Annotated in this window: 108 protein-coding genes, 3 tRNA genes and 1 other RNA gene (2 of these 112 only partly in view); 57 read left to right on the top strand and 55 right to left on the bottom strand. The window is 61.2% G+C overall.

Translation table 11 applies throughout. From position 1 onward, the window contains the following. The 4 genes in view from AB8A27_RS10770 to AB8A27_RS10755 are tightly spaced (at most 14 nt apart) and all read left to right on the top strand, a layout consistent with a single transcriptional unit that may run on beyond the window. Positions 1-175, top strand: partial view of an amino acid ABC transporter substrate-binding protein gene (locus AB8A27_RS10770; RefSeq protein WP_092143179.1) — the final stretch only. It extends 842 nt beyond the left edge of the window; 175 of the gene's 1,017 nt are visible here — the last part of the coding sequence; its start codon lies off the left edge, out of view; its stop codon occupies positions 173-175. A 14-nt stretch (positions 176-189) separates the two neighbouring features. Continuing rightward, positions 190-1,401: an amino acid ABC transporter permease gene (locus AB8A27_RS10765; RefSeq protein ID WP_441241891.1), complete on the top strand. Its 1,212-nt coding sequence runs from the start codon at positions 190-192 to the stop codon at positions 1,399-1,401. Further along, the gene (locus AB8A27_RS10760) at positions 1,398-2,918 is read left to right on the top strand and encodes an amino acid ABC transporter permease (protein WP_441241890.1); all 1,521 of its coding nucleotides are present in this window, start codon (positions 1,398-1,400) and stop codon (positions 2,916-2,918) included. Before AB8A27_RS10765 ends, AB8A27_RS10760 begins: the two co-directional genes overlap by 4 nt. A 6-nt stretch (positions 2,919-2,924) precedes the next feature. Continuing rightward, positions 2,925-3,671, top strand: coding sequence for an amino acid ABC transporter ATP-binding protein (locus tag AB8A27_RS10755; protein ID WP_441241889.1), 747 nt, complete (start codon positions 2,925-2,927; stop codon positions 3,669-3,671). A gap of 10 nt (positions 3,672-3,681) precedes the next feature. Here the strand turns inward: AB8A27_RS10755 and AB8A27_RS10750 are convergent, their stop codons facing one another. Then, positions 3,682-4,722 (bottom strand): cysteine synthase A, encoded by a 1,041-nt coding sequence (locus AB8A27_RS10750; RefSeq protein ID WP_441241888.1) that lies wholly within the window; start codon positions 4,720-4,722, stop codon positions 3,682-3,684. 125 nt (positions 4,723-4,847) lie between these two features. Then, positions 4,848-6,077 carry a class I SAM-dependent methyltransferase gene (locus AB8A27_RS10745; RefSeq protein ID WP_441241887.1) on the bottom strand — a complete coding sequence of 410 codons (1,230 nt, stop codon included), beginning with the start codon at positions 6,075-6,077 and terminating at the stop codon, positions 4,848-4,850. A gap of 641 nt (positions 6,078-6,718) precedes the next feature. Between AB8A27_RS10745 and AB8A27_RS10740 the strand changes: the two genes are divergently transcribed. The 5 genes from AB8A27_RS10740 (at position 6,719) to AB8A27_RS10720 (ending at position 16,622) form a co-directional block, all read left to right on the top strand. Next, on the top strand, positions 6,719-8,155 hold the full coding sequence (locus AB8A27_RS10740) for an efflux transporter outer membrane subunit (RefSeq protein WP_441244880.1): 1,437 nt from the start codon (positions 6,719-6,721) through the stop codon (positions 8,153-8,155). Continuing rightward, positions 8,145-9,533 carry an efflux RND transporter periplasmic adaptor subunit gene (locus tag AB8A27_RS10735; RefSeq protein ID WP_441241886.1) on the top strand — a complete coding sequence of 463 codons (1,389 nt, stop codon included), beginning with the start codon at positions 8,145-8,147 and terminating at the stop codon, positions 9,531-9,533. Before AB8A27_RS10740 ends, AB8A27_RS10735 begins: the two co-directional genes overlap by 11 nt. 62 nt (positions 9,534-9,595) lie before the next feature. Continuing rightward, positions 9,596-12,718 (top strand): efflux RND transporter permease subunit, encoded by a 3,123-nt coding sequence (locus tag AB8A27_RS10730; protein ID WP_441241885.1) that lies wholly within the window; start codon positions 9,596-9,598, stop codon positions 12,716-12,718. 32 nt (positions 12,719-12,750) lie between these two features. Then, positions 12,751-15,828 (top strand): efflux RND transporter permease subunit, encoded by a 3,078-nt coding sequence (locus AB8A27_RS10725; RefSeq protein WP_441244879.1) that lies wholly within the window; start codon positions 12,751-12,753, stop codon positions 15,826-15,828. Between the two features lie 56 nt (positions 15,829-15,884). Further along, positions 15,885-16,622 carry a tRNA-uridine aminocarboxypropyltransferase gene (locus AB8A27_RS10720; RefSeq protein ID WP_441241884.1) on the top strand — a complete coding sequence of 246 codons (738 nt, stop codon included), beginning with the start codon at positions 15,885-15,887 and terminating at the stop codon, positions 16,620-16,622. Between the two features lie 27 nt (positions 16,623-16,649). On the opposite strand, the gene AB8A27_RS10715 is transcribed toward AB8A27_RS10720, so the two are convergent. The 4 genes from AB8A27_RS10715 to AB8A27_RS10700 form a co-directional block, all read right to left on the bottom strand. Further along, positions 16,650-17,051 (bottom strand): hypothetical protein, encoded by a 402-nt coding sequence (locus AB8A27_RS10715; RefSeq protein ID WP_441241883.1) that lies wholly within the window; start codon positions 17,049-17,051, stop codon positions 16,650-16,652. 53 nt (positions 17,052-17,104) lie between these two features. Then, positions 17,105-17,178, bottom strand: a tRNA-Cys gene (locus tag AB8A27_RS10710). A gap of 86 nt (positions 17,179-17,264) precedes the next feature. Then, entirely contained in the window at positions 17,265-17,444 is a 180-nt protein-coding gene (locus AB8A27_RS10705) for a hypothetical protein (protein ID WP_068736432.1), read from the bottom strand. Between the two features lie 166 nt (positions 17,445-17,610). Continuing rightward, the gene (locus tag AB8A27_RS10700) at positions 17,611-18,582 is read right to left on the bottom strand and encodes a LysR family transcriptional regulator (RefSeq protein WP_441241882.1); all 972 of its coding nucleotides are present in this window, start codon (positions 18,580-18,582) and stop codon (positions 17,611-17,613) included. Positions 18,583-18,929: 347 nt separating this feature from the next. On the opposite strand from AB8A27_RS10700, the gene AB8A27_RS10695 reads away from it, so the two are divergent. The 4 genes from AB8A27_RS10695 to AB8A27_RS10680 are packed head-to-tail and all read left to right on the top strand — an operon-like array spanning position 18,930 to position 23,697. After that, positions 18,930-20,246: an ABC transporter substrate-binding protein gene (locus AB8A27_RS10695; RefSeq protein ID WP_441241881.1), complete on the top strand. Its 1,317-nt coding sequence runs from the start codon at positions 18,930-18,932 to the stop codon at positions 20,244-20,246. Positions 20,247-20,253: 7 nt separating this feature from the next. Then, positions 20,254-21,129, top strand: a complete 876-nt coding sequence (locus AB8A27_RS10690; protein ID WP_089264293.1) for a branched-chain amino acid ABC transporter permease — start codon at positions 20,254-20,256, stop codon at positions 21,127-21,129. Continuing rightward, positions 21,126-23,006 carry a branched-chain amino acid ABC transporter ATP-binding protein/permease gene (locus AB8A27_RS10685; RefSeq protein WP_441241880.1) on the top strand — a complete coding sequence of 627 codons (1,881 nt, stop codon included), beginning with the start codon at positions 21,126-21,128 and terminating at the stop codon, positions 23,004-23,006. Before AB8A27_RS10690 ends, AB8A27_RS10685 begins: the two co-directional genes overlap by 4 nt. Then, positions 22,993-23,697: an ABC transporter ATP-binding protein gene (locus AB8A27_RS10680; RefSeq protein ID WP_441241879.1), complete on the top strand. Its 705-nt coding sequence runs from the start codon at positions 22,993-22,995 to the stop codon at positions 23,695-23,697. The genes AB8A27_RS10685 and AB8A27_RS10680 overlap by 14 nt, the downstream gene beginning before the upstream one ends. A 48-nt stretch (positions 23,698-23,745) precedes the next feature. On the opposite strand, the gene AB8A27_RS10675 is transcribed toward AB8A27_RS10680, so the two are convergent. Next, positions 23,746-23,919 (bottom strand): hypothetical protein, encoded by a 174-nt coding sequence (locus AB8A27_RS10675; protein WP_170849674.1) that lies wholly within the window; start codon positions 23,917-23,919, stop codon positions 23,746-23,748. A gap of 276 nt (positions 23,920-24,195) precedes the next feature. Here AB8A27_RS10675 and AB8A27_RS10670 point away from each other — a divergent pair. The 5 genes from AB8A27_RS10670 to AB8A27_RS10650 all read left to right on the top strand — a co-directional run bounded on the left by AB8A27_RS10670 (position 24,196) and on the right by AB8A27_RS10650 (position 30,722). After that, positions 24,196-24,270: transfer RNA gene (locus tag AB8A27_RS10670), tRNA-Asn, on the top strand. A gap of 151 nt (positions 24,271-24,421) precedes the next feature. Then, the gene (locus tag AB8A27_RS10665; RefSeq protein WP_441241878.1) at positions 24,422-25,000 is read left to right on the top strand and encodes a protein-L-isoaspartate O-methyltransferase family protein; all 579 of its coding nucleotides are present in this window, start codon (positions 24,422-24,424) and stop codon (positions 24,998-25,000) included. Positions 25,001-25,233: 233 nt separating this feature from the next. Beyond that, complete coding sequence (locus AB8A27_RS10660; RefSeq protein WP_441241877.1) at positions 25,234-26,625, top strand: TolC family outer membrane protein; 1,392 nt, start codon at positions 25,234-25,236, stop codon at positions 26,623-26,625. A 291-nt stretch (positions 26,626-26,916) separates the two neighbouring features. Next, the gene (locus AB8A27_RS10655) at positions 26,917-27,660 is read left to right on the top strand and encodes a PopZ family protein (RefSeq protein WP_441241876.1); all 744 of its coding nucleotides are present in this window, start codon (positions 26,917-26,919) and stop codon (positions 27,658-27,660) included. A 188-nt stretch (positions 27,661-27,848) separates the two neighbouring features. Then, entirely contained in the window at positions 27,849-30,722 is a 2,874-nt protein-coding gene (locus AB8A27_RS10650) for a valine--tRNA ligase (protein WP_441241875.1), read from the top strand. Between the two features lie 30 nt (positions 30,723-30,752). Here the strand turns inward: AB8A27_RS10650 and AB8A27_RS10645 are convergent, their stop codons facing one another. Then, entirely contained in the window at positions 30,753-31,355 is a 603-nt protein-coding gene (locus AB8A27_RS10645) for a DNA-3-methyladenine glycosylase (protein ID WP_441241874.1), read from the bottom strand. A 100-nt stretch (positions 31,356-31,455) separates the two neighbouring features. Between AB8A27_RS10645 and lipA the strand changes: the two genes are divergently transcribed. Continuing rightward, positions 31,456-32,415, top strand: a complete 960-nt coding sequence (gene lipA, locus AB8A27_RS10640; protein ID WP_441241873.1) for a lipoyl synthase — start codon at positions 31,456-31,458, stop codon at positions 32,413-32,415. A 21-nt stretch (positions 32,416-32,436) separates the two neighbouring features. Then, positions 32,437-32,922 carry a type II toxin-antitoxin system RatA family toxin gene (locus tag AB8A27_RS10635; RefSeq protein ID WP_092143123.1) on the top strand — a complete coding sequence of 162 codons (486 nt, stop codon included), beginning with the start codon at positions 32,437-32,439 and terminating at the stop codon, positions 32,920-32,922. Here AB8A27_RS10635 and AB8A27_RS10630 read toward each other — a convergent pair. Then, positions 32,912-33,535 carry a CinA family protein gene (locus AB8A27_RS10630; protein WP_441241872.1) on the bottom strand — a complete coding sequence of 208 codons (624 nt, stop codon included), beginning with the start codon at positions 33,533-33,535 and terminating at the stop codon, positions 32,912-32,914. The genes AB8A27_RS10635 and AB8A27_RS10630 overlap by 11 nt on opposite strands. 1 nt (position 33,536) lies before the next feature. Next, positions 33,537-34,733: a bifunctional 2-C-methyl-D-erythritol 4-phosphate cytidylyltransferase/2-C-methyl-D-erythritol 2,4-cyclodiphosphate synthase gene (locus AB8A27_RS10625; RefSeq protein WP_441241871.1), complete on the bottom strand. Its 1,197-nt coding sequence runs from the start codon at positions 34,731-34,733 to the stop codon at positions 33,537-33,539. A gap of 313 nt (positions 34,734-35,046) precedes the next feature. On the opposite strand from AB8A27_RS10625, the gene dusB reads away from it, so the two are divergent. From dusB to hflX, 8 genes are all read left to right on the top strand, one after another. Next, positions 35,047-36,000, top strand: coding sequence for a tRNA dihydrouridine synthase DusB (gene dusB, locus AB8A27_RS10620; RefSeq protein WP_441244878.1), 954 nt, complete (start codon positions 35,047-35,049; stop codon positions 35,998-36,000). After that, entirely contained in the window at positions 35,997-37,175 is a 1,179-nt protein-coding gene (locus AB8A27_RS10615; protein WP_441241870.1) for a two-component system sensor histidine kinase NtrB, read from the top strand. The genes dusB and AB8A27_RS10615 overlap by 4 nt, the downstream gene beginning before the upstream one ends. A 14-nt stretch (positions 37,176-37,189) precedes the next feature. Beyond that, positions 37,190-38,632 (top strand): nitrogen regulation protein NR(I), encoded by a 1,443-nt coding sequence (ntrC, locus tag AB8A27_RS10610; protein ID WP_441241869.1) that lies wholly within the window; start codon positions 37,190-37,192, stop codon positions 38,630-38,632. A gap of 192 nt (positions 38,633-38,824) precedes the next feature. After that, entirely contained in the window at positions 38,825-41,110 is a 2,286-nt protein-coding gene (locus tag AB8A27_RS10605; RefSeq protein WP_441241868.1) for an ATP-binding protein, read from the top strand. 32 nt (positions 41,111-41,142) lie between these two features. Next, positions 41,143-42,513 carry a nitrogen assimilation response regulator NtrX gene (gene ntrX, locus AB8A27_RS10600; protein WP_441241867.1) on the top strand — a complete coding sequence of 457 codons (1,371 nt, stop codon included), beginning with the start codon at positions 41,143-41,145 and terminating at the stop codon, positions 42,511-42,513. A 45-nt stretch (positions 42,514-42,558) separates the two neighbouring features. Further along, positions 42,559-43,416, top strand: a complete 858-nt coding sequence (locus AB8A27_RS10595; RefSeq protein WP_092143102.1) for a D-amino-acid transaminase — start codon at positions 42,559-42,561, stop codon at positions 43,414-43,416. Positions 43,417-43,603: 187 nt separating this feature from the next. Continuing rightward, complete coding sequence (hfq, locus tag AB8A27_RS10590) at positions 43,604-43,849, top strand: RNA chaperone Hfq (protein ID WP_068731834.1); 246 nt, start codon at positions 43,604-43,606, stop codon at positions 43,847-43,849. A gap of 23 nt (positions 43,850-43,872) precedes the next feature. Then, a complete protein-coding gene (gene hflX / locus AB8A27_RS10585) occupies positions 43,873-45,255 on the top strand; it encodes a GTPase HflX (RefSeq protein WP_441241866.1) in 1,383 nt (460 codons plus the stop codon). Here hflX and mazG read toward each other — a convergent pair. After that, complete coding sequence (gene mazG, locus AB8A27_RS10580; RefSeq protein ID WP_441241865.1) at positions 45,215-46,072, bottom strand: nucleoside triphosphate pyrophosphohydrolase; 858 nt, start codon at positions 46,070-46,072, stop codon at positions 45,215-45,217. The genes hflX and mazG overlap by 41 nt on opposite strands. A gap of 119 nt (positions 46,073-46,191) precedes the next feature. On the opposite strand from mazG, the gene queC reads away from it, so the two are divergent. After that, on the top strand, positions 46,192-46,908 hold the full coding sequence (gene queC / locus AB8A27_RS10575; RefSeq protein ID WP_441241864.1) for a 7-cyano-7-deazaguanine synthase QueC: 717 nt from the start codon (positions 46,192-46,194) through the stop codon (positions 46,906-46,908). On the opposite strand, the gene AB8A27_RS10570 is transcribed toward queC, so the two are convergent. Both AB8A27_RS10570 and AB8A27_RS10565 read right to left on the bottom strand, forming a co-directional pair. Further along, positions 46,905-47,804: a dihydrodipicolinate synthase family protein gene (locus AB8A27_RS10570; RefSeq protein WP_441241863.1), complete on the bottom strand. Its 900-nt coding sequence runs from the start codon at positions 47,802-47,804 to the stop codon at positions 46,905-46,907. The two genes, queC and AB8A27_RS10570, sit on opposite strands and share 4 nt — an antisense overlap. Before the next feature lie 64 nt (positions 47,805-47,868). Continuing rightward, complete coding sequence (locus AB8A27_RS10565) at positions 47,869-48,669, bottom strand: SDR family NAD(P)-dependent oxidoreductase (protein WP_441241862.1); 801 nt, start codon at positions 48,667-48,669, stop codon at positions 47,869-47,871. 268 nt (positions 48,670-48,937) lie between these two features. On the opposite strand from AB8A27_RS10565, the gene AB8A27_RS10560 reads away from it, so the two are divergent. The 4 genes from AB8A27_RS10560 (at position 48,938) to AB8A27_RS10545 (ending at position 53,248) form a co-directional block, all read left to right on the top strand. Then, a complete protein-coding gene (locus AB8A27_RS10560; RefSeq protein ID WP_441241861.1) occupies positions 48,938-49,687 on the top strand; it encodes a FadR/GntR family transcriptional regulator in 750 nt (249 codons plus the stop codon). A 12-nt stretch (positions 49,688-49,699) separates the two neighbouring features. Continuing rightward, positions 49,700-51,133, top strand: a complete 1,434-nt coding sequence (locus AB8A27_RS10555; protein WP_441241860.1) for an FAD-binding oxidoreductase — start codon at positions 49,700-49,702, stop codon at positions 51,131-51,133. Between the two features lie 52 nt (positions 51,134-51,185). Then, positions 51,186-52,163, top strand: a complete 978-nt coding sequence (locus tag AB8A27_RS10550; RefSeq protein ID WP_441241859.1) for a Bug family tripartite tricarboxylate transporter substrate binding protein — start codon at positions 51,186-51,188, stop codon at positions 52,161-52,163. A gap of 107 nt (positions 52,164-52,270) precedes the next feature. Continuing rightward, positions 52,271-53,248, top strand: coding sequence for a Bug family tripartite tricarboxylate transporter substrate binding protein (locus AB8A27_RS10545; RefSeq protein WP_441241858.1), 978 nt, complete (start codon positions 52,271-52,273; stop codon positions 53,246-53,248). Between the two features lie 79 nt (positions 53,249-53,327). Here the strand turns inward: AB8A27_RS10545 and AB8A27_RS10540 are convergent, their stop codons facing one another. The 5 genes from AB8A27_RS10540 to AB8A27_RS10520 are packed head-to-tail and all read right to left on the bottom strand — an operon-like array spanning position 53,328 to position 57,506. Beyond that, a complete protein-coding gene (locus AB8A27_RS10540; RefSeq protein ID WP_441241857.1) occupies positions 53,328-54,023 on the bottom strand; it encodes a NapC/NirT family cytochrome c in 696 nt (231 codons plus the stop codon). 5 nt (positions 54,024-54,028) lie between these two features. After that, a complete protein-coding gene (locus AB8A27_RS10535; RefSeq protein ID WP_441241856.1) occupies positions 54,029-54,523 on the bottom strand; it encodes a nitrate reductase cytochrome c-type subunit in 495 nt (164 codons plus the stop codon). Continuing rightward, a complete protein-coding gene (gene napA / locus AB8A27_RS10530; protein WP_441241855.1) occupies positions 54,496-56,991 on the bottom strand; it encodes a periplasmic nitrate reductase subunit alpha in 2,496 nt (831 codons plus the stop codon). The genes AB8A27_RS10535 and napA overlap by 28 nt, the downstream gene beginning before the upstream one ends. A gap of 11 nt (positions 56,992-57,002) precedes the next feature. After that, a complete protein-coding gene (locus AB8A27_RS10525; protein ID WP_441241854.1) occupies positions 57,003-57,299 on the bottom strand; it encodes a chaperone NapD in 297 nt (98 codons plus the stop codon). 9 nt (positions 57,300-57,308) lie between these two features. Beyond that, positions 57,309-57,506 (bottom strand): nitrate reductase, encoded by a 198-nt coding sequence (locus AB8A27_RS10520; protein ID WP_441241853.1) that lies wholly within the window; start codon positions 57,504-57,506, stop codon positions 57,309-57,311. A 254-nt stretch (positions 57,507-57,760) separates the two neighbouring features. Between AB8A27_RS10520 and AB8A27_RS10515 the strand changes: the two genes are divergently transcribed. After that, positions 57,761-58,480, top strand: coding sequence for a Crp/Fnr family transcriptional regulator (locus tag AB8A27_RS10515; RefSeq protein WP_441241852.1), 720 nt, complete (start codon positions 57,761-57,763; stop codon positions 58,478-58,480). A gap of 20 nt (positions 58,481-58,500) precedes the next feature. On the opposite strand, the gene nthB is transcribed toward AB8A27_RS10515, so the two are convergent. Next, the gene (nthB, locus tag AB8A27_RS10510) at positions 58,501-59,160 is read right to left on the bottom strand and encodes a nitrile hydratase subunit beta (RefSeq protein ID WP_441241851.1); all 660 of its coding nucleotides are present in this window, start codon (positions 59,158-59,160) and stop codon (positions 58,501-58,503) included. Next, complete coding sequence (gene nthA / locus AB8A27_RS10505; RefSeq protein ID WP_441241850.1) at positions 59,157-59,792, bottom strand: nitrile hydratase subunit alpha; 636 nt, start codon at positions 59,790-59,792, stop codon at positions 59,157-59,159. The genes nthB and nthA overlap by 4 nt, the downstream gene beginning before the upstream one ends. 66 nt (positions 59,793-59,858) lie before the next feature. Here nthA and AB8A27_RS10500 point away from each other — a divergent pair, with 66 nt between their 5' ends. The 4 genes from AB8A27_RS10500 (at position 59,859) to AB8A27_RS10485 (ending at position 63,367) form a co-directional block, all read left to right on the top strand. After that, a complete protein-coding gene (locus AB8A27_RS10500; protein ID WP_441241849.1) occupies positions 59,859-60,617 on the top strand; it encodes a hypothetical protein in 759 nt (252 codons plus the stop codon). A gap of 130 nt (positions 60,618-60,747) precedes the next feature. Continuing rightward, positions 60,748-62,028, top strand: a complete 1,281-nt coding sequence (locus tag AB8A27_RS10495) for a serine hydrolase domain-containing protein (RefSeq protein WP_441241848.1) — start codon at positions 60,748-60,750, stop codon at positions 62,026-62,028. Between the two features lie 205 nt (positions 62,029-62,233). After that, positions 62,234-62,674: an antitoxin Xre-like helix-turn-helix domain-containing protein gene (locus AB8A27_RS10490; RefSeq protein ID WP_441241847.1), complete on the top strand. Its 441-nt coding sequence runs from the start codon at positions 62,234-62,236 to the stop codon at positions 62,672-62,674. Positions 62,675-62,758: 84 nt separating this feature from the next. Continuing rightward, a complete protein-coding gene (locus AB8A27_RS10485; protein ID WP_441244877.1) occupies positions 62,759-63,367 on the top strand; it encodes an RES family NAD+ phosphorylase in 609 nt (202 codons plus the stop codon). A 176-nt stretch (positions 63,368-63,543) separates the two neighbouring features. Here the strand turns inward: AB8A27_RS10485 and AB8A27_RS10480 are convergent, their stop codons facing one another. Further along, positions 63,544-64,434, bottom strand: a complete 891-nt coding sequence (locus AB8A27_RS10480; RefSeq protein ID WP_441241846.1) for an SDR family oxidoreductase — start codon at positions 64,432-64,434, stop codon at positions 63,544-63,546. A gap of 96 nt (positions 64,435-64,530) precedes the next feature. On the opposite strand from AB8A27_RS10480, the gene AB8A27_RS10475 reads away from it, so the two are divergent. Then, complete coding sequence (locus AB8A27_RS10475) at positions 64,531-65,379, top strand: helix-turn-helix transcriptional regulator (RefSeq protein ID WP_441241845.1); 849 nt, start codon at positions 64,531-64,533, stop codon at positions 65,377-65,379. Between the two features lie 151 nt (positions 65,380-65,530). Here AB8A27_RS10475 and AB8A27_RS10470 read toward each other — a convergent pair whose 3' ends face one another. Further along, positions 65,531-66,304 (bottom strand): SDR family NAD(P)-dependent oxidoreductase, encoded by a 774-nt coding sequence (locus AB8A27_RS10470; RefSeq protein WP_441241844.1) that lies wholly within the window; start codon positions 66,302-66,304, stop codon positions 65,531-65,533. A gap of 254 nt (positions 66,305-66,558) precedes the next feature. Between AB8A27_RS10470 and AB8A27_RS10465 the strand changes: the two genes are divergently transcribed. From AB8A27_RS10465 to AB8A27_RS10455, 3 genes are all read left to right on the top strand, one after another. Continuing rightward, entirely contained in the window at positions 66,559-67,578 is a 1,020-nt protein-coding gene (locus tag AB8A27_RS10465) for a TRAP transporter substrate-binding protein (RefSeq protein WP_441241843.1), read from the top strand. Between the two features lie 8 nt (positions 67,579-67,586). Beyond that, complete coding sequence (locus tag AB8A27_RS10460; RefSeq protein ID WP_441241842.1) at positions 67,587-69,470, top strand: TRAP transporter large permease; 1,884 nt, start codon at positions 67,587-67,589, stop codon at positions 69,468-69,470. Between the two features lie 121 nt (positions 69,471-69,591). Next, entirely contained in the window at positions 69,592-71,241 is a 1,650-nt protein-coding gene (locus tag AB8A27_RS10455) for an acyl-CoA synthetase (protein WP_441241841.1), read from the top strand. Between the two features lie 77 nt (positions 71,242-71,318). Here AB8A27_RS10455 and AB8A27_RS10450 read toward each other — a convergent pair whose 3' ends face one another. From AB8A27_RS10450 to AB8A27_RS10410, 9 genes are all read right to left on the bottom strand, one after another. Continuing rightward, entirely contained in the window at positions 71,319-71,702 is a 384-nt protein-coding gene (locus tag AB8A27_RS10450; protein WP_441241840.1) for a nuclear transport factor 2 family protein, read from the bottom strand. Between the two features lie 133 nt (positions 71,703-71,835). Beyond that, on the bottom strand, positions 71,836-72,633 hold the full coding sequence (locus AB8A27_RS10445; RefSeq protein ID WP_441241839.1) for an MBL fold metallo-hydrolase: 798 nt from the start codon (positions 72,631-72,633) through the stop codon (positions 71,836-71,838). After that, positions 72,630-73,436 (bottom strand): TatD family hydrolase, encoded by an 807-nt coding sequence (locus AB8A27_RS10440; RefSeq protein ID WP_441241838.1) that lies wholly within the window; start codon positions 73,434-73,436, stop codon positions 72,630-72,632. Before AB8A27_RS10440 ends, AB8A27_RS10445 begins: the two co-directional genes overlap by 4 nt. A gap of 9 nt (positions 73,437-73,445) precedes the next feature. Further along, the gene (gene metG / locus AB8A27_RS10435; RefSeq protein ID WP_441241837.1) at positions 73,446-75,011 is read right to left on the bottom strand and encodes a methionine--tRNA ligase; all 1,566 of its coding nucleotides are present in this window, start codon (positions 75,009-75,011) and stop codon (positions 73,446-73,448) included. A 72-nt stretch (positions 75,012-75,083) separates the two neighbouring features. Further along, positions 75,084-76,130, bottom strand: a complete 1,047-nt coding sequence (locus AB8A27_RS10430; RefSeq protein ID WP_441241836.1) for a DNA polymerase III subunit delta' — start codon at positions 76,128-76,130, stop codon at positions 75,084-75,086. Then, entirely contained in the window at positions 76,127-76,813 is a 687-nt protein-coding gene (gene tmk, locus AB8A27_RS10425; RefSeq protein WP_441241835.1) for a dTMP kinase, read from the bottom strand. The genes AB8A27_RS10430 and tmk overlap by 4 nt, the downstream gene beginning before the upstream one ends. Position 76,814: 1 nt before the next feature. Continuing rightward, positions 76,815-78,074 (bottom strand): D-alanyl-D-alanine carboxypeptidase family protein, encoded by a 1,260-nt coding sequence (locus AB8A27_RS10420; protein ID WP_441241834.1) that lies wholly within the window; start codon positions 78,072-78,074, stop codon positions 76,815-76,817. A gap of 120 nt (positions 78,075-78,194) precedes the next feature. Continuing rightward, entirely contained in the window at positions 78,195-79,130 is a 936-nt protein-coding gene (locus AB8A27_RS10415) for a septal ring lytic transglycosylase RlpA family protein (RefSeq protein ID WP_441244876.1), read from the bottom strand. 342 nt (positions 79,131-79,472) lie between these two features. Then, positions 79,473-79,595, bottom strand: a complete 123-nt coding sequence (locus AB8A27_RS10410; protein ID WP_283804893.1) for a hypothetical protein — start codon at positions 79,593-79,595, stop codon at positions 79,473-79,475. A 231-nt stretch (positions 79,596-79,826) separates the two neighbouring features. On the opposite strand from AB8A27_RS10410, the gene AB8A27_RS10405 reads away from it, so the two are divergent. Together AB8A27_RS10405 and AB8A27_RS10400 are read left to right on the top strand one after the other, a co-directional pair. Next, a complete protein-coding gene (locus tag AB8A27_RS10405) occupies positions 79,827-80,087 on the top strand; it encodes a hypothetical protein (RefSeq protein ID WP_441241833.1) in 261 nt (86 codons plus the stop codon). 380 nt (positions 80,088-80,467) lie between these two features. Further along, positions 80,468-80,707, top strand: coding sequence for a hypothetical protein (locus AB8A27_RS10400; RefSeq protein WP_441241832.1), 240 nt, complete (start codon positions 80,468-80,470; stop codon positions 80,705-80,707). A gap of 82 nt (positions 80,708-80,789) precedes the next feature. Here the strand turns inward: AB8A27_RS10400 and ssrA are convergent. Together ssrA and AB8A27_RS10390 are read right to left on the bottom strand one after the other, a co-directional pair. Beyond that, positions 80,790-81,142: a transfer-messenger RNA gene (gene ssrA / locus AB8A27_RS10395) on the bottom strand. A 39-nt stretch (positions 81,143-81,181) separates the two neighbouring features. After that, positions 81,182-81,598, bottom strand: coding sequence for a hypothetical protein (locus tag AB8A27_RS10390; RefSeq protein WP_441241831.1), 417 nt, complete (start codon positions 81,596-81,598; stop codon positions 81,182-81,184). Positions 81,599-81,767: 169 nt separating this feature from the next. On the opposite strand from AB8A27_RS10390, the gene AB8A27_RS10385 reads away from it, so the two are divergent. Next, positions 81,768-81,857: transfer RNA gene (locus AB8A27_RS10385), tRNA-Ser, on the top strand. A 141-nt stretch (positions 81,858-81,998) separates the two neighbouring features. Here the strand turns inward: AB8A27_RS10385 and AB8A27_RS10380 are convergent. Continuing rightward, positions 81,999-83,315 (bottom strand): TAXI family TRAP transporter solute-binding subunit, encoded by a 1,317-nt coding sequence (locus tag AB8A27_RS10380; RefSeq protein ID WP_441241830.1) that lies wholly within the window; start codon positions 83,313-83,315, stop codon positions 81,999-82,001. Positions 83,316-83,432: 117 nt separating this feature from the next. Between AB8A27_RS10380 and AB8A27_RS10375 the strand changes: the two genes are divergently transcribed. Continuing rightward, entirely contained in the window at positions 83,433-83,837 is a 405-nt protein-coding gene (locus AB8A27_RS10375; RefSeq protein ID WP_441241829.1) for an HdeA/HdeB family chaperone, read from the top strand. A 147-nt stretch (positions 83,838-83,984) separates the two neighbouring features. Here the strand turns inward: AB8A27_RS10375 and AB8A27_RS10370 are convergent, their stop codons facing one another. The 3 genes from AB8A27_RS10370 to AB8A27_RS10360 all read right to left on the bottom strand — a co-directional run bounded on the left by AB8A27_RS10370 (position 83,985) and on the right by AB8A27_RS10360 (position 85,256). After that, on the bottom strand, positions 83,985-84,254 hold the full coding sequence (locus AB8A27_RS10370; protein WP_441241828.1) for a hypothetical protein: 270 nt from the start codon (positions 84,252-84,254) through the stop codon (positions 83,985-83,987). A 129-nt stretch (positions 84,255-84,383) separates the two neighbouring features. After that, positions 84,384-85,037, bottom strand: a complete 654-nt coding sequence (locus tag AB8A27_RS10365) for a hypothetical protein (protein WP_441241827.1) — start codon at positions 85,035-85,037, stop codon at positions 84,384-84,386. Between the two features lie 45 nt (positions 85,038-85,082). Beyond that, positions 85,083-85,256 (bottom strand): hypothetical protein, encoded by a 174-nt coding sequence (locus AB8A27_RS10360; RefSeq protein WP_199488644.1) that lies wholly within the window; start codon positions 85,254-85,256, stop codon positions 85,083-85,085. A gap of 345 nt (positions 85,257-85,601) precedes the next feature. Here AB8A27_RS10360 and AB8A27_RS10355 point away from each other — a divergent pair, with 345 nt between their 5' ends. The 6 genes from AB8A27_RS10355 to AB8A27_RS10330 all read left to right on the top strand — a co-directional run bounded on the left by AB8A27_RS10355 (position 85,602) and on the right by AB8A27_RS10330 (position 93,056). Then, positions 85,602-86,054, top strand: a complete 453-nt coding sequence (locus AB8A27_RS10355; RefSeq protein WP_441241826.1) for a hypothetical protein — start codon at positions 85,602-85,604, stop codon at positions 86,052-86,054. A 364-nt stretch (positions 86,055-86,418) separates the two neighbouring features. Continuing rightward, positions 86,419-88,689: a formate C-acetyltransferase gene (gene pflB, locus AB8A27_RS10350; protein WP_441241825.1), complete on the top strand. Its 2,271-nt coding sequence runs from the start codon at positions 86,419-86,421 to the stop codon at positions 88,687-88,689. 12 nt (positions 88,690-88,701) lie between these two features. After that, a complete protein-coding gene (gene pflA, locus AB8A27_RS10345; protein WP_441241824.1) occupies positions 88,702-89,529 on the top strand; it encodes a pyruvate formate-lyase-activating protein in 828 nt (275 codons plus the stop codon). Positions 89,530-89,566: 37 nt separating this feature from the next. Then, on the top strand, positions 89,567-91,168 hold the full coding sequence (locus AB8A27_RS10340) for an aspartate:alanine exchanger family transporter (RefSeq protein WP_441241823.1): 1,602 nt from the start codon (positions 89,567-89,569) through the stop codon (positions 91,166-91,168). 34 nt (positions 91,169-91,202) lie between these two features. After that, the gene (locus tag AB8A27_RS10335; RefSeq protein WP_441244875.1) at positions 91,203-92,072 is read left to right on the top strand and encodes a formate/nitrite transporter family protein; all 870 of its coding nucleotides are present in this window, start codon (positions 91,203-91,205) and stop codon (positions 92,070-92,072) included. 78 nt (positions 92,073-92,150) lie between these two features. Next, positions 92,151-93,056 carry a DUF4344 domain-containing metallopeptidase gene (locus tag AB8A27_RS10330; RefSeq protein WP_441241822.1) on the top strand — a complete coding sequence of 302 codons (906 nt, stop codon included), beginning with the start codon at positions 92,151-92,153 and terminating at the stop codon, positions 93,054-93,056. A 47-nt stretch (positions 93,057-93,103) separates the two neighbouring features. Here the strand turns inward: AB8A27_RS10330 and AB8A27_RS10325 are convergent, their stop codons facing one another. From AB8A27_RS10325 to AB8A27_RS10280, 10 genes are all read right to left on the bottom strand, one after another. Next, on the bottom strand, positions 93,104-93,406 hold the full coding sequence (locus AB8A27_RS10325) for a hypothetical protein (protein WP_441241821.1): 303 nt from the start codon (positions 93,404-93,406) through the stop codon (positions 93,104-93,106). 111 nt (positions 93,407-93,517) lie between these two features. Further along, entirely contained in the window at positions 93,518-93,988 is a 471-nt protein-coding gene (locus AB8A27_RS10320) for a hypothetical protein (protein ID WP_441241820.1), read from the bottom strand. Next, entirely contained in the window at positions 93,972-94,895 is a 924-nt protein-coding gene (locus AB8A27_RS10315) for a DUF2950 domain-containing protein (protein WP_441241819.1), read from the bottom strand. The genes AB8A27_RS10320 and AB8A27_RS10315 overlap by 17 nt, the downstream gene beginning before the upstream one ends. Next, complete coding sequence (locus AB8A27_RS10310) at positions 94,892-96,547, bottom strand: DUF3300 domain-containing protein (RefSeq protein WP_441241818.1); 1,656 nt, start codon at positions 96,545-96,547, stop codon at positions 94,892-94,894. Before AB8A27_RS10310 ends, AB8A27_RS10315 begins: the two co-directional genes overlap by 4 nt. A 66-nt stretch (positions 96,548-96,613) precedes the next feature. Next, positions 96,614-98,485 carry a sensor histidine kinase gene (locus AB8A27_RS10305; protein WP_441241817.1) on the bottom strand — a complete coding sequence of 624 codons (1,872 nt, stop codon included), beginning with the start codon at positions 98,483-98,485 and terminating at the stop codon, positions 96,614-96,616. A 173-nt stretch (positions 98,486-98,658) separates the two neighbouring features. Further along, on the bottom strand, positions 98,659-98,940 hold the full coding sequence (locus AB8A27_RS10300) for a hypothetical protein (RefSeq protein ID WP_441241816.1): 282 nt from the start codon (positions 98,938-98,940) through the stop codon (positions 98,659-98,661). Then, positions 98,937-99,740 (bottom strand): DUF2092 domain-containing protein, encoded by an 804-nt coding sequence (locus tag AB8A27_RS10295; RefSeq protein WP_441241815.1) that lies wholly within the window; start codon positions 99,738-99,740, stop codon positions 98,937-98,939. Before AB8A27_RS10295 ends, AB8A27_RS10300 begins: the two co-directional genes overlap by 4 nt. Before the next feature lie 98 nt (positions 99,741-99,838). Beyond that, complete coding sequence (locus tag AB8A27_RS10290; RefSeq protein WP_441241814.1) at positions 99,839-100,255, bottom strand: hypothetical protein; 417 nt, start codon at positions 100,253-100,255, stop codon at positions 99,839-99,841. An 11-nt stretch (positions 100,256-100,266) separates the two neighbouring features. Continuing rightward, the gene (locus tag AB8A27_RS10285) at positions 100,267-101,499 is read right to left on the bottom strand and encodes an HlyD family secretion protein (RefSeq protein ID WP_441241813.1); all 1,233 of its coding nucleotides are present in this window, start codon (positions 101,497-101,499) and stop codon (positions 100,267-100,269) included. Next, a complete protein-coding gene (locus AB8A27_RS10280; protein ID WP_441241812.1) occupies positions 101,492-101,935 on the bottom strand; it encodes a hypothetical protein in 444 nt (147 codons plus the stop codon). Before AB8A27_RS10280 ends, AB8A27_RS10285 begins: the two co-directional genes overlap by 8 nt. A 158-nt stretch (positions 101,936-102,093) precedes the next feature. Here AB8A27_RS10280 and AB8A27_RS10275 point away from each other — a divergent pair, with 158 nt between their 5' ends. Next, the gene (locus tag AB8A27_RS10275) at positions 102,094-102,549 is read left to right on the top strand and encodes a hypothetical protein (protein WP_092142948.1); all 456 of its coding nucleotides are present in this window, start codon (positions 102,094-102,096) and stop codon (positions 102,547-102,549) included. A gap of 37 nt (positions 102,550-102,586) precedes the next feature. After that, entirely contained in the window at positions 102,587-103,387 is an 801-nt protein-coding gene (gene ppk2 / locus AB8A27_RS10270) for a polyphosphate kinase 2 (RefSeq protein ID WP_441241811.1), read from the top strand. 41 nt (positions 103,388-103,428) lie between these two features. On the opposite strand, the gene AB8A27_RS10265 is transcribed toward ppk2, so the two are convergent. The 3 genes from AB8A27_RS10265 to AB8A27_RS10255 all read right to left on the bottom strand — a co-directional run bounded on the left by AB8A27_RS10265 (position 103,429) and on the right by AB8A27_RS10255 (position 106,474). After that, a complete protein-coding gene (locus tag AB8A27_RS10265) occupies positions 103,429-103,863 on the bottom strand; it encodes a hypothetical protein (RefSeq protein WP_441241810.1) in 435 nt (144 codons plus the stop codon). A 238-nt stretch (positions 103,864-104,101) separates the two neighbouring features. Further along, positions 104,102-105,760: a SulP family inorganic anion transporter gene (locus tag AB8A27_RS10260; protein ID WP_441241809.1), complete on the bottom strand. Its 1,659-nt coding sequence runs from the start codon at positions 105,758-105,760 to the stop codon at positions 104,102-104,104. A 15-nt stretch (positions 105,761-105,775) separates the two neighbouring features. Further along, positions 105,776-106,474, bottom strand: a complete 699-nt coding sequence (locus AB8A27_RS10255) for a YoaK family protein (protein ID WP_441241808.1) — start codon at positions 106,472-106,474, stop codon at positions 105,776-105,778. Positions 106,475-106,608: 134 nt separating this feature from the next. On the opposite strand from AB8A27_RS10255, the gene AB8A27_RS10250 reads away from it, so the two are divergent. Together AB8A27_RS10250 and AB8A27_RS10245 are read left to right on the top strand one after the other, a co-directional pair. After that, the gene (locus AB8A27_RS10250; RefSeq protein ID WP_441244874.1) at positions 106,609-107,466 is read left to right on the top strand and encodes an alpha/beta hydrolase family protein; all 858 of its coding nucleotides are present in this window, start codon (positions 106,609-106,611) and stop codon (positions 107,464-107,466) included. 78 nt (positions 107,467-107,544) lie between these two features. Continuing rightward, positions 107,545-108,108 (top strand): invasion associated locus B family protein, encoded by a 564-nt coding sequence (locus AB8A27_RS10245; protein ID WP_441241807.1) that lies wholly within the window; start codon positions 107,545-107,547, stop codon positions 108,106-108,108. A gap of 40 nt (positions 108,109-108,148) precedes the next feature. Here AB8A27_RS10245 and AB8A27_RS10240 read toward each other — a convergent pair whose 3' ends face one another. After that, the gene (locus AB8A27_RS10240) at positions 108,149-108,760 is read right to left on the bottom strand and encodes a response regulator transcription factor (RefSeq protein WP_441241806.1); all 612 of its coding nucleotides are present in this window, start codon (positions 108,758-108,760) and stop codon (positions 108,149-108,151) included. Positions 108,761-109,115: 355 nt separating this feature from the next. Here AB8A27_RS10240 and AB8A27_RS10235 point away from each other — a divergent pair, with 355 nt between their 5' ends. Continuing rightward, on the top strand, positions 109,116-109,799 hold the full coding sequence (locus AB8A27_RS10235) for a helix-turn-helix domain-containing protein (protein ID WP_441241805.1): 684 nt from the start codon (positions 109,116-109,118) through the stop codon (positions 109,797-109,799). On the opposite strand, the gene AB8A27_RS10230 is transcribed toward AB8A27_RS10235, so the two are convergent. The 4 genes in view from AB8A27_RS10230 to AB8A27_RS10215 are tightly spaced (at most 36 nt apart) and all read right to left on the bottom strand, a layout consistent with a single transcriptional unit that may run on beyond the window. Further along, a complete protein-coding gene (locus AB8A27_RS10230) occupies positions 109,777-110,235 on the bottom strand; it encodes a potassium channel family protein (protein ID WP_441241804.1) in 459 nt (152 codons plus the stop codon). The two genes, AB8A27_RS10235 and AB8A27_RS10230, sit on opposite strands and share 23 nt — an antisense overlap. A gap of 36 nt (positions 110,236-110,271) precedes the next feature. Then, positions 110,272-110,622, bottom strand: a complete 351-nt coding sequence (locus AB8A27_RS10225) for a phasin (protein WP_441241803.1) — start codon at positions 110,620-110,622, stop codon at positions 110,272-110,274. A 29-nt stretch (positions 110,623-110,651) separates the two neighbouring features. Beyond that, positions 110,652-111,512 (bottom strand): alpha/beta fold hydrolase, encoded by an 861-nt coding sequence (locus AB8A27_RS10220; protein ID WP_441241802.1) that lies wholly within the window; start codon positions 111,510-111,512, stop codon positions 110,652-110,654. 9 nt (positions 111,513-111,521) lie between these two features. Continuing rightward, positions 111,522-112,180: the final stretch of an alpha/beta hydrolase gene (locus AB8A27_RS10215; RefSeq protein ID WP_441241801.1), read on the bottom strand. 1,849 nt of this gene lie beyond the right edge of the window; 659 of the gene's 2,508 nt are visible here — the last part of the coding sequence; the start codon falls outside the window, past its right edge; the stop codon is at positions 111,522-111,524.

The following is a 112,180-nucleotide window of genomic DNA, read 5'->3' as shown; positions in this document are numbered from 1 at the left end:
CGGCGAAACGCTGGGCCTCACCAAGGACTGGTTTGCGCGCATCATCAAGGCGACCGGAAATTACGGCGAGGTATTCGATCGCAATGTCGGCGCTGGCTCCAAACTCGGAATCTCGCGCGGACTGAACCAGCTGTGGAATAAGGGCGGCATCCAATACGCGCCGCCGATCCGCTGAGCGCATCATCGCCCGTGGCGACATCGACCGAAGCCAGAAAACCGCCGCTGCAGCTCGCTGCGAAATTGCGACACGCGCTGGGCGGGCAGGCGAGCTGGAGCGGCTTTGTGCTCCAGGTCGTGTTCGTCGCGGCCCTTGTCTGGATTGGCTATGAGATCGTCGAGAATGCGCGCAGCAATCTGGCCGCGCAGAAGATCGCATCCGGCTTCGGCTTCCTGTCAAATACAGCAGGCTTCGCCGTCAGCCAGGCGCTGATCCCGTATTCGGAATCGGACACCTACCTGCAGGTGTTCTTCGTCGGCCTCGTGAACACGCTGGTCGTGTCGCTGATCGGCATCTTCTTTGCGACCATCATCGGCTTTATCATCGGACTCGGCAGGATGTCGCCGAACTGGCTACTGGCGCGTATTGCCGGTGTCTATGTCGAAGTGATCCGCAATCTGCCACTGCTGTTCCAGATCCTGTTCTGGTATCTCGCCGTGCTCGCCGCCTTGCCGCAGCCGCGCCAGAGCATATCGCTGCTGGACAGCTTCTTTCTCAGTAATCGGGGCTTCAGATTGCCGGAGCCTGTTGGGACAGAAGCGCTTGCGCCCGTTGCGCTCGCCATCGTGAGCGCGCTCGTGCTGTCATTTCTCCTGCGCGCCTACGCGCGTTGGCAGTTGTTTGCCAAGGGCCGCCTGTTGACGATCTGGCCCATCGTGGCAGGCCTGCTGATCGGATTGCCGCTGATGGCCGGATTGGTGTTCGGAAAGCCGGTGACCTTCGAATATCCGGTGCTGCGGGGGTTCAACTTCTCGGGTGGCCTGCGTGTGCTGCCGGAATTCGTCGCGCTGACACTGGCGCTCTCGATCTATACCGCCGCCTTCATCGCCGAGATCGTTCGCGCGGGTGTCCAGTCGGTGCACAAGGGGCAAACAGAAGCAGGTGCATCGCTCGGACTCAGCCGAGGCGCGACGCTCCGACTGATCGTAGTGCCGCAGGCGATGCGTGTGATCCTGCCGCCACTGACCAATCAGTATCTCAATCTCACCAAGAATTCGTCGCTGGCCGTCGCCATCGGCTATCCCGACCTTGTGTCGGTGTTTGCCGGCACCACCCTGAGCCAGACAGGGCAGGCGATCGAAATCATCGCCATGACAATGGCGGTCTATCTGGCCATCTCGCTGGTCACGAGTGCGCTCATGAGCGTTTATGGCTGGCGGATCTCGCGGAGCACGGGCGCATGAGCGACACCAGCTTCGTTGCGAAAGAGTTGATCCCGGATCGGTCCGCGCCGGTGCGCAGCTCGGGTTTCATCGGCTTCGTACAGACACGGCTGCTGAATTCACCGACCAATATTCTGCTGACTGTCGCCAGCCTGTTGCTGCTGTGGTTCACCATTGTCCCCACGGTCAAATTCCTGCTGATCGACGCCGTCTGGCAGGGGCAGGACCGCACGGCGTGCCTGCCGGAAAATACTGGCCATGCCGTGGGCGCCTGCTGGCCGTTCGTGCAGGCCAAGTTCAAGCAGTTCATCTACGGCTTTTATCCCGAGCCGGAACGCTGGCGTGTCAATCTGACATTCCTGCTTGGTGCACTGTTACTTCTGCCGCTCCTGATCCCGCGTCTGCCCGCGAAGAGCGTAAATGCCGGACTGTTCTTCCTTGCCTTCCCCGTCGTGGCGTTCTTCCTGCTGTATGGTGGTGGCATCAATGGCTTCGGAATCAGTTGGGCCGCGGATTTTCTGTCAACCGTCGCGGTCCACTTTATGGATATCGGCCGTTGGCTTCGGGGTGTGGGTCTTCTGTCCGATGTTACTGTCATCGGTTACCCGCTCACGCTGATTGGCAACGGCATCGTGGCATTCGGAGAGGGGCTGCAGCTTGTCGCGCTGCCGTTCGACTGGCTGCGGAACGAAGGCGTCAATCGCGGCAAGCCTGTCTGGTTCGAACTGGCGGCAACCGCGATCAGCGTCTCGCTGCTTGTCTTCTTATTGAATGGCCATGTCCGCAACGGCTGGCGCGCGCTCGCGAACACGATTTCCGTCTTTATTGGTATCGCCGCCGTCATCGCTTTGCTGCGGCTCGATCACGGCGGATTGCCGATTGTCGATACGCGGCTGTGGGGCGGACTGCTGGTGACGCTGGTGGTATCGGTCACCGGCATCGTGACGTCGATGCCCGTTGGCATCGCGCTGGCGCTCGGACGACGTTCGACCATTCCACTGATCCGTCTCTTCTCAATCGCCTTCATCGAGTTCTGGCGTGGCGTGCCGCTGATCACCGTATTGTTCTTTGCGACCTATATGCTGCCGCTGTTCCTGCCGGGCAGTTTCACTGTCGATGGCCTCGTGCGCGCGCTGATCGGCATCGCGTTGTTTGCCGGTGCCTACAATGCCGAGGTGATCCGCGGCGGATTGCAGGCAATCCCGCGCGGACAGGCGGAGGCGGCGAGTGCGCTGGGCCTATCTTGGTGGAAGACCACGCGTTTGGTGGTGATGCCGCAGGCGTTGCGCCATGTCATTCCCGGCCTCGTCAATAGCTTCATCGCGCTTCTGAAGGATACATCGCTGGTATCCATCGTCGCGCTATTCGATCTGCTCGGTCAGCTCCGCGCATCTTTTGCCGATCCCAACTGGTCGACGCCGACGACCTTGTTCACCGGTTTTGCCTTTACCGGCATCATGTATTTCGTGATGTGCTTCGGCATCTCGCGCTATTCGCTATTCGTCGAGCATCGGCTCAATGCGCATCGACGGAGTTGAGGTGACATGTCAGTATCCGTGAATCCCATCGTCTCGGTTGCCGGCCTGAACAAATGGTTCGGCGATTTCCATGTGCTGCGCGACATCGATCTCGCGGTCGGCCGCGGCGAGCGCATCGTGATCTGCGGGCCGTCGGGCTCAGGCAAATCGACGCTGATCCGCTGCATCAATGCACTGGAGGAGTTTCAGGAAGGCCGCATCACGGTCGACGGCATCGAACTCGGTCCAAACCTGCGCCATGTCGATGATATCAGGCGTGACGTCGGGATGGTGTTCCAGAGCTTCAACCTGTTTCCGCATCTGACGGTGCTTGAGAACTGCACGCTGGCGCCGATCTGGGTACGTCATATGCCGAAAAAGGACGCCGATGCTGCGGCAATGAAGTATCTGGAGCGAGTGCGCATTCCGGACAAGGCCAATGCCTATCCCGGTCAGCTCTCCGGCGGCCAGCAGCAGCGTGTGGCGATCGCGCGGGCGCTGACGATGACGCCGAAAGTCATGCTGTTCGACGAGCCGACATCAGCGCTGGACCCCGAAATGGTCAAGGAAGTGCTCGACACCATGGTCGATCTTGCCGGCGAGGGCATGACCATGCTTGTGGTCACGCACGAGATGGGCTTTGCCAGGGAAGTTGCCAGCCGGGTGGTGTTCATGGATGCCGGGCAGATCATCGAGGCGAATACACCGGACAAGTTCTTCGCCAATCCGCAGCATGCGCGGACGAAGCTGTTCCTGAGCCAGATTCTCCGCTGAGGCTCTGCGCTCAGACTTTCTCGAACGGCACCGAGATATCGCTCTTGTTCTCCAGCCATGCCGGCACCGGCAGGTTCTTGCTGCGCATAAAGTCAGGATTGAACAGCTTCGACTGATAGCGGCCGCCGGAGTCGCAGAGAATAGTGACGATGGTCTTGCCCGGGCCCAACTCCTTCGCGAGACGGATCGCGCCGGCGATGTTGATACCGGTCGAGCCGCCGAGGCAGAGGCCTTCGTGCTGGAGCAGGTCATAGATGACAGCGACGGCTTCCTCGTCAGGGATCAGGAAGGCGGTATCGACCTTCGCGGTCTCGATGACCGGCGTCACGCGGCCGATCCCGATGCCTTCCGTGATGGAATCGCCGGGCGTGGACTTGGCTTCGCCATGCTTGAACCAGTTATACATCGCAAAGCCCTCGGGATCGGCGCAGGCCGTAACGATGTTGTTGTTCTTTTCCTTCAGGTAGCGGGTCGTGCCGGCTAGCGTGCCGCCGGTGCCGACCGCCGAGATGAAGCCGTCCACCTTGCCTCCGGTCTGCTCCCAGATCTCGGGGCCCGTCGATTCGTAATGGGCTTTGGCATTGTCGAGATTGTTCCACTGGTCGGCAAACAGAACGCCGTTCGGCTCGGTCTTGCGCAACTGATCTGCGAGCCGTCGTCCGACATGCTGATAGTTGTTCGGGTTGGCGAATGGCAGCGCCGGCACTTCGATCAATTCGGCGCCGTTGAGGCGCAACATATCTTTCTTTTCCTGGCTCTGTGTCTCCGGAATCACGATCAGCGTGCGATAGCCGCGCGCGCTCGCCACCACGGCGAGGCCGATACCGGTATTGCCCGCGGTCGACTCGACAATAAGACCGCCAGGCTTCAGATCGCCGCGCTTCTCGGCTTCGAGGATCATCCATTTGCCAGCGCGGTCCTTGACCGACTGGCCGGGATTCATGAATTCGGCCTTGCCGAGAATGGTGCAGCCGGTCAGTTCGGATGCTCGCTTCAGCTTGATCAGAGGCGTGTTGCCGATCGCCTCGACGACGTCTTTGTTGAAGGTCATGGTGCTGAAATTCTTTGCTCGGGTTGTCGATCTTGTCGCGACCCTAGTGGAGGCCGCCGGACCAGACAAGGGAAGGGGCCGGTCTCAAGATCTGGTGCCGCAGTGCGGAAAGTCCAGAGCGCAGGCTATGGGACTTTAGCGAATACGACCTGGCGAACGTCGATATTCCCCGACAGGAAACCGGCCTCGCAATAGGCGAGGTAGTATTCCCACAACCGCCGGAACCGGTCGTCAAAACCGAGCGGCGTCAGGCTTGGCCAGGCCGCGCGGAAACTATCTCTCCAGGTCGCTAGCGTCTTGGCATAATCCAGTCCGAATATGCGCTCCTTGATGACAGGAACGCCGTATCTGGCCCCGAAGGATTTCAGGATTTCCGGCGTCGGCAGCATGCCACCGGGAAAGACGTAGCGCTGGATGAAGTCGACCTCGCGGCGATAGGTCTGGAAGAACTTATCCTGGATCGTGATGGCCTGAATGCCCACAAGTCCGCCAGGCAGCAGACGGTCGCGCAATTGTGAGAAATACTGCGGCCAGAACTGTTCGCCGACGGCCTCGATCATCTCGATGGAGGCGATGCGATCATACTGGCCGCGTTCGTCGCGATAGTCCTGAAACTTGATTTCGACCTGATCGCCGAGGCCCGCGTCCTGCATTCGCTTGCGTGCGAAATCGCGCTGTTCGGTCGAGATGGTGAGACCGGTGACATGTGCGCCGTAGTTCTTCGCGGCGTATTCGGCAAAGCCACCCCAACCGCAGCCGATCTCCAACACCTTCTGACCGGGCTTGAGATCGATCGCTTCTGCAAGCCGGCGATATTTGTTGTTCTGCGCGGCAGTGAGATCCTGCGTAGCGTCTTCGAAAATCGCCGACGAATAGGTCATGCTCGGATCGAGCCACGCGGAATAGAACGCGTTGCCGATATCGTAATGCGCGTAGATGTTCTTGCGAGCTTGCCGCTTGGTGTTGCGGTTGAACCAGTGGCGAACGATCTGCACGAAGCGCATCAGCGGATTGTTGCCGAGCATCGCCTGAATGAGATCGTGATTGACGCAGAACAGATACAGGAATTGCGTGAGATCCGGCGTGTCCCATTCGCCGTGGAGATAGGCTTCCGCGATTCCAATATCGCCGCCATTGAGTAAGCGCGACGCGAAAGCGTAACTGGTGATCGTCATCTCTGCGGCGGGACCAGGTTCGATGCCGCCGAGCCGGACACGCCGGCCATCGGGGAGTGTCACGTCGAGCGTGCCGCGCCGCAGACGCGAGCCGAAGCCCAATGCCAGCCGGACGATGCGCGGGAGATCCGGCAGCGCCTTGTCGACATTTTCCGGAGTGAGAACGATCAGCTCAGACATGCGCAGATCCAGGGGAGTTCGTGGTTCTGTGTCCGCATTCAAGTTGCTTGGATTGATATGGCCGCCGCTCTTCTGTCGGACAGGATCGTCCTTGTGCGTTGCGAAATCCGATTAACGCCCGGACGATTTCAGAGGAGTATAAGCGCGGCTTTCTTTGCTCGCCAAGCCGGTATTTCTCGCATGGCTTGCTTCACGCGCCACCGGACGTGTGCCGTTGATCCATGTGTCGCGGAACCGTGTGTGGTGCTGCCCTGTATCTCGTCTTGGCATCCCCGGCGGGCTTCAAAATGGCGCCAATAGCACAGGGCGCGCGCAATCCGGGCGACTGCAACAAATGAACACATGAAATCTTCGTAAGCCTGACCTGCCGGGCGCTTCTGTCAGGGGCCAAAAAGCCCGGTAAATCGAGGGAAACTGTGCAAATCCGCTCATTCGCGGGCCTGCCGCATCCATGCTGCTTGCAACGTTGCGACACGTAAGAACACTGTCCGCAGGATGATCGGGCGGCTACAATGCAGGCTCGTTTCATTGACCAAGCATCACCCGGTGAACGTGTCTCAGGCTGCATACCTCAACGCCCCGAATTCCGGCGCAAAGTGCGCGCGGCGGAGCTTTGTCCGGATGTCCGTGCGGTGAGTCTCCTGTTCGCGAAAAAGATCGGGCGTTCGCTCGCCGCCTTTGCCGTTGTTGCCAGTTCGGCAGGCTGTATTTTGACCAAGGATCTGCCTGATCCAGCCCTCGATATTCCCGAGGGCTACAAGGCGGCAAGGCTGGCCAATCCGAACGGCGCAACGCCGACGCTCGACTGGTGGCGCGGCTTTCGCTCCAGGGAACTGACGCAGCTGATGGAGGAGGCCCAGACGGTCAACCTCGACATCGCTGCTGCGACCTCGCGAATCATGCAGGCCGATGCGCAGGCCCGAATCACTGGCGCCGCGCTGCTGCCCAGCCTGAGCGGCGGCGGGCAGGAAACATATTCGCGGACGTCAGGCTCGAGCTCCAGCGGGTTGACCAATGGCGGCCGCGAGGTGGTGACCTATTCGGCCTCGCTCTCGGCCAGCTACGAGATCGATTTCTGGGGCAAGAACCGCGATGCGGCGCTGGCTGCGGAAGAAACCTCGACTGCCAATCGCTTTGACCGCGACGTGGTGGCGCTGACCACGATGGCGGCCGTCGCCAATGCCTATTTCCAGGTGCTGACCTCACAGGACCGCATCCGCACGGCGGAGCGTAACATCACCAGCGCACAGCGCATCCTCGATGCGATCAAGCAGCGCTTCAGTGCCGGCACCGGCACCGATCTCGATGTCGCGCAGCAGGAAAGCGTGCTGGCCAATCAGCGCGCGGCGGTGCCGCCGCTGCGGACCACGCTGGCGCAGAACGTCAATGCGTTGGCGACGCTGGTGTCTCGCCCCCCGGAAAGCATACGCGTGGCCGGGGGCTCGCTGAATAATATCGCAGCCCCGCGCGTCACGCCCGGTCTGCCGTCAGAGCTGTTGACCCAGCGGCCGGATATCCGCCGGCAGGAGGCGCAATTGGCCTCGGCCACGGCCAATGTCGGCAGCGCCCGGGCGCAGTTCTTCCCCTCGATCCAGCTCACCGGCTCGGGAGGCTATCAGAGCGCTGCGCTGGCCTCGCTGTTTCAACCCAATGCCGCCTTTTTCAGCCTCGTTGGCGGGCTGACCCAGCCGATCTTCGATGGCGGGCGCATTCAGGGTAATTTCGAGCTGACCCAGGCACGGCAGGACGAGCTCCTGCAAACCTATCGCAAGACGGTCGTGCAGTCCTTTGCCGACGTGGACAACGCGCTGGTCGCGATCCGCCAGACCACCGAGCGGTTGCGGCTGCAACGCGAGGTGGTCCGGGCGTCAAAGCGGGCCTTTGAGCTGTCCGAGCAGCAATTGCGCGCTGGAACCGCTGACATCGTAACTGTGCTAAACACCCAGTTGACGCTGTTCCAGGCGGAAGATGTCCTGTCGCAGGCCCAATTGGCGCGGCTGCAGGCGATCATCAGCCTCTATCAGGCGCTGGGGGGCGGCTGGGAGCCGAAAATGGAAAGACCGGTCAATGCTCTTTAAGCCGGAGTTGAAAGAGGCCGCGAAAGCGACGGGCGATGGTGTCGCCAAGGTCGCCGGCAAGGCGCGCCGACGCACGGTGTCGATCGCTGTGACGCTGCTGATCCTCGGCGGGCTCGGCTATATCGGCTGGAATGCGTTCCAGCAGCGGCAGACGGCCGGCCGCAGCGGCTTCCGTCCGGACATGATGACCGTGCCGGTGCTGGCAGCGACGCCGAAGATCCAGGACGTGCCGGTCTATCTCGATGGCGTCGGTTCGGTGAAGGCGTTGAACAACGTCACGGTACGCGCGCAGGTCGACGGCAAACTGATCAAGGTCAATTTCAAGGAAGGCCAGGACGTCAAGGCGGGCGATGTGCTCGGCGAGATTGACCCGGTCCTCTACAAGGCGCTGTACGACCAGGCCGTCGCCAAGAAGGCGCAGGACGAGGCGACGCTGGCCAATGCGCGGCTCGACCTGATCCGTTATCAGCAGCTCGCAACGTCAAACGCTGGCTCCAAGCAGCAGGCCGATACCCAGAAGTCGCTTGTCGCTCAGCAGGAAGCGCTGGTGAACGCCGATCAGGCTGCCATCGACAATGCCGCCGCAACGCTGAGCTACACCAGGATCATCGCGCCGCTGTCCGGCCGCGCCGGTCTGCGACAGGTCGATCAGGGCAACATCATCCATGCGTCGGACACCACAGGGCTCGTGGTGATTACGCAGCTGCAGCCCATCGCTGTGCTGTTCAGTCTGCCGCAGCAGCAGATCGTCCGCGCCAATGCCGCTGCGGCCAAGGGCGTGCTTGCGGTCGATGTATTCGGCAATGACGGCCTCACCGTTATCGACACCGGTACGCTGACGGGCATCGATAATCAGGTCGATACGACCACCGGCACCGTGAAGCTGAAGGCGGAGTTCCCGAACCCGAATTATCAGCTCTGGCCCGGGCAGTTCGTCAATGTGCGGCTGAAGGTCGAGACGCTGAAGGATGCGATGGTGGTGCCTACCTCGGCCGTGCAACGGGGGCCCGCCGGCACGTTCAGTTACGTGATCGAGGAGGGCGACATCGTCAAGGCGGTGCCGGTCACGGTTACGCAGCAGAACGAGACCACGGCCGTCATCGCCAAGGGCCTGTCGCCGACCCAGCGTGTTGTCACCACAGGCTTTGCCAATCTCGCAGAGGGATCGAAAGTCTCGGTCGGCACCAATGATCAGGAACCGACCGCCGATTTGGCGCCCCGCAAGCGCGGCGGCGGCAAGGGCAATGATGCCGGCGAACGTCGGGGCAAGCGTGGTCAGAATTCGGGTGGCGCGGGTGGCCAGGGCAATCCGCAGGCACCGATTGGCCAGACGCCGCCTGCCGCTGGATCGACCGCCGCGCCATCGGGAGCGAAGTAGCCATGATATTTGCACGATCGATCGCCTGAGTTGATGACTTCGATACCAAAGAGCGCACAGTCATGAGCGTCTCGGAACCCTTTATCCGCCGGCCCATCGCGACGTCGTTGCTCGGCATCGCGTTGCTGATCGGTGGTGCACTTGGTTATTTCGGGCTTCCGGTATCTGCGCTGCCGCAGGTCGATTTCCCGACCGTGCAGGTCTCGACTCAATTGCCGGGCGCGAGCCCCGAAGTGACCGCGTCGCTGATCACCGCGCCTCTGGAGCGACAGCTCGGACAGATTCCTTCGCTGTCATCGATGACCTCGACGAGCTCGTTCGGCGTCAGCCAGATCTCGCTGCAGTTCGATCTGAACCGCGATATCGATGGCGCGACCCAGGACGTGCAGGCGGCGATCAATGCGGCCGCCGGCGTCTTGCCGAAGAATCTGCCATATCCGCCGGTTTACGCGAAGGTCAATCCGGCTGACGCGCCTGTGATGACGCTGGCGCTGACTTCGGACACGATCTCGCTGCGATCCATGAGCGATCTGTCCGATACGTTGCTGGCGCAGCGGCTCAGCCAGATCTCGGGTGTCGGCCGCGTCGCCGTGCTGGGCGGCCTGAAGCCCGCGGTGCGGGTGCAGGCGGATCTGGCGCGGCTCGCTGCCTACGGCATTGCGATGGAGGACCTGCGCACGGCGATTGCCGGCGCCAATGTGTCGGGCCCCAAGGGCTCGCTGGATGGTGCGCAGCAGGCCTACACGATTGCCGCCAACGACCAGATCGTTGCCGCGGATGCGTACAGACCGATCATCATCGCTTACCGCAACGGATCGCCCGTCACCATTGGCGACATCGCGCAGATCGTCGACGGGCTGGAAAACGACCGCACTGGCGGTTGGTATCAAGGCACGCCTGCCGTCATTATCGAGATCCAGCGTCAGCCCGGTGCGAATGTCATCGAGGTCGTTCGCCAGATCCGCGAGGAAATTCCGAAGGTGCAGCGGTCGATGCCTGCCGGCGTCAAGCTCACCATCGTCAGCGACCGCACCGTGACCATTCGCGCCTCTGTCCATGACGTGCAATTCACGCTGGTGCTGTCCGTCATCCTCGTGACTTTGGTGGTGCTGCTGTTCCTCCGGTCGCTACGTGCAACGCTGATTGCCGGCGTGGCGCTGCCCCTGTCGCTGATTACGTCCTTCGGCGTGATGTATTTCGCCGGCTTCAGCCTCGACAATCTCAGCCTGATGGCGCTGACCATCGGCACCGGCTTCGTGGTCGACGACGCCATCGTGATGATCGAGAACATCGTCCGCCATATGGAAGAGGGCGAAAGCCCGATGCAGGCGGCGCTGGCGGGCGCGAAGGAAATCGGCTTCACGGTGATCTCGCTGACGGTGTCGCTGATCGCCGTGTTCATCCCGCTGCTGTTCATGTCAGGCCTTGTCGGCCGCATGTTCCGTGAATTCGCGATGACGCTGACCATCGCCGTCGTCATGTCCGCCGTGGTCTCGCTGACGCTGACGCCGATGATGTGCTCACGGCTTTTGAAGCACACCAGGGATGAATGGCAGGTGCCCGGTCTGGGCGCCGTGAGCCGCTTCATCGACCGGATGGTGGCATTCTATCACCGCACGCTGCTGTGGGTGTTGCAGCATCAACCGGCCACGCTGGTGGTGACGTTCCTGACCATCGTCGCGACGCTGGGCCTCTATGTCATCGCTCCCAAGGGCTTCCTGCCGCTGCAGGATACAGCCTCGATCACCGCCGTGACAGAGGCCGGCGCCGACGTGTCCTTTGCGGAAATGCAGAGCCGGCAGGGCGCAGCGGCGGCGGCCATCCAGGCCGATCCGGATGTCACCGGCATCATCTCGGTAATCGGCGGCGGCTCGGTCAATCCGACCACCAATGTCGGTCGGCTCGTGATGACCCTGAAGCCACGCGGCGAGCGCAAGGACGACATGAATGCCGTGATCGCACGGCTCAAGGATCGCGTCGCGGCGATTCCGGGCATGACCGTGTATTTCCAGCCCGTGCAGGATATCCAGATCAGCACGCAAGCAAGCCGTTCGCAGTATCAATATACGCTGACCGGCACCGATGCGGCACAGGTGACCGAGTGGTCGCAGAAGCTCGTCGCCGAACTGCGTCGCGATCCGATGTTCCGTGACGTGTCCTCGGAAGCCCAGACCGGCGGATTGCGTGCTTCGCTCGACATCAACCGGCAGCGCGCCGGTCAGCTCGGCGTCAATCTGCAGGGTGTCACCGACACGCTGAACGATGCCTTCGCGCAGCGCCAGATTTCGACCATCTACGGTCAGGCCAACCAATACCGCGTCGTGTTGGAAGCTTTGCCATCGCAGCAGCGCGATCCCGACGTGCTGTCGAAACTGTATCTGCCCGGTGTAGCCGGCGCGCAGGTGCCGCTGTCGGCCGTAGCCACATTGACGCGTACCACGGCGCCACTGGCGATCTCGCATCAGGCGCAATTCCCCGCAATCTCGCTCAGCTTCAATCTTGCCCCGAACGAGGCGCTTGGTGACGCGGTCGACGAGGTGAAGAAGATCGAAACCCGGATCGGCATGCCGAGCAGCATTGTCGGGATGTTCTCCGGCGACGCCGCGGAGTTCTCCAAGTCGCTGTCCGGCCAACCCTGGCTGATCCTCGCAGCACTGGTAACGATCTATATCGTGCTCGGCGTGCTCTATGAGAGTTACATCCATCCGATCACCATTCTCTCGACGCTACCCTCGGCAGGCGTCGGCGCCATATTGGCGCTGATGCTGACCGGGCAGGACCTGTCGGTGATCGGCCTGATCGGCATCATCCTCTTGATGGGCATCGTCAAGAAGAACGCGATCATGATGATCGACTTTGCGCTGGATGCCGAACGCAATCGCGGCATGGCACCGGAAGCGGCGATCGTCGAAGCCTGCCTGCTGCGGTTCCGGCCCATCATGATGACGACACTGGCGGCCTTGTTTGGTGCCTTGCCGCTGGCGATCGAAAGCGGTACCGGCGCGGAGCTGCGCTTCCCGCTCGGTGTGTCGATCATCGGCGGTCTGCTGCTCAGCCAGATCCTGACGCTCTACACCACGCCGGTGATCTATCTGGCGCTGGATCGCATCAATCGCCGGTTCGAGAAGAGTGCACCGCCCGTTGCGGGTGCAGCCGGGACGGCGGGAGCAGGGGGGGCGCCCTAGTGGCTTCCATCTCCATCTCAGCGCCATTCATCATGCGGCCGGTCGGCACCACGTTGCTGGCGATCGGACTGTTTCTTCTCGGCGTGGTCGCCTATCACTTCCTGCCGGTCGCTGCGACGCCCAATGTCGATTTCCCGATGATCTTCGTGCAGGCGAGCCGCCCGGGCGCCGATCCCGCGATCATGGCATCGACCGTCGCGGCGCCGCTGGAGCGGCGGCTCGGCATCATCGCGGGCCTCGATCAGATCACCTCGACGAGTTCGCTCGGCTCGGCGCGTATCCAGCTCCAATTCGCCATCGGCCGCGATGTCGATCGCGCCGCGCGCGACGTGCAAGCAGCCATCAATGCGTCCATGGCCGATCTGCCGACCGATCTGCCGGCCATGCCCACCTTCCGCAAGGCCAATCCGTCGGCTGCGCCGGTCTTCATCCTCGCACTGACATCAAAGACCATGTCCGCCTCCGCGATCTACGACGTCGCCGACACCGTGATCGTGCAGCGGCTGTCGCAGGTGCCAGGAGTCGGCGAGGTCACGGCCAGCGGTGCCGATCAACCCGCGGTGCGCATCCAGCTCAATCCGGTCGCGCTATCGAATGCCGGGATTGCCACCGACGATGTGCGCACCGCCATCGTCAATGCCAATCCGCTCGGTCCTGTCGGCATTTTCCAGGGATCTCGGCAGAGCGAGACGATCTCGATGAATCCGCAGATGCGCACGGCGGAAGAGTTTCGCGAGATCATCGTCAAGAGTTCGAACGGCAATTATCTGCGGCTGTCTGATGTCGCCGATGTTCAGGATGCGACGCGCAACAGTCGCTCGGTTGCCTGGTTCAACAAGCAGCCGGCGGTGCTGATCCAGATCACCAAACAGGGCGACGCCAACGTTATCGACACCGTGGATCGCGTGAAGGCGCTGATCCCGGATCTGAAGCAGTGGATTCCAGCCGGTATCGAGATTTCGGTTTTGACCGACCGCACCGGCACCATTCGCGCCTCGGTCGAGGACATGGAGTGGACGCTGTTTGCTACAGCCGTACTGGTAATGGCCGTGGTGTTCCTGTTCCTGCGTCGCGGCACCCCCACTATCGCGGCCGGTGTCTCGGTGCCGCTGGCGCTGGCCGGCACCTGCGTCGGCATGTGGCTAGCCGGCTTCTCGATCAACAACCTGTCGCTGATGGCGCTGGCGATCTCTGTCGGCTTCGTGGTCGATGATGCCATTGTCATGATCGAGAACATGTACCGCAATCTCGAAGAGGGGATGGCGCCGATGCAGGCGGCGCTCGCAGGCGCCAGGCAGATCGGCTTCACGGTCCTGTCGATTAGCCTGTCGTTGATTGCCGCCTTTATCCCGCTGATCTTCATGGACGGTCTGGTCGGGCGGTTGCTGCGAGAGTTTTCGCTGACCCTGACGTTCTCCATTATCGTGTCGACACTGGTGTCGCTGACGGTGACGCCGATGATCTGCGCGCAATACATCAAGAGCGGTCTGTCGAGTACGGAGACCCGTTTCGACCGTATTGTTGAAGGTACACTGTCCCGCATCGTGGCGTTTTATGAGCGCACCCTGCACGTGGTGCTGGGTTTTCCATTCCTGACGCTGCTGGTGTTCTTCGCCACCATTGCGCTCACGATCACGCTGTACATCAAGACGCCGAAAGGTTTCTTCCCGAACGACGACAGCGGCTTTGTGATCGGCGCAACGCGCGCATCGGCCGATGTCTCGTTTCAGGCGATGCTCGGATTGCAGCAGCATATGGCTGATCTCGTGCTGACCGATCCCGGCGTGGCCAGTATCGGTTCATCGCTCGGCGGGACGGGCGGACCGGGCGGCGGCGGTGCCAACCGGGGCACCATGTTTATCGCCTTGAAGCCACCAGAGGAGCGTAACGGAGCATCGACCGAAGACGTCATCAACCGGCTGCGTCCGAAGCTCAGCGCGATCCCGGGAATCCGCCTGTTCATGTTCGCTGCACAGGATCTGCGCGCGGGCGGACGCCAGAGCGATTCCAACTATCAGTACACTCTGACATCAACCAATCTCGACCTCCTGCAGAAATGGGCGCCGCTGGTCGGCAAGCGGCTGGAGAGCGTCGAGGGCATCACCGATGTGTCGAGCGACCGCGATCCCGGCGGATTGCAATTGACGCTGACCATCGACCGCAAGATGGCATCGAGCCTCGGCGTCAAGGTGCAGGACATCGATAACGCGCTCAATAACGCGTTCTCGCAGCGGCAGATCTCGACGATCTACACTCAGCGGAACCAGTACAAGGTGGTGTTGGAAATCGATCCTAAATTTCAGAACGATCCGACCGATCTCGATCGCATCTATGTCGCGGGCCTGAATGGGTCGCAGGTGCCGCTGTCGGCGGTTGTGCGCATGTCGCGCACGCTGTCGCCGCTGGCGGTGTTCCACTCGCAGGGCTTCCCGTCCACGACGGTGTCCTTCAACACGCTGCCCGGCGTGCAGCTCGATGCCGTGACCGGCAACATCCAGCGCGCCGTCGACGAGCTGCATATGCCGGAAGGCATTCGCGGCGGCTTCGATGGCAATGCCGGTGACTTCAGCAAGACCACGGGGCGGCAGCCGCTGCTGATCCTCGGCGCGCTCATCGCGATGTATATCGTGCTCGGCGTGCTCTATGAGAGCCTGGTGCATCCGCTGACCATCATCTCGACGCTGCCCTCGGCGGGACTCGGCGCGTTACTGGCTCTCCAGATCACCAATACGCCGCTGACTGTGATCGCCTTCGTCGGCATCATTCTTCTCATCGGCATCGTCAAGAAGAACGGAATCATGATGGTCGATTTCGCCATCGGGGCGGAGCGGCATCGCGGGTTGTCGCCGGCCGATGCCATCTTCGAAGCCTGCAGCGTGCGTTTCCGCCCGATCCTGATGACGTCGTTGGCGGCGGTGTTCGCCGCGATCCCGCTGGTGATCGCGACGGGGCCGGGCACCGAACTGCGGCGGCCGCTGGGCATCACCATCATTGGAGGCCTGTTTGTTTCGCAGGTGCTGACGCTCTACACGACGCCGGTGATTTACCTGCTGATCGACCGGCTGCGTAACCGCTTCCGGCCTGCGCCACTGCCTGCACCTGCCGAATAGCGAAATCCGGGCGTCACGGCGGTTGAAGCCTCAGGCCGCGCAGCGTATAGCGGGCAATGTCCAAGAAATCAGATCTGCAAGCCGCTGACGGGGTCGCCGAGGCGATTCCGGAATGTCCGCATTGCCACAAGCCGATGCCGCTGTGCATCTGCGACAGCATCACGCCCATCGACAACAAGATCGAGCTCCTGATCCTCCAGCATCCGCAGGAGCAGGACAGGGCGCTGGGCACCGCGCGGCTTGCCGCTCTCCATTTCAAGCATGCCACGGTCAAGATCGGCCTGTCCTGGCCGAGCCTTGCCAAGGCACTGGGCAAACCGGTCGCCGATCCCGCCCGCTGGGCGATCCTGTATCTCGGCTCCGCCAAGGTTTCCGACTTTGAGACCGATCGGGATATTTTGGCCATCGACCGTAAGGGCCAGGCCGAGGAGAACCAGCGCGCGTTGCTGAAGGACATCCAGGGCATCGTGCTGCTCGACGGCACCTGGAGCCAGGCCAAGGCGCTGTGGTGGCGCAATGCCTGGATGCTGAAATGCCGGCGCGTCATTCTCGGACCGGCAAAACCGTCGCTTTACGGCAAACTGCGCCGCGAGCCGCGCAAGGACGGCCTGTCGACCATCGAGGCCGCGGGTATGCTGCTCGCCAGCCTGGAACGGAAGCCGGAGATCGAGACCACTCTGAACGAGGCTTTCGAGCGGATGCTGGCGAAATATCGCGAGGCGCAGAGCGTCATGCCGGAACTGGCGCCCAAACCAAAGCCCAAGCGTGACTGGCGGCGCAAGAAGCGCGCCTGATCGCGTTCGGTTTTGGTTGATCCCGGCCTATCGGCTGCCGGGCGGAGGACCGACGCCGGCTTCACGCTCGTCGCCGCCTGACCTCATCAGGGACGGGAAGGGATTGCGGAACAGCCCGCCTTTTTCCTCTTCTGCCGCCGGTGCAGGAGTCGGCGCAGCGACCGCGGCCGCGGCCCGCGGCGGCGCGACGGGCGCCGGCAGATTCTCGCATTTCATCGAATAGACGAGTTGCCCATCGGCGGTCCGGCCGATCGGTGCGCAGGGATCGGTGCGAACCGGAACGGGCGGTTTGGCCTGGGCCCAGCTTGGCGAGGTCATCAGTAATGTGGCGATCAAGAGCCGGATGTTCATCGTGCCCCCTTGGGTTGGCAGGATGCTACGATCAATACTCCAATCCTGCCAAGCAAAGTGTTGCAGCGCACCACTCATAGAAGTCGCGCCCCGATCACAGGTCTGGCAGGCTAAGTTATTGATTGGATTGATGGAGGCCACGTCGGGAATCGAACCCGAATAAACGGTTTTGCAGACCGGCGCGTAACCATTCCGCCACATGGCCCCATAGCGGGTTAGTTACAGACGGTTCGCCGTTTAGGCAATGCCCGGCTGGAATCTTTCATGGGTTCCGACATACCGACAAGACGATCAGCAGGAGGCCTGCCAGCCATCAGGGAACGGAATTAGCGGCCAAGGGCCATCATTATCGTTCGCGGCGGTCGGAATCGGGGCGAAGAACATTTCCTGGCTGCGCAGATCGTCCCGCACATCGGCCTCGATCTCGGCCCGGACTGTCTCCAGCAGATAGTCAAATTCGGCTTCGCTCATCTTTTAGCTCCCTGTCTTGGGAGCAATCTGACGCAAAGCCTTTGTTGGGCTGTTGAACGGATCGTTCAAATTGTACCGATCCACATGTCGGGCCCGTGATGGTTACCGGGACGTTTACCTCATTGGATCAATGGCGTGGTAGCGCCACGCATCACCGGCGGTAACATCAAACTGTCTGGGCCGCGACGGATGTTTCGCTCTCCAGCAGCGTATCGAGCATCTTGCGGCCCTTCGGACTGGCATGCATCAGCGGATCCGCCTTGAAGGTCGACTTCAGGAAGCTCGAGACAGCGCGAATGCGCGGCACGAATTGCAGATCGTTGTGGACGTTGATCCACAGCTCGCGTGTGGTCGACAGCTTGTCGTGCAAGATCGGGATCAGGTCGGGGCGACGCGACGTCGCAAAACTCGGCAACAGCACGAGACCGATCCCGCCAGCCGCCGCATTCATCTGCGCGCACATGCTGTTGGAATGAAACGAGACCGTCGGGCTCTTGATGATGTCATCGAGCCAGCGCACCGAGTCGAGCTGGATTTGGTCGTCGATATAGGTGACGAAGCTGTGCTGCGTGAGATCGGATGCACTCTTCGGCGTGCCATGCGCGTCAAGATAGTCCTGTGAGGCATAGAGGCCGAGCTGAAAGCAGCCGATACGCTCGGAGACCATCCCTTGGCCGGACGGGCGGAAGAAGCTCAGAAACAGATCCGCCTCGCGCCGGTTCACCGAGACGCTTTGCGGCGACGTCAGTAATTCGACGGTTAGGTCGGGGTGCTGCTTACGCAATTCGACAAAGCGATAGGCGAGGTACAGCGAGGCGATACCTTCCATCGTGGCGAGACGGACACGGCCCGCCATACGGCTGCCGCCGCATTGCACGTCTTCGCGCATGGCAATCACGGCGCTTTCGATGCGCTCGGCATGGCAGAGCAGGCGGTCTCCGGTCTCGTTGACCTTCAATCCGGACGGTAATCGCTCGAACAGCGCCACGCCCAGCGTACTTTCGAGATGCGCGATGCGGCGACTGATCGTGGATTGATCGACCCGAAGGCGCCTGGCCGCATTGCCAAGGCTGCCGCCACGGGCGGCGTGAATGAAGACCTTCAGGTCGTCCCAATCGAGAGCTTTGAAATTTTCCATCCAAAGCAATCAGCAAGAGCTGTGCCAGCAAGCCGTCCCGGGACGCGATGTCGCGGTGGAAAAGCCAGTCTGCAAGGCCCTTTGCAGGATTGTCTATACCCCGCGCGATCCGAAGCAACCTAGCCTGACGGGAACAAAGAACGATCCGTTCTCTCTCGCCTTGTAGACGCGGCGCAGCCGGACTTCCGGTTTTAGCGTGTGACCACGAATGAGGCTCCTGCGATGATCTCGCAGGCACGGCGAGGGTTGCGACGGCATCCCGTTCCAGAAACTCAATTTCGCCGGGGCCAGTCCCCATCGCAGTTCACCGGCCAATGGCGGCGGTGATCGAACCAGAAGGGTGCGTCATGCAGTTTGACCGTCGACAGCTTTTGCTCGGGGGAGTCGGCACTGCCGCCGGCCTCATGCTTCCAGGCAGCGCATTCGCGCAATCGCCGGCGACGATCGGCACATTCCCGGAAGGCGTCACCGCGGATTCGGTCTTTGTCGGCCTGACGATCCCGCTCACCGGCGTGTTCTCCGGCGACGGCGGAGATCTCAAGCTCGGCTATGAACTGGCCATTGCACAGATCAATGCCGGCGGCGACATCGCGCAGAAGTGGGGCCTGAAGGGCAAGGGCGTGCTCGGCCGTCAGATCAAGTACAAGGTCTCTGACACCGAAGGTAAACCCAACCTCGACGTGCAGAGCGCGACGCAATTCATCCAGCGCGACAAGGCCATCATGGTGTCGGGCTCGGTGTCATCAGCCAGCGCCATTGCGCTCGAAGAACTCGGCTCGCGCGAGAAGGTGCTGTACATGGTCGGCATCGCCGGCTCCAACGACATCACCGGCAAGAACTGCCAGCGCTACGGCTTCCGCTCGCAGCAGAACGCCTACATGGCCGCGAAGGCCATGGCGCCTGTTGTCGCCAAGGCGCTCGGCAAGAATGTGAAGTCGGCCTTCCTCGTTCCCGACTACACCTATGGCCACACCGTTTATGACAGCTTTGCCAAATTCTCGGCGGAACAGGGCTGGAAGCAGGTCGCCAAGGAAGTCGTGCCGCTCGGCACCACAGACTATTCGTCGGCACTGCTGAACATCGCCAACAGCGGCGCTGATGTGTTCGTCAACATCGCCTTCGGCGGCGACGCGGTTGCGTCGACCAAGCAGGCCGAGCAGTTCGGCGTGCTGAAGCGCATGAAGCTCGTCGTGCCGAACCTGTCCTCCTTCCAGGACAAGGAGCTCGGCGCCGAGCTGATGCAAGGCGTCTATGGCAGCTGCGATTTCTGGTGGGGACTGCAGGACACCTATCCGCTCGCCAAGACCTTCGTCGAGAGCTTCGTTGCCCAGAACAGGTACTATCCGCGCTGGGGCGCGCATATCGGTTACATGCAGACCTATCTGTGGGCGATGTCGGTCGAACGCGCTGGTACGTTCAATCCGGTCGATGTGATCAAGGCGATGGAGAACTCCAAGGCGCAGCCTTACGAGACCACCATCGGCAAGGTCTATTTCCGCGCCGAAGACCATCAGATGGTGCGGCCGATCCCGATCCTGCGCGGCAAGAAGCCGGCCGACATGAAGAATAAGGAAGACTTCTATGAAATCGTCGATATCGCTGACGGCGAAAGCGTGATGAACGCGCCGGACTTCTTCGGCTGCAAGCTCGGCCCCTACACCTGAGGTCATGATGCCAAGCTGGCCCGTCCTCATCTCGCAGGCTTTCAACGGCCTCGCACTCGGCACACTGCTGGCGCTCGTCAGCAGTGGTCTGACGATCATCCTGGGCACGCTTGGCGTCCTCAATTTCGCTCACGGCGCGCTGTTTGCCGTGGGCGCCTATGCTGCCTTCGTCCTGCTGCAATATACCTCGTCCTTCGTGCTCGCGATCGTCGTCGGCTGCGCATTCATGCTAGCGCTCGGCCTGCTGCTCGAACGCGTCATCGTCCGTTACTTCTACGACCGGCCCCATGAAGATCAGATCCTCGTCACCTACGGCGTCGGCATCGTTCTGGTCGAATGCGTGCGCGCGGCCTTCGGCGGCAATGCGCAACGCGTCCCGGTGCCGTCCTGGGGGCAGGGCGCGACCCAGATGGGCTTCCTGATCTATCCAACCTATCGTCTGCAACTGATCGCGATCATCGCCGGCCTGTTGCTCAGCCTGTATCTCGTGCTGTACCGCACCTCGATGGGCCTCGTGGTCCGCGCCGGCATCGAGAACCCTGGCATGGTCGGTATTCTCGGCATCAATGTGCGCCGCGCATTCCTGCTGGTGTTCGCCATCGGTGTGGTCGCAGTCGGTCTGGCCGGCATGCTCTACGCGCCGGTCGTGGCTGTGACGCCGGATATGGGCGCGAATTTCATGGCACAGTCCTTCGTGGTCATCGTGCTGGGTGGTCTCGGCTCGTTCCCGGGCGCCGTCATCGGCGGCTTGATCGCGGGCGAAATCATCAGCCTGACCAGCGCTTTCAACTCGTCCTATTCGGAAGTGATGCTCTACGCGCTGATGGCGGTGCTGCTGATCATGCGTCCGCAGGGTCTGTTCGGTTCGGAAGGCCGCGCATGATGCGTCCTCGTTCCGGTGGCTTGCGGGCATGGCTTCCCGAACTCGCGGTGCTGTGCACGTTGATCGTGGCACCCATCGTGTTTCCGCATCTCGGTTTCTCGACCGATCTGCTGACACGCGTACTGAACTGGGGCCTGATCGGCCTCGGCTTTGACATCCTGTTCGGCCTCACCGGCCTGCTGTCGTTCGGGCAGGCCGCGTTCTTCGGTGTTGGCGGTTTTGTCAGCGCCTATCTGCTGGTGTCCCACACAATTGACAGCGTCTGGCTGGCGCTCGCGATAGGTACGGTCGCCGCCGGTCTGTTCGGGCTGTTCGTCGGCTGGTTCGCGGTGCGCCGGATCGGCATTTATTTCACGATGATCACGCTGGCTTTCGGCCAGATGGCCTATTTCATTGAGAACTCGCCGCTGTCCGATTTCACCGGCGGCGAGAACGGTATTCCCGGCGTGCCGGTGCCTGTGCTGGGCTTTGGCGCCAATGCGATCCGCATCAGCGCCGGCATGCCGATGTATATCTTGTTCGCCGTGATCTTCTTTCTCGGATATGTGCTGGCGCGTCGCATCGTCGGCTCGCCGGTCGGCGCGATCCTTCTGGCGATCAAGGAGAATACCGGCCGCGTCGCGATGCTCGGCCATAACGTACCAGCCTACAAGCTGACCGCCTTCGTCATCGCCGCACTCTATGCGGGCCTTGCCGGCGGTCTGCTCGGTTCGTTCCAGAGCTATATGCCGCCGGATGCGTTCTCGCTCGAGACCTCCGGTCAGTTGGTGGTGCAGACTATCGTTGGCGGCGCGGGCACGCTGATCGGCCCGCTGGTCGGCGCGGCCGTCTGGCTATGGCTGCGCGACAACCTGCAGCTTATCCCGGGCTTTGCGATCCTGTGGAAACTGGTGCTCGGCATCGCCTTCATCATTCTGGTGATCGGGCTGCGCCGCGGCATCTGTGGCGAGATCGCCCATTGGTGGAGCGAGCGTCGCAACCTGGCTGCAGCAAAGGCGGCGGAGGCGAAGACCGAGGCGATCGAGGCGCACAACATCGATGCCGCGACCAAACCCGTCGCGCCGCCCAAGGATATCAAGCTGACCCTCGCCGAACCGGCGACGGGTGACGGCGACGTGGCACTCGAGGCCAAATCTCTGGCGCGGCACTATGGGGGTCTCAAAGCTGTCGATGGCGTCTCCTTCAAGGTCCGCCGCGGCTCGATCCATGCGGTGATCGGACCGAATGGCGCCGGCAAGAGCACGTTGTTCAAGATGTTGCTCGACGAGGTCAGCCCGTCCTCCGGCGAGGTTCTGTTGTTCGGTGAGAAGGTGACGGGCGTCGGCGTCAGCCGCGCTGCGCAGCTCGGCATCGCCAAGAGCAATCAGCTCAACCAGTTGTTTCCCAACCTGTCGGTGCGCAAGAACCTGCGTATCGCGGCACTGGCACGCCATCGCGGCCCGATGCGCTTCGATCTGTTACGCGGAGCCGGCAGCATTCCCGACGTCGAAGAGCAGATCGCCTCGATCCTCAGCCTGCTCAATCTCGTCGAGCGCGCCGATACGCCGGCACATATCCTTGCCTACGGGGAAAAGCGCCGGCTTGAAATCGGGATGGCGCTGGCGACCAGTCCGAACGTGCTGCTGCTGGACGAGCCGCTGGCCGGCATGAGCCCGGCTGAGCGTGTCGCGACCTGCGCCTTCATTCGCGATATCGGGCGTTCGCGCACCGTCGTCATCGTCGAGCACGATCTCGACGCCATTTTCGAACTCGCCGAGCGCATCACGGTGCTTTACGAGGGGCGGCTGCTGGCGGATGGCACCGCCGACGAGATCCGGCGCAATTCGGCCGTGCAAGACGCCTATCTGGGAGGGCTGCACGCACATGAGCCTGCTTGAAGTCGACAAGATCAATACGCTGTACGGCGATTCCCACGTGCTGTTCGACCTGTCGATCCGGGTCGAGCAGGGCGAGGTCGTGGCACTGCTCGGCCGCAACGGCGCGGGCAAGACCACGACGCTGCGCTCCATCATGGGCGTGCTGTCACCTCGCAGCGGCCATATCCGCCTCGACGGCAAATCCATTGAGGGCCTGCCGCCATCAGCGATTGCCGACATGGGCGTCCAACTGGTGCCGGAAGAGCGGGCTATTTTCGGCGGCCTGACGGTCGAGGAAAATCTGCGCATTGCAGCGCTGACGGCGCCGAATGCGTGGTCCTATGATCGCATCTATGAGGTGTTTCCGCGCCTCAAGGAGCGCCGCAAATCGGCCGGACGCACGCTGTCTGGCGGCGAGCAGCAGATGCTGGCGATTGCACGCGCGCTGATCCGCGATGCGCGCATCATCCTGCTGGACGAACCGTTCGAGGGCCTGGCGCCGCTGATCGTCCGTGATCTCGTCGAGGTCTCACGCAATCTCGCCGCCGAGGGCCGCACCATGATTGTGGTCGAGCAGAATGTTGCGGCGGCATTGAGTTTCGCCAACCGCGTTTATGGGCTCAATAACGGCCACGTGGTGTTCGAGGGCGCGCCAGCGGACCTGAACGCCAGCCCAGACCTGATGCGGGACTTCCTTGGCGTCGGAATGTGATTCCCAGGATCTCATCTCCGGGGACAAGGTCCCCGGCTGCCTGATTCCCTAGATTTCGATCGGCACCGCAAGGCGCCCGATCAGGAGCGCCACCTCATCGAGGTGATCGCTGTCATGCGCCTCGACGGCCTCGGCGAGCCGGGTGACGCATTCGTCATCACTGATGAAGGGCAGGGAGTTGAGGTCGGTCGGAAGCGCGCGGTCGGTGTGCGTGGCTGGCATCGGTCACCTCGTTCGATTCGGAACTTATTCAACGTCACGAAGGGCAGTCTTGCGGTGCAATAAGACTAAATAGCGACACGGTTGGAAAGATTATTCTTCGCTCACACGCGACATGGTCCCGACTGGAGCGGGCCAAGCATCAAGAAGATCCCGTAACATCAGGCTTTTTCTGAGTTTTCCCCGACCAGGCACCACTGTGCGGGGAGCTGCATTTCCTGCTTTCCAAGCGCGGATCGCTTTGTTATACGCTGCGGCCTGCGAACAAGCTTCGCACGTTCCCTGGTAGCTCAGCGGTAGAGCATTCGACTGTTAATCGAATGGTCGCTGGTTCGAATCCAGCCCGGGGAGCCAAACATCCTTCCGCAAAAACAGCTGCCAGAAACCGCGCTCGGGACTGCGTCAATCGCGCGTTGGCTGCTGTGTTTTTACGAACCTTGCATCCCGCTTTGCGCTGCCGTAATTCCTGCAAAAGGAACTTCCAGCCGTTTGCAAGGGATCGCTCATGTCCGACTTTTTGACCGCACGCCAGAAGATGGTTGATGGTCAGGTGCGTCCCAGCGACGTCACTGATTTGCGCATTATCGATGCCATGCTCGCGGTGCCGCGCGAGGAGTTCGTTCCTGCCAGCCAACGTGCCATGGCCTATCTCGATCTCGACCTCGAAGTCGCCCCGAATCGCTTTCTGATCAAGCCGGTGGTGCTGGCGCGGATGCTGCAGGCCTCCGACGTAAAGGCGACCGACAAGGTTCTGGTGGTCGGTTGCCCCACGGGCTATGCGGCCGCCGTGATCGCCCAGTTTGCCGGGCACGTCACCAGCGCGGCCGGCATGCCGGCCGATGGCGATGCCGCGAACGGCCCCTATGATCTGATCGTTCTGGCTGGTGCGACGGAAGTCGCCCCGACGGGGCTCTACAAGCAGCTGGCCCCCGGTGGCCAACTGGTGGGCGTTTTCGCCCTGACCAAGCCCGCCCGAGCCGTGATCGTGACCCATTCCCACGACGATTTTGGCACCCGCTCCCTGTTCGATGCTACCGCGCCCGTTCTGCCGGGCCTGGAAAAGCTCCCGGCATTCGTCTTCTAGGGCTGACTGAGGGGCCTTATCGGGCATCGGGGCACCGCTAATATCGCCAGCGGTAATTACAAGTGTGGCTTGGATGTCCCATTCGCCAAGTTTTCACTGTCAAATTTCCACGAGAGGTTCCGTCTCGCCCATGCGCGGAATATGGTGAGTGGAGACTCGCTAACGGACATCACCTGATCCGCCGCCATAAGTGTGCGCCCGGATCAGTGAACGGCATGAATGGATTACCAAGAATGGGCGGCGTTAAAGCTCTCACCGGTGCTGCAGCTGCGGCCCTTTTGCTGGCATTTGCCGGAGCGTCACCCGTTCTGGCTGACACGATCGAAGCGGCGTTGGTTCGCGCCTATCAGAACAATCCTCAATTGAATGCCCAGCGCGCTTCGGTGCGTGTCACTGACGAGAACGTGCCGCAGGCTTTGTCGGGTTATCGGCCGAGGGTCGCGATCACCGCGAGCGGGGGCTATCAATACACGGACACGCTCACCAGCATTGCAGGCAATTCGACCGCGCTCCACGGCGTGCAGATTCCGCGTGCTGTCGGCGCGACCATCACCCAGAACGTTTACAATGGCCAGCAGACGGCGAACCGCACGCGTGCCGCCGAGGGCCAGGTTTCGGCTGCGCGCGAAGGTCTGCGCGTGCTCGAACAATCGGTGATCCTCTCTGCCGCGACCATCTACATGGACTATCTGCGCGACTCGGCCGTGGTCGAAGTGCAGAAGAGCAACGTGCGCGTGCTTGAGCAGACGCTGAAGCAGACCCGCGATCGCTTCAATGTCGGCGAAGTCACCCGCACCGACGTGGCGCAGTCCGAAGCGCAACTCGCTGCCGGTCGTACACAGTTGCTGACCGCCGAGTCGAATCTCACCACCACCCGCTCGAACTTTCGCCGCATCATCGGCAACGAGCCGAGCAACTTGCAGGCAGGTTCACCGGTCGATCGCTTCCTGCCGAGCACGCTGCCCGGCGCTGTCGATCTCGGCCTTGTCGAGAACCCGAACGTCACCGCTGCGATGTTCGGTATCGATGTCAGCTTCCTCAATGTGAAGGTCAATGAGGGGGCGCTGTTCCCGAGCGTGACTTTGCAGGCCAACATCCAGCAGGGCTGGGAACAGTCCATCACGCAGCCGCGTGGCCTTACCGCTGCAGCGGTCGCACAGGTTTCGGTTCCGGTTTACCAGGGCGGCGCGGAATATTCGCTGATCCGTCAGTCCAAGGAAACGCTTGCGCAGCAGCGTCTGGCGCTGGAGCAGGTGCGCGATCAGACCCGCGCGAGTGTCGTGCAGGCCTGGGGGCAGTTGCTGGCGGGCAGGGCGCAGGTCTCGTCCGCACAGGCGCAGGTGCAGGCTTCCGAAATCGCGCTGAACGGCGTTCGCGAAGAAGCCAAGGCCGGTCAGCGTACCACGCTCGACGTGTTGAATGCCCAGCAGGCGCTGGTGAATGCGCGTGTCGCACTCGTCACCGCGCAGCATGACCGTGTGGTGGCATCATACTCGGTGCTCAACGCAGTCGGTCGTCTGTCGCCGACGGTGATGAAGCTGAACACCAATGTGTATGATCCCAGCGTGCACTATCACCAGGTGCGCGACAGCTGGGTCGGCGTGCGTACGCCCGACGGGCGCTAACACGCTCGGATATCACCTGATATCGTATCGAAAGGGCCGCTTGTGCGGCCCTTTGCTTGCAATCAATTTGTCCGATGACGTACCGTTTGCATTGCTGGCTTAGCGATTCGGAATGCCTCTCCTAATTCCTTGGGCATTTCCTGCGCGACAGTTGGTGGTCAGGCCTCGCTTGATCTTGGGGACAAGTCAGGCTTGCGCGCTGAATCGAACGGTCGTCAAAACGACAACCCGCAAATTCAGCCTCGTCTGGTGTAAAATATTGACGAGAGCGTTGATGATGCGGAGTCGGACATGACGCAACCTGCAAAGGTCCAGGAGCCCTCGATGGAGGAGATTCTGGCGTCGATCCGACGTATCATCGCCGACGACGAAGCGAAGCCGGCTGTTGCCGAAGTTGCTCCTCCGCCGCCACCCAAGCCGGCTCCTGCACCCAAGCCTGCTGCGATGACAGACATTCCGCCGTCGGCGATTCCTGCCGCGCAGGCTGCCGCCGCCAAAGCACCGCCGCCGCCAGCCCCGAAGCCCGCGCCACCGCCGCCGGAGCCTGCTGCCTCCAACAGCCAGGACGACATCGACGCGATGTTGGCCAGCCTGGAAGCCGCCACCACCGAGGAAGAGGTGCGTCCGGCGCAGCCCGACGGTGATGTGTTCGAACTGACCGACGAGATGGTGGTCGCTGATCCCGAGCCGGAACCCGCATTCCAGCATGTCGAGCCGGATGACGACCTCGAATTCGCCGAAGCTGTCGCTGCCAGCAGCGAACGGCCGGCGCCGCGCTTCGACCCGCCGTCCTATGATCCGCCGCCGGTCGCACCGCAGCAGCAGATCCTGTCGCACAGCACCGTGTCGTCCGTGGAGTCGGCTTTCAATGCGCTGGCCAATACGGTCCTGAGCAATAATGCGCGAACCCTTGAGGATCTCGTCAAGGAAATGCTGCGTCCGATGCTGAAGTCCTGGCTGGACGACAACCTGCCGGGCCTCGTCGAGCGCATCGTCAAGGCCGAGATCGAGCGCGTCTCGCGCGGCGGCCGCTAGGCCTGCGCGATAGGCAACGATGGCCTTTCGGGGCCTTCGTTTGGCCCTCCGGGGCGGTTAAACAACCCTATATGTTGACTTGAGCCGCGCTGGCGGGTTTCTAGCGCCATCGGCTTCCTGCGTTCGCCCCAAGCCTGAAAATCGGGCCTCAAACCGTGGCCGAAAACCCCTGATTTGATTGAATTGTCATGATCGAAAAGACCTATCAGCCTGCCGATATCGAGACCCGCATCGCCGCTGCCTGGGAAGCCGAAGGCGCATTCAAGGCCGGCCGCGCGGACCGGGTGGATGCCGAGCCCTATACGATCGTGATCCCGCCGCCGAACGTCACCGGCTCGCTGCATATGGGCCACGCCCTCAACAACACGTTGCAGGACGTGCTCTGCCGTTTCGAGCGCATGCGCGGCCGCGACGTGCTGTGGCAGCCCGGCACCGACCATGCCGGCATTGCGACCCAGATGGTGGTCGAGCGCCAGTTGATGGAGCGCCAGGAGCCCGGCCGCCGCGACATGGGCCGCGAGGCATTTCTCGAGCGCGTCTGGAAGTGGAAGGCCGAGAGTGGCGGCGTCATCGTCAATCAGTTAAAGCGCCTTGGCGCATCCTGCGATTGGTCGCGCGAGCGCTTCACCATGGACGAGGGCCTGTCCGAGGCCGTGATCAAGGTGTTTGTGCAGCTGCATCGCGAAGGCCTGATCTACAAGGACAAGCGCCTTGTGAACTGGGATCCGAAACTGCTCACGGCGATTTCCGATCTCGAAGTTCAGCAGGTCGAGGTCAAGGGCAGCCTCTGGCATCTGCGCTATCCGCTCGAAGGCAAGACCTTCAATCCGGAAGATCCGACGAGTTTCATCGTGGTCGCCACCACGCGTCCAGAGACCATGCTCGGCGACAGCGGCGTCGCCGTGAATCCGGATGACGAGCGCTACACCCATCTGATCGGCAAGAACGTGGTTCTGCCACTGGTCGGCCGTCTGATCCCGATCGTCGCGGATGAATATTCCGATCCGGAGAAGGGCTCCGGCGCGGTGAAGATCACGCCGGCGCACGACTTCAACGACTTCGAAGTCGGTAACCGCCACGGTCTTGCACGCATCAGCATCCTCGATATCGAGGGCAAGCTCGCACTCGCCGACAACGAGGACTATCTGCGCGGCCTGCCGGTCGCGGCGTCGGAGCTTGTCGAAGAGTTGCACGGCATGGAGCGCTTCAAGGCGCGCAAGACCATCGTGCAGCGGCTGGAAGATTTCGGCTTCCTGGAGAAGATCGAACCCAACACCCATATGGTGCCGCATGGCGACCGCTCCGGCGTCGTTATCGAGCCCTATCTGACCGACCAGTGGTATGTCGACGCCAAGACCATGGCGCAGCCGGCGATCGCCGCCGTGCGCACCGGCGCGACCGAGTTCGTGCCGAAAAACTGGGAAAAGACCTATTACGAGTGGATGGAGAACATCCAGCCATGGTGCATCTCGCGCCAGCTGTGGTGGGGCCATCAGATCCCGGCCTGGTACGGTCCGGACGGCAAGGTATTCGTCGCCGAGACCGAGGAAGAAGCGGTCGGCAACGCGCTCGGCTATTACGTCGAGCAGGAGGTGATCACGGAAGAGCAGGGCCACGATATGGCGCTCGATCCGGCGAAGCGCGAGGGCTTCATCACGCGCGATGAAGACGTCCTCGATACGTGGTTCTCGTCGGCGCTATGGCCATTCTCGACGCTGGGCTGGCCGCAGAGTTCGGTCGATGTCGATCGCTACTATCCGACCAATGTGCTGGTCACCGGCTTCGATATCATCTTCTTCTGGGTCGCCCGGATGATGATGATGGGCATGCATTTCAAGAAAGAAGTGCCGTTCCCGACCGTCTACATCCACGCCCTCGTCCGCGACGAGAAGGGCGCCAAGATGTCCAAATCGAAGGGCAATGTCATCGACCCGCTGAACCTGATCGACCAGTTCGGCGCCGATGCGCTGCGTTTCACGCTGGCCGCGATGGCCGCCCAGGGCCGCGACATCAAGCTCGCGACCCAGCGCGTCGAGGGCTATCGCAATTTCGCGACCAAGCTCTGGAATGCCTGCCGCTTCGCCGAGATGAACGAGTGCGTACTGCCGGCGGGCTTCGATCCGACCAAAGCCAAGGAAGTGCTCAACCGCTGGATCGCGCATGAGACCGTGAAGGCGACGCGCGAAGTCACCGAAGCTATCGAAGCCTATCGCTTCAACGATGCGGCGGGCGCGGCCTATCGGTTCGTCTGGAACGTGTATTGCGACTGGTATCTCGAACTCGCCAAGCCATTCATGATGGGCGAGGAGGGTCCAGCCAAGACCGAGACCCAGGCAATGGTCGCCTGGGCCCGTGACGAGATCCTGAAGCTGCTGCATCCGTTCATGCCCTTCATCACGGAAGAACTCTGGGCCGTGACGGCGCCGCGCGACGGTCTGCTGGCGCTGGCGCCATGGTCCCGCAAGGCGAGCGGCCTGACGCGCGAGCAGGAGGCGCTGATCATCGCGACCGCCGCGAGTGATCCGATTGTCGCACCGATCCTGATGGGCGATCCCGAACCGGTCGCCGACTTCAAGGATGACGCCGCTGAGGCCGAGATCGGCTGGGTGATCGATCTGGTGACGGAGGTTCGTTCGGTGCGTGCCGAGATGAACATCGTGCCGGCGACACTGACGCCACTGGTACTGGCCGGTGCATCCGCGGAAACGCAGGCCCGCGCCCAGCGCTGGAGCGATGTCGTCAAGCGCCTTGCGCGTCTTGGTGATATCTCGTTTGCCGATGTCGCACCGCAGGGGGCCGTGCAGCTCCTGATCCGAGGTGAGGTCGCAGCGCTGCCGTTGAAGGGCGTGATCGATCTCGGCGCCGAGAAGACGCGTCTCGACAAGGAACTCGTGAAAGCCGAAGCCGACATCAAGCGTGCCGACGCCAAACTCTCCAACGAGAAATTCGTCGCCAACGCCGCGGAAGAGATCGTCGAGGAAGAGCGCGAGAAGCGCGAGGCGGCCGAGGCCCGCAAGGCCAAGACGCTGGAAGCACTGGAGCGGCTTAAGAACGCGGTGTGAGCGGCGCTTCTTTGAAGCGCGGCGTTATAACTACCTCGGAAACGGCTTGCTAAGATAACGCGAGCCGCGCACGCCATAGCGCCACGGCAGCTCCACTGCCTTGGTAATGCCGATGCGAATGCCGGCGACGATGTCCGACACCTCCGTCCGGGCATGAATGGCGATCGGCGGCTTGTCCAGCGCCAGCCCGTTATGCGCGATGCTGATGCCGAGCGCCTGGCAGACCTTGCCAGGCCCGGAGCACAGCATGCGCTCATCCTGCAGCCCGCGCCGCAGCTGCATCTCACCAATCCCGAAGGTCGGCTGCAGTGCCCGGATCAGCACCGCGCTGGCCGATCCCTCGGCCTCGCAGACGAAGTTCACGCACCAGTGGATGCCGTAGGAGCGGTAGACATAGGCAAAGCCGGGCGGCCCGAACATGATCTGGTTGCGCGGCGTCTGCCCGTTGAAGGAATGGGCCGCGGGTTCGGTGTGATGATAGGCCTCGACCTCGACGATCTCGCCGCCGACGCCGTCCACCAGCAGTGTCGCACCGATCAGTTCGGGGGCCACATCGTGCACGCTCCGCGCGAAAAAGCTGCGTTTGAGTGCCTTGCCGAGCTTTTGAGGGATTTGGAGAGGTTTTGGAGCCATTCTGCCCGCTATGTTATGATGCAGGGCCAGCCAAGGCGAGGGCGGGTTGCAGGACAGGGCCCGGCGGATTACCTAAGGCTTCACTCAGAACGGACAGTTCATGGTCGTCGTCCTCGATACCGTTTCCACCACACCGCTCCGCCCGCGTCACCCTGAAAAAGTGAATCGGCCGGATTCGTTCTCGCCGCCGAAGCCGGACTGGATCCGGGTTCGCGCGCCGACCAGCCGTGGCTATGGCGATACCCGCAAGATCGTCAAGGAAAACGGCCTCGTTACCGTGTGCGAGGAAGCCGGCTGCCCGAATATCGGCGAGTGTTGGCAGAAGAAGCACGCCACCTTCATGATCATGGGCGACACCTGCACCCGCGCCTGTGCATTCTGCAACGTGAAAACGGGGATGCCCAACGCGCTGGACGGCATGGAGCCGGAGCACGTCGCCGAAGCTGTGCGCAAGCTCGGTCTGCATCATGTGGTCATCACCTCGGTCGACCGTGACGATCTCGCCGACGGCGGCGCAGAACATTTTGCACAGACGATTCGTGCGATCCGCGCTGCATGCCCGACAACGACGATCGAAATCCTGACGCCGGACTTCCTGCGCAAGCCGGGCGCCCTCGAAATCGTCGTCGCGGCCAAGCCCGACGTGTTCAACCACAACCTCGAAACCGTGCCGTCGCGTTATCTGACGGTCCGTCCCGGCGCGCGCTACTTCCATTCGCTGCGCCTGCTTCAGAAGGTCAAAGAACTCGATCCGACCATCTTCACCAAGTCCGGCATCATGGTCGGCCTCGGCGAGGAGCGGCCTGAAGTGCTGCAGGTGATGGACGACATGCGGTCCGCCGATATCGACTTCCTCACCATCGGCCAGTATCTGCAGCCGACGCGGAAGCATCATGTCGTGTCGCGCTATGTCACGCCCGATGAATTTGCCGGCTATGAGAAGGTCGCCTACACTAAGGGCTTCCTGATGGTGTCGGCGAGCCCGCTGACGCGCTCGTCGCATCATGCCGGCGAGGATTTCGCCAAGCTGCAGGCCGCACGCGCCGCACTCGCGCGCTGACATTACGACCGAGTTTCGTGAATGCCGAGATTTGCCAACAAGCGCCGCGTGCGTCACAGCGCCTCCCAGATGTTCGATCTGGTCGCCGACGTCGAGCGCTATCCGGAATTCGTGCCGCTGTGCAAGTCGCTGAAGATCCGCCAGCGCACGCCGAAAGATGACGGCACCGAAGTGATCGTGGCCGACATGACCGTGTCGTTCAAGCTGGTCCAGGAATCCTTCACCAGCCGCGTCACGCTGGATCGGCCGAACCTGAAGATCATGGTCGAATATCTGCGCGGTCCGTTCAGCAACCTCGAAAATCGCTGGACCTTTGAACCGAAGGCCGATGATCAGGAATGCGACGTCGGCTTCTTCATTGCCTATGAATTCAAGAGCCGCATGTTGGCGATGCTGATGGGAACGATGTTCGACGCGGCATTCCAGCGCTTTGCCGCAGCCTTCGAGAAGCGCGCGGACGAAGTCTATCGTGCTCCGCGCGTCTCGAGCGTTCCGTCTACTTCTTAGTCGTAGGCTTCTTCAACGGCGCGGTTGGCCTGCGTCGCTTGACGGCCGTTCGTCGCGGTGAACGTGCCACGCGCGGCCGCGCCAGGCTCGCAGCTTCGCGCTTCTTGGCCGGCGGCTGCGGGCCACGCGCGAGATCCATCAGCATGCGCAGCGCTTCCAGCACCGAGCGCTGACGCACCGCGCTACGGCCGATGGCACCGAAACGGCACTCCTTGTTGACGATGCGGCCGTCACGCGCTGCTACGGCAAAATGCACGAGGCCGACCGGCTTGCCCGGTGTTGCACCGCCGGGACCTGCAATCCCCGTGATCGAGACCGCGAGATCGACATCGGCTTCTTCCAGCGCACCGACGGCCATCTGGATCGCCGTCTCCTTGCTGACCGCACCGAAATTCTCGAGCGTCGCGGTCTTGACGCCGAGCATCACGTGTTTGGCAGCATTGGAATAGGTGACGAATCCGCGATCGATCACATCGGACGAGCCCGGGATTTCCGTCAGCGCACCGGCGACGAGGCCGCCGGTGCAGGACTCGGCGGTCGCAATCGTCAGCTTGCGGCTGCGGCAGAGATCGAGCAGCGCGCGGGATAGAGCTCGTGCGTCGCTCGCTGCCATGTCAGTCCATCCAGGGAAGGCGGATGGTGGCAGCTGCCGTGGCGGCGATGCCTTCTTCGCGGCCGGTAAAGCCGAGGCGTTCGCTGGTGGTTGCCTTTACTGCCACGCGCGACAATGCAACGCCGGAGATCTCGCTGATCTTCTCGCGCATCGCATCGCGTAGCGGGCCAATCTTGGGCCGCTCGCAGATCAGCGTCACTTCGAGATTGGCGATACGGCCACCACGTGCGGTGACGCGGTCCACGGCGTATTTCAGGAATTTGTCGGAGGCCGCGCCCTTCCACTGGGGATCACTCGGCGGGAAGTGCGAACCGATATCGCCATCGGCCAGCGCACCGAGGATCGCATCGACCAGCGCATGCAGGCCGACGTCACCGTCAGAGTGAGCAAGGAAGCCGCGCGTATGCGGCACGCGCACGCCGCAGATCATCAGGTGATCGCCATCGCCGAAGGCGTGAACGTCGTAACCCGTACCCATGCGGATATCGCCGAGCGAGGCTGCGAGACGCGCTTCTTCGCGAATGAAATCTTCGGGAGTCGTGAGCTTCATATTTGCAAGATCGCCTTCAAAGGTTGCCACGGTCAATCCCGCCCATTCGGCGAGCGCGGCATCATCGGTGAAATCATCGCGGCCTTCCTTGGCGGCACGACGATGCGCCTCAAGGATGACATCGAAACGAAACGCCTGTGGCGTTTGCGCGATGCGCAGTTTCGCGCGATCGGGCGTTGCCTCGACATGACCGGCGGCGTTGACCTGCTTGATCGTGTCGGTGACGGGTGCAGCAGGAACGGCAGCGCCGGTGATCTGTGCCGCGACGATCGCACGTTCGATCAAAGCAGGGGTCACGAACGGGCGGGCAGCATCGTGAATCAGCACGATATCCGGTGCGTAATCGGCCAGTGCCTCAAGCCCGGCATGCACCGACGCCTGACGCGTCGCTCCGCCATTAGCCGGAGCATGATACCGTAAATCGCTCACTGCCTCGTTGAAGACAGCGATATCGTCGGGATTGGTGATCGGTTGGACTGCAAAGACCTGGGGATGGTTGCAGAACGGCTCCATGGCGCGCGAAATGACGCTGCGGCCTCCGATCATGCGATATTGCTTTGGTCCACCGGCGCCGGCGCGGAGACCGCGGCCGGCGGCAACGATAATGGCGGCTGTCTTCAAACCGGCAGGATTAGGTGATTTTGTCATCAGGGTCAGGTGATTAAGGGGTAAGCGTTGATCGCACAGCCCTTAGCACGGCCGCGGGCAAAAACAGTATGATTACATTCTCGTGGCCTCATAACAGTGCATTGCTGCACTGCACTTGCAAAATGGGCGCATCTGTCTAATGTGTAGGCATGAAGGTTGACTGCACAACAAATGTGCGCATTATGCGCTCTATGCCCGCAATGCGGCGGACGAGACAACGACGAGCAGGTCTGTGACCACCCCGGACTCAGTATACAGCAAGCCGTTACGAATCGGTGGCATCGAGATCGCCAACCGGGTCGTTCTGGCGCCGATGTCGGGTATCACCGATGCGCCGTTCCGCAGGCTGACCGCCGAACTCGGGGCAGGCCTCGTCGTGTCAGAAATGACCGCCAGCGACGATCTCGTCAATGGCCGCCCCATGTCGGTATTGCGCTGCGAAGCCACTGGCATCGGCCCGCATGTGGTCCAGCTGGCCGGCTGCGAGACCCGTTGGATGGCCGAGGGTGCCCGCGTGGCCGAAGCGGCGGGCGCCGACATTATCGATATCAATATGGGTTGCCCGGCGCGGCACGTAACCGGCGGTCAGTCCGGCTCCGCACTGATGCGCGATCTCGATCATGCGCTGAAGCTGATCGAAGCGACCATTGCCGCCGTGAAGGTGCCGGTCACCCTCAAGATGCGTCTGGGCTGGGATGACCGCACGCTCAACGCGCCAGAACTGGCGCAGCGCGCGGAGCAGGCGGGTGTCCAGCTCATCACTGTGCACGGCCGCACGCGCTGCCAGTTCTACAAGGGAGAAGCCGACTGGAGCGCGGTGCGCCCGGTGAAGGACGCGGTCAGCGTCCCTGTCATCGTCAATGGTGACATCACCTCCTACAACAAGGCCGTGACCGCGCTTGAAATGTCTGGCGCCGACGCCGTCATGATGGGCCGCGGCGCGCAGGGCATGCCGTGGCTGCCCGGCCAGATCGGCCGCCGTCTCGAAACCGGCATTGCGGAAGCGGTGCCGTCGCTGCAGCAGCAGCTCAAATATATCTGCGCGCTCTATGATGACGTGGTCAGTCACTACGGGCTGCGCATCGGCCTGCGCCACGCCCGCAAGCATCTCGGCTGGGCGCTCGATGCGGCTGCGGCTACGAGCTGCGCACCGGCAGAAACCCTGAAGACCTGGCGACAGAAGATCCTCACATCCGAAGATCCCTCCGGTGTGCAGCGGTCCCTGAACGACGCTTTTGACGATTTCGCATGGAGTGCCGCCGCATGAACGCCGCAGAGCACCGTCGCCCTGTCCCGACCGACAGTGAGGCCATTCTTAACGCGCTGCCTCATCCCGTGATCCTGATTGCGCCGGATGGCAAGATCGTCGACGCCAATATGGCCGCGGAATCCTTCTTCGACATTTCCGCGCAGTTCCTGCGCCGGCAGTCGCTGAAGGAGCTGGTGCCATTCGGCAGTCCGCTGCTGGCACTGATCGATCAGGTCCGCACCGCCGGTTCGCCGGTCAACGAATACAAGGTGGATCTCGGCACGCCGCGCATCGGCGGCGATCGTCAGGTCGATCTGCACGTTGCGCCGCTCACCGAACGTCCGGGTCATATCGTGGTGATGCTTCAGGAACGCACCATCGCCGACAAGATGGATCGGCAGCTCACCCATCGCAGCGCGGCCCGGTCGGTGATCGCCTTGGCGGCCATGCTGGCGCATGAAATCAAGAATCCGCTGTCGGGCATTCGCGGCGCCGCGCAGTTGCTGGAACAGTCCGCATCCTCCGAAGACCGTATGCTGACGCGGCTGATCATGGACGAGGCCGACCGTATCGTGACGCTGGTCGATCGGATGGAAGTGTTCGGCGATGATCGTCCGGTAGCCCGCGGTCCGGTTAACATTCACTCCGTTTTGGATCACGTGAAGCGCCTCGCGCAGTCGGGCTTTGCCCGCAACATCCGCTTCATCGAGGATTACGACCCGTCGTTGCCGCCGGTTCTGGCCAATCAGGACCAGCTCATTCAGGTGTTCCTGAATCTCGTGAAGAACGCGGCGGAAGCCATCGTCGATCTCGGCTCTGATGGCGAGATCCAGCTCACCACCGCGTTCCGGCCGGGCGTGCGCCTGTCAGTGCCAGGCAAGAAATCGCGCGTCTCGCTGCCGCTGGAATTCTGCGTCAAGGACAACGGACCCGGAGTTCCCGAAGACCTGCTGCCCAACCTGTTCGATCCCTTTGTCACCACCAAACCGACCGGAAGCGGCCTGGGTCTTGCATTGGTGGCAAAGATTGTCGGCGATCACGGTGGGATCATCGAATGTGAATCTCAGCCACGAAAGACGACTTTTCGCGTGCTGCTGCCAATGTTCAACCCCGCCAAGAAATTGGACGACACGACCCTTGATCCGAGCAGCGACGATGCCCCAGCGGCACCGACGCACACCTCACAGACGTAAGACGAGGACTAACGATGGCTGCAGGTAGCATTCTGGTCGCGGACGATGATACGGCGATCCGCACCGTCCTCAATCAGGCGCTGTCGCGCGCCGGATATGAGGTTCGCCTGACCGGAAACGCAGCCACGTTGTGGCGCTGGGTCAGCCAGGGCGAGGGCGACCTTGTGATCACCGACGTGGTGATGCCCGACGAGAACGCGTTCGATCTGCTGCCGCGTATCAAGAAGATGCGCCCCAATCTGCCGGTCATCGTGATGAGCGCGCAGAACACCTTCATGACCGCGATCCGCGCGTCGGAACGCGGCGCGTATGAGTATCTGCCGAAGCCGTTCGATCTGAAGGAACTGATCGCGATCGTCGGCCGCGCTTTGGCGGAACCGAAGGAGCGGGTCGCGAGCCACGCCGATGACGGCGAATTCGACTCGATCCCGCTGGTCGGCCGTTCACCGGCGATGCAGGAAATCTACCGCGTCCTCGCTCGCCTGATGCAGACCGATCTGACGGTGATGATCTCCGGCGAGTCCGGTACCGGCAAGGAACTGGTGGCCCGCGCGCTGCACGACTACGGCAAGCGCCGCAACGGCCCGTTCGTTGCGGTCAATATGGCGGCGATCCCGCGCGATCTCATCGAGTCCGAATTGTTCGGCCACGAGCGCGGGGCCTTCACTGGCGCCAATGCGCGCGCCACCGGCCGCTTCGAGCAGGCTGAAGGCGGCACACTGTTCCTGGACGAAATCGGCGACATGCCGATGGAAGCCCAGACCCGATTGCTGCGCGTGTTGCAGCAGGGCGAATACACGACCGTCGGCGGCCGTACGCCGATCAAGACCGACGTGCGTATCGTCGCCGCCTCCAACAAGGATCTGCGCATCCTGATCCAGCAGGGCCTGTTCCGTGAGGATCTGTTCTTCCGCCTCAACGTCGTGCCGCTGCGCCTGCCGCCGCTGCGCGAGCGCATCGAGGATTTGCCCGATCTGATCCGCCACTTCTTTGCACTCGCAGAGAAGGACGGTTTGCCGCCGAAGAAGCTCGATGCCCTGGCGCTTGAGCGCATGAAACAGCATCGCTGGCCGGGCAACGTTCGCGAACTGGAAAACCTGGCGCGCCGTCTGGCAGCACTCTATCCGCAGGACGTCATTACCGGCTCGGTGATCGATGGCGAACTGGCGCCCCCCGCTGTGGCCTCGGGTGGTAACGCGCCGACCGGCGTGGATAATCTGGGTGGTGCGGTCGAGGTCTATCTGTCCTCGCACTTCTCCGGGTTCCCGAACGGCGTACCGCCGCCGGGCCTCTATCACCGCATTCTCCGCGAGATCGAGGTACCGCTGCTGACCGCAGCACTGGCCGCGACCCGGGGCAACCAGATCCGGGCTGCGGATCTGCTCGGCCTCAACCGCAACACCCTGCGGAAGAAGATTCGCGATCTCGATATTCAGGTCTATCGAACCGGCGGCTGATCTCGGCAGCGAGATCGAGCAATTCCAGGGTTTGAGACGCAAAAACAAACGAAAACGCAGGATATGCGTTTTCGTTGGCTAGTCTGCGCCGCGGATTTGTCGTAATTGGGCAACATTGTTGTATGAATGCATCAGTGCGGTCCGGACAGTCCCCGGCAGCCGCACCGCGTCCACGCTCACCACATTGTCGGAATGACCAGCGCAGACACGTCGGCTACAGTCCATGAACCGTCGATGGCGGAGCCGCGCAGGTGGACCCTGCGGCGGTTGTTCGTGCCATTGGCCGTCGGCCTGGCACTGCTATCGTCCTGCCTGACCTTCCTCGTCCTGAACGGCCTCACGCCGATCGCGCCGACCCATCAGGTCGTCGTCACCTTCCTTCTGATCAATGCCGCCAGCGTCTTCCTGCTGGTCCTGATCATTGCGCGGGAGATCTGGAAGGTTGTCCAGGCGCGTCGCAGGGGCAGGGCGGCGGCTCGGCTGCATGTCCAGATCGTCAGCCTGTTCTCGGTGATCGCCGTGCTGCCGGCGGTGCTGGTCTCGATCGTCGCCAATGTGACCCTCGACCGCGGCCTCGATCGGTTGTTCTCCGGCCCAACCAAGGCGGTGATCAACAATTCGCTCGTGATTGCCAGCGCCTATCTGCACGAGCATGGCCAGCTGATTGGCGGTGACATCCTCGGCATGGCCGATGATCTCGCGCGCATCCAGCCGCTCTTCTATCAGGACCGCGGCACGTTCCGTTCGTTGATGCTGGCAAATGCAACCGCGCGCAATCTGCCGGGCGCCATGCTGATCGACAAGGATCGCAACGTCATCGAACCGGACCAGCCCGGCGTCAAACAGGAATTCTCACCGCCGCCGGCAGACTTTCTCGTCAATGTCAGCGCATCCGAGCCAGCCATTGCTGTGATCCCCGAGGGAAATTACGTCGCAGCCGTGATCCGGCTGCGCGCGTTCGACAACATGTTCCTCTATGTCGCCCGCAAGCTCGATCCGCGCGTGGTCGCGCAGATGAACCAGAGCCAGGCCGGCGCGGCCGAATATGCCGAACTGGAATCGCGCAGGCTCGGCATTCAGGTCGCCTTCGCGCTGATGTTCACCGTGATCGCACTGACGGTGCTGATGTCCGCCGTGCTGATCGGACTGAATTTCGCTAACTGGCTGGTGGCGCCGATCCGCCGCCTGATGGGCGCAGCGAACATGGTCTCGACCGGCGATCTGCATGTCCAGGTGCCGGTGATCCAGTCGGAGGGCGATCTCGCCCATCTCGGCGAGACCTTCAACAAGATGACGCAGGAGCTGCGCACCCAGCGTGACGAACTGGTCAGCGCCAGCGACGTCATCGACAGCCGCCGCCGTTTCATCGAGGCGGTATTGTCGTCGGCCAGCGCCGGCATCATCGGCGTCGATGGTTCGAACACGATCGGCATTCTCAACCGCTCGGCCGAGAAGCTGGTCGGACATTCGGAGTCCGAGACGCTCGGCCACCCGCTGCACGAGATCATTCCCGAGCTCGACGAATTGATGCAGACCGCGCGCGAGGGATCGCAGCGGCTGGTGCAGGGGCAGGTGACGATCACCCGCGACGGGCAGGAGCGCAATCTGTCGGTGCGCGTCAGCGCCGAACAGACCAGCCAGTCGCGCGACAGCTACATCATCACCCTGGACGACATCACCGAACTCGTCTCGGCACAGCGCACCTCGGCCTGGGCCGACGTGGCGCGCCGCATCGCCCATGAGATCAAGAATCCGCTGACGCCGATCCAACTGTCCGCCGAGCGTATCAAGCGCAAATTCGGCAAGGTGATAGTCGATGACAAGGCGATCTTCGAACAATGTACCGACACTATCGTCCGGCAGGTCGATGACATCAGGCGCATGGTCGACGAATTCTCGCGCTTTGCGCGCATGCCCAAGCCCGTGATCGAAGGCGAGGACGTCGCCGACACGGTGCGTCAGGCTGTATTCCTGATGCGGGTCGGTCACCCCGACCTCGACATCTCTGCCGAGATCAAGGAAGAGCCGATGCGTGCGCGGTTCGACCGCCGGCTGATCTCGCAGGCGCTCACCAATATCATCAAGAATGCGGCCGAGGCGATCGAGGCCGTTCCGCCGGAAGAACTCGGCAAAGGTCGTATTGATGTCACAGCGTCGCGCGAGAACGACATGATCTTGATCGACGTGATCGACAACGGCATCGGTCTGCCGACCGTCAACAGGTCGCGTTTGCTCGAACCCTATGTCACGACTCGCGAGAAGGGTACCGGCCTCGGCCTCGCGATCGTCGGCAAGGTGCTTGAGGATCATGGTGGAGGCATCGAACTTGGCGACGCATCGAGCATTCGTCCAGGACAGCGCGGTGCCTGGATGCGGCTGCGGTTTTCTATCTCCGGTCAGAAGGCTGCCACGGACAAGAGTGAACCGGAAGCCGCGCCTGATGACGAACCGAAGATCAAAACTGCTACCGGCAACTGACAAGAATAAACGTGACCAGGATATTTTGACCCATGGCAAATGACATTCTGATCGTCGACGACGAAGCCGATATTCGCGATCTTGTTGCAGGCATTCTGGACGATGAGGGCTTCACCACCCGCACCGCACGAGACAGCGATTCCGCGCTGGCGGAAATCGCCAATCGCCGCCCCAGCATGGTGTTTCTCGACATCTGGCTGCAGGGCAGCAAGCTCGACGGCCTGCAACTGCTCGAGCAGGTCAAACGCGACAATCCCGAATTGCCTGTAGTGATGATTTCAGGCCACGGCAACATTGAAACCGCGGTCGCAGCGATCAAGCGCGGCGCCTACGACTTTATCGAAAAGCCGTTCAAGGCCGACCGGTTGATCCTTGTCGCGACCCGCGCGCTCGAGACCTCGCGGCTGAAACGCGAAGTCAAGGAACTGAAGCAACTCGCGCCGGTCGCCAATTCGCTGACGGGACGCTCGGCTGCCATGAACCAGCTGCGCCAGACCATCGATCGTGCCGCCAAGGCCAATAGCCGCATTCTGATCGTCGGCCCTTCGGGCGCCGGCAAGGAGCTCGCCGCACGCACGTTGCATACGGCCTCTGCCCGCTCCACGGGACCGTTCGTCGTCATCAACGCTGCAGCGATCACGCCGGAGCGCATGGAAGTCGAACTGTTCGGCATCGAACAGTCCAATGGCGAACAGCCGCGCAAGGCAGGAGCCCTGGAAGAGGCTCATGGTGGCACGCTGTTCATCGACGAGATCGGCGATCTGCCCCGCGAGACCCAGAACAAGATCCTGCGCGTGCTGGTCGATCAGACCTTCATGCGGGCAGGGGGCACCACCAAGGTCAATGTTGACGTCCGCATCATCTCCTCGACAGCGCGCAATCTCGAAGAGGAAATCGCCGAGGGACGCTTTCGTGAAGATCTTTATCACCGTCTCTCGGTGGTGCCGATCCGCGTTCCGCCGCTGTCCGAGCACCGCGAGGATATCCCGGAGCTCATCGAATACTTCATGGAGCAGATCTCCATCGCGACTGGTCTGCCGAAGCGACAGATCGGTGAAGACGCCATGGCGGTCCTGCAATCCCACGTCTGGCCCGGCAATATCCGCCAGCTTCGCAACAACGTCGAACGCGTCATGATCCTGGCCGGCGGCGGGCCCGAGATCATCATCACCGCCGACATGCTGCCGCAGGACGTCGGTTCGATGGTGCCGTCGATGCCGACCAGCAACAATGGTGAGCACATCATGGGCCTGCCGTTGCGCGAAGCCCGCGAAGTGTTCGAACGCGATTATCTGATTGCGCAGATCAGCCGTTTTTCGGGTAATATCTCGCGCACCGCTGAATTCGTCGGCATGGAGCGCTCAGCCTTGCATCGCAAGCTCAAGGCGCTCGGCGTCGGCTAAAGCATTCACGTCAACTCAAGTTTCAACTCAAGCCTCGGAACGAACATGTCGCGCATCGCCTATGTGAACGGTCAGTATGTCAACCTGCGCGATGCCGCCGTGAACGTCGAGGATCGCGGCTATCAGTTCGCCGATGGCATTTACGAGGTCTGCGAGATCATCGGCGGCAAGATGGTCGACTTTCCCCGCCATATTGCACGCATGCAACGTTCGTTGCGGGAATTGCGTATCGCCGAAGCCATGCCGCTGACATCGCTCAAGGTGGTGATGCAGGAAGTGATCCGCCGCAACCGCATCAATTACGGCATCGTCTACCTGCAGATCAGCCGTGGCGTCGCCCATCGCGATCACGGCTTTCCATCGCCGGAGGTGAAGCCGAGCGTGGTCGTGACGGCCAAATCGCTCAACTTCGCCAAGAACCAGGCGACAGCCGCCAAGGGCGTGAAGGTCATCACCACAGCCGAAAATCGCTGGCCGCGCGTCGACATCAAGACCGTCGGCCTGCTGCCCAACGTGCTGGCGCGCCAGGAAGCCCGTGACAAGGGCGCCTATGAGGCCTGGTATGTCGACGCCGACGGTTTCGTCACTGAGGGCGCGTCCTGCAACGCCTGGATCGTCACTAAGGACGGCAAGGTGGTGACGCGTACCGCTGAACGCGGCATTCTCGCAGGCATCACCCGCGCCGTACTGATCGAGGTCCTGGCTTCGATGCAGCTCAAGCTGGAAGAGCGGAACTTCACGCCCGCAGAAGCTTATGACGCCGCGGAAGCCTTCGTTTCGTCGGCGAGTCAGATCGTGATGCCGGTCATCGATATCGACGGCAAACCGATCGGTGACGGCAAGCCTGGTGGTATTGCGACGCGCTTGAGGCAGGAATTCCATAAATTCGCAGCGATTTCATAAAATTTGCCGCGCTTTTAGGCACCAATTCCGCGTTCCGGCTTGCCTAAAAAGCGCGCCTGCCGTCTAATCACATCGTCGCACTCCCGGAGGGGGATCTCAGGGGAAAGCGCGGCAGCTTGGTAAGGCCCCGGAGAGGGCTGCGCCGGGTTCAAAAAAAGCAACAAAACAGACTGCGGGATTAAAAAAAATGGCGGCAGACCGCGCACAGAATCTACAGGACACCTTCCTCAACCACGTACGCAAGACCAAGACGCCCTTGACGATCTTTCTGGTGAACGGCGTCAAACTGCAGGGCATTGTCACCTGGTTCGACAATTTCTGTCTTCTGCTCCGGCGCGACGGACACTCGCAGCTGGTGTATAAGCATGCGATCTCGACCATCATGCCGGGCGCACCGATTCAGCTTTTTGAGGGTGGCGAGGATCCGGCTTGAGCGAACTCTTGAGAGACGCTTGATTGGAATTTCGTAGCTTCGAAGGCAATGCTGCTGACCGACCTTCGGCCAGCAGCGAATCGACCGGCCGCGTTCTCGTGCTCGGTCCTTACCTGCGCGAGCGGCGCGGCGACGCCGACACGCAAGCCTATGCTCATGTCCGTGATATCGATGCCCGTCTGGAAGAGGCGGTCGGTCTCGCACGTGCCATCGACCTCACCGTAGTCGAGGCGGTGGTCGCACCGCTCAGCCAGATTCGTCCCGCGACCTATCTCGGCAAGGGCAAGGTCGAGGAGATCGCGGGCCTGATCGCGGCGAACGAGATCGGCATCGTGGTGATGGACTGCGCGCTGTCGCCGATCCAGCAGCGCAATCTCGAAAAGGAATTGAAGGCCAAGGTACTCGACCGCACCGGCCTCATTCTCGAAATCTTCGGCCGCCGCGCCAAGACCAAGGAAGGCACGCTGCAGGTCGAGCTTGCGCATCTCAATTATCAGCGCAGCCGTCTCGTCCGTTCATGGACCCATCTGGAGCGCCAGCGCGGCGGCTTTGGCTTCATGGGCGGCCCTGGCGAAACCCAGATCGAGGCAGATCGCCGCATGATCGGCGACCGCATTGCGCGGTTGGAGGCCGATCTGAAGAAGGTCCAGGCGACGCGTCGCCTGCATCGCGCCGGCCGCCAGCGCGTGCCGTATCGCGTCGTCGCGCTGGTCGGTTACACCAATGCCGGCAAGTCGACGCTGTTCAACCGCCTGACCCGCGCCGACGTGCAGGCCGAGGACATGCTGTTCGCCACCCTCGATCCGACGCTGCGTGCGCTGACCCTGCCGCATGGCGGCAAGGCGATGTTGTCGGACACAGTGGGCTTCATCTCCAACCTGCCGACCCAGCTCGTCGCAGCCTTCCGCGCCACGCTGGAGGAGGTGCTGGAAGCCGACATCATCCTGCATGTCCGTGACATCTCGCACGAAGACGCGGACGCGCAACAGAGCGACGTCGACAAGGTTTTGCGCCAGCTCGGCATCGACACCGATGCGTCAGCGCGCATCCTCGAAGTCTGGAACAAGATCGATCGATTTTCGCCGGACGAGCGCGAGAACCTCGCCAATATCGCCGCACGTCGTCCGCCCGAGAAGCCGTGCTTCATGGTCTCGGCGGAAACTGGCGAGGGCATCGATCGGTTGCTCAACGCCATCGAGGAACGGCTTGCCGCTGCGCGCGTGACGCTGGACTTGCAGATCGATGCCACCGACGGTGCGGGCGTGAGCTGGCTGCACCGCAATGCCGAGATTCTCGTGAAGGAACTGCACGACGGACATTTCGACATGGTGGTCCGCGTCGATGAGACGAAGCGCGATGTGGTGATCAGCAAATACGGCGCAGTGCTGCATCCCGTGGAGTACTGACGGCTACTCCGCCCTTCGCCTCGTTCCACAGCGCGTCCATCTCTTCGAGCGACGCATCCTGCAGCGAGCTTCCCTTCGCTGCCAGCGCGCGCTCGATATAGCCGAAGCGCCGCTCGAACTTCGCATTGGTGCCGCGCAGCGCGAGTTCAGGATCGGCGCCCACATGGCGCGCGAGATTGACCAGCGCGAACATCAGGTCGCCGGTCTCTTCGGCGATATGATCCTGATCGCCGCGATCGAGGGCCGCTTCGATCTCGTCGGCTTCCTCGCGGATTTTCGCCAGCACCGCGCGCGGATCGTTCCAGTCGAAGCCGACACTGGAAGCCTTGGTCTGCAGAGCCATGGCCTGGCTCAGCGCGGGTTGTCCGGCCTTGACGCTGGCCAAAAACGAGGAGGGCGCTACGACTTCCTCGCCGCGGCGCGCGGCGCGCTCGGCCTTCTCCTCGGTTTTGATACGGTCCCATACGCCCTTCACATGGCCCGACGTCAGGTTGCCGTCCTTGTCGGCGAACACATGCGGATGGCGGCGGATCATCTTCTTGGTGATGGCCATCACCACGTCGCCGAAATCGAACGCCTTCTGCTCCGATGCCATCTGTGCATGGAACACCACCTGCAGTAGGAGGTCGCCGAGTTCGTCGCAGAGATCGCCGAGATCGTGCCTGATAATGGCGTCGGCGACCTCATAGGCCTCCTCGATCGTATAGGGCGCGATCGACCCGAAGTCCTGCTCCAGATCCCACAGGCAACCGGTCACGGGCGTGCGCAACCGGGCCATGATCTCGATCAGGCCGGCGATATCGCGGGAAGGGGTCATGGAGCACCACAGGTCACGTCAGGAGCCTCTGCTATGCCGCAGGATGACGCGATGGCCCAGCGAAAATGCCCGGTTTTGCCTGTCTTTCACACAGGCCTGCAGAGTGCTATTTGCAGCCTATGAGCGACACTTTTCCAGATCAAACTGCCCTGGTGCTGTTCTCCGGCGGCCAGGATTCCGCGACCTGTCTGGCCTGGGCGCTCGCGCGCTTTAAACGCGTCGAAATGCTTGGCTTCGCTTACGGCCAGCGTCACGCCATCGAGCTCGACAGCCGCGACAAGCTGCTGGCCGGCGTGAAGGCACTGAATGCCGACTGGGCCGCCAAACTCGGCGAGAGCCACACGCTGGATATCCCGACACTGTCCGCCATCTCCGACACCGCGCTGACGCGTGACGTCGCCATCGAGATGGGCGCAGATGGTTTGCCCAACACCTTCGTGCCCGGTCGCAATCTGGTGTTCCTGACTTTCGCCGCAGCTTTGGCCTATCGGCGCGGTATCACGCACATCATCGGCGGCATGTGCGAGACCGACTATTCCGGCTATCCCGATTGCCGCGACGACACGATCAAGGCGCTGCAGCAGGCGCTCAATCTCGGCATGGCCAAGGACTTCACGCTGCATACGCCGCTGATGTGGCGCGACAAGGCCGCGACCTGGGCGCTGGCGCATGAGCTCGGCGGGCAGGGCCTCGTCGACCTGATCCGCGAACACTCGCACACCTGCTATCTCGGTGAGCGCGGCGCGTTACACGACTGGGGCTATGGCTGCGGAAAATGCCCGGCCTGCGAACTGCGCGCCAAAGGCTGGCGCGAGTTCGCAGCAACAGCTGTCTAGACGGCCAGCGACTCGCGGACCTTGGCGGCCTCGCTAGCACTGAGGCCCGTCAGCGGCGGACGCACCCGCAGCCAGCCTTCGTTGTTGTCACGCTTCGCCAGCAGCACCTTGAGCGAGGGAAGCTGCACATAGGTGGACACCGCATTGCGCGTCGCCACGATCCGCTCCTGCGCGGCGGCTACTTCAGCCTGTTTTGCCGGGTCGTTGAAGCCGTTGAACACGGTGGCAAGCTCACGGCTGACGAGGTTCGACGCCGCCGTGATACAGCCCGCGCCGCCCAGCGGCAACAGCTTCAGCATCAGGGGATCAGCGCCGACCAGCACCGAGAAGCCCGGGAAGCGCTCGACGATGGCCTTCATATTGGAAAACTCGCCTGCCGAATCCTTGATGCCGACCACGATCTCCGGGAAGCGCTTGCGCAACCGATCGATGACGTCGAGCGAGATCGGCACCGCCGACATCTGCGGGATGTGATACAACACCACGCGCAGGCGCGGATCGTTGACCCGCTCGATCACCGCCGTATAGGCGTCGACGATGCCGTCATCGGACACGCCCTTGTAGTAGAACGGCGGCAGCATCACGACGGCGCCGACACCGTTGGTGACCGCATGCTTCGTGAGCTCGACGGTTTCCATGATCGACGCAACGCCGGTGCCCGGCAGCAGCTTCGACGGCGCGATCCCCGACTTCACCACCGCGTCCAGCAGCGCCATGCGCTCGCGGGACGACAGCGAATTGGCTTCGCCCGTGGTGCCGAGCATGGCGATGCCGGTGCAGCCATTATCGAGCAGGCGCAGGCAGTGCGACGTGAACAGTCCCTGATCGACCGTAAGGTCGGCGTTGAAGGGGGTGGTCGCCGCGCAGAATACGCCGGCCGGAAATGGTGCAGTCATGGTGAAGCCTCCCAGATTGGTTGTTTGAGATGTTACGGCACGACGGGCCGCGCCGCAGCCTTGTTCAAGGCATGATCTGCCCGCCATTGACCTCGATGACCTGGCCGGTGATGTAGCTGCTCATGGTCTCGTCGGCGAGGAACTGATAGGCGCCGACGCAATCCTCGGGCGTGCCGATGCGGCCGAGCGGAATGCTCTGGCGCGCGCCTTCGAGCTGCTCCGCGGTCGAATAGCGCTGATGGAACGGCGTCATGATCACGCCCGGCGCCACCGCATTGGCGCGCACGTTGAACGGCGCCAGTTCCTTCGCAAGCACACGCGTGATGGTCGAGACAAAACCCTTGGCCGATCCATAGAGGCCGGCGCCGCCGCTGCCGCCATTGCGGGCTGCGACCGAGGTCGTGTTGATGATCGAACCCGAGCGCTGCGCTTCCATGATCTTCGCGGCCTTGCGGCAGGCGAAGAACACCGAGCCGATATTGAGATCGACCACGTCGTCATACTGTTCGTCGGTCGCATTGGCGATCGAGGTGCGGCCGAACATGGCGCCGGCATTGTTGATCAGCACGTCGATGCGGCCGAGCTTGGCGTGAGCTTCGTCGATCACGCGGGCCGCTTCCGCACGTTCCGACACGTCGCCGCGGACCAGCTCAGCCTTGCCACCGGCGACCTGGATGCCAGCGACCACTTCCTGCGCGCCTTCGGGATTGCCGTTGTAGTGCACGATCAGGTTCGCGCCGAGCGCGCCAAATTTCCTCGCCACGGCAGCGCCGATGCCGGAGCTTGCGCCGATGATCACGATAGCCTTGCCGTTCAGTCCGTTGGTCACGCCTGGTCCTTTCCGATTGAGCGAGCGTTCGACCATGATTTCAGCGACCTGACAAGTTGTCAGAATTTGTGCATTGCAATACTGTATCTGGCCAGATCAAACAATTTCATCGTTATATATCAATTACATATATGAATGACGGCTCACCCGCACGACGTTGACATGTTGACAAGTTTGCCGCCGCCTCGCATGGTCGCCAAAATTTTTGGGCGAGGAAGTGTTTCCATACGACGGCGCTCCCGAGTGATCGGACTGTCACACGAAACCTCCGCCGCCATCCCTGCAAGCTGCGGTTTGACCGATCATGAAGCCGACTGATCCCTCTGAATTGCCTGAAGCGCCGCGTCCACGCGGTGCCTCTGGTTCGCTCGTCGACAAGGTCTATGGTGAACTCGCACAGCGCATCGCCAATGGCGATTACGCGCCGGACCATAAGCTCCCCGGCGAGCACGAACTTTCCGATATGTTCGATGTCTCACGTCCTGTGCTGCGCGAAGCCCTCGGCCGGTTGCGCGAGGACGGCCTGATCACGTCACGACAGGGCGCGGGCAGTTTCGTGCAAGTCCGTGCGCAGCAACAGCCGCTCGGCTTCGCACGGGTGGAGACCATTGCAGACATCCAGCGCTGCTTCGAATTCCGCATCACCATGGAATCCGATGCCGCGCATTTCGCGGCGCTCCGACGCAGCGACGACAATCTCGGCAAGATGGAAGCAGCGCTTGGCCTGCTGCGTGAGGCGACCAGGAAGCGCAAGCATCGCGAAGACGCCGACTACGCCTTCCATCTCGCCGTATCCGAGGCGACCAACAACCACTATTTCGCGACCTCGCTGAACGCCCTCAAGGATCACGTCGCCGTCGGCATGAAGCTGCACGGCCTGTCGCTGATGGGGCCGCGGCCCGGCCTCGAGCAGGTGTTCGAGGAACACAGCAGTATTTTTGAAGCGATCCGTGACCGTGATGCTGAGGCAGCGCGCACGGCCATGCGTCTCCACCTCGAAACGTCGCGCGACCGCCTGTTCGAAGGCCGTCTGCTCGATCTCTCGTTCCGGTGACGGGAGGATGAATTGACCGACCACACGACATTTCTTGCAACGCTCAAAGGCATCGTCGGCGATCCCCGTCATGTCATCGGCCCAGGCGGCGATTTCGAACCCTATGTGGTGGACTGGCGCGGACGCTATCACGGCAAGGCGCTGGCCGTCGTAAAGCCCGGCTCGACACAGGAAGTCTCCGACATCGTCAAGGCCTGCGCGGCCGCCGGCATCGCGATCGTGCCGCAGGGCGGCAACACCGGCATGTGCGGCGCGGCGACTCCTCTGGGCGAGCGGGACATGATCGTGTTGCGTCTCGATCGCCTCAACAAGATCCGCAGCGTCAGCCGTCTCGGCGATTCCATCACCGTCGATGCCGGCTGTATCCTCGCCGACATCCAGAAGGCAGCGGACGATATCGACCGCTTGTTCCCGCTCAGCCTCGGCGCTGAAGGTTCGTGCCAGATCGGCGGCAATCTCTCCACAAATGCCGGCGGCACCGCGGTTCTCCGCTACGGCACCACACGCGAACTCACGCTTGGCCTCGAAGTCGTGCTGCCCGATGGCGAGATTCTCGACGGCATGACGGCGCTGCGCAAGGACTCCACGGGCTTTGACACCAAGCAGCTCTTCATCGGCGCCGAAGGCACGCTCGGCATCATCACTGGCGCGGTGCTGAAGCTGTTTCCGAAGCCACGGGCGAGGGCGGTGTCCTTTGCGAAGCTGAACAGCATCGAAGCGGTGCTCGACCTGCTTGCACAGGCACGCACCGAACTCGGCGACCGTCTTGGCGCCTTCGAGGTGATGTCGCGCGGCCAGATCGAGGTGATCGCCGAGAACCTGCCGCCGGTGAACATCCCGTTCGATCTGGATACGCCCTGGTACGTGCTGATCGAACTCGTCGATACGCTGGTGTCGGTCGATCTGAATGCAGCGCTCGAGCAGTTGCTGAGCAATGCTTATGAGCGCGAGTTGGTCAGTGATGCGCTGGTAGCTTCCAGCGAGACGCAGGCCGCAGCGTTCTGGAAAATCCGCCACAGCGTGTCGGAAGGCAGCAAGAAGGCTGGCTACGTGATCTCGCACGATAGCGCCGTGCCCTTGTCGCAGCAGGCAACCTTCGTCACGCAGGTGGAGAAGCGCATCGCCGCCTATCGGCCCGACGCCCGCATCGTGATGCACGGCCATATCGGCGACGGCAATATCCACATCCTCGCCATCATTCCGGGACTGGAGCAGAACCAGAAGGATCAGATTCAGGACACGATCCGCGGCATCAACACCATCGTGGACGAGGAAACCAGCGCGCTCGGCGGCAGTATCAGTGCTGAGCACGGCATCGGCGTCGCCAATCGCGAGCGGCTTGCACGCGTCACCAAGCCGACCGAGCTGCGGCTCTTGCGCAGCGTCAAGCAGATGCTCGATCCGAACGACATCATGAATCCCGGAAAAGTGCTGCCTGCGCGATGAGCGAGGCGGCTGCAAGCATTCATCAGAATACTATTCGAGAAGAGGAACACGCATGAAAATCAAACTCATCCTGATGGCCGCCTGCGTCGCCTTGGGCGCCGTCGGACAGGCCAATGCGCAGGACGCGAAATATCCCAGCAAGCCGATCACCATCGTCGTGCCTTTCGCGGCCGGCGGCACCGTGGACATCATCGCGCGCATGGTGTCGGAGAACCTGCAGAAGAAACTCGGCGCCACGGTGCTGGTCGAAAATATGGGCGGCGCCGGCGGCAATATCGGCGTCAACCGTGTCGCCAAGGCGCAGCCCGATGGCTACACGATCGGCCTCGCCAGCACCTCGCCGCTGGCGATCGCGCCCTCGCTCTATGGCAGCAAGCTTCAGTTCCAGCCGGAGAAGGATCTGGTGGCCTTTGCGCAAGTGAGCATCGTACCTAACGTGCTGGTGGTGAATCCTGATCGCATCAAGGCCCGCACGGTGCCGGAGTTGATCGAATATATGAAGGCCAATGAGGGCAAGGTGACCTTCGGTTCGTCGGGCCCGGGCACCTCGCAGCATCTCGCCGGCGAACTGTTCCAGCAGATGACCGGTACCAAGATGGTCCATGTGCCCTACAAGGGTTCGAGCCAGATGGTCACCGACCTGATCTCGGGCCAGATCGACATCGCTTTCGACAATGTCCCGCTGCTGCTGCCACATGTGGCCGCCGGCAAGCTGGCGATGCTCGCCACGGCAACGCCAAAGCGCGCCGAGTTCGACGCGAATGTGCCGGCCGTCGCCGAGTTCCTGCCGGGCTTCGAGGCTGTCGCTTGGCACGGCTTCATTGCGCCGGCAGCGACGCCGAAGCCGATCGTCGACAAGCTGTCGGCCGAGATTCGGGAATTCATGAGCCTCCCGGAGACCAAGACGAAGATGGCCGAACTCGGAGCGGTCGCTGTGGCGATCCCGCAGGATGAGTTCACCAAATACATCGCCAGCGAGACCCAACGCTGGAAAGGCGTGATGGAGAAGGCCAACGTCACGATGAACTAGACGACCGCAGGTGGTGACGACGTCATGCTCGTCACCACCTCAATTTCGAGCGTCCACCAAAAAGGACGCCGAAAATCAAAACGTCAAAATGCATGGAGGAATGTTCAATGAGACTTCGGTCAATCTTGACGGCTGCCTGCCTGACGCTCGGCACTCTCATGCCAGCGACGGCCCAGGATTCGAATTATCCGAGCCGCCCGATCACCAGCATCGTCCCGTTCGCCGCCGGCGGCACGGCCGATATCTTTGCGCGCATGGTGTCGGAGCATCTGCAGAAGAAGATGGGCGCCACGGTCATCATCGAGAATGTCGGCGGCGCCGGCAGCATCATCGGCGTTACCCGCGTCGCGCGTGCCGCGCCCGACGGCTACACGATCGGCCTCGCCAGCACCTCAGCGCTGTCGATCAATCCGACGCTGTATGGCGCGAAGCTCTCCTACAATCCCGAAAAGGACCTCGTGCCGATCGCGCAGATCAGCATGGTGCCGAATGTGCTTGTGGTGAACCCGACCAGGATCACGGCGCGCACGGTGCCGGACCTGATCGCCCATATCAAAGCCAATCCCGACAAGGTGACATTCGGTTCGGCGGGCGTCGGCACCACGCAGCATCTGGCCGGCGAACTGTTCCAGCAGATGACCGGCACCAAGATGGTGCATGTGCCTTACAAGGGCTCGAGCCAGATGGTTACGGACTTGCTGAGCGGCCAGATCGACATCGCCTTCGACAATGTGCCACTGCTGCTGCCGCATGCGGCGGCCGGCAAGCTCGCGCTGCTGGCGACGGCCTCGCCGAAACGCGCCGAGTTCGATCCGAACCTGCCGGCGGTGTCCGAATTCCTGCCGGGTTTCGAGGCCGTCGCCTGGCACGGCTTCATGGCGCCGACGGGCACGCCGAAGGCGATCTCCGACAAGCTGTCGGTCTCGATCCGCGAATTCATGCAGCTGCCGGAGACAAGGAAGAAGATGGCCGAACTCGGGGCGGTCGCCGTGGCGGTCCCGCCGGATGAGTTCGCCAAATACATCGCCAGCGAAACGCAGCGCTGGAAGGGTGTAATCGAGAAGGCCAATATCACGATGAACTGAGCTGTGTCGCAGGGCGGATCAGCCCTGGGCGTAATCCGCTGCGGAAGTTCGGCAGTGGATTACGCTTCGCTCGTTCAGCCTACGGCTGCGTCTCCTTCACCGATGCCAGATAGCGCGACAACCGATCCGCATCCGGCGCGTGGTAGCTGTGGCGGTCGCGCAGCTCGGCAGGGGCGCTCCAGCCGGGCTCGATTCCGCTCATGTCAGGCAGTTCATGTGCAATGCCCTTGTGGCAATCGATGCAGGTGCGCTCGCCGGTGACGAGGTACTTCGCATGGATCGCCGCCGCGCGGGGGGCCTGTTTGGTGAAGTCCATGGCGATCGCCGAATGGCAGTTGCGGCATTCCAGCGAGTCATTGGCCTTCAGGCGGGCCCATTCGTGCTTTGCGAGCTCCAGACGCATGTCGAGGAATTTCTCGCGCGTCGAGATCGTGCCGAAGATCTTGCCCCACACTTCCTTCGACGCCTGCATCTTGCGCGCGATCTTGTCGGTCCAGTTATGCGGCACATGACAATCCGGGCAGGTGGCACGCACGCCGGACCGATTGGCAAAATGCGGGGTTCGCTGCAGCTCCTGATATACGTTGTCGCGCATCTCGTGGCAGCTGGTGCAGAATTTCTCGGTATTGGTGACTTCCAGCGCCGTATTGAAGCCACCCCAGAAGATAACGCCACAGAGGAAGCCGCCCAGCGCCAGCACGCCGAGACTGATATGCGTGGCCGGGCGGCTGGCGATGCGCCAGAACCACATAAACTTGGATATCAACCACTTCATGGCGCTCACCTGCCGGATGCCTTCATGTCGGTGAAGGTGTTCGGGACGAGCGGGCGCGCATCGGTTTGCGGCACGTGACAGGCCGTGCAGAAATAGCGCCGGGGTGTCACGTCGGCGAGCATCTGGCCATCGCGATCCATGAAATGCGTAACGCTGATCATCGGCGCACCGGAGCCTTCGGTATACTCACGGCGATGGCACTCAAGACAGCGATTGGCCCGCAGCGTGAGCTGATAGTTCTCGATCGAATGCGGAATGACCGGAGGCTGTTCCGGATAGTTGCGCATCACGCGCTTGTCGTCGGTGACGGGCCGCGGGAAGGGCGGTGCAGGGACCTCGCCCATGGGCTTCGCTGCGCCGGTGACGCGCGGCACGATCTGCGGCGCAGTCTGAACAGACTGCGCGTAGATCGCACCGGAGACCAGCACCATGGCGCCGGCGATGATTGCCGCGATGAGAGTCTTCATCGCACTTAAACCGAAACGATCTTGACCGCGCATTTCTTGAAGTCCGCCTGTTTGGAGATCGGGTCGGTTGCATCCAGCGTGACCTTGTTGATCAGCTGGCTGGCATCGAACCACGGCACGAACACCACGCCGCGGGGCATACGGTTGCGTCCGGTCGTATCGACGCGCGTGCGGATCTCACCGCGCCGCGACATCAGCCGGATTTCGGCGCCCTGGTTCAGGCCGCGCGCACGCGCATCCTCGGCATGCATGAAGCAGCGCGCGCCGGGAAACGCCTTGTAGAGTTCGGGCACGCGCATGGTCATCGAGCCGGAATGCCAGTGCTCCAGCACGCGGCCCGTCACCAGCCAGAGATCGAACTCAGCATCGGGCGACTCCGCCGGCGGCTCATAGGGCACCGCGATGATGCGCGCGCGTCCGTCCGGGTTGCCGTAAAATTCGACCTTCTTGCCCGGCTTGACATAGGGATCGAGACCTTCGCGGTAGCGCCACTTGGTTTCCTTGCCATTGACCACCGGCCAGCGAAGGCCGCGCACCTCGTGATAGGTGTCCCAAGGCGCAAGGTCGTGGCCGTGACCGCGACCGAATGCGGCGTATTCCTCGAACAGCCCCTTCTGCACATAGAAACCGAAGTCCTTGGACTCGTGGTTTCCATAGTCAGCGGGGATTTCGCTGACGGGAAATTTGTCGACCTCGCCGTTGCGATAGAGCACGTCGAACAGCGTCTTGCCCTTGTAGTTCGGATTGGCCTCCAGGAGGGCGGCGGGCCACACTTCGTCCGTCGTGAAGCGCTTGGAGAACTCCATCAACTGCCAGAGGTCTGAGCGCGCCTGGCCGGGCGCGTTGACGAGCTGGCGCCAGGCATGGGTGCGCCGTTCGGCATTGCCGTAGGCACCTTCCTTCTCGACCCACATCGCTGCCGGCAGCACGCAGTCGGCGGACATCGCCGTCACCGTCGGATAGGCATCCGACACGACGATGAAATTGCTGGGGTTGCGGTAGCCGGGATAGGCTTCGCCCGAACTGTTGGGCGCCGCCTGCATGTTGTTGTTCACCTGAACCCAGTAGAAGTTCAGCTTGCCGTCATGCAGCATGCGGTCCTGCTCGACGGCGTGATAACCGATCTTGTCGGGCAGCAAACCATGTGGCACGCGCCAGATTTCTTCCGCGTGCTTGCGGTGCTCCGGATTTGTCACCACCATATCGGCGGGCAGGCGATGCGCGAAGGTGCCGACCTCGCGCGCGGTGCCGCAGGCCGACGGCTGGCCGGTCAGCGAGAACGGTGAATTGCCGGGCTCGGAGATTTTGCCGGTCAGCAGATGGATGTTGTAGACGAGCTGATTGGCCCACACGCCGCGGACGTGCTGGTTGAAGCCCATGGTCCAGAGCGACATCACCTTGCGCTTCGGATCGGCATAGAGCTCGGCGAGTTCCTGCAGGAAGCCGGGCTCGACGCCGGTCAGTTTCGACACCTTCTCGAGCGTGTAGTCCTTCACGAAGTCCGCATAGGCCGCGAAGTCGATCGGTGTCGTTGCCGCCGCATTGGCCGCACCAGTGGCCTTCTTTTCCAGCGGATTCTCGGGACGCAGCCCATAGCCGATATCCGTTGTGCCTTTCACGAAAGTCGTGTGGCTGTTGACGAATTCGGTGTTCACGCGGCCGGTCGAAATGATGTGGTTGGCGATGAAGTTGAGAATGGCGAGATCAGTGCCCGGCTTGAACACGATCGGGATGTCGGCGAGATCGGAGCTGCGATGCGTGAAGGTCGAGAGCACCGCGACCTTCACATGCGAATGACCGAGACGGCGATCGGTGAGGCGCGTCCACAGGATCGGATGCATCTCGGCCATGTTCGAGCCCCATAGCACGAAAGCATCGGCGGCCTCGAAGTCGTCGTAGCAGCCCATCGGCTCGTCCATGCCGAAGGTACGCATGAAGCCCACGGCCGCGGACGCCATGCAATGCCGCGCATTGGGATCGAGATTGTTGGAGCGGAAACCCGCACGCATCAGCTTGGTCGCGGCATAACCTTCGAGGATCGTCCACTGGCCCGATCCGAACATGCCGATCGCAGTCGGTCCTTTTTCCTTCAGCGTCGCCTTGGCTTTTGCCGCCATGGTGTCGAATGCTTCGTCCCAGCTCACCGGTGTGAGTTCGCCGTTCTTGTCGAACACGCCGTTCTTCTTGCGGAGCAGAGGCGTGGTCAGGCGGTCGGCGCCGTACATGATCTTGGAGAGGAAGTAGCCCTTGATGCAGTTCAGGCCGCGATTCACTTCCGCCAGCGTGTCGCCATGGGTGGCGACGACCTTGTTGTCCTTGACGCCGACCATGACGCCGCAACCGGTGCCGCAGAACCGGCACGGCGCCTTCGACCATTTGATGGACAGCGACCCGACGCCGCCGGCAATCGATTGTGCGGCTGCCGGAACGTTGATGCCAGCCGCCGCTGCAGCAACGGCTGCTGCCTGAGCCTTGAGTAGATCACGCCGCGAAAGGGGCATTCGTCGTTCTCCTAGTCGAGACGTTGTTCGAAGACCATGTTGGCCGAGAGCACGCCCGGCCATGATGAGATGTCAGCAAGCATCGCACCCAGTGCGCCGCTGCCGGGCCCTTCGAGAACCGCCACGAGTTTGGAGTCCGTGCGGTGATGGATCTCGACACCCGCGAGGCCGAGCAGCCGCGCAGATACCGCGTCGATATGGGCCGGAAGCACCGACACGACGGCGCTGGAAATGTGCTCATTGTCATGCGCGGACGTGTCGGCACTCGCGCCGGTCAACAGGGCGCGCCTGGTGAGTTTGTCTGTCATGTGGAAGTCCTAGTGAAGCAGAGGAGGGCCGGGCGGCCCGAAAATCAGCTGGGTCATCCAGACCAGAAAGCCGTAACCACCGACTACGCCCACCGCGACGACGGGCCAGATGAGAACGACGATCGTGAGAAAGACGAACAACTCCGACATGCGGCTATTGCGTCTTTGAGCCTCTGCAGGCTGAGCGATATTCTGGTCCGTCACCATATGCTCCCCCTTCGGTTTGCGGCCATATGCCTGGTGAAGAGGCGAGATTCGCCTAGAGCAAAGGCAATATGCCTGCTGCAGCGCCCACCTTCTTTGCGCTAGATCAAACAACAAACTCTGCGGAGGATTTATTTGGTATCGTTGTTCTGATCGCGATGTCGTCGTGCAGAGCCGCTCGCATCAGAATCTTTGATGACAGTTTTATTTGATTGCGACAGCTGCTCGGCGAAATCGCTCGTTCCGGAAGGCGAGCAATGGATCGTGAGATGTGCAATTCGTTTGGTCAAACGCCGCTTTTTGCGGGTCTGGACCAGGGCGCGCGCGGCATCATCATCGAAGCTGGCAGAAAGCACGTCCTGGATTGCGGTTTTTCGCTCTGGCAGCAAGGCGACGCGCCGGCGATGATCGCTGTGGTCATCGATGGTCAGCTCAAGAAGACGATGATCGATGCGCATGGCGCGCAGAAAACGCTGCAATTCATGCGACGCGGCGATCTCGCCGGAGCCGCATCGGTGTTCGGCAACTTTACTCACCCGACAACCCTGCGCGCGACAGTCGCGACCGAGCTTTTGTGCTGGTCCGCGGATCGCTTCGGCGGGCTGATGCATATTGTCCCGCAGCTCGCGATCAATGTCCTTGGCATCGTCGGACGGCAAACCGATCACCTGCTGCGCCGTCTTCACGAGGCAACGAGTGAGAATGCCGATCGTCGTATTGCACGGATCGTTCTGCGCCTGGTGCGGGAAGGAGATCCGGATGGTGATTGCGTTCCGATCGAACTGAGGATCTCGCGCCAGGAACTGGCCGAACTCAGCGACACCACGCTGTTCACGGTCAGCCGCACTGTTTCGGCATGGAACCGGATGCAGATCCTGAAAGCCGGTCGCGGCCGCTTGACGGTTATCGATCCCGCCAGACTCGCGGGCCTGGCGGGCGATGTGCGGGCACTCCGAGGCGAATTACGGCGGGTTTGATCCGAACCTGCCGCCACGCATCACGCGGGGTCGAGATATGGTTCGAACGCCTCGACCGATACTTTCAGCGTCGGATCGCCGTCAGGGCCCCACAATTCGGCGCCGTCGAACACGACGGTGTAGAGCCACTGCGGATTTTCGCCCTGATCATGGGCTGCTGTATCCGGATAGACATGTGCGCCGTGCAGCCGCTCGATCACACCGACATGGCCACGGACATAACGCGGCAACCGCGTATGGGTGGCCGGATGGATGTTCTTCATCCGCACGCGATCGCCAATCTTGAATGCGGCCGGTGACGGAGCAGGGCGCGTAAACGAGCCGCGCGTCAGCACCCGCTCGACGCTGTCCGCAGTGAAATTGCCACGCTTCAAAGGTTTCGGCGCCACGGTCGCGTGGCCGGCCGCAATCTCGTCGCCCGTGATAAAGCCACTCTTGACCAGATTGTTTTCAAGACCGAGCAGCCATTTCTTATAGTAGCTGCTGCTGAGATACACCTCCGGCGGAATCATCTCGCGATAGAACCGCGACGTATCGATGTTGAATGCGCCCGCCGCGCCCATGGCACGCACCATGGCCAGCACGCGGGATTCCCATTCGGCGTGGAACATCGGCTCGTTCGGTTCCGGCTCGACCTTGCCGAAACCGTCCATGCCGCCCATGTCGTGGACGCCGTTCACGACGGAGCTCCCGGCGCTCGGACGAGACCCGTGCCGATCATGGAATCGCGCGTGACCAGTTCGGCCAGTTGTTGTTCGCTCCAGCCCTCGGTGCCGGCGGGCCGCATCGGCAGCACCAGAAAGCGCGTCTCTGCCGTCGAATCCCAGACGCGGATTTCAGTGTCGTTCGGAAGCGAAAAGCCGAAATCGGCAAGCACGCCGCGCGGATCCTTGACGGCGCGGGAGCGGTAGGGCGCGGCCTTGTACCAGACCGGGGGCAGGCCGAGCATTTCCCAGGGGTAACAGGAGCACAGCGTGCACACGACCATGTTGTGACGCTCGGGCGTGTTCTCGACCACGACGAGATGATCGCCGGTCCGGCTGACATGGCCGAGGGTGCCGACCGCCGCAGAACCATCCGCCAGCAGCGCAGCCTTGAAAGCAGGATCGGTCCAGGCCTTGGCCACCACCAGCGCGCCGTTATGCGGACCGATCTTGGTCTCATAGGCCTGGATCATCGCGTCCAGCGCCGCCGGATCGATATAGCCCTTCTCGGTCAGGATGGTCTCGAGTGCACGGACGCGCAGCTCGGTCTCCGACAATTCGGAATGGTCGTGATCGTGATCGTGGTCATGATGATGGTGTTCGCTCATGCCAAACAGGATAAGCGAGGCGCGATTGCTCTGTCGAGGATTTCGGGACTCAGCTAGTCCTGCGACATGGCTGCTCCTCATTATCGCGCGCGGGCTCTGTTCGGCTTCGTTCTGGTCGCGCTGCTGGTGGCTTCGGGCCACGCGGAGGCGGCCAATGGCGCCTATGCGGTCGATGCGGCGGACATTTCGGACCTTGGTTCCTGCAAGGTCGAGAGCTGGTATTCGATGGCCACGAACTCTGACTTCGCGGCCGTGGCCAATCCGTCCTGCGTGGTGGAAATCACGCGTCCGGTCGAACTCAGCGTGCTCACCAATCACAGCCGCTCCGATGGCGAGCTCAGCACCACGCTGGCGCCGAAAGCGAAGTTCAATATCGAGCCGACAGGCATCGGAAAATTCGGCGTATCGGCGCTGGCCAGTGGCACATTCGACGCCGTGACCGGCCAGAGCACCGCGGTGTTCGCGGAAATTCCGGCGACCTATCGCTTTTCCGAAACCACGCGCATCAATCTCAATGCCGGCTGGCTGTGGGATCGCACCATCGATCGCCACTACTTCACCTACGGTGTCGGCTTCGACTGGAAATTCACCGATGTGCTGCAATATACGGTGGAACTGTACGGGCAGGCGGGGCGCGCCGAATTCGCCAGCGTGATCCAGCCACGCGTCCAGACGGGCGTGCGCTATCGCCCCAACGACATCTTCTCGGTCGACGTAATCTATGGCCGCAACATCACCGGCGAGAATTCCAACTGGATCACCCTGGGCACCACGATCCGGTTTCCGCCGCCGGGAAGCGTACGCAAACCCGACGCCCATTTGTGATCGCCATACGTCCATCGATCGCGGTAAAACCCCGATATCGGCAAATTCAGTGATTTTCCGACAAGTATCTGAAATATCTCGGTGTTAGCGTCCGACCGTGTTCAAGCCCGCTTGCGGAAATCCAGTCTCAATGTTGCGCCGATCTTGCGACTTCCTGTCCGTCCTCACCGTCGCCGCGGCGCTGGCGACGCCGGCATTGGCAGGCACCAGCCTGTTGACCGACAAGCCTGACCTCAGCAGCTTTTCCCAGGACGGCCTGAACCGCGTCACTGAAATGCTCGACCGCGAGGTCGGCCAGGGCCATCTTGCCGGCGCGATCATGCTGATCCAGCACCGCGGCAAGCCGGTCTATTACGAAGGTTTCGGCGTTCGCGATCCCGCGACCATGGCGCCGATGACGACGGACACGATCTTCCGGCTGTATTCGATGTCGAAGCCGGTCACATCAGTCGCAGCAATGATGCTGGTCGAGCAGGGCAAGCTCAAGCTGGACGATCCGATCGCCAAATACATTCCGGCCTATGCCCATCCGCAGGTCGCGACCGAACGCACGGATGCCAGCGGCAAGCCCTATCTCGACTTTGCACCGGCGCTGAAGCCGATCACCGTGCTCGACCTGATGCGGCAGTCGTCCGGCATCAGTTCGGCCTTCACCAATCTCGGCCTGATCACGCAGCTTTATCTCGATGCCGGCCTGTTCGATGGCGATTTCGACAATGCCGACTTTGCAGCACGGCTTGCGAAGCTGCCGCTGGCCTATCAGCCGGCCACTGTGTGGGACTACGGCCATTCGACCGATCTGCTCGGCCGCGTCATTGAAATCGCATCAGGGCAATCGCTGTACGATTTCCAGAAACAGTATCTGTTCGATCCGCTCGGCATGAAAGACGCCAGCTATTACGTGCTCGATCCCGCCAAGGCGCCGCGGATTGCGCAGCCGATGCCGACCGACCGCATCATCGGCAACGAGACCATCAGCAATCCCACGGTGAAGCGAAAATGGGAATCCGGAGGAGGCGGGCTTAACGCCACCACGGGCGATTACGCGCGCTTCCTGCAGATGCTGATCAATGGCGGCACGCTTGATGGCGTCAGGATCCTCAAGCCCGAATCGGTCCAGCTGATGCGCCAGAACCAGGTCGCGCCGGCCAGCGACGTGAAGCCCTGGGCCTATTACTATCCGGGCGCCGGTTTCGGCTACGGCCTCGGCTTCGGCGTTCGCACCGGCCCCGGCGACGACGGCGTTCCCGGTTTTGTCGGCGAGATGGCCTGGGGCGGCGCCGCCGGGACGTATTTCTGGACCTACCCCGATCAGGACATGGTGATGATCCTGATGGTGCAGACGCCAACCCAACGCGGCCGCATCCAGCCGATCCTGAAGACGCTGGTCTACGACGCGATCAGGAAATAGCGGGAGCGGGGGTCCGATCGCGAGACGGCCTTCACTTTAAATCATTGAAGTTATTTGATTAATCTCAGATTCCATCCACGAATACGGGTCCCGCGCGATACTCTCGCTGATCAGAAACCACCTGCCTTGAGAACAGCACCGTCAATTGATGCTTGATATCGCGTCAAATGATGATATCTATGGTCGGATAACGAGGGAGGGAGTCATGATCGAGATCGCAGCGACTGGCGCCCAGATGCCCCTTACGCCCGTCGATATTCAGACGTTCACGAAGGCACCGGACCGTGAGCGATTGTCGCCTGTCGCCATCAAGGCATATCGGAAGATTGTCGAGCAGTGGGCGCTCACCAATGCCGAAGCTGCGACGTTGCTTGGCGTATCCGAAAGTACGTGGGACCGGATCAAGCGAGGGGCATGGGATCAACCTCTCTCGCAGGACCAACTCACGCGCGCGTCAGCCGCGATCGGCGTTTACAAGGGGCTTCGACTCCTGTTTGCCGACGACATGGCGTTGCGTTGGCCGAAGCTGGCGAACAAGGGTCCGATCTTTCAGCGCCGAACGCCGGTCGATGCCATGATCGAGGGCGGCATTCCGCTCATGCTCGAGACCCGTCGCTATGTCGATGCGGTGCGCGGCGGCCTGTGATCGATGCTTGAGGGTTTGACGATCAGCCGCCAGGGATTCGAGCGGACCGTTCGCCTTGTGACGACCGCCCGGCTCCGGGAGTCTGTGTTGCATGATCTGGTCGATGATTCCGAATTCGAGGCATTGAGCGAAATCGAAGGTGCGACGAGCAACAGACGCATCGCCCAGGCCCGAGGGGCAGGCGAGGTGCAATCGTACGAACTCGTATACGGCGTCCCGCATGCGCACTTCATCAACGCCTCGTTCGCCTATGCAAAACCTCGAGAACCGAACAGGTTCAACGGTGCCGAACGTGGCGCCTGGTATGCCGCGTTCGAAGTCGAAACCAGCCTGGCCGAGGTCAGATTTCACCTGACGGAGGCGCTCGCAGCTGCCGGCGATTTCAACGCTGTGGTCGAGTACGCGGAGATGTTTGCGAGCTTCGCAGGCGAATTCGTCGATCTGAGGCCGCACCCGACGCATCAGTCCTTGCACCCGGAAAAAGCCATTGGCTATCCAGCCGGGAACGCATTGGCCGAAGCCGCGCGCGTGCGCGGTCTCAACGGGATCATCTATCCATCGGTCCGGCATCCCGGAGGGACATGCCTTGCCGCGTTGTTTCCGCACGCCGTCCAATCAGTGGCCCAGGGAAGCGTCTATCGCATGGTGTGGAGCGGCAAACCCGAACCGATGATCGAACTGCTCAACGGGTAGCGGGAACAGCTTCCGGGATTTCGCCAGTCTGACATGCCCACATCTCGGATTCGCATAAGGTATATTATGGAATATATTATCCCGTAGCGATCCCAGAGGCTTAGCTCAAATTGTTGCGATATCCGGTTGACCGAGCAGCCATTCAAGCCAGTTTGCGCTCCCACATCATTGCATCTTCAGCCGCCGAAATATCTGACGTGATCGAGGTCCGGGATCAATCCTGACTGCGTTGGTCGCCACCCAAGCTGCTGTTGTGTCCAGTCGCTGGATGCCGGCGCATCCATCGACGCGAAGCCTGCGAACCAGCCGAAGTGATCGGCGGCTTCGGCCGGCGATTGCGAGACGACCGGCAGGCTCAGCTGCCGACCGATGACCTCGGCAATCTCACGGAATGGCACGCCTTGCTCGGCACCGCCATGATAGCGTGGCGCGGCGGCGCCATGCTCCAGCACGAGCCTGTAGAGCCGGGCGACGTCCAGCCGGTGTGCGGCAGGCCAGCGATTGAGGCCGTCGCCAATATAGGCGGAGGCGCCCTTCTCCCGCGCGATCGTAATCAGCCGCGGCACGAAACCATGATCGCCATCGCCATGAACCGATGGCGGCAAACGTACAACTGAGGCACGCACGCCGCGCGCCGCCAGGCGCTCGGCGACCTGTTCCGACACGCGCGGGCTTGGCGATGAATTCGATGGGCCCATGTCCTCGGTAGCCACGCGTCCGGGAGCGATGAAGGCCATGCCAGAGGTCACGATCAAGGGCCGATCGGAGCCTGCCAGCACATCGCCAAGCGTCTCGATGGCGCGCGCGTCGATCGCGCTGTTTTCCTTGAACCTAGAGAAGTCGTGGATGAAGGCCGTATGGACCACGCCGTCAGAATTGGCGGCGCCGGAGCGCAGGCTGTCCAGATCTTCCAGATCGCCGCGATGGATCTGTGCACCGGCGTCGGCCACCGCCTTGGCAGATGCGTCCGAGCGCGCGAGACCGAGCACCTGATGGCCCGCGCCGATCAGTTCCTGAACAATGGCAGATCCGACAAAGCCCGAAGCACCGGTAACGAAAACACGCATGTGATATTCCTCTTGTGACTGCGCGGATGTATCGGTCCTGCGCTACACTGCGTGAAGCCGTGACGTTATACGGGTATGGCGACTAACAGGCTGAGCATGACGGTCACCGAAACAACTCCCCGCGCAGGCTCCAATCCACTGGGCGCTTATCTTCGGGATCGCCGCGCCAGGCTCGATCCCGTGGCCTTCGGCTTCTCATCGGAGCGACGCCGCACACCGGGCCTGCGGCGCGAGGAAGTCGCGCAGCGCGCCAATGTCAGCGCCACCTGGTACACCTGGCTCGAGCAAGGCCGCGGCGGCGCGCCATCGGCCGATGTGCTCGACCGGATTTCACGCGCGCTGGAATTGTCGGCAATCGAGCGCGAGCATCTGTTTCTGCTGGCGCAGCACCGGCTGCCGGAAGTCCGCTTTGAGCCGTCCGATATCGTCACGCCGACGCTGCAGCGCGTGCTGGATTCGATGGAGTTCAGCGCTGCCGTCGTGAGGAATGCGACCTGGGATATCGTGGCCTGGAATCGTGCGGCGCTGGCCGTGCTTGGCGATTATCCAAACATCGCGCCCGAAGAGCGCAACGTCCTGCGTATCCTGTTCTGTCGTCCGAATGTCCGCGCCAAGATGCCGGATTGGGAGAATGACGCGCGCTTCGCCGTGGCGGCATTTCGCGCCGACATCACGCGCAGCGGCGCATCAAAACGCGCCCAGATATTGATCGACGAACTCTGCAAGGTAAGCCCCGACTTCGCGGCGATGTGGCACGATAACGATGTCAGCAGCTACGGCGAGGGCAAGAAGCACGTGAATCATCCGGTCGTAGGACCGTTCACGATGAGCTATTCTACCTTTTCGGTCGATGGCCAGCCGAATTTGGGCATGGTGGTCTACACGCCTGCGACGAATGCGGATGCCGAGCGGATGAAGGCGCTGATTGAGGCTAAGACAGGCTAATTCCAGGCTTGTCATTCCGGGGCGCGGGCGCATCTTGCGCACGCGAACCCGGAATCCTGCAGTGCTCATCACATCCAGATTCCGGGTCTTCGCCACGACCGGCAAGCCGGTCCTGTCGAAAACCCGGAATGACGGGTTTGTTGCGAGCGCCCTACGGATATTTCGGCAGCAACCCGTGCGCGGCAAAGCCACCGTCGACATTGAGAACGTGACCCGTCACAAAGCTCGACTTGTTGTCATCCAGCAGGAACATCGCGGCGCCGGCAACCTCCTCCGGCTCAGCATAACGCCGCTGCGGCACCACTTGCATCCAGCCTTCGCGCGTCGACGCCGTGTGCATCTCCTGCACCATCGGCGTCTCGAACGGGCCGGGCGCAATCGCATTGACGCGAATCTTCAGCGGCGCCAGTTCGCAGGCCATCACCTGGGTCAGCGTGACGACGCCGCCCTTGGATGCGCCATAGGCCGAGCGCTCGATATTGCCGCGCAGCCCCGACACCGACGCCACATTGACGATGGCGCCGCCGCCATGCGCCTGCATCATCCGCGCGGCTTCCTTGGCGACGGCAAAGGTGCCGACCAGATTGATGTCGAGGATCTCGCGAAACAGTTTCACCGAGGTCTCGAAGAACGGCACCTGACGGCCGATACCCGCAGAGTTCACCAGACCGCGCACCGGACCGAAACCCTGCTCGCAATCCTTCAATCCGGCGATCACAGCGTCTTCATTGGCGACGTCCATCACCACGGTCTGGGTCTTGCCGGGCATGATCGCATCGATCTGGGCCTTGGCCGCATCCAGGGCAGGCTGGGTGAGATCGGCGAGGAGCACCTTCCACCCCTCGCCCACGGCCGCCTTGGCGATGGCCAGGCCAATGCCTGAGGCACCGCCTGTAATGATCGCGACGCGGTGATCCAAGCTCATCGGGTGTTTCATATGCTGTCCTTGCGTTTCCTGCAGACGGTGCTTGGCCGGTCCTGACTGCCGGCAGCTGCATTCGCGTGATGCTTCCCACAAATTCGCGCGGTGCAAAAGCCGTGTGCCCGCGTCCTTTATTGGGCCTTGTCCTTTGGTCGCACCGCAAAAAGGCTTGACCGGACAGGCCGGGCATGATGACCAGACGGCAAGGGCCCTTGCGCCTCACAAAGGCAAACAAAGAAGTGGTTGGGAGAAACAAAATGACGATTTCACGCCGGACTCTGCTGAAGGCATCGGCTGCCGCGACCGCAATGGGTGGCATCGGCATGCCCTTCGTGGCGCGCGCCCAGCAGGCCGAATTCGTCTACAAATATGCGAATAACCTGCCCGACACGCACCCGCTCAACGTCCGTGCCCGCGAGATGTCGGCGGCGATCAAGACCGAGACCGGCGGCAAGGTCGATCTGCAGGTATTTCCGAATAACCAGCTCGGTTCAGACACCGACATGCTGAGCCAGATCCGCTCCGGCGGTGTCGAGTTCTTCACACTCTCCGGCCTGATCCTCGCGACGCTCGTGCCGGCCGCATCGATCAATGGCATCGGCTTCGCCTTCCCTGATTACGACACCGTCTGGAAGGCCATGGACGGCGAACTCGGCGCTTACGTGCGCGGCGAGATCACCAAGGCCAATCTCGTCGTCATGGACAAGATCTGGGACAACGGCTTCCGCCAGACCACCTCGTCCACGCGCCCGATCAACGGCCCTGACGACCTCAAGGGCTTCAAGATCCGCGTGCCGGTGTCGCCGCTGTGGACTTCCATGTACAAGGCTTTCGACAGCGCGCCTGCCTCAATCAATTTCAGCGAAGTCTATTCGGCCCTGCAGACCAAGGTCGTTGAAGGCCAGGAGAATCCGCTGGCGCTGATCTCCACGGCGAAGCTCTACGAAGTGCAGAAATACTGCTCGATGACCAACCACATGTGGGATGGCTTCTGGTTCCTTGCCAATCGCCGCGCCTGGGAGCGCCTGCCCGCCAATCTGCGCGAGATCGTGGCAAAGAACATCAACGCCGCCGCCGTCAAGGAACGCGAAGATACCGCGAAGCTGAACGGCACGGTCCGCGACGAACTGCTCGCCAAGGGCCTGATCTTCAACCAGCCGCAGGTGGCGCCGTTCCGTGACAAGCTGCGCTCGGCCGGCTTCTATGCGGAATGGAAGGGCAAATATGGCGACCAGGCTTGGTCGCTGCTCGAGAAGTCCGTCGGCAAGCTGGCGTAAGCAGTCCGATGGCCCATGCCGAACTCACGCAGGCGCCGGGCGAGGCGACGTCACCCGTCACTCGCCCGCAGGCATTGCTGACCTCGCTGGACAAGATCCTTGGCGCGCTGGTGGAAATCCCGGCCGCGCTGCTGGTCGTCGCCGAGGTCATCATCCTGTTTGCCGGCGTGGTTGCGCGCTATGGCCTGCACCGGCCGCTGGTGTGGTCGGACGAACTGGCATCGATCCTGTTCCTGTGGCTGGCGATGCTCGGTTCGGCCGTCGCGTTCCGGCGCGGCGAGCATATGCGGATGACCGCGCTGGTAGCGTCGGCCGGGCCGCGGACCTGGGCTTTTCTGGACGTGATCGCAACCGCCGCCGCTTTGGCATTCCTGCTGATGATCGTCGGGCCGTCCTTCGAATATGCCTATGAGGAAAGCTACATCACGACACCGGCGCTGCAGATCGCCAACAGCTTTCGTGCCGCCGCGCTGCCTGTGGGCATCACGATCATGTCGCTGTTCGCCCTGCTCCGGCTGCTGCGCTATGGCGACAAGCGGACCGTGCTGGCGGCGCTGGCAACCGTCGTGGCGATCATGGGCGTATTCTGGCTCGCCGAGCCGCTGTTGCGCACCCTCGGCAATCTGAACCTCATCATCTTCTTCGTCGGCGTCGTGGCGCTCTGCGTCTTCGCTGGCGTGCCGATCGCGTTCGGATTCGGCCTCGCGATCTTCGGCTATATGGCGCTGACCACGCGGACGCCGATCATGGTGCTGGTCGGCCGCATGGACGAGGGCATGAGCCACCTCATCCTGCTGTCGGTGCCGCTCTTCGTGTTCCTGGGCCTGCTGATCGAGATGACCGGCATGGCCCGCGCCATGGTGGCGTTCCTCGCCAGCCTGCTCGGCCATGTCCGCGGCGGCCTGCATTACGTGCTGATCGGCGCGATGTATCTCGTCTCCGGCATTTCCGGTTCCAAGGCCGCCGACATGGCGGCGGTGGCGCCAGTGCTGTTCCCGGAAATGAAGGCGCGCGGCGCCAAGCCGGGTGATCTCGTCGCCCTGCTCTCGGCGACCGGCGCGCAGACCGAGACCATTCCGCCGAGCCTCGTGCTGATCACCATCGGCTCGGTGACCGGCGTCTCGATCTCGGCGCTGTTCACCGGCGGGTTGCTGCCGGGCGTCGTGCTGGCGATCACGCTCGGCGTGCTGGTGTGGTGGCGCTATCGCGGTGAGGATCTCAGCCATGTGAAGCGGGCGACCGGTGCGCAGATCGGCAAGGCCTTCATCATCTCGCTGCCGGCCATCGCACTGCCCTTCGTGATCCGCGCTGCCGTGGTCGAGGGTGTGGCGACCGCGACGGAAGTCTCCACCATCGGCATCGTCTATGCCGTGCTGGCGGGCCTGCTGATCTATCGCCAGTTCGACTGGAGCCGGCTGAAACCGATGCTGGTCGATACGGCCTGTCTCTCCGGCGCGATCCTGCTGATCATCGGAACCGCGACCGGCATGGCCTGGGGCCTCACGCAGTCCGGCTTCTCGCGCTCGCTGGCGGCGGCCATGACGGGCCTACCGGGTGGCGGCGCGACCTTTATCGCGGTGTCCATCGTCGCCTTCGTGATCCTCGGCAGCGTGCTGGAGGGCATCCCGGCCATCGTGCTATTCGGGCCGCTGCTGTTCCCAATCGCGCGGCTGGTCGGTGTCCATGAGGTCCACTATGCGATGGTCGTCATCCTTGCCATGGGCATCGGACTATTCGCGCCGCCCTTCGGCGTCGGCTATTATGCGGCCTGTGCGATCGGCCGCGTCGATCCGGCGGAAGGCATCCGGCCCATCCTCGGCTATCTGCTGGCCCTGCTGATCGGCCTGATCATCGTCGCGATCTTCCCGTGGATTTCGATTGGATTCCTTTAAGATACAATCTTTCAGAAGGTTGTAGTCATTACCTTGCGTGACTTTGGAAGATCATTCCAATCATAAACTGATAAGTGAGATATCTCTCGTAACTCACTGACTAAAATAAAAGAGTGTCAAAATGATCCCAGATCAGGGCGCCTATAGCGTTGGCCTCGACCAGACTCCGGCCAACTTCGTGCCGCTGTCGCCGCTGAGCTTTCTCAGGCGCAGCGCGGCGGTTTATCCGGACCTCACCAGCACGGTCTATGAGGGACGCCGCTTCACCTGGGCGCAGACCTATGAGCGCTGCCGGCGCTTTGCCTCGTTCCTGACCGGCCGCGGGATCGGCCGCGGCGACACCGTCGCCGCGATGCTGCCGAACCTGCCGGCGATGAACGAAGCCCACTTCGCGGTGCCCATGGCCGGTGCCGTCCTCAACGCGCTCAACATCCGGCTCGACGCCGCGGCCATCGCGTTCCAGCTCGACCATGGCGGCGCAAGGCTGCTGCTGGTCGATCCGGAATTCTCCGGTGTGATCACCGAGGCCCTCGGCCTGATGACTGGCCCGAAGCCGACCGTGATCGATGTCGACGACGCCTCCTTCACCGGCGGCCAGCGGATCGGGGAGCTCGAATATGAGGCCGCCCTCGCCGAAGGCAGCCCGGATTTCACCAGCGCCTTCCCGCTTGACGAATGGGACGCCATCGCGCTCGGTTACACCTCGGGCACCACGGGCAACCCTAAGGGCGTCGTGACGCATCATCGCGGCGCCTATCTCAACGCGGTCTCCAATATTCTTGCCGCCGGTCTCGGCCAGCATCCGGTCTATCTGTGGACCCTACCGATGTTCCACTGCAACGGCTGGTGCTTCCCCTGGACCGTGGCGGCAAGCGCCGGCGTGAATGTCTGCCTGCGCAAGGTCGACCCGACCAAGATCTTCGCGCTGATGCGCGAGCACGGCGTCACCCACATGTCCGGCGCGCCGATCGTCTACAACACGCTGATCAACGCGCCCGATGCCCCCACCTATTCCGGCGGACCGCTGGTGCAGGGCTCGATCGCCGGCGCGCCGCCGCCAATGGCGGTTCTGTCCGGCGCCGAGAAGATCGGCATCAAGCTGACCCACGTGTATGGCCTGACCGAAGTCTATGGCCCGGCCTCGGTCTGCGCCGAGCAACCCGGCTGGGATGCCCTGCCCGCCGATGAACGCGCCCAGCTCAAGCGCCGCCAGGGCGTGCCGTATCATCTGCAGGAAGGCGTCACGGTAATCGATCCCGAGACCATGCAGGAAGTGCCGCGCGACGGCGAAACCATCGGCGAGGTGATGTTCCGCGGCAATATCGTGATGAAGGGCTATCTGAAGAACGAGAAGGCCACCAAGGAGGCGTTCGAAGGTGGCTGGTTCCACACCGGCGATCTCGGCGTGCTCGACGCTGCCGGCTACGTGACCATCAAGGACCGCTCCAAGGACATCATCATTTCCGGAGGCGAGAACATCTCGTCGGTGGAAGTCGAGGACGTGCTCTACAAACACCCTGCAGTGCTGTTCGCCGCCGTGGTCGCCAAACCCGATGCCAAATGGGGCGAAGTCCCGTGCGCCTTCGTGGAGCTGAAGCCGAATGCGGCGGCGACGGAAGCCGACATCATCGCGTTTTGCCGCGCGCAGATGCCAGGCTTCAAGACACCGAAGGCGGTGGTGTTCGGCGTGATCCCGAAGACGTCGACAGGCAAGATCCAGAAATTCATGCTGCGGGATCAGGTGAAGTCGACGGGGTCGTTCAATTCGTAGCGGCTATACGTTCATATCTAATGACCAACGTCCGCCTTCAGATGACTCCATGACGACCGCCATTGCCGCGGATTCCGTTAGCTGCTGGTTCCCGCCGGATTATTGATCCTGGTTGGATAAGTGCCGTGTCCTTGACGCACCAGACCCGCGTCAAACACGAGCACCTCGGAAACGTTGACGCCCTTCTGGTTGCGGTACTGGATCACGAGCGTATCAACGCCGCCGAATACAGCCTCAACGGTGAAATGGAGATCGAGAATGCGGCGAAGGCCCTCCTCCCAATAACTGCGCAGGGCCGCTTTGCCGCGGATTACACCACCTGTTTCAGGCAAGAGGCTCGCAGCGATGGGTGAAGTAAAGATCACGTCGTCGTGGAAGTGCGCAAGAACACGGTCAAGATCGTGCGCGTTCCACGCGGCGCACCATTCTGCAGCGAATACGGTGGGGTCGAAATCCATCATGCTGTTATTCTGCCTTGTTGAACACGTGAAGCAGGAAAAGCCATCAATCTGGTTCGCCGCAGCTCTCCATAAGGTTTGACGCTAGCGTTGAGAAAATTGTTCTTCCATTTCCTGCAGGTTAGGGAGCGACCACCTATCCGACCTCCAGCCGCATGCCATCATAGCCGGGCACCACGCCGTCAGGCAGCATCGCCTTCACCGCCTCGTAATCCACATCCGCCGTCATGTTGGTAATGACCGCCCGCTTCGGCCTGAAGCGCGCGATCCAGGACAGCGCATCACTGATGCTGAAATGCGTGGGATGTTGGGTGTAGCGCAGCCCGTCGACGATCCAGAGATCGAGACCTTCGAGCGCAGACCAGCTCTCTTCCGGAATGTCGTTGAGATCAGGCGTATAGGCGGTGTTGCCGATCCGGTAGCCGAGCGCCGGGATGTTGCCATGCTGAACCAGGAACGGCGTCAGCGTCAGGTCGCCGCCCTTCCCGGTGATGGTCCGGCTCTCGCCGGCCTCGATGCCGAGGCGATCGAGGATCGGCGGATAGTCGCTGCCGGGAGGCGACTGAAAGCAGTAGCCGAAGCGCAGCATGATATCGCTCGCCGTGGAGGCGTTCATATAGACCGGAATACGCTTGCGGCGCTTCAACACGACCGAGCGCAGGTCGTCCATGCCGTGGGTCTGGTCCGCATGCTCATGCGTCAGGAAGACCGCATCGATGTCATCGACATCAGCGTCGATGAGCTGCTCGCGCAGGTCCGGCGAAGTGTCGATGACAACGCGCGTGACGCCCTCCGGCCCGATCCGCTCCGCCATCATCGAGCAACGACGGCGCCGGTTCCTGGGATTGGCTGGATCGCAGTCGCCCCAGCCCAGCGCAGGACGCGGCACACCCGCCGAGGAACCGCAGCCGAGAATGGTGAGCACCAATGTCATGCCGGCACGCCAGTGCCAGGCGCGCTCTCGGCGGATGCCTTGCTGAACAGGCGAAAGAAGTTCTCTGTGGTCTGCCGCGACAACTCTTCGAGCGACACGCCTCGCGTTTCCGCAAGCACCTTCGCCGTCTCGACCACATAGGATGGCTCGTTGCGCTTGCCGCGCCATTTGCCGGGCGCCAGATACGGTGCATCGGTTTCGACCATGATGCGGTCGGCGGGAAGCTCAGCCGCGAGATCGCGCAGCTCCTGTGACTTCTTGAAGGTGATGATGCCGGTGAAGGAGATCGACAGACCCATGTCGATGGCCTTCATCGCCAGCTCCCGTCCGCCGGTGTAGCAATGCAACACCGCCTTGAATGGCCCCTTCGCCATCTCGTCTGCGAGAACACTGCCGCACTGCTCGTCCGCCTCGCGGGTGTGGATCACCAGCGGCAGGCCGGTCGCGCGGGCCGCGGCAATATGGGCACGAAAGCCTCGCTCCTGCGCGCCTGATGAGCCGTGCTCGTAGAAGTTATCAAGGCCGGCTTCGCCGAGCGCGATGACTTTGGGATGCTTGGTCAGTTCGACCAGCTCATCCGCGGAAATGCCGTCTTCCTCGTCGGCATTGTGCGGGTGGGTACCGACCGAGCAATAGACATTCGGGAAACGTTCGGCGATTGCCAGCAATGCCGGCAGCCGGCGCACCCGCGTCGAGATCGTCACGAGCTTGCCGACGCCTGCGGCTTCCGCGCGTGCGACGATGCCGTCGAGGTCTTCGGCGAAATCGGGAAAGTCCAGATGGCAATGACTGTCGACCAGCATCACGTCAACTCAGCTCGCAGCCGCCGGCTCGACATAGCGCGGGAACACGCCGGTCGGTGTCGGCAGTTGCGTGCCAGGCTTGATGCGGGTGGCAATTGCCGTGAAATCGCGCGCGTTCTCGACGACACCGAGAATATCGAGCAGCTTCGCACAGGACGCCGGCATCACCGGCTGGGCCAAGATCGCGACCTGCCGCACGACCTCGGCGGTGACGTAGAGCACCGTGGCCTGCTTCTTCGGATCGGTCTTGGCAAGCGCCCACGGCGCCTCGCCCGCGAAGTAGCGGTTGGCCTCGGCGACCACAGCCCAGATCGCATTCAGCGCCTGATGGATCTGCTGCGTTGCCATTGCGGTGCGCGCGAGCTCCAGCATGCCGTCGGCCTGCGCCAGGATGGCCTTGTCGTTGTCGCTGAAATCGCCGGGCTCGGGCAGCACGCCACCATATTGCTTGGCGATCATCGACAGCGAACGTTGCGCGAGATTGCCGAGATCGTTAGCGAGGTCGGCATTGGTCCGGTTGACGATGGCTTCGTGATTGTAGCTGCCGTCTTGCCCGAACGAGACTTCGCGCATGAAGAAATAGCGCATCTGATCGACGCCATATTGCTGGGCCATGCCGATTGGATCGACCACGTTGCCGACCGACTTCGACATCTTCTCACCGCGGTTGAGAAGAAATCCGTGACTGAAGACGCGATGCGGGACCTCGATCCCCGCAGCCATCAGGAATGCAGGCCAGTACACCGCGTGAAAGCGAACGATATCCTTGCCGATCACATGCAGGCTGGCAGGCCAGTAGCGCTTGAAGCTTTCGCCATCGACATCCGGATAGCCGGCGGCAGTGATGTAATTGGTGAGCGCGTCGATCCAGACATACATCACATGGCCGGGCGCATCCGGCACCTTGATGCCCCAATCGAACGTGGTCCGCGAAATCGACAGATCCTGCAGGCCGCCCTTGACGAAGCTCGTCACTTCGTTGAGGCGCTCGCGCGGCAACACGAAGTCAGGAACACGCGCATACAGATCGAGCAGCTTGTCCTGGTATGCGGACAGACGGAAGAAATAGGTTTCCTCCTCGGTCCACTCGACCGGCGAGCCGAGCGGCTCACGCCGGACACCATCGTCGCCGAGCGTTGTTTCCGCTTCGTCGAAATAGGCTTCCTGGCGAACCGAATACCAGCCGGCATATTTGTCGAGATAGATGGCGCCCGCCTTCTCCAGCGCGACCCACAGCGCCTGAACGGAGCGCGCATGACGCGGCTCCGTGGTGCGAATGTAGTCGTCATAGGAAATGTTGAGCGCGGTATCCATCTCGCGGAAACGCTCGGAATTCCGGTCGGCCAGTTCGAGTGGCGTCAGGCCTTCCTTGACGGCGGTCTGCTGCATCTTGAGACCATGCTCATCCGTTCCGGTCAGGAAACGAACGTCGTAACCGTCGAGCCTCTGGAAGCGCGCAATCGTGTCGGTCGCCATGACCGTATAGGCATGGCCGATATGCGGCACGCCGTTGGGATAGAAGATCGGCGTTGTCAGGAAATACGCCGGTCGGGTTGCATCGGTTGCAGATGTCATGGCTGACTTTACGGACCTTGAATAAGACGATCTTGGTGAAGCGCGGATCGGCGGAAACCAATCTCGCAGCGATCAGCGCGTTGCTTCGGCGAGTAGTCCAAATACCGAGAAAACCAGCGGTTTTCGCTCGAGATTGTAGGATTCGGTCTCGCGCGCGGCTCGGTTGATCTTTTCCCATACCTCCGCCAGCCGCGCAAGGCGGGGCAGATTGGCGTTGGCATTGGCGTCATCGGCCCGCATGCGCTCGCCGATCCAGCGGTCGACACTGTCGACAAAAGCGCCGAGCGCGACACGGTCGCTGGTCCCCAGCGCATCCCCCAGTGCATGCAGCTCGCGTGGATCGACATGCGGCAGCGTATTCAGGAGCGAGGCGGTGCGCTGGTGCAGTTTCAGTGCACCGCCTCCAAGCAGATTCAGAGCGCGCGACACACTGCCTTCAGAGGCTTCAGCGACCTCCTTCAGCAGTGGATCGCTGGTCTCGAGTTCGGCGGCCTGCGCGGTGGCGCGGGTTACATCCACTGTCGACAGCCCACGCAGCGGCAGCTTGCGGCAGCGCGACTGGATGGTTGGCAGTACGCGCGCCGGCGCATGTGTGATCAACAGGAACAGCGAGCGCAGCGGCGGTTCTTCGAGCACTTTCAGCAGTGCGTTGGCTGCGTTGGCATTCAGCTCATCCACGGTATCGACGATGCAGACGCGCCAGCCGTCGACAGCGGCGGTGGAGCCGAAAAACGATACGGTCTCGCGGGTCTCGTCCACGGTGATTACCGTGCGCATCACGCCCTTGTCGTTGAGCGAGCGTTCCAGTGTCAGCAAACCGCCATGGGATTCGGCGGCGACCTGACGCACGATCGGATGCATCGGATCGAGACCGAGCGACGTTGCTGACTGAACCTGTGCGGACGTGGGATCGCGATGCGCCAATACGAAACGCGCCATACGATAGGCCAAAGTCGCCTTGCCGATGCCCTGTGGGCCGCCGATCAGCCAAGCATGCGGAATGCGACCGCCGCGATAGGCATCGAGCAGCGTGGCCTCGGCACCCTGATGACCGAACAGCGCGGTCGTCTCGCGCGGATGCGGCGCCGAGATCGTTTGCTCGGATGACTTTGCGCTCATGCGGGTGTTGCCTCGTGGTTCGACGGCGTCAGAAGGCGTCGGCGCAACACGCCCCAGATATTGTTCGATACGATCTTTGGATCTGCATTGGCGTCGATCAGCACACAGCGTTGCGGTTCATCGGCCGCAATCTGCCGGAACGCGTCACGCAGCCCCTGATGAAAGGCGATGCCCTCGGCCTCGAACCTGTCGGGCACATCAGTGCCGCGTCGCGCCGCTGCGCGTCGCATGCCGATCGACACCGGGATATCGAGAATGACGGTGAGATCGGGCTTGAGCCTCCCGATGGTGACGCGCTCCATCGCATTCAGCAGCTCCGGCGAGACATGTCCGAGCCGACCCTGATAGGCCCGCGTCGAATCCGAGAAACGGTCGCACAACACCCAGATGCCCTGCTCGAGCGCCGGCGCAATCACCGCATGAACATGGTCGTCGCGCGCGGCGGCAAACAGCAGCGTCTCGGCTTCGGGGCCGAGCAGCTTGCCCATGCCCGACAGCACCACATGACGAATGATCTCGGCGCCGGGCGAGCCGCCGGGTTCACGGGTGACGATGACGCGCTTGCCTTCGGCCTCCAGCCGGTCCGCCAGAATCTTGATCTGCGTTGATTTGCCGGCGCCCTCGCCGCCCTCAAAACTGACGAAGCGGCCGCGCGGCGGCGGTGTCGTGTGCGCATCCGCCATGTCAAAGCTTCTCGGCGCCGGCGCGGAACAATCCGATCACCAGCTCGCCGGCGCCGTCCACGGCGCGCCGCATGGTCGATCCGGTGCCGACGGCAGCCGCCGTATAGAGCGGAGTCTCCACGGCGATATTGGCACCGCGCCAGACCTTGATCACGCCGACCGGCTGACCGGGCTCGACGGGCGCACGCACAGGGCCTTTATAGACGACGCGGGCGATCAGCTTGTCGGTGCCGTTTTTCTGCACCATCACCTTCACCGGCTCCTTGGCCGAGAGCGCGACCGAGCGGCTCTCGCCGCCGAACACCTTGGCGAAACCGACGGTCTGGTCGGCCGCGAACAGCGTGCGGGCCTCGAAATTCCTGAAGCCCCATTCCAGCAGCTTCTTTGCTTCAGTCGCGCGATCGTCCGGATCGTCCAGACCGTTGATCACCACGATCAGCCGCATGCCGTCGCGAATGGCCGAGCCGACCATGCCGTAGCCGCCGTCCTTGGTGTAGCCGGTCTTGAAGCCGTCAGCGCCCTCCAGCGTCGCCAGCAGCGGATTGCGGTTCTGCTGACGGATCTTGTTCCAGGTGAATTCGCGCTCGCCGAACAGCTTGTAGAATTCAGGATAGGTGCGAACGATATGGCGGGCGAGAACGCCGAGCTCGCGCACCGTCATCTTGTTGCCGGGGTCCGGCAGGCCGTTGGAATTGGCAAAGGTCGATTTCGGCATGCCGAGCACACGCGCCCGTGCCGTCATCTTCTCGGCAAAGGCCGCCTCGCCGCCCGCGATGCCCTCGGCCAGGATCATGCAACTATCGTTACCGCTCTGGATGATGGCACCGCGCAAGAGATCAGCGACCGGCACGCGGCTGTTGATCGCAGCAAACATGGTCGATGCGCCTGCCGGCGCGCCTCCCTTGCGCCAGGAATTCTCGCTGACGCGATATTCGTCCGTGAGCTTGATGTCGCCGCGGGTCAGCGCATCGAACACCAATTCCACGGTCATCAGCTTCATCATGCTGGAGGGCGCGCGGAGTTCGTCGGCATTCTTCTCGAACAGCACGCTGCCGGAGCCAGCCTCGATCAGGATCGCGGTCGGCGCATCGGTGTCGTAACCGCCGTCCTCGACGACCTTCTTGGCGCCCTGCACGCTCTGGTTCGCCGCCTGCGCGCCTGGGCCGAGGGCAACGCCAAAAGCCACCAGGGCAGCCAGAAGCGTCCGCCAGCTCCGCACGGCGAATTGCGGTCGTTTCAAGGGGATAGAGCCAGATGCCATGTGCTGTCCTGAATACTCAGGTCTTAACAGGATCACCGATGGCAAACAACGCGGCAAGGTGCAACGCGGATCACGGCGCCGTGCTGCGCCCGTCTGGTGTCAGTCGTGAGACGAGCCGGCTTAGTAGAGACCGCGGCCGGACAGGATCGCCTGGGCGCCACGCGCGTCGACCGTACCGTCATCCGGTTCGGCAGGTGCTGCGTAAGCGGCGTTGCTCTCATAGGACACCGCGCGATGGTTCTCGGTCATCCGCGGGGCCGATGCGGTGCGCATGCGGCTGGACGCCGACATTTCCGAGGTCGAACGGATGGACGCTACGTCGGCCGAGGTATTGCCGAGCGAATACGGACGCCCCTCCGGCAGAGGAACATCGCGCGAGACGACGCGACCGCCCTGCATGTCAGGCACGAAGGAACGCGCAGAGGCGACGCGAACGAGAGATGGCGACGGTGCGGGTTCACCGGTACGCAGCGTGGCAACAAGCTGGCGATCGTCCGACCCTTCCAGCGGCGCGCGGCCGACATATTCGACGCGAACCTTGGCGGTGCCATTGCCCTTGAATTCGAGCAATTCGGCAGCCTTGTTCGAGACGTCGATCAGGCGGTTGCCGTGATATGGGCCGCGATCGTTGACGCGAACGATCAGCGACTTGCCGTTATAGACGTTGGTCACGCGGGCATAGCTCGGGATCGGCAGCGTCGGATGGGCTGCGGTGAGCGAGGCCATGTCGAACACTTCGCCATTGGCCGTCAGGCGGCCGTGGAACGCGTCGCCATACCAGGACGCGATACCTTCAGCGCGGTAATTGATGTTTTCTTCCGGCACATAGAGCTTGCCGGCGACGGTGTAGGGCTTGCCGATACGGTAGGTACCGCCGCCCTTGGGAACCGGCTCACCCATCCCGACAACCCGGGGGCTGCTCGAGACGCCATATTTCGGATCGACGCGGCTGAAGCTGGTGGTGGAAGACGAACAATTGGCGAGCGCCAGGCAGGCGCTGATGGCCGCTGCTGCCTGAACAGCCTGGCCGAGTCGGTTTGACCCACGAATCCCCATACGCCCCAATACCATTCCAGCGGCCGCCTGCCCATCTCCGGGCATGCCCACGGCCAAAATCCCGATGCGGCCCACTTCCGCATCAAGTGGTGAATATATCGCAGCCGGATCGCGGCGGAAATGGGGAGAGCCCCGGTATGGTAAACAGAGCATGTCGTATTTTTGACCCGCCCAACGGGTGATCATCTCGCACTGCACATAGCGCGTGAGGGGGCGCGCCGTTCGGTGGAAATGAAACCGCACCTGTGTCCACTGCTTCCGCAAGCCTGTTTTTGCGGGATTGGCACAGCTCCCGCGCCGACACAGCGCGCGGAGTTCTCCCTCAAGTTGTTCCGCGCATGATCAATCGCGCCACTCGCGGCGGATATACGGGCCGTACAATACGTCCTGACGCCAGCGATAGACCTGCACCAGCAGGCCGCCGACACCGGCAACAACACTCAGCAACAACAACGTCTCGATCACCACGAAGCCCCCCGGCATTCTCGTTGGGTACAGCAATACATTGCGATTTTTAAAATCCCCGCCGCCGTTTGGTTTGAATTTGCGGCTCGCTGCTAACGAAGATTAATTTCCGTACCCCCGCCCCGGCCGATTTCAACTATTTGTTAGTTGAACGATCGCGCACGATCTTGATTTGATCGCTGAGCGCGCCGACGAGATTCCTGGGCGGGATTTTTGCGGCAGGATTTGGGGATGGAGATGGACGTTTCAAGGACGGACTGCGGCGGGATCACTGGCGCGGGAGAGTACAGATTTCGCGATGGCCACCTGATCGTGACGCTCTACCAGATCGCGATCTGGGCAGAGCATCCCGAAGCCATCTTCACCGCCGTCACATCGCGCTTCCAAAACAGCATGAAGCTTTACGTGCTCGCGTCGTGGCGCCTGCCGAATGCAGCGCCGAGTGATCAGCCACCTGCCCCCGCTAGTGCGGAAGGAATGTCGCTGCATTGATCACGGCGACGACCGCGAAAGCCACCACCCACAGCGGCCAGACAGGCGCGTGCGCGCGCGGGGTAAACTGTCGGGGAACGCCGAAATTGCGTGCCATTGCCTGCTCCATCGCATCGACCGAACGACACGGAATGTGAGCATGCAATCTGTTAAAATTACGTCGTGGCGTCGGCGACAATTTGCGCGCCCACAGCAAGCATAGCCCCGGCGCGCAGCGCTTCGTGATGACGCGGAGTGAGCTGGCGGCAAAGCACGGTATCGTCGCGTTGTAACGTGATTAGCTACCGACAATCATGCGCGCATTCTGCCGGTAAGGTTGATCGGTTAGGTTAAACCCGTAATTGCATTGACCGCACCTACAGCCCTGCTCAATTGCCGGCATGATCAACGATGACGACAGCTATGAACTGAATGACCAGGGCATCCGGGTGCTGATCGGACTGACCGTGGAAGAGACCGTGGAATTCACCCGCCTCGATGGCACCATCGGTCACGGCCGCCCACCTGGGATCTCGCTCGAACAATGGGCCCATGCCGAAGACCGGCGCTGGCTCGAACTCTACAAGAAACACGAAAATGCGCGGCAGCCGTTCCTGCAGGCGGGCAAGACCCGGCACTGAACGCGCGGAAGCTCCACCCTCCGACACCGCAAACCAGAAATACCCGGCAAATTAAAAGCCGCGCCAACCCGAAGATTGACGCGGCCATGGCCGTTCTGTTGCAAGGTGGACCTACCCCGAACGGTTACGCCGCGAGGCGCACTTCGTTCATGCGAACGTTATCGTTTGCATTTAGGTTTTGACCCGATAACGGCGGTATCATGCCGAGCACAATTCACGACTTCTTCGCGGCCATCGATCCTGTTTCGCCCCCGCCTGAGCAGCCCGTGCATTTCACCGTCCGGCGAAATCGACCCCACCTGAATGAGGCCTCGAGCTGCTGAGGTGGAGGCGCCGGGTACTGCCCCCGGGTCTGCCCGCAGTCCATCGTAAGGTTCAGCGCCATCGTCTTGCGACGAACCAGATATAGGCGCGATTGCCGGCGAAATCTAGGCTCGCTTCCGCCTTGCTCCCCGGGCGGAATGCCGCTGCCGGCTAGGCTTTTTTGACGGAACTCTTTTTGGCGACAGTCTTTTTTGCGGCAGTCCCGGTGCTCGCGGCGGCGGGCTTTGCCTTGGCCACTTTCACCTTGGCCGCCTTCAATGCCGCCGTCTTTTCCCCGGTGGGCTGTCCTTTAGCCGCCTTGGTCTTTGCAGGCTTGGCTCCGGCAATTTCTGCAGACGAGGCTTCCGTCACCCGAGCTTCGGTGGCCTGCGCCTCACTCACCCGGATTTCTGCAACTGGCTTCCTGGCAGGTTTCGGAGCAGCGGCCGCCTGCTTTGCCGCAGGTACGGGCTTGTTCTCCGCGGGCGCGGCGACTTTGCCCGCTTCCTTGATCAGCCGCTGCGCAGCCTCGAATTTGGCCTCGCGCATCGCGCGCAAGGCGTCGGCGCGCGGTGTCGGGTTTGCCATGATGGTCTCCGTCGCTCAGAATCGTCAGGCCTTGCTTAGCACGCCCGGCGCCCCGGCACCGACCGGCCCCAAGGAAATCCCGTGTCGATGATTTCGGCCCCGAACGGCCGCCCCGACGCAATCCTCTCTTTCCCTCGGCAGGCCGCTTTGCTAAGCGCTGTCCCACGACGGAAGGGTGGCCGAGTGGTTTAAGGCAGCGGTCTTGAAAACCGCCGTGCCTGCAAGGGTACCGTGGGTTCGAATCCCACCCCTTCCGCCAATAATACTCTTAAGAATTTGATTATTCTGCTATTTCCGGCGCGACACGTTCCCCCTGCAAGCCGCCCCACAAATCATGGGGACCACTGGGGCACCGGAGATAAAGGCGGTTGAGAAACGACGAAGCGGATTTGCTCCAGGCTCAATCTCTCAATGCGCCAGCTTGCTGCGCCCCAAACAGGAGCCGGCGATCGTGGATCAAGTTTTCCAGCCGATGTGCCGCTACGTTCAGCGCAACGACATCCCCCTCGCCCGACGCTCGCTTCAATCGCTGGGCATGAAGGACGCGGTCGATTTCGCGCTCGATTTCGTCGAGTTCGGCTTCCCCGCTGCTGCCCCGGATACGCCGTCCGAGTGCATAGAGCACGTCCAGCGCCTCCTCACGTGTCAGCGATGGCTCCGCCCGTAGAAATTTAAACGACGCAGCGAGCACGGACGCGACGGCGCCCGCGATCATCGGCGCCAAAAAGATGATGTTGCCCCATTTGTCGAGAAAACTCACCTGCGTGCCGTTGTAGAATTCAGCCGCACCCGGGTGTGCCGGCAGATAGGCAGATGCCTCCGTATCGGCCGCCGAGACCTGTGCAAAGAGCGGGTAGTCTGCAAGCAGCTCGCGCCGTGCTTTCATCACGGATTCTGTGAGGCCCGCAACAAGATCGCTGCCCAGTTTTTTCTGGGCGACCAGATAGAACGAGGTTCGCAGCGTCGTGATGTCTTCCGCCGGATTGGGCGGAGAACCGCGCAGCGTGCCTTTCGGCAGATCGAAGGACTCATAGGCTCGCTCCTTTTGAGCGATAGCGGGAGCGGATTCGATGGGTATCAGCGTTGGGCCGGACTTCCCGCCCTGCGGGAACAGGCTGCGCAGGAGCGAAAAATACTTCTCCGCGAGCGGCATCACGATCAGGACCGCGCGTATTTCCCTGGAGTCGATCATCCGCCGCACGTCGGCCAGCCCGACATTCTTGAAGATGACTCCCGATCGCGCGAGATCATATTCGTCGGTCAGAACCTTCACGAGCCGCTGATTGATATCGCCACCAACCACGCCAACGGTGAGGCGCTTCAGGCCCGCTATGTCGGTAATGGCGGAGCCCGGCGGCGCCACCAACAGAAGCACCGTATGCGTCACAACGGCGACCGCCTGTGCCTGCGAGAGGTCACCAACATCGCCCCTGACCACGGCAAGATCGACCTTGCCGGATGAAAATGCCTCCGCTGCGCCGGCAGCGCTTCCTGCCTCCACGATGTCGAGCCGTACCGGCGCCTTCTGCTGCACGAGCTTGCTTGCCAGCGCAGAGACCAGCTTGCTCGCCTCGCCATCCAGCGACCCCACCGCAATGGTGAGGGTCGCAGGCCGGGCATACCAGTGCCAAGCATAAAGACTGGCGCTCGCAATCAGAATGGCGGCACCTGCGACCAGAATGATCCGCAGCCAGGTGGGTAGCTTGGTCGCGTCCATGCTGCGCGTCTCGACCCGATGATCTTCTCCGCCGTGACCCTGCGACATGAGAAGAGAGGCTGCTCGCCAGCCAACAGAACATGAGCGAAACGAGTAGACCCGTGATCAGGCCTTCCGTTGATACAGATCAAGCCTGACAAGCTCCTTCCAGCGAAATCCTGCGCATCCAGACACGGCGCGACCAGGTGCGCACAATGGAATGGGGACAAGCATGCGCAAATTGTTGGTTGCGACCACATATCGCTATCGGCCGGGCCGGCCGCTGCAAAAGACACGATGGTGGTCGACATGAGCAAGATGACTTGCGGTGAACTGACCAAACTCGGCTTCCAGGATTTCTCCGGCATCACCATGTGGCTCAGCGGCTACTACAATGCGAGCATCAAGAACACCACCATCGACCTCTATCAATTCGCGCAGGCCGCCAAGACGGTGAAAGACTATTGCGCCGCAAGTCCGCGCGAAACGGTGATGTCCGGTGCCGAGCGGGCGCTCGGACTCAATATCCCGCGACGGCGATAAGGATACTCTCCACCTGCTCACGGACAGTGACAGAATGAAACGGGATGGACGCTCCGGGTAAATCCGGATTTCCCGGCCCCACCGTCTGTTCGTCGCAAGGCATCGCGCGACCGGGATGAGGTGATAACGAGATCGTAGCCACGGATCCTATTTCGGCAGGCATTCCACGTTATAGGCAATGATGATCTGCGCCGGGTCAGCCTTGCCGATGCTCTTCAGGTCTTCCAGACCACTTCTGAGCTTGGCCCCGGCCTCCTTCAAGCTGCCCTCAAGTGTGAACTTGGCTGTCCTGCATCTTTCTTCACTGGAGAACTCCTGAAACACGACCGTTGGAAGGACCCTCCATTCTGCCTTGTCGTTTGTGGCCACGGGGCTGACAGAATAGGAGAAGACGTACATCAGGATCCACATCTGCATGTTCCACTTATGGTGCGATAGCCGTCACGGTCATAGTCATGAGGATCACCCTGGAAGAATGGACAGCAGGGTGAAACTCAATATCGGTCCCCCCAACCTTCGCTGGCGCTAACGCTAACCCGGTCAAACTCAAGCAGCCTGCCTGTCCCACAGCACAGTCGCGCTGACGACGAGAACCCACAGCGGAAATGCAAGCAAACTTCCGTCGAAATAACTGCTCCCGAAGAGAAGGACGGCCGCGATGGCATATCCCCCGAACGCAAGCCAACGCGGCGTCAAACGGGTATAGACGGCAATCGTCGATGTTGTGATCATGAAGACGGCCGCCGTCTTCGCCAGGTAGATGTTGACCATTCCGTAGGCCAAGCCGCGGCCGAAGTGAAAAGTACCGGAGTGGATGAGCAATTCCGGCGCCGCATGGAACGCAACAATGATCGCGCCGACAACCGCAGCAGCAGCGAAGAGCATGGCCAGCATCAGAAAGCCACTCCCAAGGAACACCGTCGCAAAAAACCGATCCTCTCGCGCGCCCAGTCGATCGCGAAGCACGCCCACGAACCAGAGAAAGGCAACCCCGGCGAACGGCACGAGATTCATGGCGAGCGTGACATACGTCGTATCCCCCGCAAGCCAGGCCCCCTGTTCAAAAGGATCAGCAGGCACAGAGAGCCGCATGAGGCCGAAAACAGCGAACAACAGGACCGAGAATATGATGCCCGCAAGACCCGCGGCCCGGGGCGTTCTCAGATAGGCGTCCGTCAAACCCGGCTCGCTCACAACCATCGACGAAACTCCCGCGCTGAAGATTCTAGACGCTTGATCTGAAGCCTAGTCGCGCTTGGGCGGTTTCCGGTCCAGTCGCTGACGCTGCGCTCTCATGCGCTTTATTTCTTCATCCAGCGCATCGATCTTCGAGACGCGCGATGCGCTATCCGCTTTCATCTCGCTTTCAACTAATTTTTTTAGAGCCTTCTCTACGGAGAGCCTGGGTGTTTCAGCCATCTTGAACCCTTTCTCAGTTCGCACAGCTGCGGATGGTTCATGCATGTCGAACGGCAGTACGACTCGGCTGATCCGCCAGCCAACTGCCGACCGGCTCGCGACGAGAGAGAGATCCGTACGGATCGCGCCGGCGAGATAGCAACGACAACGATCCGATTGAAGTCGATCGACCCGGACCTTCCTGGCCCAATAGCGACCGGTCAGAGGTGGCCACGTTGATCTAGGTCAAGGTCCCGCTCCCGAGCGCTGGAACCATCGCATCGCGATGCCCTTGAGCTGCCTCGCAACGAAAGATGGAGCATCGTTCGGCTCAATTCGTTCCATCTCAACCATGGAGAGGACGTCATGAACTTCATCAAGGCAACGGTCGTTGCTGCATCTGCCATCACTACCATCGGTATTGCTGCCTCACCAGCTACGGCAGCACCACTGCCGACCAATGTCGCCGCGATGAAGACCGCGCTGGACACGCCAGTGCTGCAAGTGCGCTACGGCCGCTGGTACGGCGGCGGGGGTTACCGAGGTTGGGGCGGCTATCGCGGCTGGGGGTATCGGGGCTGGGGCTATCGAGGCTACCGAGGTTGGGGCTGGGGCGCAGCCGCTGCCGGCGCGGTGGTAGGCGGCGCAATCGCAGGGTCGGCCTATTACGGCGACGCTTACCCCTATTACGGCAGCGGATACCCTTATGGTGGCAGCTACGCGTACAGCAGTGGATATGCTTCCGACTACTGCGCTCCCTATGGGGGCGGAGGCTATTATCCCCGCTATGGCGCCGCGCGCTATTATTACGGTTGGTAATTTTTGCCCGCGACGCTCGCCAAGTCACGCACGCAGCGCACAAAGTGCGCTGCAAAGTGAAGATATCAATTCCGTCGAACGAGCCCCCCCCCCCCCCGAGAACAACGCCGCCCGCATCGCGCCTGCATCACGGATCCCGATCCGGCGCGCGGCAGAACAGAAAGAGGGCATTGTCAAAATCAACAATCGCCCGGATCGAAAAAAGCGCTGACAAGCGCGACGTGTGTCGACGCAACGACGTCTGCATAAGCTTGATCCAGATCAAGCATCAGCACCTCAGCCAGACCAACATGCGCCACCGTTGCTCGTATGGCATTTGCTCAATCGAGCCAATCAATCGAAATACATCGGACGGAGGCGTATCATGAAAGCAAGTGCCGCCCTCAGGAAGGAAGCCGACACCGGGGACCGCTGGAAAGGATTTCGGCCAGGAGACTGGCAGACCTCGATCAACGTTCGCGATTTCATTGTCCGGAACGTCACGCCCTACTCCGGAAACGAGGACTTCCTCGCAGGTCCCACACAGCGCACGAAAGCGGTCTGGGCAAAGCTGCAGCCCTATTTTGCGGATGAGAGAAAGAAGGGCGTGCTTGCGGTCGATGCCGCCTCGCCTTCAACCATGCTGGCCCATAATGCTGGCTATATCGACAAGGATAACGAAGTCATTGTCGGCCTGCAGACAGATCAGCCCTTCAAGCGCGCGATCTTTCCATTCGGCGGCCTCAGGATGGTCGAGAACGGCCTGGAAGCCGCGGGCTTCAAACCTGACGCGCGCGTCCACGAAGCATTCACGAAATATCGCAAATCGCACAATGACGGCGTGTTTGACGTCTACACACCCGAGATCATGAATTGTCGACGATCGGGGATCGTCACCGGCCTGCCCGACTCTTACGGCCGCGGCCGCATCATCGGCGACTATCGCCGGGTGGCTCTGTACGGGACCGACCGTCTCCTTGAGGCCAAGCGGGCGGAGCGCGCCCAGATCGACGACATGTGGCCCACCGATGAAATCATCCGGACACGTGAAGAACTGTCGGAGCAGATGCGCGCGCTGGCCGATCTTGCGTCCATGGCGAAGCTCTACGGTCACGACATATCCCAGCCTGCAGCGAATGCGCAGGAAGCATTTCAGTGGACCTATTTCGCCTATCTGGGCGCCATCAAGGAAGCCAACGGCGCTGCGATGTCGATCGGCCGCATATCGAGCTTCCTCGATATTTACATCGAACGTGACCTGAAAGCCGGCATTCTGGACGAGGCCGGAGCGCAAGAACTTTGGGACCAGCTTGTTCAGAAACTCCGTATCGTTCGCTTCCTCCGCACGCCTGATTACGATGCACTGTTCAGCGGCGACCCCTATTGGGCGACCGAATGTGTTGGCGGAATGGATCTGGATGGCCGGGCATTGGTGACCAAAAGCAGCTACCGGATGCTGCATACACTCTACAATCTCGGCCCTGCGCCCGAACCAAACATCACGGTGCTGTGGTCAACCAAGATGCCGGAGCCTTTCAAGCGCTATTGCGTGAAGGTGAGCAAGGACACCTCCTCGCTTCAATACGAGAATGACGATCTGATGCGGCCATTCTGGGGAGACGACTACGGGATTGCCTGCTGCGTTTCGGCAATGCGTCTTGGCAAGCAGATGCAGTTCTTCGGCGCGCGCGTCAACCTGGCGAAGGCGCTGCTTTACGCCATCAATGGCGGCCGGGACGAAGTATCCGGCGAACAGGTTGCCCCGAAGTCGCAGCCCGTTACGGGCGACTTCCTCGATTTCGACGACGTCATGGCCAAGTTCGATACCACCATGGAGTGGCTCGCCAAGATCTACGTCCATGCGATGAACTGCATCCACTACATGCACGACAAGTATTTCTATGAGCGTCTGGAGATGGCGCTCCATGATCGCGATATCCTGCGCACGATGGCATTCGGCATCGCAGGTCTTTCGGTGGTTGCCGATAGTCTCAGCGCCATCAAATACGGAAAGGTCCGCGTTACGCGGGATGCAACAGGACTTGTTGTTGACTACAAGAACGAGGGTAACCAGTCGACGCCCCAGTTTGGCAACAACGACGACCGGGTCGATCAGATCGCTTCAAGCCTTGTGACCAGCTTCATGGAGAAGATCCGCAAGCACCCAACCTACCGGAACGCAACGCATACCCAGAGCGTACTCACGATCACCTCCAACGTCGTCTATGGCAAGGCCACGGGAAACACCCCCGACGGTCGGCGAAAGGGAGAGCCGTTCGGGCCTGGCGCCAATCCAATGCACGGACGCGATAGCCATGGCTGGCTCGCCTCCTGCCTCTCGGTCGCAAAACTTCCCTACAAGGATGCGCAGGACGGCATCAGCTACACGGTCTCGGTCGCTCCCCAGAAGGCTCATCTGTCGGATGATCAGCTCGTGGATGAAGCGACCAAGGCATTCGACGTCTATTTCGATCGCGGCGGATTTCATATGAACCTGAACGTGATCGACAGGGAGACGCTCGAGGACGCGATGAAGAATCCGGACAAGTATCCGCAACTCACGATCCGGGTTTCGGGTTACGCCGTGAATTTCGTCCGGCTGACGCCAGAGCAACAGCGTGATGTGATCAGCCGTACTTTCCACGGCCAGATCTGAGCGAGGTGCACCATGTCGACGGTGCAGACACTGGAGCCCGGAAGTCGTCATGACCTCCGGGTCGGACTTTCGCCCGACGCACCCGACGACGAACAATTCAAGGACCAGGAGGGCGCGTTCGGATATTGCCATTCCTATGAGACGTCCTCCCGTTATGACGGGCCCGGCTTGCGTGTCGTGCTGTTCGTCTCGGGGTGTCTTCTGCGGTGCTCTTATTGTCACAATCCGGACACTTGGCACCTCAAGGACGGCACCTATGTCTCGGCCGATCAGGTGCTCCGCCGCCTCGCCGATTTCGCGCCCTCCATTCAGGCTCTTGGTGGCGGGCTGACCATCTCGGGTGGCGAGCCGATGGTGCAACGTGCATTCACCCAGCGCATATTCGCTGGCGCCAGGAAGATGGGCCTGCACACCGCGATTCAGACTTCCGGCTTCCTGGGTGATCGCGTGGACGATGCCTACCTGTCCGAGATCGACCTCGTTCTTCTCGACATCAAGAGTTCGGATCCCGAAACCTATCGTCGAACCACCGGCCGCGACATCGCGCCAACGCTTCGCTTCGCCGAACGCCTGGCTTCGATGTCGAAGCCGGTCTGGGTTCGGTTCACGCTTGTCCCGGGCGAGACCGACGATCCGGCGAATGTCGACGGAATCGCGAAATTCGTCGCGCCGATGAAGAACGTCCGGTGGGTGGAAGTGCAGCCTTTCCACCAGATGGGCGCGTTCAAGTGGAAGGCGATGGGTCTTGAATACAAGCTAGCTGATACGCAGCCACCCAGCCGGGATCTGGTGAACCGGGTGCTCGGACAGTTCCGGGCTGCGGGGTGTCAGGCACGCTGATCAACCGACTATTCGACGGATTCGAGGAGTCTGAAGTATGTTGGATTTTGCACGCGATATCATCGGAAGCCAGCCGATCTTGACAGCGTTTCTGGCGATCGGAGTGGGCTATCTGGTCGGCCAGATCAGCATCTTCGGATTTTCGCTCGGGGTCGGCGCGGTCCTGTTCGTCGGCCTTGCGATCGGCGCGTTCGCGCCCAAGGCCCAGATCATCGGCCCCATCGGCCTCACCGGCCTGATCATGTTCCTCTACGGCATCGGCATCCTTTACGGCCGCCAATTCTTCGAGGGCATGTTTGGCGTGGGGCAGAAGTACAATCTGCTGGCCCTCATTGCTTGCCTCGCTGGTCTCGGGGTTGCGCTCGCACTGGGGCACATCTTCGGCATCAAGATCGGACACACGCTTGGCCTCTATGCCGGATCGATGACGAGCACCGCAACGCTTCAGGCAGCGCTCGACGTCATGAAGAACAAGGATCCGTCGATCGGCTATTCGATCGCATATCCCTTTGGGGTCATCGGTCCAATTCTCTGCATCTACTTCATGACTCAGATCGTGAAGCCCAAGTTCCCGGCCAAGACCAAGAATTTCCACATGGGCGAGATTACGATCGGAGAGAACTTTGCCGGTGCGAAGCTCAAGGACCTTGCTGCTGACTCGCTCGCCGAGCTGCAGATTACCATGGTCCGACAGAACGGCCGTAACGTCGTCCCGACAGACGGCACCGTTCTGAATGCGGGAGACGCCATACTCGTCGTGGCCGACCGGCAAGAGGAAATCGCATTGGCGGCTGAACGTATCGGCCGGCTCGAACCGGGCCGGCTCGCGAGCGATCGCGCTGACCTGGATTACATCCGCGTATTCGTAGGCAAGGGCAACATTGTCGGCGTACCACTTTCACAGCTGCCGATGCCGCCCGGCGTGCCAGCGCAGATCCTTCACGTCCGGCGCTACGATGCCGACCTCATCCCCTCCCCCGACCTCATGCTGGAATTCGGCGACCGTATCGGCGTCCTGACGCCACCCGAAAAGAAGGAAGAGATCCGAAAGCACTTCGGCGATAGCGTCAAGGCGGCTGCCGAGTTCAGTTATGTTTCGCTCGGTCTCGGCATGGTCATGGGCGTCCTTCTCGGTCTGATCCCCATTCCGATCCCAGGCGTGGGTGTTGTGACGCTCGGCATTGGCGGCGGACCACTGATCGTTGCGCTCATTCTCGGCAAGCTCCGCCGCACCGGCCCCATGCTTTGGACCATGCCGTTGCCGGCTAACATTGTTCTTCGAAACTTTGGCCTAGCGATGTTTCTTGCAACCGTTGGCGTGAATGCCGGACAGCCCTTTGTCCGTACGGTGTCTGAATCAGGGTTCACAATGCTGTTCATCGGCGTCGCCGTGCTTCTAACGACCGTCTTCATCGTCCTGCTGGTTGGCCATTATGTGATGAAGATTCCTTACGACGACCTGGTTGGCGTGGCATCCGGCGCAACCGGAAACCCGGCCATTCTGGTCTATTCGACGAAGATGGCGCCGACCGAACGCCCGGATATCGGTTACGCGATGATTTTCCCGTCGATGACGCTCGTGAAGGTGATCGCAGCGCAGATCGTCGGACTTCTGGCGACGAGCGGTGCCGGTGGATAGCGCCGCAAAGGGACGTCAGGAGCAAGGCATTGAAATGGCCGAAGGTGCGTCCGTGTCGCAACCGCCGATCTTCAACCTGCAGGCTTACAGTCCAGCCGAGATCAAGGAGGCTGTCGAAAAGGTCGGCGTGAAAAAGGCCAACCTGCCGCTTCTGGCCTCCTTCATGCTGGCAATCGTCGCAGGCGGAGGCATTGGCTTCGGCGCGATCTACTTTACGATCGTCGCCAGCGATCCGTCGCTCAGCTTCGCGACGGTACGCGTCGTCGGAGGGCTCGTCTTCTCTCTGGGGCTGGCCCTCGTTCTTGTGGGCGGAGCCGAGCTGTTTACCGGCAACAATCTGATCGTCATGGCCTGGGCCAGCGGAAAGGTGTCCACGCAAACGATGCTGCGCAACTGGACCATCGTCTGGCTCGGGAATTTGTTTGGAGCGCTCGGCCTCATTGTTCTGGTCTTCTTCTCCCATCATCTCGAGATGAATGATGGCCGCATCGGTTTATCGGTATTGAATACAGCAGCTGGCAAAATCCGCCCCGATCTGGTGACGCTGTTCTTCAAGGGCGTTTTGTGCAACGTCCTCGTATGCGCCGCCGTCTGGCTCGCTTATGCAGGAAGATCTGTCACCGACAAGATGATTGCCGTTGTGTTGCCGATCTCCGCCTTCATCGCGGCCGGTTTCGAGCACTGCGTCGCCAACATGTATTTCCTGCCACTGGCGTGGCTGATGACCCAAACTGGCCAGGTCCCGGCAAATGTCGACGTATCATCGATCACGCTGGCCGGCATCATCCACAACCTCGTACCGGTGACGCTCGGCAACATCGTGGGAGGTGCCGGCTTTGTCGGCATCGTCTACTGGGCGATTTATCGTGCGGCGTTCGGTGCATCCTATCGAGATCAGAAATAGCAGGTTCAAACTCGTCGCTTGGATTGGCTGACCAGAATGTCACCCCGGATCGAACACCGCCAATCCCGGCGAACCACCATGTCGAACCTGATGCCGAATAGCGGGACAAGCCGAACGCCCGCCGCAAGCGCCATAATTGCGGCTACAATGTTCTTTGCAGCCGTGGTCACCGCCGGCAATGTAAGTGCGGCGCCGCGTTCCAGGCCCAACCAGATCAAATACGAATATGTTCGGCCAAAGGATGCGTCACACCAGGCGATCCACGATCAAATGAAACAGGGCCAGGCTCTAGAGCACCTGCAGCAATTGTTAAGCCCGCTCCGCCTTCCCTATCCACTCACACTCAAGGTCGCAGGTTGTGACGGCGCAATCGACGCATGGTACGAGAACGACGTTGTGACGCTGTGCTACGAACTTCTGGCGGAGATTCTGAAGAGTGCGACGACGCGGGATCTTCCTGCCGGCGTCTCCAGGGCCGATACCATCCTGGGTCCGGCGCTCGATGTCTTCCTGCACGAGACCGGACACGCGGTGTTCGACATGCTGCAGATCCCGGTGCTCGGCCGGGAGGAAGACGCGGCCGATCAGTTCTCCGCATATGTCATGCTTCGACTGAGCAAGGACGAGGCCCGCCGAATGATCCTGGGCGCGGCCTACCATCGCGCAACCAACATTCCACCCCTGGAGACCGAATCTGCCCGCGACAAGTTCTCCGATGAACATTCGCTGCCGGCCCAGCGAGCATTCAATGTCCTGTGTATCGCATACGGCGCAGACAAGAAGCTGTTTTCCGATATCGTCGGAAGGGATCTCCTGCCCAAACAGCGGGCCGAAACCTGCGAGATCGACTACGACGATGTCACCTTCGCCATGACGACATTGATCGGTCCGCACATCGACAAGACTGCAGCCAGGAAATTCCATGAGGTATGGACGAGAACGGTCAGCGCCCGACGTGCGCGTTTAAATCGCGAACAGCAGTAGACGTTGATTCTTGCGCTGCCGTCAGTTTGACGGACGGAGAGCCCGCCTCATCTCACGCCAAGCAGCGAATGTCGAAAGCCGCTATCGCTGGCTTCTTTTCGACAAACGAAACTTCCCGTCCAGCCTCGTCCATATTTCTTCTGTCGCTTGAGGTAGTAGACCTCCTTGCGGAAATCGAGCCAGACAACAGAATCGTCAGGACAATGCGCCTGCGCCTGCGTTTCATAGCGAAACGACGTGAGCGGCTGAGCAGTGACGACAGTCGGAGCGACAGCGGACGTCACGATGATCAGGAACGCGCATATGCAAAGACGCTGTCGGGAGAATGTCTGCACCGCAACCGTGTTCACGGGAAACTCCACATCGTCGTGCAATGCGCTCCCGGCAATTTCGAGTGACCCGCCCTAGTCTGGGCGCTTCCTGCACAATCACAGGGAGCATCACCGCAAACCATCCACGTCTTACTCTTTCAAGGCAATCGTGATCTGGCCGAGATTGCCGGCAAGCTCGACTCCCGCCCGAGGTCCGTGCAAGGCCATCCTCACACCCTTATCGTTTGTGAGCTGAATACCACCGGCACCGGCAATGAAGGCACCACCGGTTCCAACCGAGCTATAGGTACCGGCGAAGTCGCTGATCTGCCTTATTCCCCAGGCCCATCCCTTGAGCCGGATGAAGGACGCTCCTGCTGCAAATCCTAGACTGAGGCCAGATACCCTGAACGGATAGTCGCGACCGCGATATGTCACGATGCCACTGCCGCCGCCGGCGCCCAGGATCAGCCCTGCCTTCAGCAGTTTGACCCGAACATAACCGGATGCCTGAGCCCGGGACGGCGTCACCGGAACGGCCAATGTGAGCATCACAACCGCTATCAGATGCATTGCGAGCAGACGCAGCGCAGACGTCCCGTGCTCAGGGCTTTTCTGCATCGACTTTCTTCCAGGTCTGGTCCGGATCGAACAGGGACATGCGCTTTACGACACGGTCGGTCTGTGGTCCGAGATCCTTCTCGTAAACGGTCCCGGCATGACTGACCAGGAAAGTCTTGACGCCGGAATTCCCGTATTCGGCGGGCCAGGCGACTAACCCGTATCCGCCGATCATCTTGCCTTTCACCAGATAGATAAGTGCGCCGCCGGGAGCATTGGCCCCCTGTCCTTTGAGTATCCGGAAATAGTAGCCATGATACGGCTGCGGCTTGTCACCGACCTGATAGCCTTCGGTTGAGGCTTCTGCGACCAATGCACCCAAGGGGCTCGGATCGCTATCGTCACGCCAGTACAGCCCGTCTTTCTTGCCCGGCGTCGAGACAAACCGCTGTGCATAGACGCCTAGTCCTTCGCCGCGGTCCTTGTCGGCATATTCGTTCTGGGCGTCGACGTAAGCGAGACTGGTCTGGATCGCATCGAGCTCGTTACGGCCGATACGGCGATACAGGATCTCGATACGGCCCTCTTCAGCGTCGAACTCCCAGCCCGTCTTGGTGTTGATGAGCGGGATCGGGAATGGGAAGTCGTCCGCGCCGAGCATCAAGGTCGCTTTCTTGTTGCCCTCCGTCTTGATCGCATGCTTGGCGTCATACATGGATGTGAAGCGCAGACGCGTGTCAGCGTCGGCCACCTCGTCACCCGACGAGACGATGTCATCGGCCTCCTTGCCGAGGACCTTCAGAATATCGCTCGCGCCGCCCTTGACCGCGGCGGCGAGCGCCGCGGCAGCAGCCTCCGGTGATGGAAAGGATTGCTGCGCCCCGGACACCGAGTTCATGAGAGCCAGCGCCACGACAGCCGCCGCAGTTGTCGATGCAGCGCGATGAATTGACGTCCAAACAGTCATGGCGACACCTCCGAAGGGATTTTTGCGCCCTTTGCAAGCCAGTCACGATAGGTGCGGAACGTCAGTCCGAGCGTCTCATAATTCACCCGCAGGTAGCCGTCGCTGCCCCGCGTCACGGCATCTGGAGCCACGTTTTCGACCTCCTGCGCCATCACGCCGACATAGGCCTTCTGGCTGCCAAGATAGCTGAAGCGATAGTAGCCGAGACCGTTGGCGAGATGGCCGAGCAGGACGACGTCATGCTTCAGGGCAATGTCGGACCGCCGTCCACCGCCTCCGCCACCTCGGAAGCCACCACCGCCACCACCACGAAAACCGCCGCCACCACCGCCATGGAAGCCGCCGCCGCCTCCGCGCCCGCCAGCGAAACTCGCCCCGCCTCCACGCGGCATGCTCGCCATGCTCGCCCGCCCGCGCGCGGACGCCGCCGCGGCGGCACGGCCGGACGACACATTCATTGCGCCGCCACGATTTCCTCGGCCAGCGCTAGCGCTACGTCCGACCCCACTCCGATTGGCGGCCTTCGCACGATCACCGCCGCCTTTGGCGCGATTGCCAGCCTTCGCGCGGTCGGCACCGCCTTTGGCGCGGTCGGCGCCGCCTTTGGCTCGATCCGCAACGCCGGCGCGATCTCCACCACCCGGCCGATCTCGCGTGCCGGCGCCAGCGCCGCCTCGATCTCCCGCCCGATCGCCAGCGCCCTGGTTCGGACGCAGCACCTGCTGCCCGTCGCGACCACGGAAGTCCATCCGGTTGGAGGCGCCGGCCTTCAGATTGTTGTTGCTGAAGCGCTGCTGAACGTTGGTGTTGTTGTAGCGCACGCCCTGGCGATGCGCCGGATTGTGCTGCCAACCGTTTCCAATGTTGGTCGTGCGATGATTGACATAGACGTTGCGGTTACCCCAGTTGCAGCCACCGCCCCAATAGTTGCCCCAACGCCCGATCGCCCATGCGGTGCCGAAGGCAACACCCGCCGCGACGACCCCTGCGCCGATATAGGACGGGTACCCGAAGTAATACGGTGGATAGTCCGCATAGGGCCAGGTTCCGTAGACCGTTGCCGGATCGTAATACGGCACGTAGACCGCGGCGGGATCCGCCTGTTCGATCACGACGACCTGCCTGTTCTCCTGGGTCTTGACGCTGACCTTCTGCTGTTTCGTGGTGACGAGCTTTTTGTTGTCATAGGCTTTCGCCCGCAGCCGCTGGATCGCATCCATGACATCCGGCTGTTGAGCGAGCACCGCGTCGCCGAGACTCTTTGTCCAGTCGACCTTGTCGCTCATCATCGCCAGGACGTCTGGAGTGCTGACCAGAGCCTTGACGCTGTCGTCCCACGCCTGCTTGTCGACCGCTTGCCTCAGCGCGTCACCCTTGAGCGACTTGTTTTCCTTCGCCCAACGATCTGCCTGCACCACTTCCAGCGGGTAGGTCGATGCTGCCAGTACATTCGCGAGCAACTCATCGGGATAAAGCGCAATGGGGGCGACCAAAGCCTCAAGTTGCCCAGGCTTTAGCGACTCTATGGTGGGCGCTGATTGGCTCGCTGGGGCGCCTGAAGCCGGCGCCTTGTCAGCCGTTTGGGCCGAGACAGCAACAGGGATAGCCATCATCAATGCAAGCGTGATCAGGATCTTGCGCCAGCAGAACATCTCACCCTCCTCCGGGCTTCACTCCGGAAAGCATCGGTCGAAGCGATGAGGGTCCTTTGATCAAGATCAAGGAAAGGTGGCATTCCGCTGTGCTGCGACGCGGAAATTCGGGCCTCCTAGTGACGTGAGCCGCCCGCGAGCAATTGGGATCGTGATGATAAAAAGCGCACCGCCCGTTTCCTGATTCACAGCGGAGATCTGTCCATTATGCGCCTCGACGATGGTGCGGGCGATGGCGAGCCCCATTCCCAAGCCTTGCGGTTTGGTGGTGAAGAAAGGATCGAAAATTTTCTTCATGTCGCCGTTCACAATTCCAGGACCGGTATCGCCAATCCTGATCTCGGCGTGCTGATCCAGTCGGGCCGTCGATACGTTGACTTCACCAGCTCGCCCGTCCACCTCCGAGATCGCATCCATTCCGTTGATGATCAGATTGAGAATGACCTGCTGCAGTTGAACGGGATCACCCTTGACGTTCAATTGGCCCGAGGCCGCAGAGAACTTCAGTGCGACGCCGCGTCGATTGGCCAACGCCGCCACAAACCCGATCGCCTCCCGCACCGTGTCGTTCAGATCAATGTCCCTGATCTCGAACGGCGTTTTCTTCAATACGCTGCGAAGCCGCCGGATCACCTCGCTGGCCCGTTGATCGTCACGCCTGATGTCGGCCAGAATTTCCCTGACCTCGGCGAGATCCGGCGAGGCTTCCTTGAGCAAAAGCTCCGCCGTCTCCGTATTGGTGAGAATAGAGCCGAGTGGCTGGTTCAGCTCATGCGCAATAGAGGTCGTCAACTCTCCAGCGGCCGAATAGCGGTTGACATGCGCAAGTTCCGCCAATCGCTGCCGCGCCTCGACCTCGGCAAGACGCCGCCGACGACGTTGGTTCAACAAGCCGCTGATCAATCCCGCCTGAATCAAAATCACGGATGCGATCAGCAAAATCTGCCAGCGATACCGCGCCAGAATATCGGGCTCGCGGAACAGGACTGCACTGCCCGGCGGCAGATTGCTCTCGCTGATGCCCCAGCGCTGTAATTCCCGCCAATCGTATTTCGGCGCAGCAAATTCAATCGGTTCGAACTTGATGTCCCCGGGCTTCTCGCCACCAAGGATTCGGATCGCAGCATTGACGGTCTTCTTGCTGGTCTCGGCGATCGAATGCATCGGACCACCAACGGTTTCTCCGTTGAAAAAGGGTTCCTGGTAGGAAAAGATCGGGGCATTGGCAACGGCATGAAGGCTACGCAAGGCCAGATCACCTTCGTGACTGACGCCAGTACCATCGACCGACATCAGGCCCCAGAACAGGACGGTATGTGGCGGAAGCGCAGACGCTCTTTTGAGGATTTCCGCGAACGAAAGATCGGCGTAGTAGACAAGGTTGACCCGACCTTCCAGGGGCTTCAATTCCCGCTTCAGCTCTTCAAGCCAGAATTTCTCCAAAGCAGAGGCGCCTATCACAACGGCGATGGTTTGGGTCTCCGGCAAGACTTGAAGGATGTTTCTGAAAGCGGCCAGAAAATCATTGCGGACCGAAATGACGGTGTCATTGTCTGTGAGGCTCACGCGGTTCACAAGCCGCTGCTCCACCACAGTCAGAACCATCGGAGTTTCGGGAAAGAGACGCTCGCGATACTTCTGAACGAACCTTGCTGCGGGCGCCCCGACGCTCAACACGATATCGGCGGGGTGGCTCTGGTAGAGCGAGTTCAAATAGTCGACGAACGGAGCTTCCGGGCCTGGATTATTAAGCCTCGCCGTCAATAACCCATGTTCCTGGATATCCAGCGGCCATGGCGATTGCTGCTGAAGCTCAGCCTTGATACTCGCGGCGTATTCACTCCAGGGCCGAAATTCCCGACCAAACGAATGCAGCAGCAGCACACGCTTTACTTCGCTGCGCTCGGCAGCATCAGCAGATCCGGGTGGGACGGACATCCAGACCAGAGCGCAGACACAGAGACGCGCGGCAAAGCGTGATAGACCCACGACAGTAACAGGGACCCGTCGTCTCATCCTCTTCACCAACCGTCTGAGACTCGCGAACGATTACGATCGCACAGTGTCAGCGCGTGCGCATTTCTGCAACAGCTGGCCTTGGCAGCGCCTGTCTAACAGACCGTTGCAACCCGCCCGTAAGCGTCCACGACTTGCCTGCATGTCGAGCCATAGTAAGCGCCCGCCGCCCCGGCCGCAGCCCCTACCGCGACGGCCCGGCGCGTTGTCCGGCGCGCTACCCCCGCATAGCTCATCGGCGTCAGCGGTCGCCCCACTCTCGCTTCAGCTACCGAGAACAGCCCATCCGCAATGATGTTTCCGCCGCTCCATGACAATCCTGCTGCAGAGGACGTAAGTACGGCTGCTACCATGATCGCGTTTCGCACCAGTTTCATTTCTTTGCTCCCGATGGTGTACCTGGGGGAATCTCATCGAATTCTGCCATAGCGCCAGAATTCAGGTCGACTTTGGTCACGCCGGCAGGCGGCTTGAACACGAATGTGTCGGCGTCAGCGACGGCGTCGGTTTTCCAGTCCCTGATCCGGAGCGTGTATTGCGGCGCTCCAGTCACCGCCTTGCTCGTGATCACGTATTTTCGAGGTAGCGGCCGCGCCCCACTCTCGATCCATATTTGCCAATCAGTATCCACGCCACGGAACGCCAGATGCTCGCACTCGACCCCATCGATCATGCCTTGACCGATATGTTGAGCCTGGACGACATTGGACATCAACTCGTCATAGGCATTTGTCAGCAGCAAATCCGTGCCCGGCATTGCCGCGCCTGATTTTGTCTGAATCAGATCAATGAGCTGGTCGACCGTGCCGACAAGATCGGCTTGAATATACGCCTTGGCATTGTTGCCATAGATCGACGCCGTCTTCCCGTCATAGATGAAGTCAACGTCGGTATAGCCGCCCGTTCGGCTGATGCGAAGCTTGTCCGGTCGCGAGAGCTGCAGCTTTCCGGAGCTGGTGAACTGAATCTTCTCCAGCTCCGGCGTCACGACCTCGACATCACTATCGAATGTCGCGGAGATCGACTTTTGCGCCGCCGTATAGTCAGACATTGCCTTAAGCAATTTCGCCGGATCATCGGCTCTCGCCAGCTGCGTCGTGAATGCGATGAAGGCAGCGGCTAGTGTCAAACCGGCAAGGCGCTTTGCATTACCATTGGCTTGTCTTCTCTTGTTCATGGCATCTCTCCACTGATCCAATCTATTCATCGACCGGCACGGCAGTGTTAATCCAGGTCCGGCCCGCTTCCCGCCCACCGAATTGAGCGTTAACTCCGCTAGATTTGGCAACGGTGATATTCCACCTTCATATCCACCATTCCCGGAAACTCACGAGAGAGGGTGTTTTCATCAATCACGTTCAGAATGAATTGGACGTGAGAGAGCATAATGCTGGAGGCACAGGCAGCGACCAGATTGATGGTTTTGTCGCTTTCCTTTTTCGACCTGATCTTGCAGATCTCATGTTTGCCCCGAAGCCGATCGGCTTCGGCGATGAAGCCGCCGCCATACACTCCGGAAAAATTTGTAAACGCGATCTGTTTCGCATTTCCTTTACGGGTGAATACCTTGTTGCACTGATCTGCGCTTGTCGCCCAGGCTCCAGCAAGCTCGATCGCCTTTGCACCTGGCGACGACAGCAACGCTGCGGAAACAAGAAACGTCGCAACGACCGACTTTTGAAGCGCAATCATTTGATCCCCTCTCAGTGACCGCTCAGAACGAGCGTCTTGATTGGCAACAACAACGCCTGGATTCGAAGCAGCAATGCATGCACCAGCGCGGTCGCATCGACTGCATGCAGCGCAAATCCCTTCAACGCGCCGGTCTTTGGGTTGGCAATTTCGTCGTGGTTACTGGTGTAGGCATTGACGACGCAGGTACTGCCCGGCGTCACTCCCTCAAGACCGCCTTTGAAGAGCGGCTCCAGAAAGACGAGAATCGAACCAGGCCTTTGCAAGTTCTGCGGATCAATCAAAAGCTCGCCGCTCCGGAACTGACCGGCGGCGATGAAATCCTGCACGCTTGTGACGACCAACGGAATGATGGTCCAGGGTCTCGAGATACATGTCGCCTCCGCGATCATGCCAGGCTTCATGACCTGGGCCTCGATCTGGCCAAATCCCGCCTGCAAGCTGCGCCGGCCCGCGCCCTCCGGTATCAGGACTCCAGCCGGCCGCATGAGTTGGTTGACGACGTCCCCTGGGCGAACGAGAAATTGCTCGACGCGGCCATCTATACCTGCGCGCACATAGGTCTTATCGACATCCACCTGCGCTTGCGCCAGCGCGGCCTCGGCGCTCGCTTTCTCGGCCGGCAGGAGTGTCGAAACGCGCAGCAGTGACGATTCCTTGACAGCTGCCGCAGCATCGATACCGGACTGCCGCTGATCGACAAGCACCTGCAGCTTTTCGATATCGCGCTGCGGCACGATACCGGGATTTCGACGTTGCAGCTCGGTCTTGACGTCCAGCTCGTCTTTCGCCTGCTGATAGGCCGCCTTCGCTTCCCCGATCTGGGCATCCGCTTTGGCAACGTCGGCTCGCGCCGAAATAAGCGACGCCTCCACCTCAGCGATCTTTCGCTTCGCGGTTTCCAATGCCGCGTCCTGCTTCGAACTGTCCAGCCTGAACAGAACGTCGCCCTTCTTGACGTCGGCAGTGAAGTCGACATTTACCTCGACGACCCGGCCGGAGCCTTCAGGGAGAATTGGCACCGTCCGGAAGTAGATCGCCGCTGACGTTGTCGACGGATGAAAATAGAAGATCATCGTGATCAGCCCGATCGTCAGCATCAGGCAGCCGGTGATCCCCCACCTCAGCTCGTACCAGACAGAGAAGAACGTGATCTCTTTGCCGAACCGCTTGCCCTGCCGGTAGCGGCGATAGAGATAATCAGGCAGGATCGTCACCAGCGAGCAGATCATGAGTTCAAGCATGGTCGTGCACCCCTTCCTTCAAGGAGGGCTGACTACCGGCCTTGCCGCCGGGTGCAGGCTCGGCCTCCGATTCAGCGGAAGGCGCGCCAGCCGTAGCGTTCGCGATGCGCTCGACAGAGTCGGCAAGGCTGCGCACCGGCGTACCAAAATCCGGCAGGTCGATCATCGCGAGCAGCAGGCCGGCGACCCAGAAGATATGCATGTGAGTGAAGAGCGAGATCAGGCCAAGCACGCCGACAATCTCGAACTGCATCTTGTGCGTCTTGTGCGCCATACGTTCGGGAAGGCTGTGCAGTTTCCAATACAGCGTACCCACCCACAGCACGGTCGCAACGAGGAAAACCCCCATTACCACCATGAGGGTATCCGCTCCGTCAGCGCCGGGAACGAAAAATGGCACGTGATGAGGAGCTGCCGGGTGCATCTCTCCGCTCAAATCTTCTCTCCCTGCCGCTGGCCCAAACATTCCGCAGCCGCGTTCTGCACCGTGCCTTCCCACGGCGCGGTCAGCTTGATTTGGATCAACAAAGTGCGGCCGGCCGTACCTAACCTTGCGGCAGCGTTGAAGCCGACAGCCACCAGGAGCTTTCAATCATGTCTCGCAGCATCGACGATCTCATCCCTACTGCCACCCAGATCCGCAAAGAGGCGGCGCTTAAAGAGGCCGAGGCGGCTGACCAATATGCGCGCATCGCCGCCGCTGCTGACGCTGAAAAGCGCGCTCTGATCGAACGGCTCAGCCAGCCGTCCGGGAAGAGCGAAGCCGAGAAAGTCCAGCTGGCCTCAACCATCATCCAGCGGGCAGTGCGAAACGGCTTGACGGAAGTTCAGGTCTACCGCTTTCCCAACTCCCTGTGCACCGACAAGGGCCGGGCCATTAATCAGCAAGAAAAGGGGTGGGAAAAAACGCTAACGGGAATTCCAGCTGAGATCTTCCAGCTCTGGAGCGACTATCTGCAGCCGCGCGGCTATCGCATCGGTTACCAGACCATCGACTATCCCGGCGGCATGCCCGGCGACATCGGCATCACCATTTCCTGGGGAGATTGAGCGTTTGCTCGTTCCAGACTGATCATGGAGCCATGACATGTCAGCTATCGTCCCGACGGAGCGGCTGAAGCGCAAGGATTACGAGAAGCAGCTGGAAAAGCTTCAGGTCGAACTTTGTCATTTGCAGGAATGGGTGAAGGCGAAGAACCTGAAAGTCATCGTGATTTTTGAGGGACGCGACGCCGCCGGCAAGGGCGGCTCGATCAAGGCCCTGACAGAAAAAGTGAGCCCGCGGGTTTTCCGCGTCTGCGCCCTGCCCGCGCCGTCTGACAGGCAAAAATCCCAGTTGTTTCTTCAGCGCTACATCGAGCAATTCCCGGCGGGCGGTGAGATCGTGATCTTCGACCGCAGCTGGTACAATCGCGCCGGCGTCGAATATGTCATGGGCTTCTGCAGCCCGGCCGAACACAAACGTTTCCTCGAATTGTGCCCACTGGTTGAGAAATTTGCAGTGGATGCTGGCATCATCCTGATCAAGCTATGGCTTGAGGTCGGGATGGAGGAGCAGGAGCAACGGTTCAAGGCGCGCATCGATGACCCGCTACGGCAATGGAAGCTAAGCCCGATGGACACTGAGTCGTTCAATCGCTGGTACGACTATTCCCGAGCACGCGACATGATGTTCAACGCGACCGATACGAAGCATGCGCCATGGCGACTGGTCCGATCCGACGACAAGCGGCGAGCCCGGCTCAACATCATCTGGCATATCCTCAAGACGATCCCTTACAAGAAGATCGCGCGAAAGAAGATCAAGCTGGCAAAGCGATCCAATAAGGGGCGCTACAACGATCAGGCCGGCTTGCGCCGCATGAAATTCGTCGAGACCCGGTACTGAAGCGAACGGGCCGCGTACTGCGCGACCCGTTCGGCTCCTGCCTACTTCAACCGTATCGTGACCCCACCGACGGCAGCGGATATTTCGGCGCCGACTTTGGGGCCGCTGAGCTGCAGGATCACGCCATTGCCATTCTGCAATTGCACACCTCCGGCTCCGGCCGCCACCGCGCCACCCGCTCCAACCACCGCATAACTGCCTTCGATTGACGCCGGCCCTCTCAAATTGATCGCACGACCGACAAGCTTGGTGGTTGAGGCGCCAATCGTGAAACCGACACTCATACCCGAGACCGTGAATGGATACGTCTTGCCGCGATACTTCAGCACGCCCTCGCCGCCGCCAACCCCGACGATGAATCCGCCCTTGGTGAATATCACGGCAACCTGGCCCATATCGGCGCGCGACGGCGTGCTGAAACCTGCGACTCCAGCGAGTACGACGGCGACAACTGCATAGAGGCTGAACTTTCGCATAACTTTCATTCCCTTCTGGTTGTGAGACTGAGCTATTGAGCCAGGATCATCGCGAACTATCCGATCGCCCGGACGATAAAGGGCGGTATGGTGTAGTCACTCCTGGAGATGTCGTACCTCCGGGGTGTCGATTAATTCGGCCGATCCTTGTGCCATTCCGACAAACGTCTGTTGATCCAAGTCAACGCAACCAAGCCTTATGAGCGACGATCCGCGTCGCAGCGCAACAAGATCGCTTTCACATCAGATCGCCAAGCATACTATCCATCCTGCGGGTCCAATTGGCACTGTCGGTCTTTTCCGCAAAACCATCGGCTTGCAAGACATCCCGAACCTGGCCGCGAGCGCCGACGATCTCGAAGGCGATGCCGCGAGAAACAAGCTGGCCATGGAGGTCGTGAAGCATTTTTACGCCCGCGAGATCGATGAAGGGCGACGACGAGAGGCCGCAGACAACAGTCTTGGTGTCCGGCAATGCCCGAACCCTTGCCAACACGATTTCCATCACCGTCTCCGCATTGATGTAGAGTAACGAGGCCTCCGGGCGGAAAGCGAGCACACCAGCAATGGGCTCCACGTCAGAATGTCGCGCACTATCGGCATATCGGCCTGTTCCTGGCAGGCGCCCCAGAATTGCGACGTTCGGCTGCGAGGCGCGCGCCAGTAACAGGAAAATGGAGGCCAGTGCTGCCAGCAGGATACCCTGAAGGATTCCCAGCATCAGCACGGACACGAGAGCAATCGCTGCTGCATAGAAGTCGATCCGGCTGATGCGCCACATTCGCGTAAGCGCGGCAATATCAATCAGTCTGTAAACCGCCGTGCACACGATCGCGGCAAGCACCGCTTTGGGTAAATTAGTCAGCAAGTCCGTGAGAAAGAGCAGGCAGATGGCCAGTGTGCCCGAACAAATAATGAGAGCGAGTGGCGTCTTCGCGCCGGCCTGATCATTGACGGCGGATTGCGATAGTCCTCCCGCAACGGGATAGCCGTGGCCGAACGCTACTGCCATATTCGCCGCACCCAGCCCCAAAAACTCCTGTCGCACATCGATGACGTAACCGTGTTTCGCCGCAAAACTGCGTGCAGCCGCGACCCCTTCGACATAAGCAAGCAACATAATGCCGGCAGCGAGAGGAAACAGTTCGTCGAACTCCAGCAACCCGAAGGTCGGCACGGCGATGCTCGGCAAGCCCTTGGGAATTTCGCCGGTGACGGGAATGCCGAGAGCCGGCAAGCCGAGCACCGTTGCGACAATGACCGAGAGGATCACGACCGCAAGTCCCACCGGCCTGCCGGGCCATAGACGTTCGCCCTGAAGCAGCAGGATCGCAACAAGCCCGATCGCAAGCACGATCCACTGTGTGCCGCCGAGTTGCGAAACAAGTGTAACAACGCGATCAAAGAAATTTCGTCCGCCGCCGGCAACGCCAAACAGGCTCGGCAACTGCGTCATGATGATGGTCAGGCCGGCGCCAGCCTTGAAGCCGACCAGAATGCTGTCGCTGATCAGGCGCACCAGCATGCTTAGCCGGAAAATCCAGGCAATCACGCAGAGGCACGCAACGGCCAAGGCCGCTATACTCGCAATCTGCATATAGCGAAGCGCGTCGCCCGCAGCGAGCGCTCCGACCGTGGCGGCGACCATTAGCGAGATCGCCGAAGTGGGGCCGACAGCGAGTTGTCGCGAAGACCCCAGCAACGCATAGCCTATGCCGCCCAACATGTAGCCGTAGATGCCGACCTGTGGCGGCAGACCAGCAAGTGCGGCATAGGCGAGCGATACCGGGATCGCGTAGGCGGCAAGCGTGACGCCCGCAATCATGTCGTAACGAATCCAGTCCGCCTTGTATCCGGAAAGCCACTGCGCTGGCGGAAAGATCCCTCGCGAATTCATGCCCGCCTCCTTCGATCAACGCCATCCTGAGTGAGCGGTGCGGATTCGGCCGCAACGCAAAAGAACAAGCAACAACGCGGCGACAGGAACGGTCAATGCGACCGCTGGCGTCCTCTCTGTAATGAAGGCCCCCACAGCCGCACCCGTACCGAATGCGGCGCAAACCCCGATAAAGATGCAGGACTTCCGTAACAAGCCGACCTGCGAATCCCCGACCACCAGGGCGAATACGCCGTCAATTGCCTGGCGAAGATTTCCCGTTATCATCACCGAACTGTAGTTTGCCCCTTCGACCTTGTTAAAAACTGATGTCTGCATTGCGGCCACCATCGAGACGCCCAGCGTGCCAGCGATATCGGGCATTCGATTGTGCAACACACCGACAAGGACAAGAACGGCAATCTCGACGAGGATGCTGATTGGGCCAGCTCGATCGCCAGCAATGCGGCGCAGCCACGCGGCGAGCACAACGCCGACCATGAATGCAAAAAGCGATGGCACGAAGTGGAATGCCTCCTCCCACTTCCCAACCATCGCGTTCACCCACAAGAAGACCAGATTGGCGGTTTGCGCATTCGCCAGAACGCCGTGGGTGATCCAGGTATAGGCGTCAAGATAGCCACCGGCGAAGCCCAGCAGCAGCGCGACCAGCAGGCTCTCTTCGCGGCGCATCGGCGGATTGCCGACGTGAGCCACATACATATTGAACCACATCGAGCCAACAAACGCCGGCTTCCCACATGCTTAGGTTGATCTGAATCAACTGTTTAGGAGTTTTCTGCGGTCAGCTCGCAATACCAAAATGCAGGGCTAAGCCGAGCATGCTTATCATCCAGCGGATCATCGTGATGGCGGTCCTCGCGTTCGTTGCCTCCGCGGAGTCGACGCAAGCCGCGGAAACGCCTGACGCTGCGCGCATTCAGGAAGAACTCTGGGTCCTACCGCTGCCGTTGCCGATGTTCGCTTACCTGGTGCGCCCCGTAGGCAACGGCCCCTTTCCGCTCGTTATCATGAACCACGGCGTCGCTCTCAATCCAACTGACCGCAGCTTCTTTCCACTCGTCGAATTCCGCGATGCAGCCAAATGGTTTGCAAGGCGGGGTTATCTCGTGGTGGCCCCGGTCGGAAGCGGATATGGCGCATCGGCTATCGACATTCCCGAGCACGGGATCTTCGGTCCGTTCTTCTCCAAAGTCGGAAAATGCACCAATCCCAATTTTCGCGATGCCGGCCGTGCGGTCGCAAAAGTAGATCTCTGGATTATCGATTATCTGACCGCCGCGAAGCAGATCGTGCCGAATGATGTCATCGTCGTCGGGCAATCCGCCGGCGGCTGGGCCTCTATTGCCCTATCGAGTGTCAATCCATCGCAGGTGAAGGCGATTATCACCTTTGCAGCCGGCCGTGGCGGCCGCGTTGACGGCAAGCCAAACAACAATTGCGCCCCGGATAAACTTGTTGAGGCTACGGCAGAGTTCGGTCGCACGTCGCGAACCCCGATGCTGTGGATTTATATCGAGAACGATACGTTTTTCGGCCCGGCGCTATCAAAGCGTATGCATGCGGCCTTCACCGCAGCTGGTGGTCAAGCCGAATATCATCTGATGCCACCATTCGGAAACGAGGGGCATTTCTTCATAGGCTCACCCGAAGCTATCCCGATCTGGTCGCCGCTGGTGGCGAAGTTCCTGGATAGCCGGAAATAAGACAGCCGACGCCGGAGGACAGCTGTGACAGGATCGCACCGCAACGAGCGACACCGCAGCCATGAAGGGCATCTATTCATGGCGCTACTTCTAGCTGTACCTACGATCATTGTATTCAACCAATCCGCCGTGTCTCAACAGAACTCGACGCCTGCCCTCACAGGCGCGGAAATGCGCCCCCGTGGTCAGCGCGAGGTTAAGGACGTTACTTTTGGGGACTGGAAAAAAGTCTGCTTCAAGCCCGGTGGGGCAAAGGTGCTTTGTCGCACGTCGATCACCGGGACCTTTTCGACCGGTCAAATGGCTGTCCGGCTCGACATCACAGAGCGCGAAGGCGATGCCGCCAGGCGGATACAGATATTCTCTCCAGTCGGAATGTACCTGCCGAACCCGGTCGAACTCGTCATCGACCAGGGCAAGCCTCACCGTTTTCCCTATACCTGGTGCCTGACAAACGCCTGTGTCGCAGGCGCGAAAGCCCCTTCCCCGCTGATGAAAGAGATGAACCAGGGGCGGATCCTCCGGCTGCAATTCGTGGATTCAAGCCTCTTGGTACTCACCACATCGATACCGCTCAGCCCGTTTTCGGCCGTTTACAACGGCTCTCCGGCGCAGACGTTTGAACAGGATATCGACGAATGAATATACCGGAATCCGCAATCAGACAGACATCGGCATTTCTTCATCCCCGCATACCAAGTCTTTCGGCGGCGGAAACGAGCTCTGCAAACGAAACGACCTGCATCTTCTCCATGACCTGATGGCGATGCGCCTTTATCGTGCGCTCGGTTGTTCCTAGCTCATAGGCGATCTGCTTGTTGATCTTCCCCCGTACCATCAAGTCGAACACCTGCCGTTCCCGCGGTGTGAGGGACAACAAGAGCCCGCGAAATGAAGCAAGCTCGTTGCGTTGCCCGTTTTCCGCCTCCAGGCGCAGCAACGCACGCTCGATCGCATCGATCAGCTGCTCCGACGTCACTGGCTTCGTCAAAAAGTCTTCCGCACCGGCCTTGATAACCTGCACAATCGTTGCAGCGTCGAGGTGCGCGGTGACGAACACGATCGGCATGCTGGAGCCGAGTTCGGTCAACTGACTTTGTAACTCCAGACCGCTCAAACCGGGCATCTGTACATCGAGCAGAATGCACCCCGGCCTCACATTGAACGGCATTTGATCCAGCAACTGTGTCGCTGATGCGTATACAGCTACCTCATAGCCGGCCACTTTCAGCCGCCGCTCGATCGCTGTTCGATACGAAGCATCGTCGTCTACAACGTGAACGAGGCCCGGCATTTTACTCGAACTCCGATCAATATGGCGAAAGGCACTGCTGAAGCATCAATTCTGGTCGAACGTCCTACGCATCGCGCCTGACCTTCTCATCGACGCGTCATTGTCCATACGATACCGAAAATGGGCCGAACGCATTCAGGATCGAAATATGCATGTCGCGAGGAGGCATCGCCTCCTATCCTAAGCACCGTATAACGCACCGTTATGTCGTTCTTTGGTGCAATGAACCTTGAGACAATGGTCGCAGGTTCCAGCTTATTCTTAAATCTACTTCAGCGCGAGCGGTAAAAACATGTTGTTTTTGTCGCAGTGCAGAATTTATGGAAGGCCGTTCAGTAAAAGTGAGGAGTGGACCATGTTTGCTCGCACGACAATGAGCCCGACGCCACGCGCAAACTCTCTCCGTGACCTCGGCCTGGACAGCGCTTCAAATCCCATCGTCAGTCTGAATGAATTCACGTATAAAAAGCGCTCTGAGATCTACGGTGAGAAAGAGCCTGCAGAATACGTCTACCAGGTGAAATCTGGCGCCGTACGAAGCTACAAACTCCTCTCCGATGGCCGTCGACAGATCGGCGCATTTCATCTCGTCGGCGATATTTTCGGATTGGAGAACGGTGGAGAGCATCGGTTCACAGCGGAAGCGATTGTCGACACCACCGTCCGCCTCATCAAGCGACAAAGTTTGGAGATCGTCGCTGAAAATGACGCCATGGTCGCCCGTAATCTGCTCAGCATGACCACAAGCAACCTGCAACATGCGGAAGACCATATGCTTCTGCTTGGCCGCAAGACTTCGCTGGAACGGGTCGCCGCCTTCTTGCTTGAAATGGACAAGCGGCTGACGGCCGCCGACATTATGGCGCTGCCGATGTCGCGCCGCGATATTGCTGATTATCTCGGCCTGACGCTGGAAACTGTTTCACGCGTATTGTCTCGGCTGCATGAACTCGGCACCCTCAGCTTTATCGGCAACACCCAACGTCAGATCGTGCTCACGGACCGGAATCGGCTCGCTAGTCTCGATCTTCAGAGTTGAAGCCAGGGGCACCGATTCTGGCGAGATGATCCAGTGTCTTGCGCAGCACCTCGAACAGGACTGCGGCTGACCAGCCAAACATGAGTATGCCGTTCATGGCAGTTATCGGCCCGATCAGCCGCCAGGCCTGCACCGGTAAAACGTCGCCGTAACCAAGAGTGGTATAGTTCACGAAAGCGAAATAGAGCAGATCGCTCCCCTCCGGCGCAGCACCGACTATTGCGTAGGCCAACGCCCAGGCAAGCGCTTCCAGCGTGTGCGCAATCATCAGCACGGCTGCCACCTCGACCATCACGACCATGAGGTGAACTCTCGGTCGCACCGTATGTCGCAAGCCGGCTTTGCGCGCAATGTCCACGGCGCCGACGGTCACCAGCGCGTGGATCACGATTGTGGTCACGGATACGATCAAGCCGACAACGAACTGAAGCGCCATAACCTGCCTAGCCTGCGGGGTATTGACCGGCCGTATTCAGCTTTTCGGCGTAAACGCGCCGGTCATGGCCTTCATTGTCGATTCACCGATGCTCTTGGCTTGGTCTGTCAATGACCGCATCTGCGATTGGAAGAATTCGGATTGAATCTTCATCGTGTCCTGCACATCTTTGGCGTGAATCAACTGTTCGCAGAGGTCGAAGGTCGCCATCACATTGCGCTGCATGTGGTCGCAATACTGCTTCGCGTGTTCAGCGGTCGGTAGCTGCGACGAGGCCAAACTCTTCTCCAGCATCTGAAAATAATCGGCGCTTGCCTTCCGAAGCTTGCCAAGGTTTTCGGTCAGCAGCGCCCTGACGTTGTCGTTGATTGTGTTCTGGCTCGTCATTGCGTCCTCCTCCTGTGATAGGTCTGCGATTATCGTAGAGCACCAAACCAGGCGCCGAAGTAACCGGCATATAGCGCGGGCACCTCCAGATTCATCGAATGTCCGATGCCGGGCACGACGACGAGCCGGCAATCCGGCATTGTCGCTGCCATGGTCCGTAAATCGGGCAATGGAATCCACCCGTCGCGTTCGCCCCAGAGCACCAGATGCGCATGCCGGATTTCCGGCATGCGGCGCTCCAGTTCTCCGCTTTCCTTCTCACGGTTGAGATTGATCGGCGTCCCAATCCAGACGCCTTCAGACACGCCAAATGTCTGGTCGATGATCCGGTCGAACAGCGCCCGGATTTCACCAAGCCCCTCGCGGAAACGTGGGATCGCGTTCGGCGCCATGCTCTCCGGCACGAAGAGCGAGGACGCCGCGGTGGCCATCACCGTCCGCGTGAGTTGCTTGCTTGCCATCATGGCCCGGAAAAGCCCGATCTGATCGGCGTTAAAGGCCAATCCCAGCGGCGTCACCGGATCGAGGGCCAATACTCGCCCGAACCGCTGCGGCTGCATCAACAACATCCGCGCCGCAATGATGCCGCCGGTCGAATGCGTTGCGAGATGGCAGAACCTGATGTCCAGCGTATCGAGCGCAGCGAGCATATCCTCGGCGTGCTGCTGCATGGAGTAATTACTGTAGTCGCTTGCAGGCTCCGGTCGGTCGCTGTCGCCGCAGCCGCGCCAGTCGATCCCGATCACACGCAGCCCTGACGGAAACAGAGGTGCGGCCAGTTCAATCCAGTCCTTGCTGGCGAGATTGCCGTGGAGAAAGATCACGGTGACATCGCCCGCTCCCCATTCGCGCCAGCCCAGTGAAACCTCGCCCGCCTGTACTCTCGGCATGAGCCGGACCTATTTGTTTAGACCAGCGGTCGGGGCTGCACCGGGCGGTGTCGGCGCCACCGGGAGCACCGACGCAACGGCGCCCCTGATCATGCGATCCGTCCCGAGCGGCGAGCTGGTATCGACCTTTCCCTTCGTCACGAAGTCCACGACGTCGGCGGAATATTCAACGGGGTTATCCGTGTGGATAAAATGTCCGGTCTCCGGATAGATCTTGAGCATCGGCCGATTGCCGGCATTGGTCATACGCGACATGAACGGCGTGATGACGTCGCGTCCAAGGTCGGTCAGCCCGTTGAAGGCAGGCGTCGGGATAAACGGCTCCTTGTCGCCGAACGCCAGAAAGATCGGCGCCTTGATCTCGGTCAGCCGTTCGTAGAGGTTCTTCGGATCATCCTGCTGCAGCTCAGCTCCGATGGTGTAGATATCGAAGATGAAGACGTTGCACCATTGCTCGAGCTCCTTCGGGTTACCCTTGGTGAGCCCGACCCGCTGCTCGGTATGCAAGCGGGCATATTCGCTGTCGCTGAAGAAGTAGCCGCTCTTCGCAGCTGACACGGCCCCGGTCTCCGGATCGCGTTTCTTGAAGTAGAAGAAGTCGCGGATGCCCTCCTCTGGCCGGGCGATCTCTGCGGCCAGGATCCCGGTCTGATCCCATGTCTGCTTCC

Source organism: Tardiphaga sp. 768_D3_N2_1 (assembly GCF_052076105.1).
Classification (GTDB): Bacteria; Pseudomonadota; Alphaproteobacteria; order Rhizobiales; family Xanthobacteraceae; genus Tardiphaga.
Note: the sequence above shows the minus strand (reverse complement) of the source record. Positions and strands in the feature narration are given on the sequence as shown.

What these genes read in the sequence shown, in the direction of transcription:
- AB8A27_RS10760 (WP_441241890.1), top strand. Translation starts at nt 1,398, where the DNA reads ATGAGCGACACCAGCTTCGTTGCGAAAGAGTTGATCCCGGATCGGTCC.
- AB8A27_RS10755 (WP_441241889.1), top strand. Translation starts at nt 2,925, where the DNA reads ATGTCAGTATCCGTGAATCCCATCGTCTCGGTTGCCGGCCTGAACAAA.
- AB8A27_RS10750 (WP_441241888.1), bottom strand. Translation starts at nt 4,722, where the DNA reads ATGACCTTCAACAAAGACGTCGTCGAGGCGATCGGCAACACGCCTCTG.
- AB8A27_RS10745 (WP_441241887.1), bottom strand. Translation starts at nt 6,077, where the DNA reads ATGTCTGAGCTGATCGTTCTCACTCCGGAAAATGTCGACAAGGCGCTG.
- AB8A27_RS10735 (WP_441241886.1), top strand. Translation starts at nt 8,145, where the DNA reads ATGCTCTTTAAGCCGGAGTTGAAAGAGGCCGCGAAAGCGACGGGCGAT.
- AB8A27_RS10730 (WP_441241885.1), top strand. Translation starts at nt 9,596, where the DNA reads ATGAGCGTCTCGGAACCCTTTATCCGCCGGCCCATCGCGACGTCGTTG.
- AB8A27_RS10725 (WP_441244879.1), top strand. Translation starts at nt 12,751, where the DNA reads ATGCGGCCGGTCGGCACCACGTTGCTGGCGATCGGACTGTTTCTTCTC.
- AB8A27_RS10720 (WP_441241884.1), top strand. Translation starts at nt 15,885, where the DNA reads ATGTCCAAGAAATCAGATCTGCAAGCCGCTGACGGGGTCGCCGAGGCG.
- AB8A27_RS10715 (WP_441241883.1), bottom strand. Translation starts at nt 17,051, where the DNA reads ATGAGTGGTGCGCTGCAACACTTTGCTTGGCAGGATTGGAGTATTGAT.
- AB8A27_RS10705 (WP_068736432.1), bottom strand. Translation starts at nt 17,444, where the DNA reads ATGAGCGAAGCCGAATTTGACTATCTGCTGGAGACAGTCCGGGCCGAG.
- AB8A27_RS10700 (WP_441241882.1), bottom strand. Translation starts at nt 18,582, where the DNA reads ATGGAAAATTTCAAAGCTCTCGATTGGGACGACCTGAAGGTCTTCATT.
- AB8A27_RS10695 (WP_441241881.1), top strand. Translation starts at nt 18,930, where the DNA reads ATGCAGTTTGACCGTCGACAGCTTTTGCTCGGGGGAGTCGGCACTGCC.
- AB8A27_RS10690 (WP_089264293.1), top strand. Translation starts at nt 20,254, where the DNA reads ATGCCAAGCTGGCCCGTCCTCATCTCGCAGGCTTTCAACGGCCTCGCA.
- AB8A27_RS10685 (WP_441241880.1), top strand. Translation starts at nt 21,126, where the DNA reads ATGATGCGTCCTCGTTCCGGTGGCTTGCGGGCATGGCTTCCCGAACTC.
- AB8A27_RS10680 (WP_441241879.1), top strand. Translation starts at nt 22,993, where the DNA reads ATGAGCCTGCTTGAAGTCGACAAGATCAATACGCTGTACGGCGATTCC.
- AB8A27_RS10675 (WP_170849674.1), bottom strand. Translation starts at nt 23,919, where the DNA reads ATGCCAGCCACGCACACCGACCGCGCGCTTCCGACCGACCTCAACTCC.
- AB8A27_RS10665 (WP_441241878.1), top strand. Translation starts at nt 24,422, where the DNA reads ATGTCCGACTTTTTGACCGCACGCCAGAAGATGGTTGATGGTCAGGTG.
- AB8A27_RS10660 (WP_441241877.1), top strand. Translation starts at nt 25,234, where the DNA reads ATGGGCGGCGTTAAAGCTCTCACCGGTGCTGCAGCTGCGGCCCTTTTG.
- AB8A27_RS10655 (WP_441241876.1), top strand. Translation starts at nt 26,917, where the DNA reads ATGACGCAACCTGCAAAGGTCCAGGAGCCCTCGATGGAGGAGATTCTG.
- AB8A27_RS10650 (WP_441241875.1), top strand. Translation starts at nt 27,849, where the DNA reads ATGATCGAAAAGACCTATCAGCCTGCCGATATCGAGACCCGCATCGCC.
- AB8A27_RS10645 (WP_441241874.1), bottom strand. Translation starts at nt 31,355, where the DNA reads ATGGCTCCAAAACCTCTCCAAATCCCTCAAAAGCTCGGCAAGGCACTC.
- lipA (WP_441241873.1), top strand. Translation starts at nt 31,456, where the DNA reads ATGGTCGTCGTCCTCGATACCGTTTCCACCACACCGCTCCGCCCGCGT.
- AB8A27_RS10635 (WP_092143123.1), top strand. Translation starts at nt 32,437, where the DNA reads ATGCCGAGATTTGCCAACAAGCGCCGCGTGCGTCACAGCGCCTCCCAG.
- AB8A27_RS10630 (WP_441241872.1), bottom strand. Translation starts at nt 33,535, where the DNA reads ATGGCAGCGAGCGACGCACGAGCTCTATCCCGCGCGCTGCTCGATCTC.
- AB8A27_RS10625 (WP_441241871.1), bottom strand. Translation starts at nt 34,733, where the DNA reads ATGACAAAATCACCTAATCCTGCCGGTTTGAAGACAGCCGCCATTATC.
- dusB (WP_441244878.1), top strand. Translation starts at nt 35,047, where the DNA reads ATGTCGGGTATCACCGATGCGCCGTTCCGCAGGCTGACCGCCGAACTC.
- AB8A27_RS10615 (WP_441241870.1), top strand. Translation starts at nt 35,997, where the DNA reads ATGAACGCCGCAGAGCACCGTCGCCCTGTCCCGACCGACAGTGAGGCC.
- ntrC (WP_441241869.1), top strand. Translation starts at nt 37,190, where the DNA reads ATGGCTGCAGGTAGCATTCTGGTCGCGGACGATGATACGGCGATCCGC.
- AB8A27_RS10605 (WP_441241868.1), top strand. Translation starts at nt 38,825, where the DNA reads ATGACCAGCGCAGACACGTCGGCTACAGTCCATGAACCGTCGATGGCG.
- ntrX (WP_441241867.1), top strand. Translation starts at nt 41,143, where the DNA reads ATGGCAAATGACATTCTGATCGTCGACGACGAAGCCGATATTCGCGAT.
- AB8A27_RS10595 (WP_092143102.1), top strand. Translation starts at nt 42,559, where the DNA reads ATGTCGCGCATCGCCTATGTGAACGGTCAGTATGTCAACCTGCGCGAT.
- hfq (WP_068731834.1), top strand. Translation starts at nt 43,604, where the DNA reads ATGGCGGCAGACCGCGCACAGAATCTACAGGACACCTTCCTCAACCAC.
- mazG (WP_441241865.1), bottom strand. Translation starts at nt 46,072, where the DNA reads ATGACCCCTTCCCGCGATATCGCCGGCCTGATCGAGATCATGGCCCGG.
- queC (WP_441241864.1), top strand. Translation starts at nt 46,192, where the DNA reads ATGAGCGACACTTTTCCAGATCAAACTGCCCTGGTGCTGTTCTCCGGC.
- AB8A27_RS10570 (WP_441241863.1), bottom strand. Translation starts at nt 47,804, where the DNA reads ATGACTGCACCATTTCCGGCCGGCGTATTCTGCGCGGCGACCACCCCC.
- AB8A27_RS10565 (WP_441241862.1), bottom strand. Translation starts at nt 48,669, where the DNA reads ATGGTCGAACGCTCGCTCAATCGGAAAGGACCAGGCGTGACCAACGGA.
- AB8A27_RS10560 (WP_441241861.1), top strand. Translation starts at nt 48,938, where the DNA reads ATGAAGCCGACTGATCCCTCTGAATTGCCTGAAGCGCCGCGTCCACGC.
- AB8A27_RS10550 (WP_441241859.1), top strand. Translation starts at nt 51,186, where the DNA reads ATGAAAATCAAACTCATCCTGATGGCCGCCTGCGTCGCCTTGGGCGCC.
- AB8A27_RS10545 (WP_441241858.1), top strand. Translation starts at nt 52,271, where the DNA reads ATGAGACTTCGGTCAATCTTGACGGCTGCCTGCCTGACGCTCGGCACT.
- AB8A27_RS10540 (WP_441241857.1), bottom strand. Translation starts at nt 54,023, where the DNA reads ATGAAGTGGTTGATATCCAAGTTTATGTGGTTCTGGCGCATCGCCAGC.
- AB8A27_RS10535 (WP_441241856.1), bottom strand. Translation starts at nt 54,523, where the DNA reads ATGCGCGGTCAAGATCGTTTCGGTTTAAGTGCGATGAAGACTCTCATC.
- napA (WP_441241855.1), bottom strand. Translation starts at nt 56,991, where the DNA reads ATGCCCCTTTCGCGGCGTGATCTACTCAAGGCTCAGGCAGCAGCCGTT.
- AB8A27_RS10525 (WP_441241854.1), bottom strand. Translation starts at nt 57,299, where the DNA reads ATGACAGACAAACTCACCAGGCGCGCCCTGTTGACCGGCGCGAGTGCC.
- AB8A27_RS10520 (WP_441241853.1), bottom strand. Translation starts at nt 57,506, where the DNA reads ATGGTGACGGACCAGAATATCGCTCAGCCTGCAGAGGCTCAAAGACGC.
- AB8A27_RS10515 (WP_441241852.1), top strand. Translation starts at nt 57,761, where the DNA reads ATGGATCGTGAGATGTGCAATTCGTTTGGTCAAACGCCGCTTTTTGCG.
- nthA (WP_441241850.1), bottom strand. Translation starts at nt 59,792, where the DNA reads ATGAGCGAACACCATCATCATGACCACGATCACGATCACGACCATTCC.
- AB8A27_RS10500 (WP_441241849.1), top strand. Translation starts at nt 59,859, where the DNA reads ATGGCTGCTCCTCATTATCGCGCGCGGGCTCTGTTCGGCTTCGTTCTG.
- AB8A27_RS10495 (WP_441241848.1), top strand. Translation starts at nt 60,748, where the DNA reads ATGTTGCGCCGATCTTGCGACTTCCTGTCCGTCCTCACCGTCGCCGCG.
- AB8A27_RS10490 (WP_441241847.1), top strand. Translation starts at nt 62,234, where the DNA reads ATGATCGAGATCGCAGCGACTGGCGCCCAGATGCCCCTTACGCCCGTC.
- AB8A27_RS10480 (WP_441241846.1), bottom strand. Translation starts at nt 64,434, where the DNA reads ATGCGTGTTTTCGTTACCGGTGCTTCGGGCTTTGTCGGATCTGCCATT.
- AB8A27_RS10475 (WP_441241845.1), top strand. Translation starts at nt 64,531, where the DNA reads ATGACGGTCACCGAAACAACTCCCCGCGCAGGCTCCAATCCACTGGGC.
- AB8A27_RS10470 (WP_441241844.1), bottom strand. Translation starts at nt 66,304, where the DNA reads ATGAGCTTGGATCACCGCGTCGCGATCATTACAGGCGGTGCCTCAGGC.
- AB8A27_RS10465 (WP_441241843.1), top strand. Translation starts at nt 66,559, where the DNA reads ATGACGATTTCACGCCGGACTCTGCTGAAGGCATCGGCTGCCGCGACC.
- AB8A27_RS10460 (WP_441241842.1), top strand. Translation starts at nt 67,587, where the DNA reads ATGGCCCATGCCGAACTCACGCAGGCGCCGGGCGAGGCGACGTCACCC.
- AB8A27_RS10455 (WP_441241841.1), top strand. Translation starts at nt 69,592, where the DNA reads ATGATCCCAGATCAGGGCGCCTATAGCGTTGGCCTCGACCAGACTCCG.
- AB8A27_RS10450 (WP_441241840.1), bottom strand. Translation starts at nt 71,702, where the DNA reads ATGATGGATTTCGACCCCACCGTATTCGCTGCAGAATGGTGCGCCGCG.
- AB8A27_RS10445 (WP_441241839.1), bottom strand. Translation starts at nt 72,633, where the DNA reads ATGACATTGGTGCTCACCATTCTCGGCTGCGGTTCCTCGGCGGGTGTG.
- AB8A27_RS10440 (WP_441241838.1), bottom strand. Translation starts at nt 73,436, where the DNA reads ATGCTGGTCGACAGTCATTGCCATCTGGACTTTCCCGATTTCGCCGAA.
- metG (WP_441241837.1), bottom strand. Translation starts at nt 75,011, where the DNA reads ATGACATCTGCAACCGATGCAACCCGACCGGCGTATTTCCTGACAACG.
- AB8A27_RS10430 (WP_441241836.1), bottom strand. Translation starts at nt 76,130, where the DNA reads ATGAGCGCAAAGTCATCCGAGCAAACGATCTCGGCGCCGCATCCGCGC.
- tmk (WP_441241835.1), bottom strand. Translation starts at nt 76,813, where the DNA reads ATGGCGGATGCGCACACGACACCGCCGCCGCGCGGCCGCTTCGTCAGT.
- AB8A27_RS10420 (WP_441241834.1), bottom strand. Translation starts at nt 78,074, where the DNA reads ATGGCATCTGGCTCTATCCCCTTGAAACGACCGCAATTCGCCGTGCGG.
- AB8A27_RS10415 (WP_441244876.1), bottom strand. Translation starts at nt 79,130, where the DNA reads ATGGGGATTCGTGGGTCAAACCGACTCGGCCAGGCTGTTCAGGCAGCA.
- AB8A27_RS10405 (WP_441241833.1), top strand. Translation starts at nt 79,827, where the DNA reads ATGGAGATGGACGTTTCAAGGACGGACTGCGGCGGGATCACTGGCGCG.
- AB8A27_RS10400 (WP_441241832.1), top strand. Translation starts at nt 80,468, where the DNA reads ATGATCAACGATGACGACAGCTATGAACTGAATGACCAGGGCATCCGG.
- AB8A27_RS10390 (WP_441241831.1), bottom strand. Translation starts at nt 81,598, where the DNA reads ATGGCAAACCCGACACCGCGCGCCGACGCCTTGCGCGCGATGCGCGAG.
- AB8A27_RS10380 (WP_441241830.1), bottom strand. Translation starts at nt 83,315, where the DNA reads ATGGACGCGACCAAGCTACCCACCTGGCTGCGGATCATTCTGGTCGCA.
- AB8A27_RS10370 (WP_441241828.1), bottom strand. Translation starts at nt 84,254, where the DNA reads ATGCAGATGTGGATCCTGATGTACGTCTTCTCCTATTCTGTCAGCCCC.
- AB8A27_RS10365 (WP_441241827.1), bottom strand. Translation starts at nt 85,037, where the DNA reads ATGGTTGTGAGCGAGCCGGGTTTGACGGACGCCTATCTGAGAACGCCC.
- AB8A27_RS10360 (WP_199488644.1), bottom strand. Translation starts at nt 85,256, where the DNA reads ATGGCTGAAACACCCAGGCTCTCCGTAGAGAAGGCTCTAAAAAAATTA.
- AB8A27_RS10355 (WP_441241826.1), top strand. Translation starts at nt 85,602, where the DNA reads ATGAACTTCATCAAGGCAACGGTCGTTGCTGCATCTGCCATCACTACC.
- pflB (WP_441241825.1), top strand. Translation starts at nt 86,419, where the DNA reads ATGAAAGCAAGTGCCGCCCTCAGGAAGGAAGCCGACACCGGGGACCGC.
- pflA (WP_441241824.1), top strand. Translation starts at nt 88,702, where the DNA reads ATGTCGACGGTGCAGACACTGGAGCCCGGAAGTCGTCATGACCTCCGG.
- AB8A27_RS10340 (WP_441241823.1), top strand. Translation starts at nt 89,567, where the DNA reads ATGTTGGATTTTGCACGCGATATCATCGGAAGCCAGCCGATCTTGACA.
- AB8A27_RS10335 (WP_441244875.1), top strand. Translation starts at nt 91,203, where the DNA reads ATGGCCGAAGGTGCGTCCGTGTCGCAACCGCCGATCTTCAACCTGCAG.
- AB8A27_RS10330 (WP_441241822.1), top strand. Translation starts at nt 92,151, where the DNA reads ATGTCGAACCTGATGCCGAATAGCGGGACAAGCCGAACGCCCGCCGCA.
- AB8A27_RS10320 (WP_441241820.1), bottom strand. Translation starts at nt 93,988, where the DNA reads ATGCAGAAAAGCCCTGAGCACGGGACGTCTGCGCTGCGTCTGCTCGCA.
- AB8A27_RS10315 (WP_441241819.1), bottom strand. Translation starts at nt 94,895, where the DNA reads ATGACTGTTTGGACGTCAATTCATCGCGCTGCATCGACAACTGCGGCG.
- AB8A27_RS10310 (WP_441241818.1), bottom strand. Translation starts at nt 96,547, where the DNA reads ATGTTCTGCTGGCGCAAGATCCTGATCACGCTTGCATTGATGATGGCT.
- AB8A27_RS10305 (WP_441241817.1), bottom strand. Translation starts at nt 98,485, where the DNA reads ATGTCCGTCCCACCCGGATCTGCTGATGCTGCCGAGCGCAGCGAAGTA.
- AB8A27_RS10300 (WP_441241816.1), bottom strand. Translation starts at nt 98,940, where the DNA reads ATGAAACTGGTGCGAAACGCGATCATGGTAGCAGCCGTACTTACGTCC.
- AB8A27_RS10295 (WP_441241815.1), bottom strand. Translation starts at nt 99,740, where the DNA reads ATGAACAAGAGAAGACAAGCCAATGGTAATGCAAAGCGCCTTGCCGGT.
- AB8A27_RS10290 (WP_441241814.1), bottom strand. Translation starts at nt 100,255, where the DNA reads ATGATTGCGCTTCAAAAGTCGGTCGTTGCGACGTTTCTTGTTTCCGCA.
- AB8A27_RS10285 (WP_441241813.1), bottom strand. Translation starts at nt 101,499, where the DNA reads ATGCTTGAACTCATGATCTGCTCGCTGGTGACGATCCTGCCTGATTAT.
- AB8A27_RS10275 (WP_092142948.1), top strand. Translation starts at nt 102,094, where the DNA reads ATGTCTCGCAGCATCGACGATCTCATCCCTACTGCCACCCAGATCCGC.
- ppk2 (WP_441241811.1), top strand. Translation starts at nt 102,587, where the DNA reads ATGTCAGCTATCGTCCCGACGGAGCGGCTGAAGCGCAAGGATTACGAG.
- AB8A27_RS10265 (WP_441241810.1), bottom strand. Translation starts at nt 103,863, where the DNA reads ATGCGAAAGTTCAGCCTCTATGCAGTTGTCGCCGTCGTACTCGCTGGA.
- AB8A27_RS10260 (WP_441241809.1), bottom strand. Translation starts at nt 105,760, where the DNA reads ATGAATTCGCGAGGGATCTTTCCGCCAGCGCAGTGGCTTTCCGGATAC.
- AB8A27_RS10255 (WP_441241808.1), bottom strand. Translation starts at nt 106,474, where the DNA reads ATGTGGTTCAATATGTATGTGGCTCACGTCGGCAATCCGCCGATGCGC.
- AB8A27_RS10250 (WP_441244874.1), top strand. Translation starts at nt 106,609, where the DNA reads ATGGCGGTCCTCGCGTTCGTTGCCTCCGCGGAGTCGACGCAAGCCGCG.
- AB8A27_RS10245 (WP_441241807.1), top strand. Translation starts at nt 107,545, where the DNA reads ATGGCGCTACTTCTAGCTGTACCTACGATCATTGTATTCAACCAATCC.
- AB8A27_RS10240 (WP_441241806.1), bottom strand. Translation starts at nt 108,760, where the DNA reads ATGCCGGGCCTCGTTCACGTTGTAGACGACGATGCTTCGTATCGAACA.
- AB8A27_RS10235 (WP_441241805.1), top strand. Translation starts at nt 109,116, where the DNA reads ATGTTTGCTCGCACGACAATGAGCCCGACGCCACGCGCAAACTCTCTC.
- AB8A27_RS10230 (WP_441241804.1), bottom strand. Translation starts at nt 110,235, where the DNA reads ATGGCGCTTCAGTTCGTTGTCGGCTTGATCGTATCCGTGACCACAATC.
- AB8A27_RS10225 (WP_441241803.1), bottom strand. Translation starts at nt 110,622, where the DNA reads ATGACGAGCCAGAACACAATCAACGACAACGTCAGGGCGCTGCTGACC.
- AB8A27_RS10220 (WP_441241802.1), bottom strand. Translation starts at nt 111,512, where the DNA reads ATGCCGAGAGTACAGGCGGGCGAGGTTTCACTGGGCTGGCGCGAATGG.